105 protein-coding genes, 1 tRNA gene and 2 pseudogenes (2 of these 108 running past the window's edge) are annotated in these 112,207 nt (G+C 68.1%); 49 read left to right on the top strand and 59 right to left on the bottom strand.

Annotated elements, in window-relative coordinates:
• Positions 1-59, top strand: the end of a protein-coding gene (locus LJF27_RS01070; protein ID WP_003123555.1) for an OprD family porin. Its footprint begins 1,195 nt before the window's first position; only the last 59 of its 1,254 coding nucleotides appear in the window; the start codon falls outside the window, past its left edge; the stop codon is at positions 57-59.
• Positions 60-203: 144 nt separating this feature from the next.
• Here the strand turns inward: LJF27_RS01070 and LJF27_RS01065 are convergent, their stop codons facing one another.
• Positions 204-3,140, bottom strand: a complete 2,937-nt coding sequence (locus LJF27_RS01065; RefSeq protein ID WP_079869363.1) for a TonB-dependent receptor — start codon at positions 3,138-3,140, stop codon at positions 204-206.
• 197 nt (positions 3,141-3,337) lie between these two features.
• On the opposite strand from LJF27_RS01065, the gene LJF27_RS01060 reads away from it, so the two are divergent.
• Positions 3,338-3,874, top strand: a complete 537-nt coding sequence (locus LJF27_RS01060) for a sigma-70 family RNA polymerase sigma factor (RefSeq protein WP_003112302.1) — start codon at positions 3,338-3,340, stop codon at positions 3,872-3,874.
• The gene (locus tag LJF27_RS01055) at positions 3,867-4,889 is read left to right on the top strand and encodes a FecR family protein (RefSeq protein WP_003116121.1); all 1,023 of its coding nucleotides are present in this window, start codon (positions 3,867-3,869) and stop codon (positions 4,887-4,889) included. Before LJF27_RS01060 ends, LJF27_RS01055 begins: the two co-directional genes overlap by 8 nt.
• Before the next feature lie 16 nt (positions 4,890-4,905).
• Here the strand turns inward: LJF27_RS01055 and LJF27_RS01050 are convergent, their stop codons facing one another.
• From LJF27_RS01050 to desT, 5 genes are all read right to left on the bottom strand, one after another.
• Positions 4,906-5,478: a HupE/UreJ family protein gene (locus tag LJF27_RS01050; RefSeq protein ID WP_023103561.1), complete on the bottom strand. Its 573-nt coding sequence runs from the start codon at positions 5,476-5,478 to the stop codon at positions 4,906-4,908.
• A gap of 29 nt (positions 5,479-5,507) precedes the next feature.
• A complete protein-coding gene (gene ureG / locus LJF27_RS01045) occupies positions 5,508-6,122 on the bottom strand; it encodes an urease accessory protein UreG (RefSeq protein ID WP_003095530.1) in 615 nt (204 codons plus the stop codon).
• Between the two features lie 10 nt (positions 6,123-6,132).
• Positions 6,133-6,804: an urease accessory protein UreF gene (locus tag LJF27_RS01040; RefSeq protein WP_003095528.1), complete on the bottom strand. Its 672-nt coding sequence runs from the start codon at positions 6,802-6,804 to the stop codon at positions 6,133-6,135.
• Positions 6,801-7,304, bottom strand: a complete 504-nt coding sequence (gene ureE, locus LJF27_RS01035; protein WP_003095526.1) for an urease accessory protein UreE — start codon at positions 7,302-7,304, stop codon at positions 6,801-6,803. The genes LJF27_RS01040 and ureE overlap by 4 nt, the downstream gene beginning before the upstream one ends.
• A gap of 229 nt (positions 7,305-7,533) precedes the next feature.
• Positions 7,534-8,163 carry a TetR family transcriptional regulator DesT gene (desT, locus tag LJF27_RS01030; protein WP_003107570.1) on the bottom strand — a complete coding sequence of 210 codons (630 nt, stop codon included), beginning with the start codon at positions 8,161-8,163 and terminating at the stop codon, positions 7,534-7,536.
• Between the two features lie 158 nt (positions 8,164-8,321).
• Here desT and LJF27_RS01025 point away from each other — a divergent pair, with 158 nt between their 5' ends.
• The 3 genes from LJF27_RS01025 to LJF27_RS01015 all read left to right on the top strand — a co-directional run bounded on the left by LJF27_RS01025 (position 8,322) and on the right by LJF27_RS01015 (position 12,067).
• Positions 8,322-9,422, top strand: coding sequence for a ferredoxin reductase (locus LJF27_RS01025; protein WP_016852188.1), 1,101 nt, complete (start codon positions 8,322-8,324; stop codon positions 9,420-9,422).
• Complete coding sequence (gene desB, locus LJF27_RS01020) at positions 9,419-10,531, top strand: fatty acid desaturase DesB (RefSeq protein ID WP_016852187.1); 1,113 nt, start codon at positions 9,419-9,421, stop codon at positions 10,529-10,531. The genes LJF27_RS01025 and desB overlap by 4 nt, the downstream gene beginning before the upstream one ends.
• 219 nt (positions 10,532-10,750) lie before the next feature.
• A complete protein-coding gene (locus tag LJF27_RS01015) occupies positions 10,751-12,067 on the top strand; it encodes an MFS transporter (protein ID WP_003095519.1) in 1,317 nt (438 codons plus the stop codon).
• Here the strand turns inward: LJF27_RS01015 and LJF27_RS01010 are convergent.
• Both LJF27_RS01010 and LJF27_RS01005 read right to left on the bottom strand, forming a co-directional pair.
• Entirely contained in the window at positions 12,058-13,449 is a 1,392-nt protein-coding gene (locus LJF27_RS01010; protein WP_003095517.1) for a heavy metal sensor histidine kinase, read from the bottom strand. The two genes, LJF27_RS01015 and LJF27_RS01010, sit on opposite strands and share 10 nt — an antisense overlap.
• Positions 13,428-14,117 (bottom strand): heavy metal response regulator transcription factor, encoded by a 690-nt coding sequence (locus LJF27_RS01005; protein WP_003095515.1) that lies wholly within the window; start codon positions 14,115-14,117, stop codon positions 13,428-13,430. Before LJF27_RS01005 ends, LJF27_RS01010 begins: the two co-directional genes overlap by 22 nt.
• Before the next feature lie 137 nt (positions 14,118-14,254).
• Here LJF27_RS01005 and LJF27_RS01000 point away from each other — a divergent pair, with 137 nt between their 5' ends.
• Genes LJF27_RS01000 through LJF27_RS00990 form a run of 3 tightly spaced genes read left to right on the top strand, consistent with a single transcriptional unit; the run spans position 14,255 to position 16,310 of the window.
• Positions 14,255-14,878, top strand: coding sequence for a hypothetical protein (locus LJF27_RS01000; RefSeq protein ID WP_003116116.1), 624 nt, complete (start codon positions 14,255-14,257; stop codon positions 14,876-14,878).
• Between the two features lie 53 nt (positions 14,879-14,931).
• On the top strand, positions 14,932-15,546 hold the full coding sequence (locus LJF27_RS00995; protein WP_003161310.1) for a cytochrome b/b6 domain-containing protein: 615 nt from the start codon (positions 14,932-14,934) through the stop codon (positions 15,544-15,546).
• Entirely contained in the window at positions 15,543-16,310 is a 768-nt protein-coding gene (locus LJF27_RS00990) for a molybdopterin-binding protein (protein ID WP_003099511.1), read from the top strand. The genes LJF27_RS00995 and LJF27_RS00990 overlap by 4 nt, the downstream gene beginning before the upstream one ends.
• Positions 16,311-16,423: 113 nt before the next feature.
• Here the strand turns inward: LJF27_RS00990 and LJF27_RS00985 are convergent, their stop codons facing one another.
• A complete protein-coding gene (locus LJF27_RS00985) occupies positions 16,424-16,765 on the bottom strand; it encodes a hypothetical protein (protein ID WP_003123547.1) in 342 nt (113 codons plus the stop codon).
• Between the two features lie 275 nt (positions 16,766-17,040).
• The gene (locus LJF27_RS00980; protein WP_003095503.1) at positions 17,041-17,574 is read right to left on the bottom strand and encodes a ferritin-like domain-containing protein; all 534 of its coding nucleotides are present in this window, start codon (positions 17,572-17,574) and stop codon (positions 17,041-17,043) included.
• A 295-nt stretch (positions 17,575-17,869) separates the two neighbouring features.
• On the opposite strand from LJF27_RS00980, the gene LJF27_RS00975 reads away from it, so the two are divergent.
• Positions 17,870-19,939, top strand: a complete 2,070-nt coding sequence (locus LJF27_RS00975; RefSeq protein WP_003123546.1) for an AsmA family protein — start codon at positions 17,870-17,872, stop codon at positions 19,937-19,939.
• Between the two features lies 1 nt (position 19,940).
• Here the strand turns inward: LJF27_RS00975 and brlR are convergent, their stop codons facing one another.
• Positions 19,941-20,753, bottom strand: a complete 813-nt coding sequence (gene brlR / locus LJF27_RS00970; protein ID WP_003095496.1) for a c-di-GMP-binding multidrug transporter transcriptional regulator BrlR — start codon at positions 20,751-20,753, stop codon at positions 19,941-19,943.
• A 146-nt stretch (positions 20,754-20,899) separates the two neighbouring features.
• On the opposite strand from brlR, the gene LJF27_RS00965 reads away from it, so the two are divergent.
• Entirely contained in the window at positions 20,900-21,307 is a 408-nt protein-coding gene (locus tag LJF27_RS00965) for a Rho termination factor N-terminal domain-containing protein (protein ID WP_003095492.1), read from the top strand.
• Positions 21,308-21,350: 43 nt separating this feature from the next.
• Here LJF27_RS00965 and osmE read toward each other — a convergent pair whose 3' ends face one another.
• Both osmE and LJF27_RS00955 read right to left on the bottom strand, forming a co-directional pair.
• The gene (gene osmE, locus LJF27_RS00960; protein ID WP_003095488.1) at positions 21,351-21,695 is read right to left on the bottom strand and encodes an osmotically-inducible lipoprotein OsmE; all 345 of its coding nucleotides are present in this window, start codon (positions 21,693-21,695) and stop codon (positions 21,351-21,353) included.
• 88 nt (positions 21,696-21,783) lie between these two features.
• Positions 21,784-22,323 carry an MOSC domain-containing protein gene (locus LJF27_RS00955; protein ID WP_003095483.1) on the bottom strand — a complete coding sequence of 180 codons (540 nt, stop codon included), beginning with the start codon at positions 22,321-22,323 and terminating at the stop codon, positions 21,784-21,786.
• 154 nt (positions 22,324-22,477) lie between these two features.
• Between LJF27_RS00955 and LJF27_RS30510 the strand changes: the two are divergent.
• A pseudogene (locus tag LJF27_RS30510) lies at positions 22,478-22,630 on the top strand (PsiF family protein); the annotation flags it as partial.
• Entirely contained in the window at positions 22,625-22,894 is a 270-nt protein-coding gene (locus LJF27_RS30505; RefSeq protein ID WP_369810412.1) for a PsiF family protein, read from the top strand. The pseudogene LJF27_RS30510 and the gene LJF27_RS30505, both read left to right, overlap by 6 nt.
• 174 nt (positions 22,895-23,068) lie before the next feature.
• Here the strand turns inward: LJF27_RS30505 and LJF27_RS00945 are convergent, their stop codons facing one another.
• Positions 23,069-24,334 (bottom strand): Hsp70 family protein, encoded by a 1,266-nt coding sequence (locus LJF27_RS00945; RefSeq protein ID WP_023116789.1) that lies wholly within the window; start codon positions 24,332-24,334, stop codon positions 23,069-23,071.
• Positions 24,335-24,541: 207 nt separating this feature from the next.
• Between LJF27_RS00945 and LJF27_RS00940 the strand changes: the two genes are divergently transcribed.
• A complete protein-coding gene (locus LJF27_RS00940; protein WP_003121125.1) occupies positions 24,542-25,405 on the top strand; it encodes an isocitrate lyase/PEP mutase family protein in 864 nt (287 codons plus the stop codon).
• Between the two features lie 91 nt (positions 25,406-25,496).
• On the opposite strand, the gene LJF27_RS00935 is transcribed toward LJF27_RS00940, so the two are convergent.
• Positions 25,497-26,111 carry a hypothetical protein gene (locus tag LJF27_RS00935; RefSeq protein ID WP_010895687.1) on the bottom strand — a complete coding sequence of 205 codons (615 nt, stop codon included), beginning with the start codon at positions 26,109-26,111 and terminating at the stop codon, positions 25,497-25,499.
• 125 nt (positions 26,112-26,236) lie between these two features.
• Between LJF27_RS00935 and LJF27_RS00930 the strand changes: the two genes are divergently transcribed.
• Positions 26,237-26,503: a DksA/TraR family C4-type zinc finger protein gene (locus LJF27_RS00930; RefSeq protein WP_003099395.1), complete on the top strand. Its 267-nt coding sequence runs from the start codon at positions 26,237-26,239 to the stop codon at positions 26,501-26,503.
• Positions 26,504-26,512: 9 nt separating this feature from the next.
• Here LJF27_RS00930 and LJF27_RS00925 read toward each other — a convergent pair whose 3' ends face one another.
• From LJF27_RS00925 to gcbA, 27 genes and pseudogenes are all read right to left on the bottom strand, one after another.
• On the bottom strand, positions 26,513-27,880 hold the full coding sequence (locus LJF27_RS00925) for a hypothetical protein (protein ID WP_003457376.1): 1,368 nt from the start codon (positions 27,878-27,880) through the stop codon (positions 26,513-26,515).
• A gap of 118 nt (positions 27,881-27,998) precedes the next feature.
• Entirely contained in the window at positions 27,999-29,699 is a 1,701-nt protein-coding gene (gene ureC, locus LJF27_RS00920; protein WP_003099392.1) for an urease subunit alpha, read from the bottom strand.
• Between the two features lie 62 nt (positions 29,700-29,761).
• Entirely contained in the window at positions 29,762-30,067 is a 306-nt protein-coding gene (locus tag LJF27_RS00915; protein WP_003095450.1) for an urease subunit beta, read from the bottom strand.
• A 16-nt stretch (positions 30,068-30,083) separates the two neighbouring features.
• Positions 30,084-30,602 (bottom strand): L-methionine sulfoximine N-acetyltransferase, encoded by a 519-nt coding sequence (locus LJF27_RS00910; RefSeq protein WP_003099390.1) that lies wholly within the window; start codon positions 30,600-30,602, stop codon positions 30,084-30,086.
• An 8-nt stretch (positions 30,603-30,610) separates the two neighbouring features.
• Positions 30,611-30,913, bottom strand: a complete 303-nt coding sequence (locus LJF27_RS00905; protein ID WP_003099389.1) for an urease subunit gamma — start codon at positions 30,911-30,913, stop codon at positions 30,611-30,613.
• A gap of 1 nt (position 30,914) precedes the next feature.
• Positions 30,915-31,757, bottom strand: a complete 843-nt coding sequence (locus LJF27_RS00900) for an urease accessory protein UreD (protein WP_003116109.1) — start codon at positions 31,755-31,757, stop codon at positions 30,915-30,917.
• Positions 31,758-31,765: 8 nt separating this feature from the next.
• Complete coding sequence (locus LJF27_RS00895) at positions 31,766-32,218, bottom strand: GNAT family N-acetyltransferase (RefSeq protein ID WP_003095437.1); 453 nt, start codon at positions 32,216-32,218, stop codon at positions 31,766-31,768.
• 83 nt (positions 32,219-32,301) lie between these two features.
• Positions 32,302-33,000, bottom strand: a complete 699-nt coding sequence (urtE, locus tag LJF27_RS00890) for an urea ABC transporter ATP-binding subunit UrtE (protein WP_003112317.1) — start codon at positions 32,998-33,000, stop codon at positions 32,302-32,304.
• 136 nt (positions 33,001-33,136) lie between these two features.
• The gene (urtD, locus tag LJF27_RS00885) at positions 33,137-33,994 is read right to left on the bottom strand and encodes an urea ABC transporter ATP-binding protein UrtD (protein WP_003105136.1); all 858 of its coding nucleotides are present in this window, start codon (positions 33,992-33,994) and stop codon (positions 33,137-33,139) included.
• Entirely contained in the window at positions 33,991-35,070 is a 1,080-nt protein-coding gene (urtC, locus tag LJF27_RS00880; RefSeq protein ID WP_003112319.1) for an urea ABC transporter permease subunit UrtC, read from the bottom strand. Before urtC ends, urtD begins: the two co-directional genes overlap by 4 nt.
• On the bottom strand, positions 35,067-36,656 hold the full coding sequence (gene urtB / locus LJF27_RS00875) for an urea ABC transporter permease subunit UrtB (RefSeq protein ID WP_023116788.1): 1,590 nt from the start codon (positions 36,654-36,656) through the stop codon (positions 35,067-35,069). Before urtB ends, urtC begins: the two co-directional genes overlap by 4 nt.
• Positions 36,657-36,802: 146 nt before the next feature.
• On the bottom strand, positions 36,803-38,068 hold the full coding sequence (gene urtA / locus LJF27_RS00870; RefSeq protein WP_003105144.1) for an urea ABC transporter substrate-binding protein: 1,266 nt from the start codon (positions 38,066-38,068) through the stop codon (positions 36,803-36,805).
• Between the two features lie 424 nt (positions 38,069-38,492).
• Complete coding sequence (locus LJF27_RS00865; protein ID WP_003095417.1) at positions 38,493-39,086, bottom strand: MarC family protein; 594 nt, start codon at positions 39,084-39,086, stop codon at positions 38,493-38,495.
• A 243-nt stretch (positions 39,087-39,329) separates the two neighbouring features.
• The gene (retS, locus tag LJF27_RS00860; protein ID WP_003095412.1) at positions 39,330-42,158 is read right to left on the bottom strand and encodes a hybrid sensor histidine kinase/response regulator RetS; all 2,829 of its coding nucleotides are present in this window, start codon (positions 42,156-42,158) and stop codon (positions 39,330-39,332) included.
• 103 nt (positions 42,159-42,261) lie between these two features.
• Entirely contained in the window at positions 42,262-43,551 is a 1,290-nt protein-coding gene (purD, locus tag LJF27_RS00855; protein WP_003105150.1) for a phosphoribosylamine--glycine ligase, read from the bottom strand.
• Between the two features lie 103 nt (positions 43,552-43,654).
• Positions 43,655-45,262, bottom strand: coding sequence for a bifunctional phosphoribosylaminoimidazolecarboxamide formyltransferase/IMP cyclohydrolase (gene purH, locus LJF27_RS00850; protein WP_023116787.1), 1,608 nt, complete (start codon positions 45,260-45,262; stop codon positions 43,655-43,657).
• A gap of 79 nt (positions 45,263-45,341) precedes the next feature.
• Positions 45,342-45,665, bottom strand: coding sequence for a DNA-binding transcriptional regulator Fis (gene fis, locus LJF27_RS00845; RefSeq protein WP_003121116.1), 324 nt, complete (start codon positions 45,663-45,665; stop codon positions 45,342-45,344).
• Positions 45,662-46,660, bottom strand: a complete 999-nt coding sequence (gene dusB, locus LJF27_RS00840; RefSeq protein WP_003095402.1) for a tRNA dihydrouridine synthase DusB — start codon at positions 46,658-46,660, stop codon at positions 45,662-45,664. Before dusB ends, fis begins: the two co-directional genes overlap by 4 nt.
• A 203-nt stretch (positions 46,661-46,863) precedes the next feature.
• Positions 46,864-48,141, bottom strand: coding sequence for a DUF3426 domain-containing protein (locus LJF27_RS00835; protein WP_003161322.1), 1,278 nt, complete (start codon positions 48,139-48,141; stop codon positions 46,864-46,866).
• A 95-nt stretch (positions 48,142-48,236) separates the two neighbouring features.
• Entirely contained in the window at positions 48,237-49,121 is an 885-nt protein-coding gene (gene prmA / locus LJF27_RS00830) for a 50S ribosomal protein L11 methyltransferase (protein WP_003107506.1), read from the bottom strand.
• 80 nt (positions 49,122-49,201) lie between these two features.
• Positions 49,202-50,068 (bottom strand): EI24 domain-containing protein, encoded by an 867-nt coding sequence (locus LJF27_RS00825; RefSeq protein WP_003107504.1) that lies wholly within the window; start codon positions 50,066-50,068, stop codon positions 49,202-49,204.
• Positions 50,069-50,178: 110 nt separating this feature from the next.
• Positions 50,179-51,528, bottom strand: coding sequence for an acetyl-CoA carboxylase biotin carboxylase subunit (gene accC / locus LJF27_RS00820; protein ID WP_003095391.1), 1,350 nt, complete (start codon positions 51,526-51,528; stop codon positions 50,179-50,181).
• A 17-nt stretch (positions 51,529-51,545) separates the two neighbouring features.
• Positions 51,546-52,016 carry an acetyl-CoA carboxylase biotin carboxyl carrier protein gene (gene accB / locus LJF27_RS00815; RefSeq protein ID WP_003110495.1) on the bottom strand — a complete coding sequence of 157 codons (471 nt, stop codon included), beginning with the start codon at positions 52,014-52,016 and terminating at the stop codon, positions 51,546-51,548.
• Positions 52,017-52,039: 23 nt separating this feature from the next.
• Positions 52,040-52,483: a type II 3-dehydroquinate dehydratase gene (gene aroQ, locus LJF27_RS00810; RefSeq protein WP_003095385.1), complete on the bottom strand. Its 444-nt coding sequence runs from the start codon at positions 52,481-52,483 to the stop codon at positions 52,040-52,042.
• A 143-nt stretch (positions 52,484-52,626) separates the two neighbouring features.
• Positions 52,627-54,402: a protein-disulfide reductase DsbD gene (locus LJF27_RS00805; RefSeq protein ID WP_003106232.1), complete on the bottom strand. Its 1,776-nt coding sequence runs from the start codon at positions 54,400-54,402 to the stop codon at positions 52,627-52,629.
• 159 nt (positions 54,403-54,561) lie between these two features.
• Positions 54,562-55,077, bottom strand: a pseudogene (ctpL, locus tag LJF27_RS30500) (methyl-accepting chemotaxis protein CtpL); the annotation flags it as partial.
• Positions 55,078-56,612: 1,535 nt separating this feature from the next.
• Positions 56,613-58,241, bottom strand: coding sequence for a diguanylate cyclase GcbA (gene gcbA, locus LJF27_RS00795; protein ID WP_003106227.1), 1,629 nt, complete (start codon positions 58,239-58,241; stop codon positions 56,613-56,615).
• 352 nt (positions 58,242-58,593) lie between these two features.
• On the opposite strand from gcbA, the gene LJF27_RS00790 reads away from it, so the two are divergent.
• The 4 genes from LJF27_RS00790 (at position 58,594) to speA (ending at position 62,940) form a co-directional block, all read left to right on the top strand.
• Positions 58,594-59,664, top strand: coding sequence for a DUF2333 family protein (locus LJF27_RS00790; protein WP_009877155.1), 1,071 nt, complete (start codon positions 58,594-58,596; stop codon positions 59,662-59,664).
• Between the two features lie 3 nt (positions 59,665-59,667).
• Positions 59,668-60,204, top strand: a complete 537-nt coding sequence (locus tag LJF27_RS00785; protein WP_003095369.1) for an NUDIX hydrolase — start codon at positions 59,668-59,670, stop codon at positions 60,202-60,204.
• A gap of 203 nt (positions 60,205-60,407) precedes the next feature.
• The gene (locus LJF27_RS00780; RefSeq protein ID WP_003095367.1) at positions 60,408-60,779 is read left to right on the top strand and encodes a translation initiation factor Sui1; all 372 of its coding nucleotides are present in this window, start codon (positions 60,408-60,410) and stop codon (positions 60,777-60,779) included.
• A gap of 250 nt (positions 60,780-61,029) precedes the next feature.
• A complete protein-coding gene (gene speA, locus LJF27_RS00775; RefSeq protein ID WP_003095365.1) occupies positions 61,030-62,940 on the top strand; it encodes an arginine decarboxylase in 1,911 nt (636 codons plus the stop codon).
• 253 nt (positions 62,941-63,193) lie between these two features.
• Here speA and LJF27_RS00770 read toward each other — a convergent pair whose 3' ends face one another.
• Complete coding sequence (locus LJF27_RS00770) at positions 63,194-64,348, bottom strand: DUF1624 domain-containing protein (protein WP_003112330.1); 1,155 nt, start codon at positions 64,346-64,348, stop codon at positions 63,194-63,196.
• Between the two features lie 141 nt (positions 64,349-64,489).
• On the opposite strand from LJF27_RS00770, the gene cntO reads away from it, so the two are divergent.
• The 4 genes from cntO to cntI are packed head-to-tail and all read left to right on the top strand — an operon-like array spanning position 64,490 to position 69,571.
• Complete coding sequence (cntO, locus tag LJF27_RS00765) at positions 64,490-66,616, top strand: pseudopaline transport outer membrane protein CntO (protein ID WP_016253948.1); 2,127 nt, start codon at positions 64,490-64,492, stop codon at positions 66,614-66,616.
• Between the two features lie 29 nt (positions 66,617-66,645).
• Positions 66,646-67,437, top strand: a complete 792-nt coding sequence (gene cntL / locus LJF27_RS00760; protein ID WP_003104339.1) for a pseudopaline biosynthesis protein CntL — start codon at positions 66,646-66,648, stop codon at positions 67,435-67,437.
• Positions 67,434-68,735, top strand: coding sequence for a pseudopaline biosynthesis dehydrogenase CntM (gene cntM, locus LJF27_RS00755; RefSeq protein WP_003095356.1), 1,302 nt, complete (start codon positions 67,434-67,436; stop codon positions 68,733-68,735). The genes cntL and cntM overlap by 4 nt, the downstream gene beginning before the upstream one ends.
• Positions 68,717-69,571, top strand: coding sequence for a pseudopaline transport inner membrane protein CntI (cntI, locus tag LJF27_RS00750; RefSeq protein WP_003104336.1), 855 nt, complete (start codon positions 68,717-68,719; stop codon positions 69,569-69,571). The genes cntM and cntI overlap by 19 nt, the downstream gene beginning before the upstream one ends.
• Positions 69,572-69,615: 44 nt before the next feature.
• Here cntI and trhA read toward each other — a convergent pair whose 3' ends face one another.
• On the bottom strand, positions 69,616-70,233 hold the full coding sequence (trhA, locus tag LJF27_RS00745; RefSeq protein WP_003095352.1) for a PAQR family membrane homeostasis protein TrhA: 618 nt from the start codon (positions 70,231-70,233) through the stop codon (positions 69,616-69,618).
• 230 nt (positions 70,234-70,463) lie between these two features.
• Between trhA and LJF27_RS00740 the strand changes: the two genes are divergently transcribed.
• Entirely contained in the window at positions 70,464-71,261 is a 798-nt protein-coding gene (locus LJF27_RS00740) for an SDR family NAD(P)-dependent oxidoreductase (protein WP_003095350.1), read from the top strand.
• 4 nt (positions 71,262-71,265) lie between these two features.
• On the opposite strand, the gene LJF27_RS00735 is transcribed toward LJF27_RS00740, so the two are convergent.
• Positions 71,266-71,826, bottom strand: coding sequence for a TetR/AcrR family transcriptional regulator (locus tag LJF27_RS00735; RefSeq protein WP_003112334.1), 561 nt, complete (start codon positions 71,824-71,826; stop codon positions 71,266-71,268).
• 67 nt (positions 71,827-71,893) lie between these two features.
• Positions 71,894-72,433: a PaaI family thioesterase gene (locus LJF27_RS00730; RefSeq protein ID WP_003095346.1), complete on the bottom strand. Its 540-nt coding sequence runs from the start codon at positions 72,431-72,433 to the stop codon at positions 71,894-71,896.
• A 172-nt stretch (positions 72,434-72,605) separates the two neighbouring features.
• Here LJF27_RS00730 and lpdA point away from each other — a divergent pair, with 172 nt between their 5' ends.
• Positions 72,606-74,009 (top strand): dihydrolipoyl dehydrogenase, encoded by a 1,404-nt coding sequence (gene lpdA, locus LJF27_RS00725; RefSeq protein WP_003095344.1) that lies wholly within the window; start codon positions 72,606-72,608, stop codon positions 74,007-74,009.
• A 4-nt stretch (positions 74,010-74,013) separates the two neighbouring features.
• On the opposite strand, the gene LJF27_RS00720 is transcribed toward lpdA, so the two are convergent.
• Entirely contained in the window at positions 74,014-74,469 is a 456-nt protein-coding gene (locus tag LJF27_RS00720) for a DUF2214 family protein (protein ID WP_023116786.1), read from the bottom strand.
• 124 nt (positions 74,470-74,593) lie between these two features.
• Between LJF27_RS00720 and LJF27_RS00715 the strand changes: the two genes are divergently transcribed.
• From LJF27_RS00715 to LJF27_RS00685, 7 genes are all read left to right on the top strand, one after another.
• The gene (locus LJF27_RS00715; RefSeq protein ID WP_003095340.1) at positions 74,594-75,433 is read left to right on the top strand and encodes an arylamine N-acetyltransferase family protein; all 840 of its coding nucleotides are present in this window, start codon (positions 74,594-74,596) and stop codon (positions 75,431-75,433) included.
• A 329-nt stretch (positions 75,434-75,762) separates the two neighbouring features.
• Complete coding sequence (locus LJF27_RS00710) at positions 75,763-75,981, top strand: hypothetical protein (protein ID WP_003095337.1); 219 nt, start codon at positions 75,763-75,765, stop codon at positions 75,979-75,981.
• A 226-nt stretch (positions 75,982-76,207) separates the two neighbouring features.
• Entirely contained in the window at positions 76,208-78,919 is a 2,712-nt protein-coding gene (gene mgtA / locus LJF27_RS00705) for a magnesium-translocating P-type ATPase (protein WP_003095335.1), read from the top strand.
• Positions 78,920-79,016: 97 nt separating this feature from the next.
• Positions 79,017-79,793, top strand: a complete 777-nt coding sequence (locus LJF27_RS00700) for a hypothetical protein (RefSeq protein ID WP_003095332.1) — start codon at positions 79,017-79,019, stop codon at positions 79,791-79,793.
• A gap of 50 nt (positions 79,794-79,843) precedes the next feature.
• Entirely contained in the window at positions 79,844-80,053 is a 210-nt protein-coding gene (locus LJF27_RS00695; RefSeq protein WP_003104324.1) for a hypothetical protein, read from the top strand.
• Between the two features lie 42 nt (positions 80,054-80,095).
• Positions 80,096-81,763, top strand: coding sequence for a Na/Pi cotransporter family protein (locus LJF27_RS00690; RefSeq protein ID WP_003104322.1), 1,668 nt, complete (start codon positions 80,096-80,098; stop codon positions 81,761-81,763).
• Positions 81,751-82,119, top strand: a complete 369-nt coding sequence (locus tag LJF27_RS00685) for an SLOG family protein (RefSeq protein ID WP_016562402.1) — start codon at positions 81,751-81,753, stop codon at positions 82,117-82,119. The genes LJF27_RS00690 and LJF27_RS00685 overlap by 13 nt, the downstream gene beginning before the upstream one ends.
• On the opposite strand, the gene LJF27_RS00680 is transcribed toward LJF27_RS00685, so the two are convergent.
• Positions 82,095-83,456 carry an MATE family efflux transporter gene (locus tag LJF27_RS00680; RefSeq protein WP_003095327.1) on the bottom strand — a complete coding sequence of 454 codons (1,362 nt, stop codon included), beginning with the start codon at positions 83,454-83,456 and terminating at the stop codon, positions 82,095-82,097. The genes LJF27_RS00685 and LJF27_RS00680 overlap by 25 nt on opposite strands.
• A gap of 236 nt (positions 83,457-83,692) precedes the next feature.
• On the opposite strand from LJF27_RS00680, the gene LJF27_RS00675 reads away from it, so the two are divergent.
• The 3 genes from LJF27_RS00675 to LJF27_RS00665 are packed head-to-tail and all read left to right on the top strand — an operon-like array spanning position 83,693 to position 86,459.
• Positions 83,693-84,055: a GtrA family protein gene (locus LJF27_RS00675; protein ID WP_003095326.1), complete on the top strand. Its 363-nt coding sequence runs from the start codon at positions 83,693-83,695 to the stop codon at positions 84,053-84,055.
• Positions 84,052-85,026: a glycosyltransferase family 2 protein gene (locus LJF27_RS00670; protein WP_003107470.1), complete on the top strand. Its 975-nt coding sequence runs from the start codon at positions 84,052-84,054 to the stop codon at positions 85,024-85,026. The genes LJF27_RS00675 and LJF27_RS00670 overlap by 4 nt, the downstream gene beginning before the upstream one ends.
• On the top strand, positions 85,023-86,459 hold the full coding sequence (locus LJF27_RS00665; RefSeq protein WP_003123522.1) for an ArnT family glycosyltransferase: 1,437 nt from the start codon (positions 85,023-85,025) through the stop codon (positions 86,457-86,459). Before LJF27_RS00670 ends, LJF27_RS00665 begins: the two co-directional genes overlap by 4 nt.
• A gap of 2 nt (positions 86,460-86,461) precedes the next feature.
• Here LJF27_RS00665 and LJF27_RS00660 read toward each other — a convergent pair whose 3' ends face one another.
• The 4 genes from LJF27_RS00660 to LJF27_RS00645 all read right to left on the bottom strand — a co-directional run bounded on the left by LJF27_RS00660 (position 86,462) and on the right by LJF27_RS00645 (position 91,027).
• A complete protein-coding gene (locus tag LJF27_RS00660) occupies positions 86,462-86,956 on the bottom strand; it encodes a YkgJ family cysteine cluster protein (RefSeq protein ID WP_023116785.1) in 495 nt (164 codons plus the stop codon).
• On the bottom strand, positions 86,932-88,167 hold the full coding sequence (locus LJF27_RS00655) for a DUF1835 domain-containing protein (protein ID WP_003116093.1): 1,236 nt from the start codon (positions 88,165-88,167) through the stop codon (positions 86,932-86,934). Before LJF27_RS00655 ends, LJF27_RS00660 begins: the two co-directional genes overlap by 25 nt.
• A gap of 156 nt (positions 88,168-88,323) precedes the next feature.
• On the bottom strand, positions 88,324-88,773 hold the full coding sequence (locus LJF27_RS00650; protein ID WP_003095321.1) for a DMT family transporter: 450 nt from the start codon (positions 88,771-88,773) through the stop codon (positions 88,324-88,326).
• 208 nt (positions 88,774-88,981) lie between these two features.
• Entirely contained in the window at positions 88,982-91,027 is a 2,046-nt protein-coding gene (locus LJF27_RS00645; protein WP_003116092.1) for an NADPH-dependent 2,4-dienoyl-CoA reductase, read from the bottom strand.
• Between the two features lie 359 nt (positions 91,028-91,386).
• Here LJF27_RS00645 and lipC point away from each other — a divergent pair, with 359 nt between their 5' ends.
• The 7 genes from lipC (at position 91,387) to selB (ending at position 101,809) form a co-directional block, all read left to right on the top strand.
• Positions 91,387-92,316 carry a lipase LipC gene (gene lipC / locus LJF27_RS00640; RefSeq protein ID WP_003095318.1) on the top strand — a complete coding sequence of 310 codons (930 nt, stop codon included), beginning with the start codon at positions 91,387-91,389 and terminating at the stop codon, positions 92,314-92,316.
• Between the two features lie 307 nt (positions 92,317-92,623).
• Positions 92,624-95,704: a formate dehydrogenase-N subunit alpha gene (fdnG, locus tag LJF27_RS00635; protein WP_010895684.1), complete on the top strand. Its 3,081-nt coding sequence runs from the start codon at positions 92,624-92,626 to the stop codon at positions 95,702-95,704.
• A gap of 8 nt (positions 95,705-95,712) precedes the next feature.
• Positions 95,713-96,642 carry a formate dehydrogenase subunit beta gene (gene fdxH / locus LJF27_RS00630; RefSeq protein ID WP_003106793.1) on the top strand — a complete coding sequence of 310 codons (930 nt, stop codon included), beginning with the start codon at positions 95,713-95,715 and terminating at the stop codon, positions 96,640-96,642.
• Between the two features lie 71 nt (positions 96,643-96,713).
• A complete protein-coding gene (locus LJF27_RS00625) occupies positions 96,714-97,340 on the top strand; it encodes a formate dehydrogenase subunit gamma (RefSeq protein ID WP_003095316.1) in 627 nt (208 codons plus the stop codon).
• Positions 97,341-97,472: 132 nt separating this feature from the next.
• A complete protein-coding gene (gene fdhE, locus LJF27_RS00620) occupies positions 97,473-98,402 on the top strand; it encodes a formate dehydrogenase accessory protein FdhE (RefSeq protein ID WP_003116089.1) in 930 nt (309 codons plus the stop codon).
• A 78-nt stretch (positions 98,403-98,480) separates the two neighbouring features.
• Positions 98,481-99,887, top strand: coding sequence for an L-seryl-tRNA(Sec) selenium transferase (gene selA / locus LJF27_RS00615; RefSeq protein ID WP_003123517.1), 1,407 nt, complete (start codon positions 98,481-98,483; stop codon positions 99,885-99,887).
• Positions 99,884-101,809, top strand: coding sequence for a selenocysteine-specific translation elongation factor (selB, locus tag LJF27_RS00610; RefSeq protein ID WP_023116784.1), 1,926 nt, complete (start codon positions 99,884-99,886; stop codon positions 101,807-101,809). The genes selA and selB overlap by 4 nt, the downstream gene beginning before the upstream one ends.
• Before the next feature lie 3 nt (positions 101,810-101,812).
• On the opposite strand, the gene LJF27_RS00605 is transcribed toward selB, so the two are convergent.
• Positions 101,813-102,496, bottom strand: coding sequence for a helix-turn-helix transcriptional regulator (locus LJF27_RS00605; protein ID WP_073670591.1), 684 nt, complete (start codon positions 102,494-102,496; stop codon positions 101,813-101,815).
• A 281-nt stretch (positions 102,497-102,777) separates the two neighbouring features.
• Between LJF27_RS00605 and LJF27_RS00600 the strand changes: the two genes are divergently transcribed.
• From LJF27_RS00600 to LJF27_RS00585, 4 genes are all read left to right on the top strand, one after another.
• Positions 102,778-104,184 (top strand): aminotransferase, encoded by a 1,407-nt coding sequence (locus tag LJF27_RS00600; protein WP_003114627.1) that lies wholly within the window; start codon positions 102,778-102,780, stop codon positions 104,182-104,184.
• 48 nt (positions 104,185-104,232) lie between these two features.
• The gene (locus LJF27_RS00595; protein WP_010793732.1) at positions 104,233-105,630 is read left to right on the top strand and encodes an APC family permease; all 1,398 of its coding nucleotides are present in this window, start codon (positions 104,233-104,235) and stop codon (positions 105,628-105,630) included.
• 94 nt (positions 105,631-105,724) lie between these two features.
• Entirely contained in the window at positions 105,725-106,342 is a 618-nt protein-coding gene (locus LJF27_RS00590) for a class I SAM-dependent methyltransferase (RefSeq protein WP_003095305.1), read from the top strand.
• Positions 106,343-106,473: 131 nt separating this feature from the next.
• Positions 106,474-106,569: transfer RNA gene (locus LJF27_RS00585), tRNA-Sec, on the top strand.
• Positions 106,570-106,609: 40 nt separating this feature from the next.
• On the opposite strand, the gene LJF27_RS00580 is transcribed toward LJF27_RS00585, so the two are convergent.
• Positions 106,610-107,332: a carbon-nitrogen hydrolase family protein gene (locus LJF27_RS00580; RefSeq protein WP_023116783.1), complete on the bottom strand. Its 723-nt coding sequence runs from the start codon at positions 107,330-107,332 to the stop codon at positions 106,610-106,612.
• 262 nt (positions 107,333-107,594) lie between these two features.
• Here LJF27_RS00580 and LJF27_RS00575 point away from each other — a divergent pair, with 262 nt between their 5' ends.
• From LJF27_RS00575 to LJF27_RS00565, 3 genes are all read left to right on the top strand, one after another.
• Positions 107,595-107,963 (top strand): hypothetical protein, encoded by a 369-nt coding sequence (locus LJF27_RS00575; RefSeq protein ID WP_003114628.1) that lies wholly within the window; start codon positions 107,595-107,597, stop codon positions 107,961-107,963.
• Positions 107,964-108,258: 295 nt separating this feature from the next.
• Entirely contained in the window at positions 108,259-109,059 is an 801-nt protein-coding gene (locus tag LJF27_RS00570; RefSeq protein ID WP_003457217.1) for a class I SAM-dependent methyltransferase, read from the top strand.
• Positions 109,029-109,634, top strand: coding sequence for an AAA family ATPase (locus tag LJF27_RS00565; protein WP_196496113.1), 606 nt, complete (start codon positions 109,029-109,031; stop codon positions 109,632-109,634). The genes LJF27_RS00570 and LJF27_RS00565 overlap by 31 nt, the downstream gene beginning before the upstream one ends.
• 22 nt (positions 109,635-109,656) lie before the next feature.
• On the opposite strand, the gene LJF27_RS00560 is transcribed toward LJF27_RS00565, so the two are convergent.
• The 5 genes from LJF27_RS00560 to LJF27_RS00540 form a co-directional block, all read right to left on the bottom strand.
• On the bottom strand, positions 109,657-110,385 hold the full coding sequence (locus tag LJF27_RS00560; RefSeq protein ID WP_023116782.1) for a GrpB family protein: 729 nt from the start codon (positions 110,383-110,385) through the stop codon (positions 109,657-109,659).
• Between the two features lie 116 nt (positions 110,386-110,501).
• Positions 110,502-110,969, bottom strand: a complete 468-nt coding sequence (locus LJF27_RS00555) for a glycine cleavage system protein H (RefSeq protein WP_003102267.1) — start codon at positions 110,967-110,969, stop codon at positions 110,502-110,504.
• Entirely contained in the window at positions 110,966-111,343 is a 378-nt protein-coding gene (locus LJF27_RS00550; RefSeq protein ID WP_003095286.1) for a DsrE family protein, read from the bottom strand. The genes LJF27_RS00555 and LJF27_RS00550 overlap by 4 nt, the downstream gene beginning before the upstream one ends.
• The gene (locus LJF27_RS00545; RefSeq protein ID WP_003102264.1) at positions 111,333-111,815 is read right to left on the bottom strand and encodes a GNAT family N-acetyltransferase; all 483 of its coding nucleotides are present in this window, start codon (positions 111,813-111,815) and stop codon (positions 111,333-111,335) included. The genes LJF27_RS00550 and LJF27_RS00545 overlap by 11 nt, the downstream gene beginning before the upstream one ends.
• A 1-nt stretch (position 111,816) precedes the next feature.
• Positions 111,817-112,207: the 3' portion of a DUF4136 domain-containing protein gene (locus LJF27_RS00540; protein ID WP_003095282.1), read on the bottom strand. The gene runs 173 nt beyond the window's last position; 391 of the gene's 564 nt are visible here — the last part of the coding sequence; its start codon lies beyond the right edge, outside the window; it ends in the stop codon at positions 111,817-111,819.

Raw genomic sequence — 112,207 nt, 5'->3', positions numbered from 1 at the left:
GCTTCAACAGCGACTTCGACCAGACGCGGCTGGTGGTGAGTTATCCGTTGTCGTGGTGACGGACGCTGTCTCGCCGCTCCTCCGGACAGTTCCGGAGGGACGGGGAGCGGGAGGCCCGGTGCTTCGGCGGATAGCCGCTGGGCGGTTATTCGCCCTACCGGAGCGGCGCTCCGCCGACAACGCCTGGAGGGGGAGAGGGCGGCTCAGAACTTCGCCTGCATCCCCACCCGCAGGGTACGCCCGGGCGCGGGCATGAAACTCTGTGCCAGCGGGTCGAGGTAATAGCGGTCGGTGAGGTTCTGCAGCGAGGCATTCAGTTCGGTGTGCTCGAACAGCTTGTACTTGAGGAACAGGTCGAACAGCTGCACCGAGCGGTACTCGATCTGCGGTGTGGTGGCGCCGACCTGCCAGGGCTTGTCCGCCGTGGCGGTGGGGCCGGAGGTATAGGTCATGCGTCCGCCCAGGGTCAGGGCCTGGTCGAAGAAGCGCAGGCCGGCGGTCAGGTTGGTCGCCAGCCGCGGCGGGTTCTGCGTGTTGGTATAGGAGCCCATGAAGCTGCCCGGCGTGCAGTTCGGCGTGTTCTCGGTGCGCTGGTAGCGGTTGGCGCCGGCGCGCAGCCTGGCGGCGAAGGCGGCGTCGCAGGTCTCGGTCTTCAGGTAGTAGGTCGCCGACAGGTCGGCGAACACCCGCCCTGCGTCGTAGTGCGATTGCAGTTCGAGACCGCTGGTGCGGTAGCTGTCGGTGTTGCTGAAGGTCATCAGGCCCATCTGGCCCGGATCGTAATAGCGGGTGATGTAGTTCTTGATGGTGTTGTTGAAGTAGGCCAGCTTGATCGCCGCCGAGTCGCCGTCGGCCAACAGGCTGTCGCGCAGCGCGCTGGCACCGATCTCCCAGCTGCGCGAACGCTCGGGCTTGAGGTCCTTGCCCGGCTCGACCTGGAGGGTGCCCTGGCTGGTCTCGAACAGCGACGGCAGACGCAGGCCTTCGGTATAGGAGGCGTAGACGAAGGTATCCGGGGCCAGCTCGAAATTGATCCCGAATGCCGGCGAGAAACCGCCGCCGCGGCTGCTGCCCTTCTTGCTGTAGTTGTAGCCGGTGACCACGTTGGTGACCCGCGAGGGATGGACTGTCACGTTGGCCGGGCCGAACTCGTCGAAGGGAATGCCTTCGAACGGATTGTTGGTGTTGTTGGTGACGATGCCGTTGTTGAGGCGGGGATCGGTGGCGTCGGTGTACTGGCCGTTCTGGTCGGGGAACCACATCATCGAGCCGTAGTAGCCGGGCCTGCTCACCGTGATGAAGCGCATGTCGCGATCCTCGCGCCGCGGCGAGGCGGAGATGCCGTTGTCCTTGCTGTTGAAGTGGCTGTAGCGGCCGCCGCCCCATAGCGTCAGGCGCTCGACCGGCTTGAACTCGAGCTTGCCGTTGAGGCCGTATTCCTGGCGGGTGGCGTCCCTCAGGGTGCGGTTGGCGTTGATGTCGTGGAGGGTGGTGACCACGCTTTTCTGCGGCTGGATGTCTTCGACCTGGAACGAGCCGCCGAGGTCGAGCTTGAAATCGCCGAAGTCGGTTTCGAAGCGCGCCACGTTGTTCAGGTCGCCGCCGATGCGCCGGTTGTCCTGGCGCGTCCAGTTGCGATCGGAGCGATAGGCCTGGGAGCGCGGCGCCAGCACCGAGGTCAGCATGTCGCTCTTCGCCTCGGTCATCCACAGTCCGGTGCTGAGGTCCACCAGCGGATTGTTCTCGGGCAGGTAACGGTAGCGTGCGGTGTAGGTGTCGATCTTCACTTCGCTCAATGGGTACTGGTAGATGCCGGCGGTGCCGAAACGGAAGATGTCCGACGGCATGATCTCCCCGGTGCGCCCGTCGTAGCGACGATAGCCGAGGTCCAGGGTGTGCTCGTCGGCGATGCGCCAGGTCGCCTTGAGCAGGTAGGACTCGGTCTCCGACGACGAGTTGAGCACTTCCTCTCCCGCGTTGTAGACCTTGGCTACGCTGCTTTCCTCGCGACCGTAGCGGTTGTAGACGCGATAGCGGTCCTGGCCTTTCTTGCCGGAAAAGTAGTTGCCCTGGTTGCGCTGCGCATAGGCGGCGACCAGGTCCAGATGCTCGTTGCGGTAGGCGAAGGCGGCGCTGCCGGACTTGGCCTGGGAGCCGAACAGGCTGCCGCGGTCATCGTGCGGCACGCTGCTGAGATTCTCGGTCTTCGAACTGGCGCTGCGGTGCTGCGGGGCGACGCCGTTGTTCCAGACGTCGCCGGTGAAGCGCACGCCGAGGTCCTTGCCGTCGACCAGGATGTCCTTGACGCCGATGGTGCGCATTTCCACGCTGCCGCCGATCGCGCCCGAGCGGGTCGAGGGACCCTTGTCGACGGTCACGCTGCTGACCAGGTCGGGATCGATGTAGCTGCGCTGCTGGGTGCCGGCGTAGCCGCGGTAGACGTCCAGCGCCTGCTCCGCGCCGTCGACCCGCACCGCCACCCGGCTCTGCCCCTGGATGCCGCGGATGTTGACGTCCAGCGCGCCACCGTTGCGGCTGTCGCCGACCTGTACGCCCGGGATGCCCTGGAGCAGGTCACCCACGGAAACCCGGCCGAAGCGGTCGATGTCTTCGCTGGAGAGGTACACCGACGAGCGTGGCGCGGTATAGGTTTCCTTCTGCGGATCGGCCAGCTCGGCGGCCGAGACCACCACCGGCGACAGGTCGGCCGGGGCTTCTCCGGACATGCGCGGCTCGACCAGCAGGTAGGCGCCGGAGGTTCCCGCCGCGACCTGCAGGCCGGTGTTCGACAGGACTCGCTGCAAGCCTTCCAGTACGCTGTAGCGACCCTTGAGCGCCGGCGCCGTGCGGCCGCGGGTCAGCTCGGGGTCGAAGGACAGCAGCAGGTCCGACTGGCTGGCGAAGGCGCCCAGGGAGGCGCCCAGCGAACCCGCCGGGATGTCGTAGCTGCGCGGCGTGGCGTCGTCCAGGCGGGTAGCCGCGCTGTGCTGGCCGACGCTCTGCGCGTGGGCCAGGCCGCTGCCGAGCAGGCCGGCGCCGGCCGCCGACAGGCCGAGCAGGGCCCAGCGCAGGGCAAGGGTAAGCGGGGAGAGGCGCGACAAGGGGCGCGCCAGGCTGGGGATAGGGCGTTGTAGGGACATGACTTCTTCGCTCGCAGGGTTGGCGCCCGGCATTGCGGGCTCTCATTCCCTCTGTCGCACGAGATCGGAAAAGGGATATTTCGGGTTCGGCGGGCCGGACGGAAAGGGTCGCCGGCATTGTGGTCAACGCAAAATTAGTGATAATAGTTTTCATTTGCGATTGAATCCAGCTGACTATTCCGATGAATGCGCCTCCGATGAATGCGCCGAGTTCCTGCCTGTCCGCGGACCGCGACGGCGTCGCCACGCTCTACCGTGAAAACCATGCCTGGCTGCGCAACTGGCTGGCCTACCGACTCCGCTCCTGGGGACGCGGCGTGGCCGACGACCTGGCCCATGACACCTTCCTGCGCATTCTCGCCAGCCGCGACGGCGGCCAGCGTGAAGCGATCCGTCAGCCGCGCGCCTATCTCACCCGTATCGCCAACTGCGTGCTGGTCAGTTGGCGCCGTCGCCAATCGCTGGAACTTGCCTGGCTGGAGGCCCTGGCCACGCTGCCCGAGCCGTTGCAGCCGTCGCCGGAACAACAGAGCGTGATCGTCGAGACCCTGCACGAGATCGACGCGCTGCTCGATACCCTGCGCCCGCGGGTGAAACAGGCATTCCTGATGGCGACGCTGGACGGCATGAAGCAGAAGGACATCGCCCAGGCGCTGGGCGTCGCGCTGCCGACGGTGAAGAAGTTCATCCACCAGGCCTACGTGACCTGCCTGAGCCTGATGCCCGATGAATGACCGCGCTTCCCGCCGGGCGCCGCAGGCGGGCGATACGGAGCTTTCCGGGCCGCCGGCCGCCGAGGCGATCGCCCCGCAGGTGCTCAGGGAGACCGCCTCCTGGCTGCTGCTGATGCAGGAGGGGCCGCTGGCTCCGGCGCAGCAGGCCGAGCTGGAGTCCTGGCGCTCGCGCAGCCCCGAGCACCAGCGCGCCTGGCGGCGCGCCGAGCGTCTGCTGGCGAATATCGGTTCGCTGCCGCCGGCGCTGGCCCGGCGTGCGCTCGAGCGTCCGTCCGGCAGCGGCCGGCGCGCGGTCCTGCGCGGCCTCGCCCTGCTGCTCGGCGGCGCACCGCTGGTCTGGTGGGGATGTCGCGCGCAGGTCTGGCGCGACGGCTTCGGCGCCGACTACCTCACTGCCGTCGGCGAGCGGCGCGACCTAGTGCTGGAGGACGGCAGCCAGGTCGAGATGAACACCGACAGCGCGCTGGACGTGCGCTACGACGCCGGCCAGCGCCTGCTGCGCCTGTATCGCGGAGAGATCTACCTCCGCACCGCGGCGGATCGGCGCGAGCCGCCGCGGCCGTTCCTGGTGCGCACCGAACAGGGCCTGATGCGCGCGCTGGGTACCGCCTTCAGCGTCCGACGCGAGGGCGCAGAGACAGTGCTGGCGGTGTACGAAGGCGCGGTCCAGGTGCGTCCGGAGGGCGCCGCGAGCGCGGCGGATGGCCGGGTGATCGAGGCTGGCCAGCGGGTGCGCTTCGATCGCCAGCGGATCGGCCCCGTCGAGTCCGCCAGCGAGTCCGCGCTGGCCTGGCGCCAGGGCCTGCTGGTGGCCGACGACATGCCGCTGCGGCAGTGGGCGGGAGAACTGATGCGCTACGGCGGCGAGAGCATCGAGTGCGAGCCGTCGCTGGACCCGCTTCGTGTCTCCGGCACCTTTCCCGTCGACGACCTGCCGCTGGCCCTGGCGATGCTGGCGCAGACCCATGGCCTGCGCCTCGTGCACCAAGGCCGACGGGTGCTGATCAGGCGCTGAGGGGAGGCGCGGCGGCTCAGCCGGCCAGCAACCAGACCCCGGCGCCCGCCGAGGCCAGCCCGGCGAGACGTACCAGGGGCGCGGCCGCCTGCGGCAGGAAGCGCACCAGCGCGTAGCCGGCGGCGTGCAGCGCGGCGGTGGCGGCGACGAAACCGAGCGCGTACAGCCAGGGGCTGGAGAGGGCCGGCAGCTCCAGGCCGTGGGCGACCCCGTGGGCCAGGGCGAACAGCGCGGTGGCGGCCATCGCCAGCGCCAGCGGCGGGCGCACGGCGAGGGCCACGCAGAGGCCGAGGGCGAGCACCGAGGCGGCGATGCCGGTCTCCATGAACGGCAGTTGCAGGCCCTCGAAGCCGAGCAGCCCGCCGACCAGCATGGTGCCGACGAAGGTGCAGGGCAGGGCGAGGCGCGCGGCTCCCTGTTGCTGGGCGGCCCAGAGGCCGACGGCGAACATCGCCAGCAGGTGGTCGAGGCCGGTGAGCGGATGGGCGAGGCCGGCGACCAGGCCGTGTTCGCCGTGGCCGGGGTGGGCGAAGGCCAGCGCCGGCGCGGCGAGCAGGGCGAGGGCGGCGAGCAGCTTGGGCAGTTTCATTGGCGGTTCCTTGTCGTTGCGAGGTGGCGTCAGGCGGCGGTCAGCAGGCCCTGGCGCTCGATGAAGGCGATGATTTCGTCCAGCCCCTGGCCGGTCTTCTGGTTGCTGAACACGAACGGCTTGTCGCCGCGCATGCGCCGGGCGTCCCGGTCCATCACGTCGAGGGAGGCGCCGACCAGCGGCGCCAGGTCGATCTTGTTGATCACCAGCAGGTCCGACTTGCAGATGCCGGGGCCGCCCTTGCGCGGGATCTTGTCGCCGGCGGAAACGTCGATCACGTAGAGGGTCAGGTCGGACAGCTCGGGGCTGAAGGTGGCCGACAGGTTGTCGCCCCCGGATTCCACCAGGATAAGTTCGAGGCCGGGGAAGCGCCGGTTGAGCTGGTCCACCGCCTCCAGGTTGATCGAGGCGTCCTCGCGGATCGCCGTGTGCGGGCAGCCGCCGGTTTCCACGCCGATGATCCGCTCGGGGGCGAGGGCCTCGTTGCGCACCAGGAACTCTGCGTCTTCCTGGGTATAGATGTCGTTGGTGACCACCGCGAGGTTGTAGCGCTCGCGCAGTTCGCGGCACAGGGCCAGGGTCAGGGCGGTCTTGCCGGAGCCCACCGGACCGCCGATGCCGACACGCAGGGGTTGGGATGTCATGGGGTTTCTCCTAGGAACGGAACAGACGGCTGTACTGGGTTTCGTGGGTCATGCTGGCCAGCGCCAGACCGAACGCGGCGCTGCCCTCGACGGCGGGCCGCCGCAGCGCCTCGGCGCAGGCGCGGTCGAGTTCCGGCAGCAGGCTGGAAGCAAGTTTCTGCGCGGCCAGTTGGCCGAGCGGCAGGGTTTTCATCAGCACCGCCAACTGGTTTTCCAGCCAGCTCCAGAACCAGGCACTCAGCGCCTCCTCGGCGTCCAGGCGCCAGGCGCGCGCGGCCATCGCCCAGGCGGCGGCGAGATTGGGCGGGTCCTGGCGCGCCAGCCAGGCGCGGCCGGGAGCGTCGAGCTCGGGCAGGGCTTCCAGCAATTGGTGCAGGGAAAAGCCCATCTGCCGGCTCTCCTGGGCCAGCTCGCGGGTCTCGCGGCTGGCCCTATGGCGCTCGCTGGCCGCATCGCAGGCGGCCCAGTCGCCGATCAGCGCGGCGCGCAGCAGGCCGGCCAGCAGCGGCGCCTCGAAGCGCGCCAGGTTCAGTTGCAACTGGTCGACCAGCCAGGTCCGCGCGCTCTCGGCGTCGCGCACCCAGCCATTGTCGAGGGCCGCCTCCAGGCCCTGGGAATAGCTGTATCCGCCGATCGGCAACTGCGAGCTGGCCAGGCGCAGGCGCGCCCAGATGCTGTTCACCGGCGCACGCCGAACTGGTGCAGGCGCGGCGCGTAGTTGAACTCCGCCTCGCCATGGTGCGAGTGGTGGTGGCCTCCGCCGTAGGCACCGTGCTCCGGCTGGAACGGCGCCTCGATGGCCTCCACCGTTGCGCCGAGCTGTTCGAGCATGGCTTTCAGCACGTAGTCGTCGAGCAGGCGCAGCCAGCCGTCGCCGACCTGCAGGGCGACGTGACGGTTGCCCAGGTGGTAGGCGGCTCGGGTCAGTTCCAGCGGGCTGGCGCAGGTGACGTGGAGCAGACGTTCGGAGCGGGCGACGACCCGCACCAGGCGACCGTCGCGGGCCTCCAGGCAGTCGCCGTCGGCCAGCGGAGGCTGGCCGCGCTCGAGGAACAGGCCGACCTCCTCGCCGCTCGCCGCGAAGCAGCGCAGGCGGCTCTTGCTGCGCGCCTCGTAGGTCAGGTGGAGTTCTTCGTCCCAGCGGGGCGAGCGGGCGGGCAGGCGTTGGTGGATGACCAGCATGGGCAGTTTCCGCAATGCGACAGGAAAGGGATCACAACAAGCACCAGCAAGGGCCTTGCCAGGTCGATGCGGGACGCCTGTACCGGGAAAACGGGGCCATAGGGATGTAACAAAATATTGCAGCGCGCCAGGTTGGTGCGCAACGACTTTTTTGCCGCACCGGAAAGGTGCGCGCGCGTCTAGTCCGCGGACGAACGCCGAGCCGGAGGTCCGCTGGGGAGGTGCGGGGTCAGCCGGGCAGGCCGTGCCAGTGCTTGCCGCCGATCATGATGAAACGCAGCTGGTGGGTGATCTTCGCGGCCGGCATCAGGTGCGGCGGCAGATCGGCGGCGGGTGGGTCGATCAGCTCCGGAAGGGTGGCGAAGACAGTCTTCACCACCAGGTCGGCGAACACGTCGAGGGCCGCGCCGTCGAGGTGCGGCATCTTGTTCAGCAGCGCCAGGTCGGCGGCCAGATCGTCGGTGATGCGCTGGCGCAGGCTGGCGATGGCCTGGCGGATCGGCAACGAGCCGCCGTATTGCTCGCGGGCGAGGAAGAGGAACTGCGAGCGGTTGGCGCCGACCGCGTCGAGGAAGATGCGCACCGAGGCGTCGATCAGCCCGCCCAGTTCGAACTCGTTGCGGCGCACCGCGCGCAGGGTGGCGCGGAAGGTCTCGTCGACTTCGGCGACCAGCGCCAGGCCGAGCTGGTCCATGTCGCTGAAGTGCCGGTAGAAGCCGGCCGGGACGATGCCGGCGGCGCGCGTCACTTCGCGCAGGCTGAGGCTGCCGAAGCCGCGCCCGCTTTCCATCAGGTGGCGCGCGGCGCTCATCAGCGCGTGGCGGGTCTGCTGTTTCTGTTCGGCGCGGGGTGAGGACATACGGCTTCCTTTGGCGGACCGGCGACTGTAGCAAAAGCCCTGCGACCCGGTCGAACCGGGGACGGCAGCGGTCGAAGGATACATCAGTGAACGCTTGTTGACTCGATTGCGCGGAACGGGCAAAGTTTTGTGAACGATCGTTCACTGAAATATTTTCCATGGCCTTGCTTCCCCTCGCGCTCCTGACCCCTTTGCTCGCACCCCTGCGCCGTCTCGCCGCCCGTGGCTGGCTGCGTGAGGCCGATGTCGACGGCCTGCTGCGCCACGCCCATCCGCTGGCGTCGTTGAACCGCCACTATGCGCGGGTCGAGGCACGCTACTGGGTGGCCGACGATATGCTCGCCCTGGCCCTGCGTACCGCCCCCGGCTGGCCGCCGGCGCGGCCGGGCCAGCACATCCAGCTGCTGGCGAAGCGCGACGGGGTGCGGGTCGGGCGCAGCTACAGCCTGACCCGGGTGGTCGGCGAGCGCCTGGAAATCGCCGTCAAGCGTCACCCGGACGGGCTGCTCTCGCCCTGGTTGTGCGAACACCTGGCGGTCGGCCAGCGTGTCGAGTTGCAACCCGCGCAAGGCGATCTGCGCTGGCCGATGCAGGCCGAGGCGGTCTGCCTGCTGGCCGCCGGCAGCGGCCTGACGCCCTTGCTCGGCCTGCTCCGCGAGGCGCTGGAGAACGGCTATCGCGGTCCCGTGCTGTGGCTGCACTACGTCCGTCATCCCGGCCAGCGCGCCTGGCTCGGCGAGCTGGAGGCGCTGGCGGCGCGCCACCCGAACCTGGAGTTGCGCTGGAGCCTGACCCGCGGGGCGCGGGCCGATGGCTGCCTGGAGGGGCATTTCCAGCCGCGCCACCTGGACGGCTGGGCAGCCGACCTGGCACGCAGCCAGGCCCTGGCCTGCGGGCCGGCGGCTTTCGTCGAGGCGGTGGGCGAGCAACTGGGGGCACGCTTCGCCGGCTTGCAGACGGAATCCTTCAGCGTCCCGCGCTGGCGCAGCGGGGAGGCGCCGCGCGAAGTGCGCCTGCGCTTCGCCCGGTCGCAGCGGGAAGTCTCCGGCGACAGCGCCGCCAGCCTGCTGGAACAGGCCGAGGCCCACGGCCTGCGCCCGGCCCACGGTTGCCGCCAGGGCATCTGTGCCAGTTGCACCTGCGTCCTGCTCAGCGGCTGCGTGCGCGACCTGCGCAGCGGCGCGCTGTGCAGCGAGCCCGGCCAGCCTATCCGCCTCTGCGTCAGCGCCGCCCACGGCGACCTGGCGCTGGACCTGTGAACCGACCTGCGAGCCCTGCGATGCGCGACGACCGCGAACTGACCCCGGAACAACTGGCGGCCTTCGGCGCCGAACTCGACGCCCTGCGCCAGCGTACCCTGGCCGATCTCGGCGCGGACGACGCGCGCTACATCCGCCGGGTCCGCGCGGCGGTGCGCGTCTGCTGCTGGAGCGGCAGGGCGCTGCTGATGTTCGGCTGGCTGCCGCCGACCTGGCTGCTCGGCAGCCTGCTTCTCGGCCTGGGCAAGATCCTCGAGAACATGGAACTGGGCCACAACGTCATGCACGGCCAGTACGACTGGATGAACGATCCGGAATTCGCCGGCCGCGCCTACGAGTGGGACATCGCCGGGCCGTCCGACTTCTGGCGGCACACCCACAACCATATCCACCACACCTACACCAACGTGCTGGGCAAGGACGACGACGTCGGCTACGGGGTCGTGCGCCTGTTCCCGGAGCAGCGCTGGAAGCCGTTCTACCGCTGGCAACCGCTGTGGGTGACGCTGCAGGCGCTGCTGTTCCAGTACGCGGTGGCGATCCAGCATCTGCGCCTGGACAAGTACGCCAAGGGGCGCCTGGACAAGGCCGAACTCATGCCGCTGCTACGCCGCCTGCGTGCCAAGCTGGGTCGCCAGTGGACCAAGGACTACCTGCTGTTCCCGCTTCTCGGCCTGTTCGCCGGCGGCTTTGGCGCGGTGTTCGTCGGCAACCTGCTGGCCAACGTGCTGCGCAACCTGTGGACCTTCACGGTGATCTTCTGCGGCCACTTCACCGAGAAGGCGGTGGTCTTCCCGCCCTCGGTGCTGGAGGGAGAGACCCGTGGCCACTGGTACCTGCGCCAGTTGCGCGGCTCCAGCAACCTGGAGGGCGGGCCGCTGTTCCACATCCTGACCGGCAACCTCAGCCACCAGATCGAGCACCACCTCTACCCGGACCTGCCGGCGCGTCGCTACGCCGCGTTGTCCCGCGAGGTCCGCGAAATCGCCCGGCGCTACGGGCAGACCTACAACAGCGGACGCCTGGGACGGCAATTCCTCACTGTCTTGCGGCGCATCTGGGTATATCGGCTGCCGCCGCGCGAGCCCCTCCCGGCAGGGCGCGGCTGAGCCGACGGAACGCTCGCGGCGCCCGTGGCGGGGCCGCTCCGGAGCGGGGATAATGCCGCCCTGTGCACCGCGACGTGGCTTCCGGCCGCCGCGTGGCGTCGGAGTCTCGCCGAACGCAGGACGGCCTGCGCCCGCGATCGGCCAGCAGCGTCGATCCTTCCCGAATCTAACAATGCTCGGCGGATGCCGGCCGTGGGGCCCGTCCGTCCAGGAACCGTCATGTTCAGCCCGCTCGTCACCTTTCCCGCGCTCTACACCGCCACCCTGCTCATGCTGGCCGGCTCCGGCCTGTTCACCACCTACATCGGCCTGCGCCTGACCCAGGAAGGCGCAGGCGACCTGTGGGTCGGCGGGCTGATGGCGTCCTACTATTTCGGCCTGGTCTGCGGTGGAAAATTCGGACACAAGCTGATCGCCAGCTTCGGCCATATCCGCTCCTACGTGGCTTGCGCCGGGATTGCCACCGTGACCGTGCTGCTGCATGCCCTGGTCGATCAGCTGGAAGTCTGGCTGCTGCTGCGCTTCATCACCGGCGCGGTGATGATGAACCAGTACATGGTGATCGAGAGCTGGCTCAACGAGCAGGCCGAGAGCCACCAGCGCGGCAAGGTGTTCGCCGGCTACATGGTCGCCGTCGACCTTGGCCTGGTGCTCGGCCAGGGCCTGCTGGCGCTGAGCCCGACCCTCGACTACAAGCCGCTGCTGCTGGTCGCCATCTGCTTCGCCTCGTGCCTGATCCCGCTGGCCATGACCCGGCGCGTGCACCCGGCCAAGCTGGTCGCCGCGCCGCTGGAAGTGCGTTTCTTCTGGCAGCGCGTGCCGCAGGCGCTGGGCACCATCTTCATCGCCGGCCTGATGGTCGGCGCCTTCTACGGCCTGGCGCCGGTCTACGCCAACCGCAACGGCCTGGATGCCTCGCAATCGAGTTTCTTCGTCGGCATGTGCATCGTCGCCGGCTTCTGTGCGCAGTGGCCGCTGGGCTGGCTGTCCGACCGCCTCGACCGCAGTTGGCTGATCCGCGGCAATGCGGTGCTGCTGTGCCTGGCCTCGATCCCGATGTGGGGGCTGGTGACGCTGCCGTACTGGTTGCTGCTGGCCAACGGGTTCGTTACCGGCATGCTGCTGTTCACCCTTTATCCGCTGGCGGTGGCGCTGGCCAACGACCACGTCGAGCAGCCGCGCCGGGTCGCGTTGTCGGCGATGCTCCTGACCACCTACGGGGTCGGCGCCTGTATCGGTCCGCTGGTGGCCGGCGCGCTGATGCGCCACTTCGGTCCGGGACTGTTCTACATGCTGGTGTCCGGCTACGCGGTGCTGCTGGTGTTCTGGGTGCAGCCCAAGCGCGTCACCGGCGAACACCGGGTCGACGAGGCGCCGCTGCAACACGTGGCGATGCCGGACACGGTCAGCCCGATGGCCGCCACCCTCGACCCGCGCGTCGAGGAAGTGCCGGAGGAGCTGGTGGTGGAGGCGCCGGCGAATATCGGCCGCTCCGACGGCGAGCCGGACGCCGGCGAGAAACCCGCTCAGTCCTGAGCCGGGAACGCCAGGTCGAAGCGGATGCGTCCCGGAGCCGGTGCACTCGCTTCGGCGCGGCCGCCGTGCAGGCGCATGATCGCCTGGACGATGGCCAGGCCGAGACCGCTGGACTGGGCGTCGCTGCGCGCGGCGTCGCCACGGTAGAAACGGTCGAACAGGCGCGACAGCGGCTCGGCCGGCAGCCTGTCGCAGGCGTTCTCCACGCTCAGCAGGAATTCCCCCGAGCGGCGCAGGCCGCGCACTTCGATCAGGCTGTCGGCGCTGGCGTAGCGGATGGCGTTGGCCAGCAGGTTGCTCAGCGCCCGGCGGAACAGTTGCGGATCGGCGCGTAGCTGGCCGCTGACCTGGATGTCGAGGCTCAGCCCACGTTCCTCGGCCAGCCCTTCGAAATACTCCGCCTGGCGCCGCAGTTCTTCGCCCAGGTCCAGGCGGCTGCGCTCCACCGCTGCCCGCACGTCGTCGGCGCGAGCGAGGAACAGGATGCTCTCGACCATCCGCGCGATGCGCTCCAGCTCTTCCTGGTTGGAGGCGATCAGCGCCTGGTACTCCTCGTTGCTGCGCGGCTGGCGCAGGGCCACCTGGCCGTGGCCCATCAGCGAACCGATGGGCGTGCGGATCTCATGGGCGAGGTCGGCGGAGAACTGCTGCAGGCGCTGGTAGCCGTCGTCTAGGCGTTCGAGCATGGCGTTGAACGACTGTGCCACCTGCTGCAACTCGGCAGGCGCGGCGGCGACGTCGAGGCGGGTATCCAGGCTGGTCGGATGGATCTCCGCCGCCTTCGCCGCCAGCGTGCGCAGCGGGCGCAGGCCGTGGCGCAGGACCAGCCAGCCGAGCAGGGCGGTGCCGAGGAACGCCAGCAGCACGGCGGCGATGACCCGGTCGCGGTACTGGGCGAGCATCCGCGTCTCGCCCAGCAGCAGGTGCGCGGCGGTGATCTGCAACGGCTCGCGGCCGCCGACCAGGACCTCGGCGGCGAGCACGCGCATCGGGATGCCGTCGTGGGTCAGCGCGGCGTGCACGACGGACGGATTCAACGCCTGGCCGGCGGCGACCACCCGTAGCGACGGCAGGCGTTCGTGGCGCGGGTTGACCGCGACGATCGGCGCCTCGCCGGGCTGACCGAGGAGCAGGATGTCCTGCTCGTTGCCGAGCATGTTCTCGAACAGACGCGGGCGCGCCTTCAGCTCGGCCAGGGTGAGGTTGTCGCGCAGCAGGTTGCGGAAGTGCTCGACCCGGCCGGCGACCATCACGTCGCTGCGCCGCAGCATCGCCTCTTCCACCGAGCGGTACAGGTAGAAGCCGACCGCGCTGACCACCAGCGCCGCCACCGCGGCGAACAGCAGCGCCGCGTAGAGGGTCAGGGAGCGGCGGGCGGGCACGGGCGCTCCTCGCAGACGTAACCGATGCCGCGCACGGTATGGATCAGCTTGTTCGGGAAGGGATTGTCGACCTTGGCGCGCAGGCGCTTGATCGCCACGTCGACGACGTTGGTGTCGCTGTCGAAGTTCATGTCCCAGACCTCCGAGGCGATCAGGGTGCGCGACAGCACCTCGCCCTCGCGGCGCATCAGCAGGTGCAGGAGGGCGAACTCCTTGTTGGTCAGGGCGATCACCTGCCCCTGGCGGCTGACCTTGCGCCGCAGCACGTCCAGCTGCAGATCGGCCAGTTGCACCTGCTCTGCCTCGCGGACCACGCCGCGGCGCAGCAGGGTACGGATACGCAGCAGCAACTCGGTGAAGGAGAAGGGTTTCACCAGGTAGTCGTCGGCACCCAGTTCGAGGCCGCGGATACGGTCTTGCAACTGGTCGCGGGCGGTGAGGAAGAGCACCGGCACATCGTGCTTCTTGCGCAGCACTTCCATGATCTGCCAACCGTCCAGGCCGGGCAGCATCACGTCGAGGACCACCAGGTCGTAGCGGTTCTCCAGCGCCAGGTAGAGACCGTCGGCGCCGTGCTGCGACCAGTCGACCGCATAGCCCGACTCGCCGAGGCCCTTCTTCAGGTACTCGCCGGTCTTCGTATCGTCTTCGATCACCAGGATGCGCATGTCTCGTTCCCCCTCGTTCGCCGCCATTCTAGCCAGCGCGCGGCGCGGATTCGGTGACATTTTTGTCATGCGAAAGTCATCTCCGGGTACCGCCGGCGGGGCGACCATCGAGGCTCAACCCCACCGAGGATCGACCGATGCTTCGACTCAAGGCTTCCCCCGCGCTGTTCTTCGGCCTGCTCCTGGCCAGTGCCGCCAGCTTCGCCGCGCAACCGCCTGCGGGCATGCTGCAGCCGCTGCGCGGCACCATCCAGCAGGCCGCCGACGACCACCTGCAACTGAAGGCCCGCAACGGCCAGCAACTGACGGTCAGACTCACCGACAAGACCGCGATTCGCGCCGTGTCGCTGGCGAAGCCGGAGGACATCCAGCCCGACAGCTTCATCGGCACCGCCGCCGTGCCGCAGCCCGACGGCACCCTGAAGGCCCTCGAGGTGCATGTCTTCGCCCCCAGCCTGCGCGGCAGCGGCGAAGGCCACCGGCCCTGGGAGAACGCCGATGGCAGCGCCTCGACCATGACCAACGGTACGGTCGGCAACCTGGTGGTCAGCCAGGGCCGGCGCATGACCGTGAAATACGGCGATGGCGAGAAGACCGTGGTGGTGCCGGACGACGTGCCCATCGTCAGCCTGGAGCCGGGCGAGCGCAGCCTGCTCAAGCCTGGCGCCAAGGTCGTGCTGTTCCCGCAGAAGGGCGCCGACGGCAGCCTCACCGCCCTGGCCATCTCGGTCGGCAAGGACGGCGTGACCCCGCCGATGTGAGGTTTCGCCGGGACGGCGCGTCCGTCCCGGCCGGGTTTCCTGGGAGAAAAGCCATGAACCGTGCGTTGCACGCCTGGCCGGTGAGACTCTGCCACTGGCTCAATGCCTATGCCATGGCCTGCCTGATCGGCAGCGGCTGGGGCATCTACAACGCTTCGCCGCTGCTGGATTTCCGTTTTCCCGCCTGGGCGACCCTCGGCGGCTGGCTCGGCGGTTCCATCGCCTGGCATCTCGCCGCCATGTGGCTGCTGCTCGGCAACGGCCTGTGCTACCTCGCCCACGGACTGTCCAGCGGGCATTTTCGTCGCGACTTCCTGCCTTTGAGCGCGGCCGGCGTCTGGCGCGACCTGCGCCTCGCCCTCGGCCTGCGCCTGGTCCATGAGCCGGGCCGCTACAACGCGGTGCAGCGCCTGCTGTACTGGCTGGTCCTGGCGCTCGGTGCGCTGCTGGTGCTGTCCGGGCTGGCGATCTGGAAACCGGTGCAACTGCACGGGCTGACCGCGCTGTTCGGTGGCTTCCAGGGTGCGCGCTGGGTGCATTTCCTGGCCATGGCCGGGGTCGTCGGGTTCGTCGTCGTGCACCTGCTGCTGGTGCTGTTGGTGCCGCGCACCCTGCTGCCGATGATCATCGGACGCGAGTGGCGGCGCGGACGGAGGAGCGAAGGATGAAGGGGCCGGAGAAGAAGCGCGCGAAGATCGCGGTCGACCCGTCCAGCGAGCGGCAGATGGTCGATTTGCAACGCCGCCTGCTGTTGCGCGGCGGCCTGTCCCTGGGCGCCCTGGCGATGCTCTCGGGGTGCCGGCTACAGGATGGCGATTCGGTCGACAAGGTACTCTGGGCCATGTCGCGCTGGAACGACCGGGTCCAGGCCTGGCTGTTCAGCCGTACGCGGCTGGCGCCGACCTTCGATCCGTCGCAGGTGGCCTCGCCGTTCCCCTTCAACGCGTTCTACCCGGCCTACAACGTGCCGGAGATCGACCTGCCGGAATACCGCCTGCAGGTTTCCGGGCGGGTCCGCGACAAGCGCCCCTGGAGCCTGGAGCAACTGCGCCGGCTGCCGCAGGCCAGCCAGGTCACGCAACTGATCTGCATCGAGGGCTGGAGCGCGATCGGCCAGTGGAGCGGAGTGCCGCTGCGCACCTTCCTGGAGCTGGTCGGCGCCGACACCTCGGCGAAGTACGTTGGCTTCAAGTGCGCCGACCGCTACTACTCCAGCCTCGACATGCCCAGCGCGCTGCATCCGCAGACCCTGCTGGCGCTGGAGATGTCCGGGCAGGCGCTGCCGGAGGAGAACGGCTATCCGCTGCGCCTGCGGATTCCCACCAAGCTCGGCTTCAAGAACGCCAAGCACGTGGTGGAGATCTTCGTCAGCAACAGCAATCCCGGAGGTTACTGGGAGGACCAGGGCTACAACTGGTTCAGCGGAGTCTGAGGCGGGAGAGTGCGGCTTGCCTCGGGCCATGCGCCCAGCGCGACAGGGATGGGAAAATAGGAAAGCCCGGCATCGAGCCGGGCTTTTCTCGCGCCTTGCGGCGTAGCGAGCGGTCAGGCGGTGCGCAGGTCGAAACGGCTCATGCTGCGATGCAGGCGGTCCACGGTCTGTTCGCTGCCGTTGTCGGCCAGGCGGGCTTCGGCCTTGGTCATGTCCTTGTGCAGGCGGTCGACGGTCTGCTCGCTGCCGTCGTCGGCCAGGCGGGCTTCGGCTTTGGTCATGTCCTTGTGCAGGCGGTCGATGGTCTGCTCGCTGCCGTTGTCGGCGATGCGCAGTTCGACGCTGGACATATCCTTGTGCAGCCGGTCGATGGTGCGGCTGGAGCCGTCGGCGGCGAAGGCGGCGTTGGCGGTCAGGGTGGCGAGGGCGAGGCCGAGGATCAGGGAAGCTTTCATGACGGTGACTCCGAGTGGGTTGTCGATTGCGTTGGAGTCATTTTCAGTTCGGATAAGTCGATTTAAAAACGAAGTGCGATGATAGTGTCTATCGACATGGGTGATTATGTGTTTTCTTATTATTTATCAGTAAGTTAGTTGATTATTTTTGTGATTTCGAAGATTTCGTAAAGGATAGTTAGCTTTTCTCTATTTAATCGATAAATTGGATAAATAAGGCGAAAAGAAAAGCCGGCGCTGCGGGCGCCGGCTCTCGGACGGGTCTTACTCTGGAGTCAGGCGAGGTCGTCGAGGATGTCGGCCATGTCGTCTGCGTGTTCTTCTTCCTGGGCCAGGATTTCCTCGAAAATGCGTCGGGTGGTGGGGTCGTCGTTACCGAGGTAGGTGATGATCTCGCGATAGCTGTCGATGGCGATGCGCTCGGCGATCAGGTTCTCGGTGACCATGTCCTTCAGGGTCTTGCCTTCGACGTATTCGGCATGGGAGCGCTCCTCCAGGCCGCGCGGATTGAAGTCCGGCTCGCCGCCCAGTTGCATGATGCGCTCGGCCAACTGGTCGGCATGCTGCATTTCCTGGTTGGCGTGCTCGAGGAACTCGGCGGCGGCGATGCTCGCCTTAAGGCCGGTGGCCATGAAGTAGTGGCGCTTGTAGCGCAGGAAGCAGACCAACTCGGTGGCGAGCGCTTCGTTGAGCAGGCGCAGGACGGTCTGGCGATCGGCCGAATAGCCTTCGGTGACCGCGCCTTCCTGGATGTTCTTGCGGGCACGGTCGCGAAGGGTCTGGACGTCCGTCAGTTGAACGGTGGTCATCGGTTTTCTCCTTGAGGCTGATCCGGTGAAAAGGGCCGGCTCTGCGGCCGGCTTTTTCTGCTTACCTAAGGTGTGAGTCCCACGCGGTCGAAAAAGTTTTATCGACCCGCCGCCGAACTGGCCTTTTGCCTGAAATGCGTGGGACGGGGAGCAATGCCGGCGTTTCGCCGGTCCTAACGGAACGGGCCGGCGTATTTGCGCTGGCGAGTCCATGGGCCAGCCTGCACACTGACGGGCTGAGCGAGGCGCGCTGCCGCGCCTGCCCGACAACCGACGCGGCGAAAAGGAGTTGTGCATGACGCGCGGCCGAAAGATCCTGACCTGGAGCCTCGCCAGCCTGGTCCTGCTGCTGGCGGCGTTGGTGGTGTTCATCGCCACCTTCGACTGGAACCTGATCAAGCCCACCCTCAACGAAAAGGTCTCGGCGGCGCTGAACCGCCCGTTCGCCATCAACGGCAACCTCGCCGTGGCCTGGCGCCGCGAGGAGGGCGAGGAAGGCTGGCGCGCCTGGATCCCCTGGCCGCGCTTCAGCGCCGAGGACATCACCCTCGGCAACCCGGAGTGGACGGCGGGCAAGACCAAGGCGAGCGAGTTCGCCAGCCTGGAACGCATCGAATTCCGCCTCGCGCCGTTGCCGTTGCTCTGGCAGACCATCCGCATTCCACAGATCAAGCTGACCCAGCCGCGCGCCGAGCTCCTGCGCCTGGCCGACGGCCGCGCCAATTGGGATTTCGACCTGCCTGCCAGCGACAGCGACGAGCCGTCCGCCTGGCAACTGGACATCCGCGAGATCGGTTTCGACAAGGGTAGCGTCAGCCTCGACGACCAGCGTTTGAAGACCCGTCTGGAAGTGCTGGTCGACCCGCTCGGCAAGCCGGTGCCGTTCGGTCAGTTGGCCGGCAAGGCGCTGGCCACGGGCGATGCGGCGAACGCCCAGGACTATGTGTTCGGCTGGAAGGTCAAGGGCACCTACAAGGGCCAGGCTCTGGCCGGCTCGGGCAAGGTCGGCGGGATGCTGGCGTTGCAGGATGCGAGCAAGCCCTTCCCGCTACAGGCCGAGGTCAGTGCCGGCAGCACCCGTGCCGCGGTGGTCGGCACCCTGACCGACCCGCTCAACCTCGGCGCCCTCGACCTGCGCCTGAAGCTGGCCGGGACCAGCATGGCCAATCTCTATCCGCTGACCGGCATCACCCTGCCGGACACTCCGGCCTACTCCACCGACGGACACCTGCTGGCGCGGCTCAAGGAGGAGGGCGGCGCACTGTTCCGCTACGAGAACTTCAACGGCAAGGTCGGCGCCAGCGACCTGCACGGCAGCCTGACCTTCGTCGCTCGCCAGCCTAGGCCGAAGCTGTCCGGCAAGCTGACCTCCGAGCAACTGCGCTTCGCCGACCTCGGCCCGCTGATCGGCGCCGACAGCAATGCCGAAAAACAGAAGCGCGGGCAGACCAGCCGCCAGCCGGGCGACAAGGTGCTGCCGGTGGAGGAATTCCGTACCGAGCGCTGGCGCGACATGGACGCCGACGTGGAATTCACCGGCAAGCGTATCGTCCACAGCGACCAGTTGCCGATCAGCGACCTCTATACCCATCTGGTGCTCAACGACGGCCTGCTGCGCCTGGAGCCCCTGCGCTTCGGCGTGGCCGGCGGCAAGCTGGAGTCGGACATCCGCCTGGACGGCGGCAAGCAGCCGATGCAGAGCCGAGTGAAGATGAGCGCGCGGGGCTTCAAGCTGAAGCAGTTGTTCCCCGGCTTCGCGCCGATGCAGACCAGCTTCGGCGAGCTGAACGGCGACGCCAGTCTCAGCGGCAGTGGCAATTCGGTGGCGAAGATCCTCGGCGGCGCCGATGGCGAATTGAAGATGCTGATCAACGACGGCGCGATCAGCAAGGGCCTGACCGAAATCGCCGGCCTCAATGTCGGAAACTACCTGGTGACCAAGCTGTTCGGCGACGACGAGGTGAAGATCAACTGCGCGGCCGCCGACTTCGGCCTGCAGAAGGGCCTGATGACCAGCCGGCTGTTCGTCTTCGACACCGAGAACGCGCTGGTCAACGTCGACGGCACGGTGAACTTCGCCAACGAGAAGCTCGATCTCGATGTCACTCCGCACAGCAAGGGCTTGCGGATCTTCTCGCTGCGCTCGCCGCTGTACGTGCGCGGCACCTTCGCCAAGCCCGACGCCGGGGTCCATGCCGGGCCGCTGGTGGCGCGCGGCGCGGGAATGATAGCCCTCGGCGTGACGGTGGGCCCGGCGGCCAGCCTGCTGGCGCTGGTGGCGCCGAGCAAAAGCGACGACAACCAGTGCACCGCGCTGCTGCAGCGCATGCGCTTGCCAGCCAAGGTGCCGGCCGGCAAGCGCTGATTCAGTAGATGGGGATATACAGGTCGACTTGCGAGTTCGGATCCAGCGGTCCGCGGAAACGCTGGTCGTAGTATTCGAAGTCGACCCCCGCCTTGGGCTCCAGGCCGCGTTCGGCGAGCAGGTGGCTGTAGATCGCCTGGAAGCTCTCGGCGATCTGCGGCGCCGTGCCCTTGTGGGTGAACACCGCGTACTTCTGCGCCGGCACCTGGAAGCGCACCATGCCCTCCGGCACCGGCCAGCCCTCCTGCACCTCGAAGCCGGCGACGTAGTGGAATTCGCCGTTGGGCTGCTGCGCGCAGATGCCATAGGAGACCTCGGGATCGTGCTTGCCGGCGATCTCGTGCTCGCGCGGGATGAAGCGTTCCCAGAGCTGGCCGATGGTGTCGCCGGGGGCGCTGCCGAAGTATTCCATGCCCACCACGCTGAAGGCGGGACGTTCGACGATTCGTGCATGCATGTTGCGGATCCTCCAGTGGGCGAGCGTCGCCAGGGTTCGGTCGAGTTCCGCCAGCAGGCGCTGGCGGGCGCTGATCTCTTCGCGCAGGGTGTGCTGGTGTCGTTGCAGGAAATGCCGCAGGCGTTGCGGGTCGTCCAGCGCGCCATCGCGTTTCAGGCGGTCGATGGCTTCCAGCGGAACGTCCAGCCGGCGCAGCGCGAGTATGCGCGAGAGCTGCTCGATCTGTTCCGGCTGGTAGTAGCGGTAGCCGTTGTCGCTACCGGTGCGCGCGGGGACGAACAGGCCGATGGCATCGTAGTGGCGAAGCGTCTTGGTGGAGATCTCGAAGATTCGCGCCAGTTGGCCGATGGTGAGCATTTCCGGTTCCTGCTGCGGGATACCGGCAGACTACGGATTGCCCCTGGGGCAAGGTCAAGGGGTTTGTGCCGGTGCGCACTTTCTCTGAACGTCCGCCGTCGCCTCCCGGTCCCAACAGTGAACCCATCGCAAAGGGAGATATCCCCATGCCCCGTGGCGACAAGAGCAAGTACAGCGACAAGCAGCAGCGCAAGGCCGAGCACATCGAGGAGAGCTACAAGGCCAAGGGTGTGAGCGAGTCGGAAGCCGAGGCGCGCGCCTGGGCGACGGTGAACAAGCAGTCCGGCGGCGGCGAGCGCAAGGGCGGTTCCGGCCGCGCCAAGAGCGAGACGGCCAAGCGCGCCGACCGCAAGGACTCGGCCCATCGCGCCGCCCAGGCCCGCTCAGGGAGACCGGCCAACCGCGGCTCGGCGAGCCGTGGCAAACGTCAAGGCAGCACCTCGGTGAGCGAGATGACCCGCGAGGAATTGATGCAGCTGGCGCGCAAGCGCGACATCCGCGGTCGTTCGACGATGCGCAAGGCCGAACTGATCGAGGCCCTGTCCCGGGCCTGAACGCAGACGCCCCGCCTCCGTAAGGAAGCGGGGCGTCGAGCCGTCAGGGGCGGGCGTCGCGCTCGTGGCGGTCCAGCTCGGAGCAGCTCAGGAAGCCCGAGCCGTCGACCTTGCCGCTGCCGTCGAAACTGACGTAGAACGGCTGCTGCTGGCCGTCCTTGTTGAGGATGTAGCTGTTGCAGCTCCCCGGTTTCATCAGGCGCTTCTGGGTGCCGGAAGGCGTGCCGCCGATGCGCAGGACTTCCTGCTGGCTCATGCCTTTCTCGACATCCTTGACCAGCGGTTCGTTGCGGAAGGTGATGTAGTTGACCGGGTTCTGCACCTTGGTCGACGCGCAGCCGGCCAGGGTTGCCATCACGAACAGTGCCGCCAGTGACTGCTTGTACATGCTGTGACTCCTTGTGGTTGAGCGGTGCTTGCCAACATTGGAACGCAGGCCCTCGCGCAGAGTTCGCCCGGAATCGCGGCGGATTGCCTCAGACCTTCTCCAGGGCCCGGTGCGGCAAGGGGGGCAGCTGGATATCGATGGCGTCGCCGGGGCGAACCTCGCCGTCTTCCAGGACGATCGCCATCACCCCGGCCTTGCGAATCAGGTTGCCCTGTTCGTCGCGGCCGAGCACGGCGGCGGTCAGTCCGGGCTGGTAGTTGTCCAGCTGCGAGCAGGGATTGCGCAGGCCGGTCAGCTCGACCAGGGCGCTTTCCCCCAGGCGCAGGCGGGTGCCGGTGGGCAGGCCGAGCAGGTCGACGCCACGGGTGGTGATGTTCTCGCCCATGGTCCCCGGGCCGATGGCGAAGCCGCTGGCGCGTAGCTCGTCGTGCAGTTCCTCGTGGATCAGGTGGACCTGGCGCAGGTTCGGCTGGGTCGGGTCCTGCCGCACCCGCGAGCGGTGCTTCACGGTGACGCCGTGGTGGGCGTCGCCCTCGACGCCGAGGCCTTTCAGGAGGCGGATGGCGGGACGCACCTGCTTGCTGAACGCGTGGGTGGCGCAGAGGCTCACCGCGATGACCTGTTGCATGGAACTCCTCCTCGTGCGAGGCGTCAGTCTAGCCGCGAAACATGACGCTTGTCGCAAGCGCACAGGACGCGTTCCCAGCCCCTGCAAAGCCCGCCGCAGTCGCTAGACTTCAGCGCACCTGCATGCGAACGTGCAGCCCTTCAAGGAGAGTTCGATGAATATCCTGCGTATCCCGATGTTCGTATTGGCCATGGCCGTCTCGGCCCATGGTTTCGCTGCCACCGCGCAGCAGGAGAAGATGACCGCCTGCAACGCCGAGGCCACCACCAAGGCGCTCAAGGGCGACGAACGCAAGGCGTTCATGAGCGGCTGCCTGAAGGCCGGCGCGCCTGCCGGCGGCAAGGCCACCGCCCAGCAGGAGAAGATGAAGAGCTGCAACGCCGACGCCAGCGCCAAGTCGCTCAAGGGCGACGAACGCAAGGCGTTCATGAGCAGTTGCCTGAAGGCCGGCGGCAGCGCCAAGGCGGCGACCCAGCAGGAGAAGATGAAGACCTGCAACGCCGACGCCAGCGCCAAGGCGCTCAAGGGCGACGAACGCAAGGCGTTCATGAGCACCTGCCTGAAGAAGTGAGCCCCACCCTTGTCGGGCTCGGTGTGGCGGCGGATAACGCCTGTGGCGCTATCCGCCCTGCGGACGGGTGTGGCGTGGTCTTGGCGTAGGGCGAATAACCGCTCGCGGTTATCCGCCATGGCGGGCCCGGTGTGACCTTATCCCCCTATAGGGCAGGGGCGCGGCCAGGGCGGCTCAGCCGTAGCGCTTCTTCGCCTCGATGGCCAGGCCGCTGCCGATGCTGCCGAACAGGTTGCCCTCGACATGACGGGCGTTGGGCAGCATCGCCGAGACGCTCCGGCGCAGCGCCGGAATGCCGCTCGAACCGCCGGTGAAGAACACCGTGTCGACCCGGTCCGGGTCGACCCCGGCCGAGGCCAGCAGTTGCGCGACGCTGTTGCGCACGCGCTCCAGCAGTCCGTCGACGGCGTTCTCGAACAGCCCACGGGTCAGCTCCACGCCGAGCCCGGCCTCGATGCGCTCCAGCGAGAGGTGCAGGCGCTCGGTTTCGGTCAGGCGGATCTTGCTGTCTTCCACCTGCATCGCCAGCCAGTGCCCGGCGCGTTCCTCGATGAGCCTGAAGAGGCGGTCGATGCCGGTGCTGTCGACGATGTCGTAGCGCATGTTCTTCAGCGCCAATTGCGACTTCTGCGCGTACACCGCGTTGATGGTGTGCCAGGTGGCCAGGTTCAGGTGGTAGCTGGTGGGCATGAAGGCATCGCTCTTCATCCGGCTGCCGTAGCCGAACAGCGGCATCACGCCTTCCAGGCTGAGCTGCTTGTCGAAGTCGGTACCGCCGATGTGCACGCCGCCGGTGGCCAGGATGTCGTCCTGGCGCTCGGCCAGGTTGCGCCGCTCCGGCGCCAGGCGCACCAGGGAGAAGTCCGAGGTGCCGCCGCCGATGTCGATGATCAGGACCAGTTCCTCGCGCTGGATGCAGCGCTCGTAGTCGAAGGCCGCGGCGATCGGTTCGTACTGGAAGGAAACCTCCTTGAAGCCGAGCTTGTTGGCCACCTGCACCAGGGTGTCCTGGGCCTCGCGGTCAGCCTCCGGGTCGTCGTCGACGAAGAACACCGGGCGACCCAGCACCACCGCGTCGAAGGCTTGCCCGGCGGCGGCCTCGCCGCGCGCCTTGAGCTGGCCGATGAACAGGCCGAGCAGGTCCTTGAACGGCAGGGCGCTGCCGAGCACGGTGGTCTCGCTCTTCAGCAGCTTGGAGCCCAGCAGGCTCTTCAGCGAGCGCATCAGCCGGCCCTCGTAGCCCTCCAGGTACTCGCCGAGCGCCTGGCGGCCGTAGACCGGGCGGCGCTCCTCGACGTTGAAGAACACCACCGAGGGCAGGGTGATCTTGCCGTCCTCCAGCTCGATCAGCGGTTCGACCTCCGGCCGCCACCAGCCGACGGTGGAGTTGGAGGTGCCAAAATCGATGCCCAGGGCGCGGGCGGCGGTGCTCGGGTTCATGGCGCGAAACGGTCCGGGAAAAAAACGGCCGCGCAGTGTATGCGAGAGCGTCGTAGATTTCACCGCCGGCGATCGGCAGGACGCGTCCTGGGACGTCCGTGCGGGCCGCCCCGACCTTTGTATACGGATTTGCCAAGGGGCCTGCGCATGGTGCTATGTTGGCGCTGCTTTCCCACTCCGTCTTGCCGTGTTGTCCTGGATTTCGCCATGCATAGAGCCTCACACCATGAGTTGCGTGCGATGTTTCGCGCGCTGTTGGACTCCTCCCGTTGCTACCACACCGCTTCCGTGTTCGATCCCATGTCGGCGCGTATCGCCGCCGACCTCGGCTTCGAGTGCGGCATCCTCGGCGGTTCGGTGGCTTCCCTGCAGGTCCTGGCGGCGCCGGACTTCGCCCTGATCACCCTCAGCGAATTCGTCGAGCAGGCCACCCGCATCGGCCGGGTGGCGCGCCTGCCGGTGATCGCCGACGCCGACCACGGCTACGGCAACGCGCTGAACGTGATGCGTACGGTGGTCGAACTGGAGCGCGCCGGAATCGCCGCGCTGACCATCGAGGACACCCTGCTGCCGGCGCAGTTCGGGCGCAAGTCCACCGACCTGATCTGCGTCGAGGAAGGCGTCGGCAAGATCCGCGCGGCCCTGGAGGCGAGGGTCGACCCGGCGTTGACCATCATTGCCCGGACCAACGCCGAACTGATCGACGTCGATGCGGTGATCCAGCGCACCCTGGCCTACCAGGAAGCCGGCGCCGATGGTATCTGCCTGGTCGGCGTGCGCGACTTCGCCCACCTCGAGGCGATCGCCGAGCACCTGCACATCCCGCTGATGCTGGTCACCTACGGTAATCCGCAACTGCGCGACGACGCCCGCCTGGCGCGGCTCGGCGTGCGTGTCGTGGTCAACGGCCACGCCGCCTATTTCGCCGCGATCAAGGCGACCTACGACTGCCTGCGCGAGGAGCGCGGTGCGGTGGCCTCGGACCTGACCGCCTCGGAGCTGTCGAAGAAGTACACCTTCCCCGAGGAATACCAGGCCTGGGCCCGCGACTACATGGAAGTCAAAGAGTAGGCGACCTCAGGCCAGGCCCATGTTGCGCTGCCGCGCCTGCAGGTCGGCGGCGCCCGCCAATGCGCAGAAGGTCGCAGGGCGACAGTCTGGTTCAGGATCGCCCGGAGCGCTCGCGTCGCTTGCGTTCGCGGTAGGCGGCCTGGTTGGCCAGGCGCCGCTGCGCCGAACCGGGGCGGTTGGCCGACTGGGCGCGGTACAGGCGCTGGGCGTAGACCAGTTCCATGTAGCGTTGCATCGCCCGGCTGTTGAACAGCAGCCAGGCACAGGCGCCGCCGCCGAGGGCCACCAGGCCCGACGTCTCGCCGCTGGCCAGGCGCAGCAGGAGCCCGGTGCCGACCAGCAGCAGGCTGGCGTCGCGGGCCAGGCGCGGGCCGAGGCTGGCGCCACGGGAGAGCAGGGCGATCAGCCACAGCCAGGCCGCCAGCAGCGGCAGGGCGGAGAGCCAGCCCAGCGGCCGCAAAGGAGCCTCCGGCAATGCCAGGCGCAGCGCGGCAAGACCCAGCGGCGCGGCACCGAGCAGCAGCGCCAGGCTGCCGAGCAGCGGTGCGTAGAGACCGGGATGACGGCGCGGATACAGGCCGTGCAGTTGCCGGACGCTATAGCGGTCCTCCGGCGCCGGCAGAGCGAACGGATCGCCGGCGAGCGCGGCGTCGAGCTGGCGGCCCTGGTCGATCAGGTGGGCGAGGCGGCGGAACGGTCCCATCATGCGGTGTACCTTCAGGCTTGGCTGGCGATTGTGCCACGCCAGGCCGATGGTCGCGCCGCCCTTGCAAAGCCGCGGGCGAACGCCCATATCTGGAGGTTCCAGGGTTTCAGCCAGAGGAGTCAGTCATGGCCAGCGGGTGGGCGAACGACGGTGCGGTGCAGGAACAGATCGACAGCACGATCGAGGATGCCATCGCTCGTGCGCGCAGCCAGTTGCCTCGTGGCGAGAGCCTGACCCATTGCGAAGAGTGCGACGCGACTATCCCCGAGGCGCGGCGCCGGGCGATTCCCGGCGTGCGCCTGTGCGTCAACTGCCAGGCCGAGCACGACAGGGAACAGGCGAAGTTCAGCGGCTACAACCGCCGCGGCAGCAAGGACAGCCAGTTGCGCTGAAGGCCTGCCTCAGTTTTCCCGATAGCGTTCCTTCACCCATTGCTCCACCGGCGACAGGGTGCGCATTCCCACGCCCAGCGGATCGTCCATGTCATGCTGGCTGGAGGCGGTCCAGCGCGGGTCGATGAAGGACCAGGCCAGGCCCGCCGGGCCCTGGTCGCGGTAGGTGCCGAAAACGTCGTTGAGGCCCAGCGGCTCCGCGTTGCGCAGCCATTGCCCGTTGAAGCTGTCGCCGTTGATGGTGCGGTCCGAGATCCAGCGACCGTCGTCGTAATGGAAAGCCATCACTCGCCAGCGATGCTCGCACCAGTGGCAGGCGTCGTCGTCGACGTAGAAGGCTTCGACGAAGATTTTCTTCCCGCCGATGTCGAGGAAGGTCGAGTAATCGTCGGTATGGCGCGGGGCCAGGCTCAGTCGGCTGCCGTCGCCGAGGTCGATGAAGCGATCGGGGGCGTAGGGCGAGCGCGGCGAAAGGCTCATCAGGACCCTGGCGTAGTCGTCCCGCTGCGGCGGGTCGGCGACCAGTGCCTGGCGCTCCGCGGCGGTCAGCGCGAAGCGCTCGCTGCCTCGGCCGACCACGTCTTCCAGCTGACGCTGGTCGCGCGGCAAGGTGCCGTCGAGGCCGGCGTACAGGTTGACCGCCTGGATGAACTGGGCGACGTCGATGTCGAGCATTTCCGGATAGCCGGAATGGGCGGTCAGCGCGCCGTCCTTCAGGTCGTAGATCACCGACCAGCGCGTCCCTCCCGAACCGCCGGCGTAGGACAGGTAGCCCAGGCGCAGTTCGTCGCGGCCGTCGCCGTCGTAGTCGGCGACTTCCAGTTGGCTGAGGCTGAACAGCTGGGGGAAGGCATAATCGGTTTCGAACTGCTCGCGCGGTTTCCGCTTCGCGTCCGGATCGAAGGGGACCAACTGGATCTTCCGGTATTCCCGGAGGCTCAGCTCGACCATGTTCTTCTGGATATCCAGGAACGGGGAGAGGTTGAGCAGCGAGGAGAGGAGGCCGGGTTCGGCGATGTAGAACACCTTCACCAGCGGCAGGTTGGTCCGTCCCTGGTTCCGCTCCAGGCGCTCGATGACCTGGTCGTCCATGGCGAAGGCCTTGCCGACGAAGCGCCGATTGCCGTAGGCGACCAGGAATTTCTCGCCGAAGCCGAGCAGGTCGGCGCCCTTGATCTCCACCTCGTAGTCCGCCGGAAAGCGCGCGAGGATGGCTTGGCGCAGCATCACGTCCTTCTTGCTGATGGGAATCTCGCCGTACTGGTAGAGCTGGTAGGTCCAGTAGAGGAAGTAGCTCACCACGACGATGGCCGTTGCCTGGAAGGCCTTGGCCAGATACGGGGTGGAAGCGTTGCGGGACGATTGGCGGGAGGACATGGACGGACTGCCGGCGGCTACGGGTAGGCGCCATTGTCGCCGCTAGCGCCGACAAGCCAAGCTGTCCGAACGGAGCGGTCGACGTCCCGGCGTGGCGCCGGGACCCGTCGCGTGGGAATCAGAACAGGAAATAGCGCTGCGCCATCGGCAGCACGTCCGCCGGTTCGCACCAGAGCAACTGGCCGTCGGCGCGTACCTGGTAGTTCTGTGCGTCGACCTCGATGGTCGGCAGGTAGCCGTTGTGGATCAGGTCGGTCTTCTGCACACCGCGACAGCCGCTGACCACGCCGATGGCCTTGCGCAGGCCGAGCTGCTGCGGTACGCCGGCGGCGAAGGCGGCCTGGCTGACGAAGGTCAGGCTGGTCGCGTGACGGCTGCCGGCGTAGCTGGCGAACATCGGTCGGTAGTGCACCGGCTGCGGCGTGGGGATCGAGCCGTTGATGTCGCCCATCAGGCTGGCGGCGATGGCCCCGCCCTTGAGGATCAGGCTCGGCTTGACGCCGAAGAAGGCCGGGCGCCAGAGCACCAGGTCGGCCCACTTGCCGGCTTCGACGGAGCCCACTTCATGGCTGATGCCGTGGGTGATCGCCGGGTTGATGGTGTACTTGGCGATGTAGCGCCTGGCGCGGAAGTTGTCGTTGCGCGCACCGTCGCCGTCGAGGCGGCCGCGCTGGCGCTTCATCTTGTCGGCGGTCTGCCAGGTGCGCGTGATCACTTCGCCGACCCGGCCCATGGCCTGGCTGTCGGAGCTGATCATGCTGAACGCGCCGAGGTCGTGGAGGATGTCCTCGGCGGCGATGGTCTCGCGGCGGATGCGCGACTCGGCGAAGGCCACGTCCTCGGCGATGGCCGGGTCGAGGTGGTGGCAGACCATCAGCATGTCCAGGTGCTCGTCGATGGTATTGCGGGTGAACGGCCGTGTCGGGTTGGTCGAGCTGGGCAGCACGTTGGCGAAGCCGCAGGCCTTGATGATGTCCGGTGCGTGGCCGCCGCCGGCGCCCTCGGTGTGGTAGGTGTGGATGGTGCGGCCCTTGAAGGCGCCGAGGGTGGTCTCGACGAAGCCGGATTCGTTGAGGGTGTCGGTGTGGATCGCCACCTGGATGTCGTGGCGCTCGGCGACCTCCAGGCAGTTGTCGATCGCCGCCGGGGTGCTGCCCCAGTCCTCGTGCAGCTTCAGGCCGATGGCGCCGGCGAGCACCTGCTCCTCCAGCGGCAGCGGCAGGCTGGCGTTGCCCTTGCCGGTGAAGCCGATGTTCATCGGGAAGGCGTCGGCGGCCTGGAGCATCCGCGCCATGTGCCAGGGACCGGAGGTGCAGGTGGTGGCGTTGGTCCCGGCGGCGGGGCCGGTGCCGCCGCCGATCATGGTGGTGACCCCGCTCATCAGCGCCTCTTCGATCTGCTGCGGGCAGATGAAGTGGATGTGCGTGTCGATGCCGCCGGCGGTGAGGATCATGCCCTCGCCGGCGATCACCTCGGTGCCGGCGCCGATGGCGATGTTCACCCCGGGCTGGATGTCCGGGTTGCCGGCCTTGCCGATGGCCTGGATGCGCCCGTCCTTGAGACCGACGTCGGCCTTGACCACGCCCCAGTGGTCGAGGATCAGCGCATTGGTGATCACCGTGTCGACCACCTGCGCCGCGCCCAGCTGGCTCTGGCCCATGCCGTCGCGGATGACCTTGCCGCCGCCGAACTTCACTTCCTCGCCATAGACGGTGAAGTCCCGTTCCACCTCGATCCACAGGTCGGTGTCGGCCAGGCGCACGCGGTCGCCGACGGTGGGGCCGAACATGTCGGCGTAGGCTTGTCTGCTGATTTTCATCGAACGCTCCTTTGGCGATCGTCGGTGTTCGCTGTCTTTGGTCGAACCTGGCCAGTGGGGCCCTAGAGGTCCCCCATCACCCGCCCGGCAAAGCCGTATACCCGCCGTCCGCCGCCGATTTCCACCAGCTCCACCTCGCGGCTCTGCCCCGGTTCGAAGCGCACCGCGGTGCCGGCGGCGATGTTCAGGCGCATGCCACGGGTGGCCGGACGGTCGAAGGCGAGGGCGTCGTTGACCTCGAAGAAGTGGTAGTGCGAGCCGACCTGGATCGGCCGGTCACCGGTGTTCGCCACGCTCAGGGCGAGGGTGCGGCGGCCGGCGTTGAGTTCGATATCGCCGGGCTGGATGTCGTATTCACCGGGGATCATGAGGGCTCCTTGGGGCTCAGGGCGCGCTGCGCGTCGGGTCGAGGTTCAGTTGCATGAAGGTCAGGTCGAGCCAGCGGCCGAACTTCTGGCCCACCTGCGGCATCTGCCCGCTGATCTCGAAGCCGAGGCGCCGGTGCAGGCCGATCGAGGCGGCATTGCCGCTTTCGATGGCGGCCACCATGACGTGCAGGCCCTGGGCCCGCGCACGTTCGATCAGCGCCTGCAGCAGTTGCACGCCGAGGCCTTTGCCGCGCTGGTCGTCGCGCACGTAGACGGAGTGCTCGACGGTGCCGCGGAAGCCCTCGAAGGGTCGCCAGTCGCCGTAGGAGGCGTAGCCGAGCACTTCGCCGGCGGCGTCGCTTGCCACCAGGATCGGGTAGCCCTGGCGGGCGCGGGTGTCGAACCAGGCCTGGCGGTTGGCCAGGTCCACCGGGGTTTCGTTCCAGATCGCCGTGGTATTGCCCACGGCGTCGTTGTAGATGGCGAGGATGCCGGGCAGGTCGGCGACGCCGGCGTCGCGGATCGAAGCGCTCATGGCCGGCCTCAGGCGATGGGCTGGTGGACGGTCACCAGCTTGGTGCCGTCGGGGAAGGTGGCCTCCACCTGGATGTCCGGGATCATCTCCGGCACGCCCTCCATCACCTGCTCGCGGTTCAGCAGGGTGGTGCCGTAGTGCATCAGCTCGGCGACGCTGCGGCCGTCGCGCGCGCCCTCCAGCAGGGCGGCGGAGATCAGCGCCACCGCCTCCGGGTAGTTCAGCTTGAGACCGCGTGCCAGCCGGCGCTCGGCGAGCAGGCCGGCGGTGAAGATCAGCAGCTTGTCTTTCTCGCGGGGGGACAAGTCCATCTCAGGTACTCCAGATGCGTGGGGGAACGGCCTCGCGGCCGAGCAGCGCCGGCCGCAGCAGGCGCCAGAGTTCGATCAGCCAGGCTCGCGCGTGCAGCGCCTCGTCGGCCAGGCAGCGCGCCACCAGCAGGCCGCCGGGCAACTGGCTGAGGTTGCCGCGGCCGGCGCAGGGGAGCGCGCGGCAGCGTTGCAGCAGGTCGGTGTCGATCTCGCCGCTGGCGACCAGGGTCGCCAGCACCGGATGCCCGGCGAGGCCGATCGGCGAGTCGAGCAGGCGGTCGCCGCCGTCGATGCGCTGGCGCTCGTGCCAGAGCAGGCGGTCGTCGCGACGGATGTCCAGGGCCGCGACGAAGTGGCCGCTGGCGAAGCGCTCGCCGCTGGCCGGGCGGCCGAGCGCGACCATGTCCCAGTAGAACAGGCGGGCGTCGCCGCGCAGCTGGATACGGGTTTCCAGTTCGGCCTGGGCGCCGGCGAAGACGATGCTTTCCTGCGGCAGCCATTCCAGGGTGGCGCCGGGCTCCAGGTGGATCTCCAGGGTCTGTCGCGACGGGCAGGCGGCGCGGTACCACTTGGCCGCGCCGGGGCTGGTGAGCTGGGCCCAGGCGCGTTCGCCGAGGCGCACGTCGAAGGCCAGGCTGTCGCCGCCGGCGATGCCGCCGGGCGGATGCACGAGGATGTGCTGGCAGACTTCCGGGCCTTCGGCGTAGAGGTGCTTCTGCACCCGCAGCGGTCCGGCGTGGCGCCGCGTCACCGGGCGGGTGGCGTCGCCGGCGCGGGCGTAGGCCAGCTCCAGTTGGGCGTGCCAGGCGGGGTGGAAGCTCAGGTCGGGGAGGGCGGCGGTCATCGGTCGGGTCAGGCCAGGGCCTTGCGCATGAACACGCGGCGGAATCCCTCTTCCTGGCGGCGTTCGTATTCGAGGTAGCCGACCCTGGCGTAGAGCGCGATGTTTTCCGTCATCCGCTCATTGGTGTAGAGGTACAGCGAGCGGTAGCCGAGGCTCGTCGCGTCGCGCTCGGCACGCTCCAGCAGTTGTCGTCCGATGCCCTGGCCCTTGCATTCGGGAAGCACGGCGAGGTTGTCGACGAGGAAGCCGTCGGCGGTTTCCCGGGTCACCAGCAGGCCGACCGGCTGGCCGTCGTGCTCGGCGATGAGGACCCGGTCGCTGGCGATCACCTCGTGGTAGTCCTGGGTCATCGGCCAGGGCTTGCGGCCGATCACCGCGATCCACGGGGCATAGGCGGCGGCGACGCAGAGCGCGGCGAAGCCCGCGTCGGCCTGGACGGCCGGGCGCAGAGTGACGGTCATTTCGACCTCCTGCGGAAAGACGAGGGCATAGAGATTGCCAGCGCAGGCCCCGGTTGCGCCAGCGGCAGTGTGTCCCAGTCCGTTCAAATCGCCACCAGCCCGCGCACGCCCTCGCTCTCCATGTCGCGGCCGCGGCCCTGCTGGACGATCTCGCCGCGCGCCATCACCAGGTATTGGTCGGCCAGTTCGGCGGCGAAGTCGTAGAACTGCTCGACCAGCAGGATCGCCATGTCGCCGCGCGCCGCCAGGCTGCGGACGACCGCGCCGATCTCCTTGATCACCGAAGGCTGGATGCCTTCCGTGGGTTCGTCGAGGATCAGCAGTCGCGGCTGGCTGGCCAGGGCGCGGCCGATCGCCAGTTGCTGCTGCTGGCCGCCGGAGAGGTCGCCGCCGCGGCGCTGTTTCATTTCGCGCAGGACCGGGAACAGCTCGTAGATGAAGTCCGGCACCGCCCGGGCGTCCCTGGCGCTGAAACGGGACAGTCCCATCAGCAGGTTCTCTTCCACCGTCAGCCGGGGGAAGATTTCCCGTCCCTGCGGCACGTAGGCGATCCCGGCGCGGACCCGCTGGTGCGGCCTGAGTCCGGTGAGCGAACGGCCTTCCCAGGCGACCTGGCCCTCGCGGGCCGGGACCAGGCCCATCAGGCAGCGCAGCAGGGTGGTCTTGCCCACCCCGTTGCGACCGAGCAGGCAGGTCACCTCGCCCACCTTCGCCTCGAAGCTCAGGCCACGGAGGATATGGCTACCGCCGTAGTACTGGTGGAGCTTGTCGACTTGCAGCATGGTTCTCTTCCATTTGTCCCGTGATGGTTCTTCACTGCGATTCCCAACCTGGCTCGGCGGATAACCGCGAGCGGTCATTCGCCCTACGCGACGGGCGCCACTTGGCAGGCGCTACCCGCCGAGCGGATGGCTGGCGTCAGCGACCGAGGTAGACCTCGATCACCTGTTCGTCGGCCTGTACCTCCGCCAGCGAGCCTTCGGCCAGCACGTGGCCCTGGTGCAGCACGGTGACATGGTCGGCGATGCTGCCGACGAAACCCATGTCGTGCTCCACCACCATCAGCGAGTGCTTGCGCGCCAGGGACTTGAACAGCTCGGCGGTGAATTCGGTCTCGGCATCGGTCATGCCCGCCACCGGCTCGTCGAGCAGCAGCAACTGCGGTTCCTGCACCAGCAGCATGCCGATCTCGAGGAACTGCTTCTGGCCGTGGGACAGCAAACCCGCCGGACGCTGCCGCGACTCCAGCAGGCGGATGGTGGCGAGCACCTCCTCGATGCGTTCCCTCTGCGTGCCGTCGAGCCGCGCGCGCAGGCTGGCCCACACCGACTTGTCGGCCCTCTGCGCCAGTTCGAGGTTCTCGAACACGCTCAGGGCCTCGAACACCGTAGGCTTCTGGAACTTGCGACCGATCCCGGCCTGGGCGATCTGCACCTCGCTCATGCGGGTCAGGTCGAGGGTGTCGCCGAAATACGCGGTACCGCTCTGCGGGCGGGTCTTGCCGGTGATCACGTCCATCAGGGTGGTCTTGCCGGCGCCGTTGGGGCCGATGATGCAGCGCAATTCGCCGACGCCGATGTACAGGGTCAGGTCGCGCAGGGCCTTGAAGCCGTCGAAGCTGACGTTGATGTCTTCCAGGCTGAGGATGGTGCCGTGGCGCGCGTCCAGCCGGCCGCTGGTGGCGGCGCCCAGGCCGATGGCGTCGCGGCCGCTGCCGGCGGTATCGAGGCCGGGGTGGAAGGCCGGTTCGAGCATCAGGTGCGGGGTGGTCCTCATTGCTCCTTCTCCTTGCGCAGCAGGCCGAGCAGGCCGCGCGGCAGGTACAGGGTGACGACGATGAACAGCGCGCCGAGGAAGAACAGCCAGTATTCCGGGAAGGCCACGGTGAACCAGCTCTTCGCGCCGTTCACCACGCCGGCGCCGAGCAGCGGGCCGAGCAGGGTGCCGCGTCCGCCGAGGGCGACCCAGACGGCGGCCTCGATGGAGTTGGTCGGCGACATCTCGCTGGGGTTGATGATCCCCACCTGCGGCACGAACAGCGCGCCGGCGAGGCCGCAGAGCACCGCGCTCAGGGTCCAGACGAAGAGCTTGTAGCCGCGCGGGTCGTAGCCGCAGAACATCAGGCGGTTCTCGGCGTCGCGCAGCGCGGTGAGGACCCGGCCGAACTTGCTTCGCGCCAGGCGCCAGCCGAGCAGCAGGCTGGCCGCGAGCAGCGCGACGGTGGCGAGGAACAGGGCGGCGCGGGTGCCCGGCGCGGTGATCGGGAAGCCGAGGATGCTGCGGAAGTCGGTGAAGCCGTTGTTGCCTCCGAAACCGGTCTCGTTGCGGAAGAACAGCAGCATGCCGGCGAAGGTCAGGGCCTGGGTCATGATCGAGAAGTACACGCCGCGGATCCGCGAGCGGAAGGCGAAGTAGCCGAAGGCGAAGGCCAGCGCGCCGGGCACCAGCACCACCAGGCACAGCGCCCAGAGGAAGTGCTGGGTGCCGGCCCAGTACCAGGGCAGTTCGTTCCAGGAAAGGAAGGTCATGAACGCCGGCAGGCTGTCGCCGGAGGCCTGGCGCATCAGGTACATGCCCATGGCGTAGCCGCCGAGGGCGAAGAACAGCCCGTGGCCGAGGGACAGCAGGCCGGCGTAGCCCCAGACCAGGTCGAGGGCGAGGGCGACGATGGCGTAGCAGAGGATCTTGCCGGTCAGGGTCAGGCTGTAGGCCGAGAGGTGCAGCGCGCTGTCCGCCGGCAGCAGGTGCAGCAGCGGCATGACCAGCAGCGTGGCGAAGGCTGCGCCGAGCGCGATAGCGGTGACGCGGCCGCCGGCCCGGCGGGCGAGGGTGACGGTGAGTGGCTGGTTCAATCGATGACCCTCCCTTTCAGGGCGAACAGTCCCTGCGGGCGTTTCTGGATGAACAGGACGATCAGCGCGAGGATCAGGATCTTGCCCAGCACCGCGCCGATCTGCGGTTCGAGGATCTTGTTCGCCACGCCGAGGCCGAAGGCGGCGAGGACGCTGCCGGCGAGCTGGCCGACGCCGCCGAGCACCACCACCAGGAAGGAGTCGATGATGTAGCCCTGGCCGAGGTCCGGGCCGACGTTGCCGACCTGCGACAGGGCTACCCCGCCGAGCCCGGCGATGCCCGAGCCGAGACCGAAGGCGAGCATGTCCACGCGCCCTGTGGGCACCCCGCAGCAGGCCGCCATGTTGCGGTTCTGGGTCACCGCGCGGACGTTCAGGCCGAGCCGCGTGCGGTTCAGCAGCAGCCAGGTGAGGAGCAGCACGAACAGGGCGAAGCCGATGATGACGATGCGGTTCCACGGCAGCACCAGGTTCGGCAGCACCTGGATGCCGCCGGACAGCCAGGCCGGGTTGGCTACCTCGACGTTCTGCGCGCCGAACAGCATCCGCACCAGTTGGATCAGCACCAGGCTGATGCCCCAGGTGGCGAGCAGGGTTTCCAGCGGCCGGCCGTAGAGATGGCGGATCACCGTGCGCTCCAGGGCCATGCCGATGGCGGCGCTGACGCAGAACGCCACCGGTAGCGCCAGCAACGGGTAGAGCGCCAGCCATTCCGGCGCCAGGCGCTGGAACAGCAGTTGCACCACGTAGGTGGAGTAGGCGCCGAGCATGAGCATTTCGCCGTGGGCCATGTTGATCACCCCGAGCAGGCCGTAGGTGATCGCCAGGCCGAGCGCCGCGAGCAGCAGGATCGAGCCCAGCGACAGGCCACTGAAGGCCTGGCCGAGCAGGTCGCCGACCAGCAGCCGGCGCTTGACCTGGGCCAGGCTGGTGGCGGCGGCGATGCGCACGCCTTCCTCCGGTTCCACCGCCGGGTCGAGCAGGTTCTCCAGGCGGGTTCGCGCCAGCGGATCGCCGGACTCGCCGAGCAGGCGCACGGCGGAAAGGCGTAGCGCCGGGTCGGGATCGCCGAGTTGCAGGTTGGCCAGGGCCAGGCCGAGGGCTTCCTTCACGCCAGCGTCGCTCTCGATCCGCAGGCGCGCTTCGAGCAGCGGCCGTTGCGCGGCCTTGGCGGTTTTCTGCAACTGCTGCGCGGCGGCCTGCCGCAGCGGCACTTCGTTGGCCACCAACTGGTGGCTGGCCAGGGCGGTGTTGAGCAGGCCGCGCAGGCGATTGTTCAGGCGCAGCGGCTTCGGCTCGCCGTCCGGCAGGGCGTCGCCTTCGGCGGCCTGGAAACGCTGGTCGGCGCCGAGGATGAATGGCTGCTGGCGGCTGTCCAGCGCAATGCGGTTGTGGCGCAGCGCTTCGAGAAAGGCCAGGCGATCGGCGTCGGGCGTCGCCGCCCAGTGTTCGAGCAGGTGGGCGCGACCGCCGTTGTCGGCAGCGGCGAAGTCCTGCGCCGGTCCGGCGTAGGCCGTCACCGCGAGAAGGGCGGCCAGGACCAGGGCACAGGCCTGGAGCGGGCGGGTGAGGAGGGCAAGGGGCATGCTGGGGTTCCTGGGCGACGTGCGGTATGGCCGGTCCCCCGCCCTCTCCCTGAAGGACGAGGGGGCCGTTAGGCGCGCGACCGGGGCGTTCCCGTTCCGTTCATGGGAACGCCTGGTCAGGGGGGCAGGGTTCTTCACGGCAGAACTCAGTTGCTCTTCAGCGCATGCTCCGGCTTCTTCTCGTTGCCCGGGATGAACGGGCTCCAGGGTTGCGCGCGAAGCGGCTCGGGGGTCTTCCAGACCACTTCGAACTGGCCGTCGTCCTGGATCTCGCCGATCATCACCGGCTTGTGCAGGTGGTGGTTGCTCTTGTCCATGACCAGCGTGTAGCCGGATGGCGCCTTGAAGCTTTGCCCGGCCATCGCCTCGCGAACCTTGTCGACCTCGGTGCTGCCGGCCTTTTCCACGGCCTGCGCCCACATGTGGATGCCGACGTAGGTGGCTTCCATGGGGTCGTTGGTCACCGCGGTGCCGTAGTTCGGCAGGTTCTTTGCCTTGGCGTAGGCTTTCCAGTCGGCGACGAACTTCTCGTTGACCGGATTGCTCACCGACTCGAAGTAGTTCCATGCCGCGAGGTTGCCGACCAGCGGCTTGGTGTCGATGCCGCGCAGTTCTTCCTCGCCTACGGAGAAGGCCACCACCGGCACCTCGGTGGCTTCCAGGCCCTGGTTGGCCAGTTCCTTGTAGAAGGGCACGTTGGAGTCGCCATTGACGGTGGAGACCACCGCGGTCTTGCCGCCTGCGGCGAACTTCTTGATGTCGGCGACGATGGTCTGGTAGTCGCTGTGGCCGAACGGCGTGTAGACCTCCTGGATGTCCTTGTCGTCCACGCCCTTGCTGTGCAGGAAGGCGCGCAGGATCTTGTTGGTGGTGCGCGGGTAGACATAGTCGGTGCCGAGCAGGAAGAAGCGCCTGGCGCCGCCGCCGTCCTCGCTCATCAGGTACTCCACCGCCGGGATCGCCTGCTGGTTCGGCGCCGCGCCGGTATAGAAGACGTTCGGCGAGAGTTCCTCGCCCTCGTACTGGACCGGGTAGAACAGCAATCCGTTGAGTTCCTCGAACACCGGCAACACCGATTTGCGCGACACCGAGGTCCAGCAACCGAAGACCACCGCGACCTTGTCCTGGGTCAGCAACTGGCGGGCCTTTTCCGCGAACAGCGGCCAGTTCGACGCGGGATCGACCACCACCGCCTCCAGCTTCCTGCCGTTGACCCCGCCCTTGGCGTTGATCTCGTCGATGGTCATCAGGGCCATGTCCTTCAGCGAGGTCTCGGAGATCGCCATGGTCCCGGACAGCGAGTGGAGGATGCCGACCTTGATGGTTTCGGCGGCCTGGATGGACCAGGACAGGCCCATGGAAGCGATGGACGCGGACAGCGTGAAGGCCTTGAGCAGACTGCGACGTTTCATTGGTGTTGTTCTCCATTCACCAGCGGTCGGGGCGGCAGTTTTCAGGAGGCGTCGTGCTTGTCGTCGGGCATCCGTCCGGTGGACGGCGGGGTGCGCACTGCGGCCTGGATCTCTTCGTCGAGGCTCCAGAGCAAAGGCTGTGCCTCTTCTTGGCGCTGGCCGGTATCGGTCGGCGAAAAGGCGCCGCGAGTCGCCGGGGAAGCATGCCGAGCAGGTCTGGCTATGCCGGGGAAGGCTGCGTTTTCAACGGGTTTTCGCCGGATATCGACGGAGAAGGCGCCGTGGGCACCGGAAGGGGATGCGTCGCGCTGACCTCCCTCCTTGCCGCCGGCGGCGCGTCCATGGGAACGCCGTCGCTCCGTCCTGGCACCACCGCGGTGCGTCAGGGCGCGGCATCCAGGGCGTTCGCCTCAGGCTGGTGCGCTCAGCCTGGGAACAGCGAACCCTTCAGGCCGGTGACGATGATCTGCGCCGCCAGTGCGCAGACGAACAGGCCCATCAGGCGACTGACGATCTGTAGCCCCTGGTCGCCAAGCAGGCGTTCGATGCGGTCGGAAAGATAGAGCGTGGTGCCGAGGGTCAGGCAGGCGAGGAAGATCGCCACCAGGGAGATCAGCTTGGCCTCCCAGCCCTGGCCGACGCCCATCACCAGCAGCGCGCCGATGGTGCCGGGGCCGACGGTGAGAGGAATGGTCAGCGGGACGATGGTCACGTCCTGCTGCACGTTGTCGCTTTGCACCGCCGCGCGACCCTGGGCCATGCCCAGCGCGGAGATGAACAGCACGCTGCCGGCGCCGATGCGGAAGGCGTCGGCGGTGATACCGAAGAGGATGAAGATGTAGCGGCCGAACAGGTACAGCGCGACGCTGGCGATCAGCGCCGCCAGGGCCACCCGCCAGGCCATGCGCTTGCGGTCGCGCGGGCCGAAGCCGCGGCTGAGGCTGATGAAGCAGGACAGCACGAAGAAGGGGCTATAGAGCACCAGCATCTTCAGGTAGACGCTGAACAGCAAATGCATGGAGGCGCTTCCGGTCCGGGTGTGGGCATGAGCATAGCGTGCGACGGGCCGGTGCGATGTCCGGCGGGTTGGCAATATGCCGGTTCGCGTGGCATGTGACAACGAGGCCGGATGTCGGCGGATAACGCCGTTGGCGTCATGCGCCCTACGTGAGGCGGGACCACCGGGGCGTAGGGCGAATAACCGCGTGCGGTTATCCGCCGTGGCGGAGGCCGGGTGCAGCGCCGGAGCACGTCGCTGCCCTCAGGAGGGCAGGGCGTCGCCCTGGCGGCGGCGATCGCGTTCGCCGACCCAGTAGGCGATCAGCTCGCGCAATTGCGACAGCTCCACCGGCTTGGCCATGTGCCCGTCCATGCCGACCAGCCGCGCGCGTTCCTTGTGTTCGCTGAGGATGTGCGCGGTGAGCGCCACCACCGGGGTATGCGGGCGCTGTTCGTGGGCTTCCCAGGCGCGGAGCTGCTCGGTGGCGGAGAAGCCGTCCAGAACCGGCATCTCGCAGTCCATCAGCACCAGGTCGTACTGGGTCGCCTTCATCGCGCTGAGCGCCTCCTGGCCGTTGCTGGCGGTGTCCGGCTGGAGGTTGAGCTTGTTCAACATGCCGCGGATGACCTTGGTGGAGATGCTGTTGTCCTCGGCGACGAGGATCCGGAAGTCGCTCGGCAGGCTCGGCGCCTGCGCTTCCTTGGCCGGTTGCAGGTAGTTGGTGACGCCACTGACGCCGCGCTGGGCGAGTTCGTCGGCGAGGGTCGCCTTCAGCGTGTAGCCGGCCACCGGCTTGGCCAGGATGCGCTTGATCCCGGCGTTGCGGGCGATGATCTTGCTCGGCGCGTTGCTGATCCCGGTGAGCATGATCAGCAGGATGTCGTGGTTGAGGTTGGGGTCTTCCTTGATCTTCGCCGCCAGTTGCATGCCGGTCATGCCGGGCATGTCCTGGTCGAGCAGGACCACGTCGAAGTACTCGCGCAGGTGCGCCTTGGTGCGCAACTGGGCCAGCGCCTCCTTGCCGGACGACACCGCGCTGACGTTCAGGCCCCAGCCGCTGCACTGCTGCACCAGCACCTTGCGGCAGGTTTCGTTGTCGTCCACCACCAGCAGCCGGGCGCCCTGCAGCGGGCCGTCGAGGTCGGCGGTGGGGTTCTCCAGCTGCTGCGGGTCGAGCGGCAGGGTCAGCGACAGGGTGGTGCCCTGGCTGCTGCCGGACTGGATGCCGAACTCCCCGCCCATCAGCCGCACCAGTTGGCGGGCGATGATCAGGCCGAGGTGGCTGCCGAGCTTGCTGGCGGAAAGGAAGTCGCCGCTGTGCAGCTCGGCGGTGAGCAGCGCCTCGCGCTCCTTGGCGTCGAACGGGTGGCCGCTGTCCTGCACGGCGATGCGCAGGCGTGGCGTCTCGCCCTGGTCGTCGAGGGCCACCACCAGCAGGATCTCGCCTTCCTCGGTCTGCTTGAACGCGTTGTCCAGCAGGCTCAGGACCACCTGGCGCAGGCGCGTCGGATCGCCGCCGATGACCCGCGGCACCTGCGGCTGGGTGAAGCTGATCAGCTCGATGCGCTGCTGCTCGGCCTTGACCCGGAAGATATCCAGGCAGTCCTCGATCAACGCGTTGAGGTCGAACTGCACTTCGTCCAGCTCGATCTGCCCGGACTCCAGCTTGGAGATGTCGAGTATCTCGTTGATCAGCGTGAGCAGCTCGTTGCCGGCGCTGTGGATGGTCTGCACGTAGTCGCGCTGCTTCGCCGACAACGGGGTGCCGAGGAGCAGTTCGGTCATGCCCAGCACGCCGTTCATGGGCGTGCGGATCTCGTGGCTGATCTTGGCCAGGAACTCGGCCTTGGTCTGCAATTCCGCGGTGTGCGCCGCCTCGCTGGTGCGCTGTTGCAGGTTGAGCTGCTGGATCAGCCGCTGGCGTTCGGTGAGCGAGACGCTCAGGACCAGCCCGGCGAGGGTGGCGAAGCTGAACACGCCGAGCACCAGCCAGCCCGGATCGAGTTGCTTGGTGCCGAACAGTACCGGCAGGAACACCATGAAGCCGGCGTTGAACACGATCATCCCGGCAACGATCAGGCGCGCCGGCTGGTAGCCGCGATACCAGTGCCAGGCCGCGATCAGCGGGACGCTGAGCGAACTGAGGATCACCAGCAGGTAGATCAGCCAACTGAACCAGAGTTGCTGGGTGAAGGCGATGATCGCGCCGACCGCCAGGATCAACAGCGCCTCGCCTTGCAGGAGGCGGTTCAGGCGGCTTTCCGCAGTGCCGCGGAAGAAGCTGCAGGCGAACCACAGCAGGCTCACCGCGGCGCCGAGGGCGCCGAGGTCGGCGGTCAGCGACTGGTTGAACTTGAGTCCCGGCAGCCAGAACGCCACCAGCCCCAGGTTCGCCGCGGCGCAGACCGCCAGCGCCGCGTGCACCGCCGCCAGCCACAGGCTGCTGGCGCTGCGCGAGTAGGCGAAGCGGATCAGGTTGTACATCAGCAGCAGGAGCATGCCGCCGAGCAGCATGCCGAAGGCGTAGGCGGGCTTCTCCAGGCCGACCAGGCCGGCTTCGTCGATCTGGTCGAACCAGGCCATCAGCGGATGGTTGGAGGTCATCCGCACGTACAGGGTCATCGGCTTGCCGTCGACCGGCAGCGAGAACAGGTAGGAGCGCGAGGGCAGCGGGCGCTCCTGGAACGGTCGCGACTCGCCGGTGTGCTGGTCCCGCACCAGTTGGCCGTCCTGCACCAGGTAGTAGTCCAGGTACTGCACCCGCGGGGCGAAGATCCACAGCCAGCTCGGCACCTTCTGCGCGGGAAGCTGGACCTGCAGCCAGACCGCCTGGGGGCTGGCGGGGAAGATGAAGGAGCGCTTGGCCAGCGGGCGGAACTGCTCCTTGCGCTGGAGGACGTCGGCGATCCGCAGTTGCGCGCTCTCGTCGCGCAGCAGGCGCCAGTTCTGGTTGACGCTGGGGGTGGTGGCGGTGGTTTGCAGGGGAACGCTGGAAACGCCGGCGTCGTCCGCGACCGCCGGCGACATCGGACCGAGCAGAAGCAGCAGGAAGCTGACGAGTAGTCCTATGGCGATCCGAAGCCGTACCACGGCGAAGTCCCTTCGAAGGTGAATGGCCGGATTATAGCCAAGTGGCCGTGGCAACGGCATAGGCCGCGGAAGCGCCGTGCGGCGCCCGCGGCTTCGGGCCCGGTCAGGACTCGCCGCGCTCGCGGGCGATGGCACGGTAGCCGATGTCCTTGCGGTAGAAGCAGCCGTTCCAGCGGATCTTCTCGGCCAGGCGATAGGCCTGTTGCTGGGCGGCGGACACGCTCTCGCCGATGGCGGTGGCACAGAGCACGCGGCCGCCGGAGGTGACCACCTGGCCATCCTTCAGCGCGGTGCCGGCGTGGAACACCTTGCCGTCCAGCGCGGCGGCCTCGGCCAGGCCTTCGATGACCTCGCCCTTGGCGTAGTCGCCCGGATAGCCGCCGGCGGCCAGTACCACGCCCACGGTCGGACGCGGGTCCCAGGTCGCCTCGACCTTGTCCAGCGCCTTGGCCAGGGCGGCCTCGACCAGCAGGACCAGGGAGGACTCCAGGCGGACCATGATCGGCTGGGTTTCCGGATCGCCGAAGCGGCAGTTGAATTCGATGACCTTGGGCGCGCCGCTCTTGTCGATCATCAGGCCGGCATAGAGGAAGCCGGTATAGACGTTGCCTTCCTCGGCCATGCCGCGCACGGTCGGGTAGATCACTTCGTCCAGCACCCGCTGGTGGACCTCGGCGGTGACCACCGGGGCCGGCGAGTAGGCGCCCATGCCGCCGGTGTTCGGCCCGCTGTCGCCATCGCCGACGCGCTTGTGGTCCTGGCTGGTGGCCATCGGCAGCACGTTCTGGCCGTCGACCATGACGATGAAGCTGGCCTCCTCGCCATCAAGGAACTCCTCGATCACCACGCGCGAGCCGGCGTCGCCGAAGGCATTGCCGGCGAGCATGTCGCGCACGGCGGCTTCGGCTTCGTCCAGGTTCATGGCGACGATCACGCCCTTGCCCGCGGCCAGGCCATCGGCCTTGATGACGATGGGCGCGCCCTGCTCGTGCAGGTAGGCCAGGGCCGGCTCGACCTCGGTGAAGTTGCGATAGGCGGCGGTGGGGATCCGGTGGCGGGCGAGGAAGTCCTTGGTGAAGGCCTTCGAGCCTTCCAGCTGGGCGGCGCCGGCGGTCGGGCCGAAGATATCCAGGCCGCGCTCGCGGAACAGGTCGACCACGCCTGCCACCAGCGGCGCCTCGGGACCGACGATGGTCAACTGGACGTTCTTCGCGGCGAAGTCGGCCAGTTGCTCCAGGGCCAGCACGTCGATGGCGACGTTCTCGCACTTGGCTTCGGTGGCGGTGCCGGCGTTGCCCGGGGCGACGAAGACCTTCGCCACGCGCGGGTCCTGGGCGACTTTCCAGGCCAGGGCATGTTCACGACCGCCGCTGCCGATGATGAGTACGTTCATGGGGTTCTCCTGGCGCAACGGCGGGTAACGCGCCGCGTTATCCGCCCTGCGTGAAATTCGTGGGTAGGGCGGCTGGCCGCATCGCGCTCAGCCGCCGTGATACTCAATGGCGGAAATGGCGCATGCCAGTGAACACCATCGCGATATCCGCCTCGTCGGCCGCCGCGATCACTTCGTTGTCGCGCATCGAGCCGCCCGGCTGGATCACCGCGGTGATGCCGGCCTTGGCCGCGTTGTCGATGCCGTCGCGGAACGGGAAGAAGGCGTCCGAGGCCATCACCGCGCCTTTCACTTCCAGGCCGGCGTGCTCGGCCTTGATCGCGGCGATCCGTGCGGAGTTGACCCGGCTCATCTGGCCGGCGCCGACGCCGACGGTCTGGCGGTTCCTGGCGTAGACGATGGCGTTGGACTTGACGAACTTGGCCACCTTCCAGGCGAAGATCAGGTCGTGGATCTCCTGCTCGGTGGGCGCGCGGCGAGTGACGATCTTCAGGTCCTCGGCCTTGATCATGCCGATGTCGCGGCTCTGTACCAGCAGGCCGCCGTTGACCCGCTTGAAGTCCCAGCCCGGGGCGCGCTCGGCTGGCCATTCGCCGCATTCGAGCAGGCGTACGTTGGCCTTGGCGGCGACCACCTCGCGGGCGGCGGCGGAAATCTTCGGCGCGATGATCACCTCGACGAACTGGCGCTCGACGATGGCCTTGGCGGTTTCGCCGTCCAGCTCGCGGTTGAAGGCGATGATGCCGCCGAACGCCGATTCGCTATCGGTGGCGTAGGCCAGGTCGTAGGCCTTGCGGATGCCGCCTTCGTCTTCCGGCACCACGGCGACGCCGCAGGGGTTGGCATGCTTGACGATCACGCAGGCCGGCTTGAGGAAGCTCTTCACGCATTCCAGGGCGGCGTCGGTGTCGGCGACGTTGTTGAACGACAGTTCCTTGCCCTGCAACTGGATGGCGGTGGAGACGCTGGCCTCGCCCTTCTTCGCCTCGACGTAGAACGCCGCGCTCTGGTGCGGGTTCTCGCCGTAGCGCATTTCCTGGGCCTTGACGAACTGACTGTTGAAGGTGCGCGGGAAGGCGCCGCGGTCGGCGGTGCCTAGGGTATCGCGGGTCTGGTCGATGGTACCCAGGTAGTTGGCGATCATGCCGTCGTAGGCGGAGGTGTGCTCGAACGCCTTGAGGGCCAGGTCGAAACGCTGGGCGTAGGTCAGGCCGCCGGCCTTGAGGGATTCGATCACGGCGGCGTAGTCGCCGGCATTGACCACGATGGCGACATCCTTGTGGTTCTTCGCCGCCGAACGGACCATGGTCGGCCCGCCGATATCGATGTTCTCGATGGCGGTAGGCAGGTCGCAGTCGGGCCTGGCCACCGTGGCCTCGAAGGGATACAGGTTGACCGCCACCAGGTCGATCGGCTTGATGCCGTGCTGCTCCATGACCGCGTCGTCCAGGTCGCGGCGACCGAGGATACCGCCATGCACCTTCGGGTGCAGGGTCTTCACCCGACCGTCCATCATTTCCGGGAAGCCGGTGTAGTCGGCCACTTCCACGGCAGAGATGCCGTTGTCCCGGAGCAGCTTGTAGGTGCCGCCGGTGGAAAGGATTTCCACGCCGAGGGCGACCAGCTCACGGGCGAAGTCGACGACGCCGGTCTTGTCGGAAACGCTGATCAGCGCGCGGCGGATGGGCAGGCGGGTGGTTTGGTCGGTCATTGCAAGGGTCCTGAGGGCTGGCTTCCGGCCGCGGGTGCCGGCCGGGACGCGCGCCCTTGGCCGGAGCCCGCCGCCGCTCTTAAAGAAGATCGTATTGCTTGAGTTTCTTGCGCAGGGTCCCGCGGTTCAGGCCGAGTAGCTCGGAGGCCTTGGTCTGGTTCCCCTTGACGTGGTTCATGACGGTTTCCAGCAGCGGCGCTTCGACTTCGCAGAGCACCATGTTGTAAACGTCCGTGACCGGCTGCCCTTCGAGGTGGGCGAAGTAGTTGTGCAATGCCTTCTCCACGCTGTCGCGCAGGGTCTGCCCTTCTTGCGTCGGCGTGGTGAGGTGCTGTTTCAGGTTGGCGTTGTCGCTCACGGGCGTTGTTCCACTCACTAAAGTCTCGGTCGTCATCGTTGTCATGCGGCCACCCCTGTTCCGTTGTTCTGGCGCTCGGCGAAGAACTGCCTGACGCTGGCGCACTGCGCATCCGTGTCCTGCAAACGATTGAACTGGGCGCGGAATTCCCTTGCGCCCGGCAGAGTCGCGAGATACCACCCCACATGCTTGCGGGCGATCCGCACACCCATTTCTTCCCCATAAAAAAGGTGCAGCTCCGCGAGGTGTTCGAGCAGGATGCTCTGCACTTCGGGAAGCGGCGCCGCCGGCAGGTGCTCGCCGGTCCGCAGGTAATGGTCGATCTCGCGGAAAATCCACGGTCTTCCCTGGGCGGCCCGACCGATCAGCAGGGCATCCACCCCGGTCTGCTCGATGACTTTCCTGGCCTTTTCCGGCGAATCGATGTCGCCATTGGCGAACACCGGTATCGACACGGCCTGCTTGATCGCCGCGATGGTCTCGTACTCCGCCTCCCCGGTGTACAGGTCGGCGCGGGTCCGGCCATGCACCGCAAGAGCCTGGATCCCCGCCTGTTCGGCGAGCTTCGCGACGGTGACGCCGTTACGGTTGTCCCGGTCCCAGCCGGTCCGGATCTTCAGGGTGACCGGTACGTCGACCGCCCTGACCACGGCATCGAGGATCTCGGCGACCAGCGCCTCGTCCCGCAGCAGGGCGGACCCCGCTGCCTTGTTGCATACCTTCTTCGCCGGGCAGCCCATGTTGATGTCGATGATCTGCGCACCGAGTTCCACATTGCGCTGCGCGGCCTCGGCCAGCATGGCCGGATCGCCGCCGGCGATCTGCACCGAGCGCGGCTCGTCCTCGCCATCGTGGATCAGGCGCAGGCGCGACTTGCGGCTGTTCCACAGGCGGACGTCGCTGGTCACCATCTCCGATACCACCATCCCGGCGCCAAGGCGACGGCAAAGCTGACGGAACGGACGATCGGTCACCCCGGCCATCGGCGCGAGGATCAGTCTGTTGGGCAGTGTATATGGGCCGATGCGTACCACCGACATGGGGCTTCCCTGTCTTGCGGTGCTGCGAAAAAAGGGAGGGCATGATACCCGCTCTGGATGACCGGATAAAGGCTGTTTTGGATAAATTCTGAACAGCCGATTCCTTAGTTCTTACAGTTGGAAGACGAGCGGCACTTGCGCCTGGCGCTCCGCGCGAGCGGGTGGGCGTAGCGGCCCGGCGGCGACCGGCGAGGTCTTTCCGGTCACTCCGGGGAATGGAAGCTCAGGCTGTAGTTCACCGCCTTCGGACCCGGGTCGAGGATGTCCAGCGACACGTGGATCGGTACCTGCGGTGGCATTTCCGTTCGTCCGGCCAGCTCGCCGCCGAGGTACTCGCCGGGCTTGAAGCGGCGATTGGCGATGAGGTGGCCGTTGAGGTCGGCGAAGCGCAGTTCCAGCAGCGGGAACGGCTGCGAGAAGCTGGCGCGGTTGTAGATGATCGCGTCGACCACCAGCGCGCCGCTGAATTCGGGATGGCTGCGGACCACCAGGTTGCTGCTCCTGATCTGCTCCACGTCGACCTTGGAGGGAAGGGTGCAGCCGATTTCCGGGCAGAGCTGGGCGAACCAGGGGCGATAGGCGTCCTGGCGCGCCAGTTCGTCGAAATGGTAGGCGATGTACTGAGCGGCGAGACCGCCCAGCGCCAGCAGGATCAGCAGCAGCCAGCCGAGACGCCGCGGCCATTGGCGCCGGGGCTTCTCCCAGGCCAGTTGCAGCGGCTCGTCGCGCAACTGGTCGAGACTCTCGACCGGCGCCTCGTCCGGTTTGCGGGCGCTGCCCAGGGGCGCGACGGACTGTTCCTCGGCGCTTTCCTCGTCGTCTTCATCCAGGGCGCTCAGGCCGTGGCGGCGCTTGCCGAGGCTGGGCTCGTCGTCATCGTCGTCATCGAGGCTGAGGCGAAGTTCCGGCGGATCCTCGGCGCGGCGCAGCGGCACGAAGGATACCCGCTCTTCCGCCAGCGGTTCGCCGAGGCTCGGTTCCTGGCGCGGATTGCCGCGCGCCGGCTGGGCCGGTTCGGCATCGGCGATCAGCGCCTCGGCCCAGCGTTCGTCATGTGGATCGCGTTCGTCGTCGCGGCGCGCCAGCAGGCTTTCCGCCGGTCGCGGGGCCTTCTCGATGCTGGAGAATTCCTGGTTCAGCTCGAATTCGTCGAGCTTGGCCAGTTCCTCGTCGAGGTTGAGGCTGTCCAGGTCGAGGTCGTCATGGATCCACAGGGTTTCGTCGCGCGGGCGCGCTGCCGGGGGCGCGGCCGAGGTGGCGGCCGCGACGCTGGGCGCGGGTGGCGGAGCGGCGGCCGGCTTCGCTTCGGCTGCCGAAGGAGCGTTCGCGCGCGGCGCGCCACCGACCTGGTGTTGCAGGGCGTTGAAGACTTTCAGGCAGGTGCCGCAGCGGACCGCGCCATTGGCGGCGCCCAGTTGCGCGTCGTTGACGCGGAAACTGGTGCTGCAATGGGGACATTGGGTGATGACGCTTTCGCTCATGCGGCGATCCGTAGGGAAAATCCGGCGGCTAGTCTACCCCAAGCTTCTTGCACGAAGGCAGTGGGGCGGGATCAGTGGTGGCTGGCAGCGCGCCATCAATCGGCGCGGCGGCGGCCGCTGATGCGGATCCAGCCTTCGCGCTCGGCGGTCGGGTCGAGATCGAAGTGTGCGGAGTAGGCCGCGCGGACCTCCGCGGCCTGCTCGGCGAGGATGCCGGACAACGCCAGCAGGCCGCCGGGACGTACCAGGCCGGTCAGTTGCGGGGCGAGGGAAACCAGCGGGCCGGCGAGGATATTGGCGACCAGCACGTCGGCCTGTCGCTGCGGCAGGTCCGCCGGCAGGTAGACAGGGAACCGCGCGGGCTCGATACCGTTGCGCGAGGCATTGTCGCGCGAGGCTTCCAGGGCCTGTGGATCGATGTCGGTGCCGACCGCCCGTTCGGCGCCGAGCAGCAGCGCGGCGATGGCGAGGATTCCCGAGCCGCAGCCGAAGTCGAGCACCTGCCGGCCGGCCAGTTCCTGGCCGTCGAGCCATTCCAGGCACAGCGCGGTGGTCGGGTGGGTGCCGGTGCCGAAGGCCAGGCCCGGATCGAGCAGCAGGTTGACCGCGTCCGGCTCGGGGGCGGCGTGCCAGCTCGGCACGATCCACAGGCGGCGGCCGAAACGCATCGGCTGGAAGTTGTCCATCCAGCTGCGTTCCCAATCCTGGTCGGCGATTTCCTCGACATGGTGCTCGGGCAGGTCGCCGCCGGTAAGCAAGGCGAGGTGGGCGAGCAGGGCGGTCTCATCGGTGTCCGCTTCGAACAGCGCCAGCAGGTGGGTGCGCGACCACAGCGGGGTGGTGCCGAGGTCCGGCTCGAAGATCGGCTGGTCTTCGGCGTCCATGAAGGTCACGGAGACGGCGCCGACTTCGAGCAGGGCGTCTTCGTAGGTTTCGGCCTGTTCCGGGGTGATGGCCAGGCGAACTTGTAACCAGGGCATGGGGCGACCTCTGTTGCGGCTGTAAACGAAACGGGCCGCCCAGGGGCGACCCGTTTTCCACCGCGCAAGCTTACTTGAGGCTAGCCGGCGCTGCCACTCTCTGCCGTGGCCTCGCCGCGCAGTTGCGCCAGGCCGCGATTGGCCAGGTGGCAGGTACCGCCGCCGAGCACCGCCGGCAGCAGCAGGTTGAGCAGCGGCACCAGCGCCAGGAGCAGTATCAGCAGGCCGAACAGCAACAGGCTGCCGCGGCGAGCACGAAGCACGGCGAGCTGCTCGCCGGCATCGGCCAGCCCGGCCAGCGTGGCGGGCAGCAGGAAGCGGATGTTCAGGTAGGCCAGCGCCAGCAGCAGGAGTACACCGTTGTAGAGCGGAACCAGCAGGCCGACCAGGATCGATCCGGAAACGCCCAGCCAGGGTGCCAGGCGGAAGCCGGCGGCACGCCACAGCGAGATCCTTTCGCCGGAGGCAGGTGCCAGTCGCGGGTAGCGTTGGCGGACCTGTTCCTTCAGTTGTCCGAGCAGGCCGATGCGCAGGCCCAGGCGGATGCCGAAGACGATGCTGGCGGCGTACAGGGCGACGAAGAACAGCGCGGCATAGCCGACGAAATAGAACGCCAGTTGCGCCAGTCCCGCCAGGCCGTTGAAGGCCGCCAGCGGATCGAAGTACGGGCCACCGCTGCCGGCCTCGATCAGCGAGCCGTTGGGGATCAGGGCGAAGTTGGCCACGCTGAATGCCGTGTACAGCGCGGCCCAGCCGCAGAGGCGGATGATCGGTTCGAAGAAATGCACGAACAGCCAGGTGCACAGCACGCTGACGAGAATGCACAGGCTCGCGGAGCGGAAGAGTGCGGCGGGTTGCAGGCTTTCCCTGAAACCCAGGGCGAAGCAGGTCGCGGCCTCGGTCGCGGCGGCCAGCGATTGGCGGTACCAGCGGCGGATGCGTTCCATGCAGGAGTCCGGTGGTGGAGGGGCGACGAGGATAGCACCGTTGGGGCGGCCGGCAGGCGGAAACGACAAGGGCCGCCCGGAGGCAGCCCTTGTGCGCAGCGACTGACGGATCAGTGCTTGTCCATACCCAGTTTCTTCTCCAGGTAATGGATGTTCACCCCGCCCTTGCAGAAGGCGGCGTCGCGCACCAGGTCCTTGTGCAGTTCGGTATTGGTCTTGATACCGTCGACGATCAACTCGTCCAGGGCATTGCGCATCCGCGCCAGCGCCTCGTCGCGGTCGGCACCGTAGGTGATGACCTTGCCGACCAGCGAGTCGTAGTTCGGCGGCACGCTGTAGCCGCTGTAGAGGTGCGAGTCGACGCGCACGCCGTTGCCGCCGGGGGCGTGGAAGTGCTTGACCTTGCCCGGGCTGGGCATGAAGGTCTTCGGGTCTTCGGCGTTGATCCGGCATTCCAGCGCATGGCCGCGGATGACCACGTCCTCCTGGCGGATCGAGAGCTTCTCGCCGGAGGCGATGCGCAGCATCTCCTTGACGATGTCGACACCGGTGACCATCTCAGATACCGGGTGCTCCACCTGCACGCGAGTGTTCATCTCGATGAAGTAGAAGCGGCCGTTCTCGTAGAGGAACTCGAAGGTGCCGGCGCCGCGGTAGCCGATCTCGATGCAGGCCTGGACGCAGCGGGCGAAGACTTCCTGGCGAGCCTTCTCGTCGATGCCGGGGGCCGGCGCCTCTTCGATCACCTTCTGGTGGCGGCGCTGCAGGGAGCAGTCGCGGTCGCCGAGGTGGATGGCGTTGCCCTGGCCGTCGGAAAGCACCTGGACTTCCACGTGGCGCGGGTTGGTCAGGAACTTCTCCAGGTAGACCATCGGGTTGCCGAACGCCGCGCCGGCCTCGGTGCGGGTCAGCTTGGCCGACTTGATCAGCTCGGATTCGTCGTAGACCACGCGCATGCCGCGCCCGCCGCCGCCGCCGGCGGCCTTGATGATCACCGGGTAGCCGACCTCGCGGGCGATCGCCAGGGCGGTTTCTTCATCTTCCGGCAGCGGGCCGTCGGAGCCCGGCACGGTGGGGACGCCGGCGCGCTTCATGGCGTCCTTGGCCGAGACCTTGTCGCCCATCAGGCGGATCACCTCGGCGGTCGGGCCGACGAAGGTGAAGCCGGAGCGTTCGATCTGCTCGGCGAAGTCGGCGTTCTCGGCGAGGAAGCCGTAGCCGGGGTGGATCGCGGTGGCGCCGGTGACCTCGGCCGCGGCGATGATCGCCGGGATCTGCAGGTACGACTGGGTGGCCGGGGCCGGACCGATGCACACCGATTCGTCGGCGAGCGATAGGTGCATCAACTCGCGGTCGGCGGTGGAGTGTACCGCCACCGTCTTGATCCCCAGCTCCTTGCATGCGCGAAGGATGCGCAAGGCGATTTCGCCGCGGTTGGCGATCAGCACTTTTTCCAACATCGCAGGTTCCCCGCGGCTTAGACGATGGTGAACAGCGGCTGGTCGAACTCAACCGGCTGGCCGTTCTCCACCAGGATCGACTCGATGGTGCCGCTAACTTCGGCTTCGATGTGGTTCATCATCTTCATGGCTTCGACGATGCACAGGATGTCGCCTTTCTTCACGCTCTGGCCGACTTCGACGAAGTTGGCCGAGGTCGGCGAGGCGGCGCGGTAGAAGGTGCCGACCATCGGCGAGCGAACCACGTTGCCGTTCAGCTTCGGCGCGGCCGGGGCGCTTTCCGCGGCAGCGGCGGCCGGAGCGGCGGCTGCCGGCGCCGGCGCGGCGACCGGAGCGGCGAAGGCCGGAGCCTGTGCGTACACCGGCTGGGCGGCGGTCTTGCTGTGGCGGCTGATGCGTACCGACTCTTCGCCTTCGCGGATTTCCAGCTCGTCGATACCGGACTCTTCCAGCAGCTCGATCAGTTTCTTGACTTTACGAATGTCCATTAGCGCTAGCACTCCCAGTGAGGTCAGGGGCGTTGAAGTTGTTCAAGGGCGGATTCCAGGGCCAGGCGGTAGCCTGTGGCGCCGAGACCGCAGATCACCCCTACCGCCACGTCGGAGAAGTAGGAGTGATGCCGGAAAGGTTCACGTTTGTGCACGTTCGACAGGTGCACTTCGATGAATGGGATGCTCACCGCAAGCAGCGCGTCACGTAACGCGACGCTGGTATGGGTGAATGCCGCCGGATTGATGATGATGAAGTCCACGCCTTCGTCGCGCGCGGCATGGATCCGGTCGATCAGTTCGTATTCGGCGTTGCTTTGCAGATGCAGCAGGTGGTGGCCGGCTTCGCGGGCGCGGCGCTCGAGGTCCTGGTTGATCTGCCCGAGGGTGGTCGAACCGTAGGTGCCGGGCTCGCGGGTGCCCAGCAGGTTCAGATTCGGCCCGTGCAATACGAGGAGGGTCGCCATTGTCTTGTTGATTGTCCTGTACAGGCTGCAAACGGCAAGCGGGCACTATGCCGGAATTTCCGTATGACTGTCCAGTCACTGTTAGATTGCAGTAGATCGCCGCATGTTGACCGGCAATTGCGGCAGAAGTATGTCAGCGCATGTCACTGCCGGGTAGCGGCCCGGCGCAGTCGTTCGGCGAGCCCGGCGGCGTCGATCTCTCCGATGACGCGCAAGTCGCTCCATTCGTCACCGCCCGGGGCGAAGAACAGGATCGCCGGCGGACCGAACAGGTTGTAGCGGTCCAGCAGGCCGCGCTGGGCCGGGTTGCTTTCGGTGATGTCGAAGCGCAGCAGGCGGTAGGCCGGCAGTCGTGCCTGCACCGTGGGATCGGTGAGAACCTGGCGCTCGATGACCTTGCAACTGATGCACCAGTCCGCATACCAGTCCAGCAGCACCGGCTTGCCGGCCTGACGTGCCTCGGCCAGGGCGGCGTCCAACTGCGCCGGGGTGGTCAGGTTCTGCCATTCGCCGGGCGTGCTCGGCGGCCCGGCATGGATCGACGGCACCGAGCGGCCCAGCGGATGGATCGGGTCCGACTCGCCCTGCAGGGCGCCGATCCAGGCGGCCACCGCGTAGGTCAGGAACATCAGGCCAAGCAGTTGCAGCAGGCGGCGTGCGGCGCTCTTCGGGGTGAATTCGAGGGCGCCCAGGGCCAGGCCGGCGCCGCCGGCGAGCATGCCCCAGAGCATCAGCGCCACCGGGCCGGACACCACCCGCTCCAGCAGCCACACGGCGACCGCCAGCAACAGCACGCCGAAGGCGTTGCGCACGCCATTCATCCAGGCTCCGCTCTTGGGCAGCAGGGCGCCGCCGCCGGCGCCGAACACCACCAGCGGCGTACCCATGCCCAGGCCGAGGGCGAACAGTTGCAGGCCGCCCCCCCAGGCATCGCCGCTGGCGCTGATATAGAGCAGCGAGGCGGCCAGCGGGGCGGAGACGCAGGGCGAGACCAGCAGGCTGGAAAGCACGCCGAGGGTGGCCGCGCCGAGGATCGAGCCGCCGCGCGCATCGCCGGCCAGACGGTCGAGCGGTTCGCGGATGAAGCCGGGCAGGCGCAGCTCGAAGAAGCCGAACATGGCCACGGCGAACAGCGCGAAGAACGCCGCGAATGGCACCAGTACCCAGGGCGACTGCAATTGCGCCTGGAGATTGAGGCTGGCGCCGAACATGCCCATCAGCGCGCCGAGCAGGGCGAAGCAGAGCGCCATCGGCAGCACGTAGGCGAGCGACAGGACGAAGCCGCGACCACCGCCCGGCCGGCCGCGCAGGACCACTCCGGAGAGGATCGGCAGCATCGGCAGCACGCAGGGGGTGAAGGTCAGGGTCAGGCCGGCGAGGAAGAAGAACAGCAGGCTGCGCTTGCCCTTGTGCTCGAGCGGGCCCTTGCCGGCCGCGTCGCTCGCGGCTGGCGTCGCGGCACCGCCGTCGATGTCGAAGCGCCTGGTTTCCGGGGGGTAGCAGAGGCCCTTGTCGGCGCAGCCCTGGTACGTCACCACGAGGGTATAGGGCTGCCGGGCCGGATTGTTCAGGGGAATCTTCAGGTCGACGATGTTGTAGTAGACCTCGGTATCGCCGAAGTACTCGTCGTGGTGCTGCTTGCCCGCCGGCAGCTGCACCTGGCCGAGGCTGACCTGGGCTGGCTCGACCTTGAACTGGAAGCGGTGGCGGTAGAGGTAGTAGCCCTCGGCGTTGACGAAGCGCAGCAGCACGTGCTGCGCGTCGCTGCGCTCGACGCTGGGCTTGAACGCCTGGTCGACCTTGAGGAAGCCGCCGCCATCGAGGCCGCCGCCGAGGGAGGCGCCGGGACGGCTGTCGAACAGGCCCGCGCCGGCGGGCAGGGCGACCAGCAGGAGGATCAGGGTCAGCAGGCGGCGCATGGATATCTCGTCGGATCAAAAGCCGGAATGATAGCGGAAAGCCGGGCCCGATCGAGCCCCGTGCGGCTGATCAGGTCCTGCCCCGGTTCCGCTGAGCGGTATCCGACCGGTCCGAAGCCAGACGGTTCCTCTGGCGCCTTGCGGCACGTCGCCGCAGGGTCACAGGCGGAAGGCCTGCACCGTGGTGCGCAGGTCGCCGCCCAGTTGCCGCAGTTGCTCGCCCTGTTCGCGGCTATGGCCGATCAGCCGCAGGTTTTCCCCGCCCAGGGCGTGGATGCGTTCGCTGTGCGAGCGAATCTCGCCGACCGCCTGGCTCTGCTGGGTCGAGCCTTCGGCGATGCGTTCGGCCATCACGCCGATGGTATGGATCGCGGCGACCACTTCGTCCAGCGCGCCTTCCGCCGCGCCGGCCTGTTCGGCGGTGCGTTCGGCATGCTCGACCTGGCTGCGCATGGCCTCCACCGATTGCCGCGCGGCCTGTTGCAGGCGGCCGATGAGCTGCTGGATCTCCTCGGTGGCGCCGGCGGTGCGCTGGGCCAGCGAGCGGACTTCCTCGGCGACCACGGCGAAGCCGCGGCCCTGGTCGCCGGCGCGGGCGGCCTCGATGGCGGCATTGAGGGCGAGCAGGTTGGTCTGTTCGGCGATCGAGCGGATCACCGTCAGCACGCTGCCGATGGTCGCCGACTCCTCGGCCAGGCGCTCGATCGACTGGGCGTTGCCTTGCACCTCGTCGACCAGCTCGCGCAGGCCGCCCAGGCTCTCGCCGATCACCCGCTGGCCATGCTCCACTGCCTGGCCTGCGCTGCGACTGGCGTCGGCGGTCTGGCTGGCGTCTCCGGCGACCTGCTGGATCGCCGCTTCCATGTCGCCGAGGGCGTCGCGGATCTGCCCGGTATCGCCGGCCTGGCGCTCGACCCCGGCGTGCAGGCCGCTGCTGACCTCGGCCAGGGTCTGGCTGCTGCCGGCGACCTGTTCGGCGCGGCGGTGGATCGCGCCGACCAGCTCGGCGAGGAAGCTGCGCAGGCGGTTCAGCGAATCTTCCAGGTTGCGCAGGTCCTCGGTGCGGGTACGCAGGGATATGGGGCGCGAGAAGTCGCCGTCGGCCCAGGCCGAGAGCGCCGGCACCAGTTGCCCGAGGACCCGCGCCAGGCGTCTTTGCAGGCTGTCGATGGCGAGGGCGATGAGCAGGATCAGGGCGATCATCCCTCCCTGGATCAGGCGTACCTGGCCTTGCAGGCGCTGGCGTTCGCCGCGCACCTGCGGTTCCAGGGTGGCCAGGGCCTGGCGCACCGCGTCCAGTCTGGCGCCGGTGTCGGCGGACAGTTGCTGGCGACGCTCGATCAGGTCGCGGGTGCGGCGCAACTCGTCCGGATAGCGTTGCAGCAGGCTGGCGAGTTCGCGCCGCAGCGCCACGCCGCGGTCTTCGGCATTGCCGGCGCCAGCCTCGACGTCGCCGGCCAGCCCCATCATGGCGGCGAAGTCGTCGCTGGCCGAGCGTTGCTCGTCGAGCACGCCGAGCAGCGGCAAGGCCTCGATCCGCCCGGCCTGCTCGCGCAGGTTGGCCAATTCGCGCTCGACGTCGCCGGCCAGGGCCGGGTTGGCGCTTTCCACCAGCTTGGCGCGGGCCAGGCTGAGGCGGGTCAGGTGCAGGCTGGCGAGCAGCAGCGGGGTGCGGTAGGCGCCGGCCTGGGGCTGCCCCGCCGCGGCGTCCAGGTAGGCGGACCATTGTTCCAGGTTGCCGGTGAGGTCGCGCTCGGCCTGTAGCAGCAGGCCCTGCGGGTCGCCGGCGAGCTTGCCGGCGGCGAGCAGGTCGCCGGCGCTGAATTCGCGCAACTCCGCGAGGCTTGGCGCGAGGGTCCGGGCGAGGTCCGGCGGTAGCTCCGGCAAGGCCTCGGCGAGGCTTTCCAGGGCTTGCAGCGCGGCCTGCTGGCGCACGGCGTCGCCGCTGCCGAGGTACTGGCGGATGTTGCGCGCGACCTGTTCGTCGAAGCGCTGCGACAGCTCCAGGTACTGGTCGAGCAACTGGAAGGGCCGCTCCATGGCGCGTTGCGACCACCACAGGGTGATTCCCAGGGCGAGGCAGACGGTGAGCAGGAGCAGGGTGTTGAGGTTGGTGAGTTGCTTGAGGCGCATGGCGAGTCTCGTCCGACTACGGAACGGCGAGATCGCAGGTTATTTCCGTTCGGTTACCGGCTGATGACAAAAGGCCATTATCGAGCGTCGGGACGATATACTTCGATCCGGTTGCGCCCGCCGTGCTTGGCCCGGTACAGCGCTTCGTCGGCCTGCTTGGCCATGCTCTTGATATCGAGGTCCGGGGTCAGCTCGGCGATGCCGCAACTGAAGGTGCAGCGCAGGTCGGTCGGTTGCGCCGGGTAGTGGATCTCGGCGAAGCGCTGGCGAATCTCGTCGAGCACCAGGCGCGCGGCGTCCAGGTCGGTGTCCGGAAGGACCACGGCGAACTCTTCGCCGCCATAGCGGCCGATGTGGTCGGTCTTGCGCAGGCGTTGCTTGAGGAACAGCGCCAGGCCCTTGATCACCCGGTCGCCCATGGGGTGGCCGAAACGGTCGTTGACCTGCTTGAAGTGGTCGATGTCGAGCATCGCGAAGCTCAGCGGACGGCCATCGCGACGTGCGCGCAGACGGGCGTCCTCGAGCAGTTGCAGGGTATGGGTGTGGTTGTACAGGCCGGTCAGGCTGTCGCGCACCATCCGCGCCTTCAGGCTGCGCGCGCGGCTGGCGCGGGTGCGCACGGTGGCGATCAGGTGGCGCGGGCGGATCGGCTTGGTGAGGAAGTCGTCGCCGCCTTCGCTCATGGCGTCCAGCTGCTTGTCCAGGTCGTCCTCGGCGGACAGGTAGATGATCGGCACGCTGACGTGGCGCTCGTGCTGGCGGATCACCTTGGCCAATTCGGTGCCCAGGCATTCGGGCATGTACATGTCGAGGATGATCAGGTCGGGCTGGAAGTCGCTCAGCTCGGCCATCACCGACAGTGGCTCGGTGAGTGCGCGGGTGATGATCCCGGCGCTGTTGAGGACCATCTCGGTGTGCAGCGCCTGGGCCCGGGAGTCGTCGACGATCAGTACCCGGTAGGGCTCGTAGAAGCTCAGGCGGCTGAGGGTCTCGATCTTTTCCAGCACGCTGGAGGCGTCCAGGGTGCCGGTGAAGAATTCCTGGCCGCCGGCACGGGCCGCGGCCAGGCGGGTCGGTGTGTCGGTCTCGCTGTCGCTGAAGAACAGCACCGGCAGCTTGTGTTCGAGGCCGGCCTGGGCCTCGCTGGCCAGTCGCAGGCCCATGTCGGGGCCGGCGAAGTCGACTTCCATGACGATCGCCGCCGGGTAGCGTTCGCGCATGCTGGCGCGGAAGGCGTCGGCGGTCTCGCAGCTCAGCGCCTGCAGACCGAAGAACTCCAGTTGCTGGGCCAGGCGCTCGGCGCGTTCGCGGTCCTTCAGTGCCAGGTAGACCGGTTTGCGCAACGGCGGCAGGACGGTGTGCTCGAGCTGGTCGCCATGCCGCAGGCCGGTGCGCGACAGGCGCTGCATCAACTGGTTGAGTTCGCTGATCGACTCGCTGGAAAGCCGGCCGCGGTTGGCCTCGACGACGTCCAGGGTACGGTCGATGGCACCGGCCAACTGGGCATGCTCGGCTTGCTCGAAGCGTTCGGCGTAGCGCTGCAGGCGCAGGGTGGCGTCGGCCAGTTCTTCCATGCCGTCGCTGTTCCACTCCGCGCGGGTCAGGCGTTGCCAGACCTCCAGAACCTGGCGCGCCTGGTTGATCACTCGCTGGGCGAAGTGGTGCTTCAGGCGGTCCAGGGTCGGGTCATCGTGCTCGGTCATCATGACGCGCTTCTTTCGTGGTCTTCGCGGCAGAGCGTCGCTGCGAATGATGGCTCTATGCTATCACCTATCGCCATGAAAGCCAGCGGCCGTTGGGCGGCTGACGAGAGGAGCCTTTTCTTTTCCAAATGTCATCCCCACCTGTTGGTGGGTGCCTTTGTGCGACGGACTACGGCATGCTTATGCCTGTTTCGGAAAATTCTCACTGAGCATTCCGGCACAAAACCGGCTTCCACTACGCTGAAAGCCGACGATGCCGAGGTTTTCGGCGTCCTGGAAGGGTTGGCGCTTGGCACGGAACGCGTTCGCCATGGTCCAATCCCCCATCTATCGAGCTGTTTTAAGGACCCTTGCCATGCTGGACTGGAAGAAGCGTCGTGGGACCATGCGCGATCGCGTGGACAATTCCGTGGATGATGTGCGTACCTACTTCGGCGGCCCCTGGCTGGTGCGCGTGGTGGGAGGCCTGCTGGGCATCTACCTGCTGGTGGCGATGCTGGTCGGCTGGTACTGGAGCCAGGAACCCGACCTGTTCCCCGTGCAGCAGGGCGCCCAGGCCGCCGCCGAGCGCGCCGGGCGGCAGATGGTCACCGGCTACACCACGGTGGAAACCCTCAAGGAAGTGGTCGATACCCTGCTGACCAAGCCGGGCGGCTACATCTCCAACGACATCTTCCCGCCGGGCATCTGGATGGACAACATGCCCAGCTGGGAGTATGGCGTGCTGGTCCAGGTGCGCGACATCAGCCGGGCGCTGCGCAAGGATTTCGCCCGTTCGCAGTCGCAGTCCACCGAGGACGCCGACCTGGCTCGCGCCGAGCCGCGTTTCAACTTCGACAACAAGAGCTGGGCGCTGCCGGCGTCCGAGTCGGAGTACCAGGAAGGCATCAAGTCGCTGGACCGCTACCTGGCTCGCCTGTCCGACCCGAACCAGCCCAACGCGCAGTTCTATGCCCGTGCCGACAACCTGAACAACTGGCTGGGCGACGTCGCCACCCGCCTGGGCTCGCTGTCCCAGCGCCTGTCGGCGAGCGTCGGCCGGGTCAAGCTGAACACCAACATCAAGAACCCCGAAGAGGTACAGCCGGGCGAGGCGCCCAAGGTCGAGGAAGTGGTCCAGGAAACCCCCTGGCTGCAGATCGACAACGTCTTCTACGAGGCCCGGGGCCAGGCCTGGGCGCTGTCGCACCTGCTGCGCGCCATCGAGGTCGACTTCGCCGACGTGCTGGCGAAGAAGAACGCCACGGTCAGCGTGCGGCAGATCATCCGCGAACTGGAGGCCGCGCAGGAGCCGTTGTGGAGCCCGATGGTGCTGAACGGCAGCGGCTACGGCATCCTGGCCAACCACTCGCTGGTGATGGCCAACTACATTTCCCGCGCCAACGCCGCGGTGATCGACCTGCGCCAGCTGCTTTCCCAGGGCTGACCCATGGCCGCGCCGATCAGCGCCGAAGAGGTGGCCCACCGGGCCGCCTCCGACGCCGAACTCATCGCCTGGGTCGACGAGCAGGACCGCCCGCTCGGTAGCCTGCCGCGCGCGGAGCTGCGCGAGCGCGGGCTGATCGGTCGCGGCACCTTCATCCTGCTGTTCAACTCCGCCGGCGAGCTGTGCGTGCAGCGCCGGACCCTGAGCAAGGCGGTCTATCCCGGGTACTGGGACCTCGCCGCCGGCGGCATGGTCCAGGCCGGCGAGCCCTACGCCGACTCCGCCGCCCGCGAACTGGAGGAAGAGCTGGGAATCCGCGACGCGGTCCTGCGCGAACATGGTCGCTTCTTCTTCGACGAACCGGGCAACCGGCTCTGGTGCGCGGTGTTTTCCGCCGTCTCCGATGCGCCCTTGCGCCTGCAGGCGGAGGAAATCTCCGAGGCCCGCTTCATCCGTCCCGAACTGGCGCTGGAGGAGGCTCGCAGCCTGCCGTACTGCCCCGATTCCCTGCAGGCGTTGCGCCTGTACCTGGACGCCTGAGCCGCGGATGTCGCCATTTCACCGATCAATGGCGCATTTTCGCTCTTAGCATTTGCTCGCAATGCTGCTAAATTGCGCGACCTTTTCGGGCGGTCCCCATGCCGCCCCTGCGCAGCCCCTGCCTGAGTGGGGCGTCGCGGTCGGCTCCCGCCGGCCATCGTTGTTGACCTGGCCCGTCGAGGCCATTCTGGGGGAAACGCCCGGTGGTCAAAAAAGCTTCGTCCCTGTCCGCCCTCGGCGGGCTGGTGTATTCCACGGATGGCGGCCGGCATTGCCCGGACTGCCAGCAACCCAAAGACGCCTGCATCTGCGGGCAGGCCGTAGCGCCTGCCGGCGACGGGATCGCGCGCGTGCGCCGCGAGACCAAGGGCCGCGGCGGCAAGACGGTGACCACCATCAGTGGCCTGCCGCTCGCCGGCGATGCGCTCAAGGAGCTGGCCAGCGCGCTGAAGCGGCGCTGCGGCACCGGCGGCAGTCTCAAGGACGGCGTGGTGGAGATCCAGGGCGAGCATGTCGAACTGCTGATCGACGAACTCCTCAAGCGCGGTTTCAAGGCGAAGAAGTCCGGCGGCTGACCGCGTTCTCCCCTGCAGAGAGCGGGCAGGTCCGGCACCGCGAAGGCCGCACCAGCCCTTTCCCTAGATGGGAGACTGCGGATACCCGCATGAGCGGATTTCCTCGGCTTTCCTAAACTACCGCCCAGTGTGGCGGTCAACACGGCAACGTCACATCCTCCGGCTAGCCTCCACCACAGGCGTGCCGGCCCAGGGCCATCCGGAGATCCCGGCGCCCGCCCGACCCCGAACATTGAGGAGATCACCGCGCATGGCCGCTCGACGGACTCGCAAAGACGATGGCAGCAACTGGACCGTGGCCGACAGCCGCGGCGTATACGGCATCCGCCACTGGGGTGCGGGTTATTTCGCCATCAACGATGGCGGCAATGTCGAAGTGCGTCCGCAGGGTGCCGACTCGACGCCCATCGATCTCTACGAGCTGGTCGGCCAGCTGCGCGAGGCGGGCCTGAGCCTGCCGCTGCTGGTGCGCTTCCCGGATATTTTGCAGGACCGCGTGCGCAAGCTCACCGGCGCCTTCGACGCGAACATCGAGCGCCTCGAATACCAGAGCCGCTATACCGCGCTGTATCCGATCAAGGTCAACCAGCAGGAAGCGGTGGTGGAGAACATCATCGCCACCGAGAACGTCTCCATCGGCCTGGAGGCAGGCTCCAAGCCGGAACTCATGGCGGTGCTGGCGCTGGCCCCGAAGGGCGGCACCATCGTCTGCAACGGCTACAAGGACCGCGAGTTCATCAAGCTGGCGCTGATGGGGCAGAAGCTCGGGCACAACGTGTTCATCGTGATCGAGAAGGAATCCGAGGTGCAGCTGGTGATCGAGGAGGCCGCCAACGTCGGCGTGCAGCCCCAGGTCGGCCTGCGCGTGCGGCTGTCCTCGCTGGCTTCGTCGAAGTGGGCAGACACCGGTGGCGAGAAGGCCAAGTTCGGCCTTTCCGCCGCCCAGCTGCTGTCGGTGGTCGAGCGCTTCCGCCAGGCCGGTCTCGACCAGGGCGTGCGCCTGCTGCATTTCCACATGGGCTCGCAGATCGCCAACCTGGCCGACTACCAGCACGGCTTCAAGGAAGCCATCCGCTACTACGGCGAGCTGCGCGCGCTCGGCCTGCCGGTGGATCACATCGACGTTGGCGGCGGCCTCGGCGTCGACTACGACGGCACCCATTCGCGCAACGCCAGCTCGATCAACTACGACATCGATGACTATGCCGGCGTGGTGGTCGGCATGCTCAAGGAGTTCTGCGACGCCCAGGGCCTGCCGCATCCGCACATCTTCTCGGAGAGCGGCCGGGCGCTGACCGCGCACCATGCGGTGCTGATCACCCAGGTCACCGACGTCGAGCGGCACAACGACGACGTGCCGAAGATCGTCGATCTCGACGAGCAGCCGGAGATCGTCCGCTGGCTGGCCGAACTGCTCGGCCCGACCGATGCCGAGATGGTCACCGAGACCTACTGGCGCGCCACCCACTACATCGGCGACGCCGCCGCGCAGTATGCCGACGGCAAGATCAGCCTGGCGCAGAAAGCCCTCGCCGAGCAGTGCTACTTCGCTATCTGCCGGCGCCTGCACAACCAGCTCAAGGCCCGCCAGCGCTCCCACCGGCAGGTCCTCGACGAACTCAACGACAAGCTCGCCGACAAGTACATCTGCAACTTCTCGGTGTTCCAGAGCCTGCCGGATACCTGGGCCATCGGCCAGGTGCTGCCGATCCTGCCGCTGCACCGCCTGGGCGAGGAGCCGGATCGGCGCGCGGTACTGCAGGACCTGACCTGCGACTCCGACGGCAAGATCACCCAGTACGTCGACGAGCAGAGCATCGAGACCAGCCTGCCGGTGCACGAGGTGAAGGAGGGCGAGGACTACCTGATCGGGGTATTCCTGGTCGGCGCCTACCAGGAGATCCTCGGCGACATGCACAACCTGTTCGGCGACACCGACTCGGTGAACGTCTACCAGCGCGCAGACGGCGGCATCTATCACGCCGGCATCGAGACCCACGACACCATCGAGGACATGCTGCGCTACGTGCACCTGTCGCCGGAGGAACTGATGACCCTCTACCGCGACAAGGTCGCCGGGGCCAAGCTCACCGCCCGCGAGCGCAACCAGTACCTGGATGCGCTGCGCCTGGGGCTGACCCGCTCGGCGTACCTGTCCTGACTGGCTAGCCCGTCGGCGACGGGAAGCGAACCAGGCAATGGCCGGCTGGCGCGAGGCGCCCGCCGGCCATTTCGTTTCAGATCCTGCTCGTTATGTGGGAATTCCGCACAACCCCTTCATTTCCGCTTCCCTGCCGGCGGTGGACGTCGGCGTGGTTGCCTGCTGTGTCCGGCGGATAACGCTTCGCAGCATTCGTCCTACCCGTGGGGGGGAAGGGCCGGACGTTTCCAGCGGCTCCTGGATGCTCCGCGCCTCAGAAGTACTTCAACCAGGCGATATCCCGCCGCCGCGCCTTGAAACCGGCGAACCAGTGCACCGCCGGGTACAGCGCCACGGCCAGCAGGATGCTGCACAGCCATAGCGCCGGCACCGAGGAGAAACCGAAGTAGTCGCCCCGGTTGGCGCCCCAGATCGCCAGCGCCAGCAGGTACAGCAGCTTCAGTAGGTAGAGATGCAGCAGGTAGAAGAACATCGGCGCTCCGCCGAACGCCACCAGGGCCTTGCCGCGACCGCTCCAGTCCAGGCGTTCGAACCAGGCCAGGAGCAGCAGGCCGATTCCCAGGGTGAGGGCGAGGAACAGCAGCGACGGCGGATACTTGGTGACGTTGAAGAAGCCCATCAGGGTGATCGCCGGCGTCTCGCCGAAGGCCCAGGGTTTCTCGCCATAGCCGTTGAGCAGGCGCAGCAGGATGAAGCCGAGCAGCAGCCCGCCACCGCCCGCCAGCAGGTAGCGTCGGCGCGTGGTCGCCGGCGTGGCGCCGCTGAACCAGTTGCCTGCGGCATAGCCCAGGGCGATCACACCGATCCACGGCAGCAGGGGGTAGGAGGTGCGCAGGCGCAGGGCGTCGCCCGCTTCGATCCAGCCGCGGTCGTGGAGCACCGCCCACGGCAGGTGCCAGGCCGAGCCGGGAGCGAAATGCAGCGGATCGAGCAGGTTGTGGCCGGCCACCAGCAGCACGCCGAGCGCCGCGAGCAGAGGGCGCGGCAACCAGAGCAGGGCGGCCAGGGCGAGCATGCTCAGGCCGATCGCCCAGATCACCTGGAGGTAGATCACCGTCGGCGGCAACTGGAAGGTCCAGGCGAAGTTCACCAGGGTCAGTTCCAGCGCCACCAGGAACAACCCGCGCTTGAACAGGAACGCCGAGACCGCCCGGCGTCCCTGGTGCTTCTCGCCGTAGAGGAATGCCGACAGGCCGGTGAGGAAGACGAACACCGGCGCGCACAGGTGCGCCAGGGTGCGGCTGAGGAACAGCGCCGGCTCGGTGCTGGCGACGTCCATCGGGTCGCCGACCTGGCGGTGCAGGAAAAAGGTCTCGCGGACATGGTCGAGCAGCATGAACAGCATCACCAGGCCGCGCAGGGCGTCGATGCTGTGCAGGCGGGAGGAATTGGAGATGGAGTTGGGCATGGCTGGGCTGGTCGTCGGAAAAGAGGGATGAGTATCACAGCCTGGCGGCGAGAAGCGAGATAGAGCCGGGCATTGTATTGCGAGGCCGGAATCGAACTGGTAGCGTTATAGTATATCATTTCTTTTCTGGTGCGATTTCCCATGAGAGTCAGTGTGTCGCTTGTCCTCGGTGTCGGCCTCGGTTGCAGCAGTCCGGCGCTCTGGGCGGAAACGGAAAGTCCCGCGGAGCTGGAGGTCCTCACTGTCACCGCCGAAGCGGAGCGCGCGGAGGGCCCGGTGCAGGGCTACCGGGCCAATCGGTCGGCCAGCGCGACGCGCACCGACACCCGTATCGAGGACATCCCGCAAGCCATCAGCGTGGTGCCGCGCCAGGTGCTCGACGACCTTGACAGCGCTCGTATCGAACGGGCGCTGGACTTCGCCGGCGGGGTCTCGCGGCAGAACAACTTCGGCGGCCTGACGATGTTCGAGTACAACGTCCGTGGCTTCACCACTTCGGAGTTCTACCGCGACGGCTTCAGCGCCAACCGCGGCTATATGAACGCCCCGGACAGCGCCACCATCGAGCGCGTGGAAATCCTCAAGGGACCGGCCTCCAGCCTGTACGGGCGCGGCGATCCCGGCGGCACGGTGAACCTGGTGACCAAGAAGCCCCAGGCCGAGCGCTTCGCCCGCCTGCATGCCAGCGCCGGCAGTTGGGACCGCTACCGCTCGACCCTGGACCTGAACACGCCGCTGGACGAAGAGGGCGACCTGCTCTACCGGATGAACCTGGCGGTGGAGGACAGCAAGGGCTTCCGCGACTACGCCGACGGCCAGCGCCTGCTGGTGGCGCCATCGTTCAGCTGGCAACTGGACCCGGACACCTCGTTGCTGGTGGAAGCCGAGGTGGTGCGCAACCGCCAGGTCTTCGACCGCGGCACCGTGGCGCCGCACAACCACCTGGGCAGCCTGCCGCGCTCGCGGTTCTTCGGCGAACCGGACGACGGCAAGATCGACAACAACAACGAAACCCTCCAGGCCACCCTGCGCCATCACTTCAACGAGCAGTGGAGCCTGCGCCTGGCCAGCCACTACAAGCATGGCCACCTGGACGGCTACGCCTCGGAGAACTCCAGCCTCGCCGCCGACGGCTACAGCCTGCGCCGGGAGTACCGCTACCGCGACTTCGAGTGGCACGACAGCATCACCCAGCTCGACCTGCTCGGCGACCTCCATACCGGCTCGATCCGCCACCAGTTGCTGATGGGCCTCGAGTACGAGCGCTACCACAACGACGAACTGATCCTGCGTAGCATCCCGTCGCGCAACCCCTATGCCATCGACATCCGCCGGCCGGTCTACGGCCAGCCGAAACCACCCTTCGGACGCGACGACCGCAACCACGAGGAAGTCGACGCGATGGCCCTCAACCTGCAGGACCAGATCGAGTTCAGCGAGAAATGGCGCGGCCTGCTCGGCGTGCGCTTCGACCGCTACCGCCAGGACATGAACGCCACGCGCCTGAACAATGGCCGCTTCCGCGACACCAGCTCGCAGCAGACCCAGCGTGCCGCCACCCCGCGCATCGGCGTGCTGTACCAGGCGACCCCGGAGGTCGGCCTGTTCGCCAACGCCTCGAAATCCTTCAAGCCCAATGGTGGTACCGACATGGCCGGCAAGGCCTTCGACCCGGAGGAGGGGCGCGGCTACGAGGCGGGGGTGAAGCTCGACCTGCTCGATGGCCGGCTGGGCATGACCCTCGCCGCGTTCCACCTGAAAAAGAAGAACGTGCTCACCGCCGACCCGAGCAATCCCGGTTACCAGCAGACCGCCGGCGAGGCGCGCAGCCAGGGCTTCGACCTGCAGTTCAGCGGCCAGCTCACCGAGCAGTTGCGGCTGATCGGCGCCTACGCCTATATCGACGCCGAAGTGACCAAGGATGAGAACATCGCTCGCGGCAGCCGCCTGCTCAACGTGCCGAAGCACAGCGGCAGCCTGATGGGCGTCTACGAGTTCCGCGAAGGCTGGCTGCACGGCGCCGATGCCGGCGCGGCGGTCAACTATGTCGGCGAGCGCGCCGGCGACAGCAGCGACAGCGGCTTCGAACTGCCGGCCTACACCACCGTCGACCTGCTCGCGCGCTATCCGCTGGCGAGCAATGCCACCCTCGGGGTGAACGTCAACAACCTCTTCGATCGTCGCTACTACGAGCGTTCCTATAACAACGTCTGGGTCGCCCCCGGCGAGCCGCGCAACCTGACCATGAGCCTGACCCTGAACTACTGAGCCCTCTACCGCCGCCAGGAAGCCATGCCATGCAAGGACGCACACCGCTGCTGGAAACCCTCCGCGAACTGGAATGCGAGATTCGCCTGCTCACCGTCTATGCCCGCGAGTGTTGCGGCTGCTACGAGATCCTCAGGCGCAAGCTCGACCGTCTGAGCGGACTGATCGGGGAGGATTGCAGCCGGGCGCAGTGGCAGGCCGATTCGGACGATCCTGCGTTGCAGGCGCTCGGCCTGCGCCTGCGCGACGCGGCGGTGCAGGCCCTCTGCGAACTGGAGAAGCACCTTTGCCAGGGCGTGCTGCATGAACCCGGCGAGATGGGCCGCTACCTGGGTAGCCTGCTGGAATCCATCCGCGGCGAACTCGACAGCGCCGGGATAGATGCCGATGCACGGGTCCTGTTCGTCGGCTCCGGTGCCCTGCCGACCTCGGCCCTGGTGCTGGCGCGGGAGGTCGGCGCACATTTGTGCTGCCTGGACATCGACGAGGAGGCCCTGGGCTGTGCCCGCGAGATCGCCCGCTGCCAGGGGCTGGAGGCGCGCATGCAGTTTTCCTCGCTGCCGCCGGCGGAACTGGCGTTTTCCCGCGATGCCACGCATTTCCTGATCGCTTCGCTGGTGCAGCAGAAAAGCGCGGTGCTGGCGCAGATCCGCCAGGTCATGCGCGCCGACGCCAAGGTCCTGCTGCGTCACGGCAGCGGCATCAAGGGACTGTTCAACTACCCGGTGGAACCGGCCGAACTGGAGGGCTGGCGGGTTTGCGCGGAGCGGGTCAGCCAGCCGCTGTACGACACCCTGATCCTGGAGAAGGCCGGTCGATGAATGCCGCTGATGAGAGCCTGGGCAACGTCCTGCTGGTCGGTCTGGGCGCGGTGGCGATCCAGGTCGCGCTGGACCTGCGCCGCCACGGTGCCGGTCGCCTCGGCGCGCTGAACCATCCCGGCCGGCGCAGCCAGCGGATCGCCGAGGCCCTGGCGCGCGGCGCCTGCCTGCAGCTGGAAGGGCAGGGGCAGCATCGCTGGCTGTCCGGCAACGCCGCGCTGGACGTCTTCCACCAGGACCCCGCTGAGCTTCGCGACGATTGGCAGACCCTGGTGCTCTGCGTGCCGGCCGACAGTTACCTGGACGTGGTCCGCGGGTTGCCCTGGGAGCGACTCGGCGGGGTGCGCACGCTGCTGCTGGTGTCCGCCTTCATCGGCGCCAACCTGCTGGTGCGCAGCGCCCTGCCGGCGGGGTGCCAGGCGACCGTGCTGAGCCTGTCCAGCTACTACGCGGCGACCAAGGTGATCGACGAGACACAACCGCTGCGGGCCCTGACCAAGGCGGTCAAGCGCAGGGTCTACCTGGGTTCCAGCCGGCCGGACTGCCCGGCGCGGGAGACCTGGCGGCGAGTCCTGGCCGGCAGCGGGGTGGAGGTGGTACCCCTGGCGACGCCGGAAGCGGCGGAGGGCCGCAACGTCACCACCTACGTGCACAGTCCGTTCTTTCTCGGCGAGTTCGCCCTCGCCCGGATACTTTCCGAGCAGGGGCCGCCCGGTTTCATGTACAAGCTCTACCCGGAGGGACCTATCACCCCCGGGGCCATCGGCGCCATGCGTCGGCTGTGGTGCGAGCTGAGCGAACTGTTGCGGCGGATGGGCGCCGAGCCGTTGAACCTGCTGCGGTTCCTCAACGACGACAACTACCCGGTGCACGAGACGATGCTGCCGCGCGCGGCCATCGACGGCTTCGCCGAGGCCGGCGCCGAGCGCCAGGAATACCTGCTGTTCGTGCGCTACGCGGCGTTGCTGGTCGATCCGTTCTCTCCGGCCGACGAGCAGGGTCGCCACTTCGACTTTTCCGCCGTGCCGTTCCGCCGCGTCAGTCGCGACGAAGACGGACTCTGGCGGCTCCCGCGGGTGCCGCTGGAGGACTACCGCAAGCTGGCGCTGATCGTCGCGCTGGCCGCCCACTTCGACCTGGCCATGCCGCAGGCGCGCAGCCTGTTGGCGAGCTACGAGAACGCCGTGTCCCGATTCATCGATTGCCAAGGAGCGAGCCAGTGCCATCCAAGCCTGTATCCGATCGACAGCCGTCCGGCGGCGGACGCCATCTATCGCCAATGGTGCTCGACCTGCTGAAGAGCGGGGTGCTGCTGGCGGTGCTGGCGTCCTTCACCTTCAGCGTGATGAACGCCCTGGTCAAGGAAGCCAGCGCCACCCTGCCGGCTGCCGAGATCGTGTTCTTCCGCAGCGCCATCGGTACCCTGCTGATCTATCTGCTGATGCGCCAGGCCGGTGTCGCCCTGTCGCGCCAGGGCGTGCCGATGCTGCTGGTGCGCGGGGTGATGGGGGCGCTGTACCTGGTCTGCTATTTCTACGCCATCGCCCACATCCCGCTGGCGGACGCGAGCATCCTGGCGCACATGTCGCCGTTCTTCGTCATCCTCTTCTCCGCGCTGTTCCTCGGCGAGCGGATTCCCCGGGCGGTCTATTGGCTGTTGCTGGTGGTGGTGCTCGGCGCGCTGATGATCGTCAAGCCGTTCAGCTATTCCAGCTACTCGGTATACGCCGTGGTCGGCCTGCTCAGTGCGGTGTTCGCCGCCGGTGCCTCGGTGGCGATCCGCCAACTGAGCGCGCGGCACCATACCTACGAGATCGTCTTCTACTTCCTGGCGGTGGCCACCCTGGTGGCCATCCCGCTGATGTGGAACGACTTCGTGGTGCCGGCGACGCTGCGCGAGTGGGGGCTGCTGCTGGCCATCGGGGTCGTATCGCTACTCGGCCAGGTGTTCCTAACCCGCGCCTTCAGTCACGAGAGCGCGACCATCGTTGCGGTGACCCGCTATATCGGCATCGTCTTCAACGCCGGCTGGGGCTGGCTGTTCTGGAGCGAGGTGCCGGACGCGCTGACCATCGCCGGCGGCGTGCTGATCGTGGTGGCGTGCATCGCGCTGTCGCGGACGAAGAAGGGCTGAGCCTCCGGCGCGACCAGCTCCCGCTGCTTCGCGCCGGACCGCGCCTAGAGTACGTAGCGCCAGATCGCCACGAAGTGGAGGAGGCTGCCGGCGATCACGAACAGGTGCCAGATGCCATGCCAGTGGCGGAAGCGGTGGTCATAGGCATAGAAGACGATCCCTACGGTATAGAGCACGCCGCCGGCCGCCAGCCAGGTGAAGCCGGCGCTGCCGAGGGCGGCGAGCAGCGGTTTCACCGCGATCAGCACGATCCAGCCCATCACCGCGTAGATCACCACCGACAGCACTCGCGCCTCGGAGCGTGGCTTGATCTCCTGGAGCATGCCGAGCACGGCCAGGCCCCAGACGATGCCGAACAGCGTCCAGCCCCAGGGACCGCGCAGCGTGACCAGGCAGAAAGGCGTGTAGCTGCCGGCGATCAGCAGGTAGATGGACAGGTGGTCGAGCTTGCGCATCACCACCTTCGCTCGCCCGCGCACGCTGTGGTAGGCGGTCGAGATGCTGTAGAGCAGCGTCAGGGTGACGCCGTAGACGCCGACCCCGACGATCTTCCACGGACTGCCGTTGAGGCTCGCCTGGACCGTCAGCCAGACGGCGCCGGTGCAGGCGGCGACCGCACCGATCAGGTGGGTCCAGGCATTGAGTCTTTCACCGTGATACATGACGCATGATCCTCCCGCGATGGACAACGCCATGGTAGGGCATGTCGGGGTGGTGTGGGTCCTGACCTTTTATTGGCGTTTTCCGTGACGGTTGCATGAAGGTTTTCCTCATCCCTCCCTGCTCGTTGGAACGGATAAAGGCTTGACGGTTTTAATTATGGTCATAATATTAAGTGTGTAATATAAACAGCCGCTGTCAGCGGTCAGGCTTTTTTCCAGCGAGAACCCACATGAACGAACAGATTGGCAATGGCGTCGCCCTGGTCACCGGCGCCTCTTCCGGAATCGGCGCGACCTACGCCGAGCACTTGGCCCGCCGTGGCCACGACCTGTTGCTGGTGGCGCGCGACCGGCAACGCCTGGAAGCCCTGGCGGATCGACTTCGCCAAGCCCACGGGGTCAGGGTGGAGATCCTGCGCGCCGACCTGTCCGAGCGCGACGATAGGTTGCGGGTCGAGCGACGGTTGCGCGACGACGCCTCGATCGCGTTGCTGGTGAACAACGCCGGCGTGGCGATGAACGGTCCGCTGGCCGATGCCGACATGGACCGGGCGGAGCGGATGATCGCCCTCAACGTGGTGGCCCTGACCCGCCTGGCTGCCGGCGCGGCGGAGGGGTTCCGCCGGCGTGGCGGCGGCGCCATCGTCAACCTTGGTTCGGTGGTGGCGCTGGCGCCGGAGTTGTTCAATGCCGTCTATAGCGCGACCAAGGCCTACGTGCTGAGCCTGAGCCAGTCGCTGCAGCACGAGCTGGCCGGCAGCGGCGTTTACGTCCAGGCGGTGCTGCCCGGCGTCACCCGTACCGAGATCTGGGAGCGCAGCGGCACCGGAATCGCCGGGATTCCCGCGGAGATGGTGATGGAGGTCGAGGACTTGGTGGAGGCGGCGCTGGTCGGTTTCGATCGGCGTGAAGCGGTGACCATCCCGTCGTTGCCGGATGCGGCCGATTGGCAGGCGCTGATGACGGCGCGGGCCAGGCTCGCGCCCAATCTGTCGCGGCAGCGGCCGGCCGAGCGCTACCTCGGCTGAGGCCCTAGCGCTCCATCTGCTCCAGCAGCTTCTTGCGCGTCGCTTCCAGTATCCGTTGCGACAGCGCCTCATCCTGCACGCTGCGCGACAGTTGCAGCGCGCCGACCAGCGAAGCGAGCAGCAGCACGGCGCGCTCGCCTGCGTCCTCGCCCTCCAGGGCCGCTTCGATCATCGCCAGGCGCTTGCGCACGATGCTGTCGGTGGTCGGGCTCGGCGTGCCGCGCTGGCCGAGTTCCGCCGACAGGGTCGGCAACGGGCAGCCGGCGCCGGGGTTATCGCGGTGACGCGGCGACAGGTACTGCTCTATCAGCAGCGCCAGCGGTCGTTCCGCCTCCGCCAGGGGCGCGGTGATTTCGTCGAGTTGCGCCGCGGCATGCCGCAACGCGGTTTCCACCAGGTCGTCCTTGGACTTGAAGTGCGCGTAGAAGCCGCCATGGGTCAGGCCCAGGGCCTTCATCAGCGGTTGCAGCCCGGTGGCGCCGACGCCGTCCTGGCGGAACAGCCGGGCAGCCTCCTCGACGATACGCCGGCGGGTCTTCTGCTTGTGGTCTTCGGGATAACGCATGGCTTCGATACCTTGGAATGCAGGTCGTCATCTTAACGCCTGGCGGCCTTCCCTGGCGAAGCCGCGTTCATCCGGCCATGTGCAGGACCAGGCAGGTGGTCGAGCCGACGGCGTAGAGACGGTCGTCGACATCGTACAACCGGCCCTCGGCGACCGCCGTCGAGCGGCCGAGGTGCACCACCCGGCCTTCGGCGCGCACCGGGCCGACCTTGTCGGTCAGCGCGCGCAGGTAGCTGATCCGCAGGTCGGTGGTGGTATAGCCCTGGCCGGCCTGGAGCCGGGTATGGATCGCGCAGCCCATGCAGGAGTCCAGCAGCGACGCGGCGTAGCCGCCGTGCACGCTACCCAGCGGATTGTAGTGGCGGCGGTCCGGGGTGCCCTGGAACAGGAAGCGCCCTTCGGACCACTCGATGGGAACGAAGTCGACCAGTTCGCCGTAGGGCGGACAGGGCAGTTGGCCGCTGCCGATGCGGTCGAAGAACTCCTGCGGGGAGAGCGCGGCGACTTGCGCCAGCTCCAGGGTTCCGCTGGCGCCGAGGCGGGCGCGGGCGGCCCGCTCGGTGGCGATCCAGGCGTTCAGGCGATCTTCGCGGCCGGGCTGTTCCATGGTAGTGCTCCTGTCGTGGTGGGAAAGGGTTGCAGGAAAATTACGGTCATCATATAAGCTTTGCATGACGAGCGAAATACAATCGCTTTCGGTCCCTCTACGCGGCGTTTCCTCTATTTGCGCCGGCGTCGCCTACGCTGAGGGGGCCGTGGCGGGACAACCGAGGAGCAGGATGATGGAAAGCTATGACGTGATCGTGATCGGCGCCGGTCCGGGGGGCTACAACGCTGCCATTCGCGCCGGCCAGCTGGGCCTGAAGGTGGCCTGCGTGGAGGGTCGCGAAACCCTCGGCGGGACTTGCCTGAACGTCGGCTGCATGCCGTCCAAGGCCCTGTTGCACGCCTCGGAGCTATACGCCGCGGCGAGCGGCGGCGAGTTCGCCCGGCTCGGCATCCGGGTCAGCCCGGAACTGGACCTGGCGCAGATGATGAAGCAGAAGGACGAGAGCGTCGCCGCCCTGACCCGTGGCGTCGAATTCCTCTTCCGCAAGCACAAGGTGCAGTGGATCAAGGGCTGGGCGCGCTTGCAAGGCGAGGGCCGGGTCGGCGTGGCCCTTGCCGACGGCGGCCACGCGCAACTGGAGGCGCGCGACATCGTTATCGCCACCGGTTCGGAACCGGCGCCGCTGCCCGGCGTGCCTGTGGACAACCAGCGCATCCTCGACTCCACCGGCGCCCTGGAGTTGGTCGAAGTGCCTCGCCACCTGGTGGTGATCGGCGCCGGCGTGATCGGCCTGGAGCTTGGTTCGGTCTGGCGCCGGCTGGGCGCACAGGTCACGGTGCTGGAGTACCTCGAGCGGATCTGCCCGGGGCTGGATGGGGAAACCGCAAGGACCCTGCAGCGCGCCCTGACCCGCCAGGGCATGCGGTTTCGCCTCGGCACCCGCGTGGTCGCCGCGCGCAGTGGCGAGCAGGGCGTCGAACTCGACCTGCAACCGGCCGCCGGCGGCGCTACGGAATCGCTGCAGGCGGACTACGTGCTGGTGGCCATCGGCCGGCGCCCCTATACCGAAGGACTGGGGCTGGAGACGGTCGGCCTGGCCAGCGATCGTCGCGGCATGCTGGAGAACCAGGGACAGCGCAGCGCGGCGCCGGGCGTCTGGGTGATCGGCGACGTGACCTCGGGACCGATGCTGGCGCACAAGGCCGAGGAAGAGGCGATCGTCTGCATCGAGCGGATCGCCGGGCATGCGGCGGAGATGAACGCCGAGGTGATTCCGTCGGTCATCTACACCCAGCCGGAAGTGGCCAGCGTCGGCCTCGGCGAGGAGCAGCTGCAGGCGGCGAGGCGCGAGTACAAGGTCGGACGCTTCCCGTTCAGCGCCAACAGCCGGGCGAAGATCAACCACGAGAGCGAAGGCTTCATCAAGATCCTCTCCGATGCCCGCAGCGACCAGGTGCTCGGCGTGCACATGATCGGGCCGGGCGTCAGCGAGATGATCGGCGAAGCCTGCGTGGCCATGGAGTTCAGCGCCTCGGCGGAGGACCTCGCGCTGACCTGCCATCCGCATCCGACCCGCTCCGAGGCGCTGCGCCAGGCGGCGATGGACGTGCATGGCCGGGCCATGCAGAACTGAGGGCTCAGCCGCGCATGCCGAAGCCGCGCGCCATCAGCGTAGCCAGCAACGGAATGACCAGCAGCAGGAGCAGTTGCAGGCGCACCGCCAGGACCACCCGCCGGCCCCGGGCCGGCGTCACCGCCGGCACTTCGCCGGCCGTGAGGGCGCCGCGCCAGCCAAGGAAGGTAACGGTCGGCAACAGCGAGACCAGGGCAGCGAGGACGAATAGCCCGACCTTGGCGTGGAACAGGCCATTGTGCAGGTAATAGTCGAGGCCCTTGCCGTACCACAGCACCCGCGCCAGCCCGCTGGCCAGTACCGCCAGGGCGCAGAGGCCGTAGCCGCGGTCGATCGCCGCCAGGCTGCGGGCGCGCTCCAGGTCCAGCGGCAGGCGCAGCAGGCGGTGCTGCAACACCAGCAGGGCGAACAGCAGGAAGATCGACAGGTAGTGCAGGTAGGCGACGATTGCCTGGGCCATGGCGGCGCTCCTCGGGGTGGGATGGGCACAGTCAAGCAGACCCCGGGCCAATGTGCCTGACGGCGCTTCCGGTATTCCCCGAGAATGCGTCTAGAATCGAGCTGGCCATTTTCCGGAGCCCGCCATGACCCCGCTGACGCCCGAGCAGACCCATGCCTACCTGCACCATATCGGCATCGACGATCCCGGTCCGCCGAGTCTGGCGAGTCTCGACCGACTGATCGACGCGCATCTGCGCCGGGTCGCCTTCGAGAACCTCGACGTGCTGCTCGACCGTCCCATCGAGATCGACGCCGACAAGGTTTTCGCCAAGGTCGTCGAGGGCAGCCGCGGCGGTTATTGCTTCGAACTCAACTCGCTGTTCGCCCGCCTGCTGCTGGCCCTCGGCTACGAACTGGAACTGCTGGTGGCACGGGTACGCTGGGGGCTCCCGGAGGACGCGCCGCTGACCCAGCAATCGCATCTGATGCTGCGTCTGTACCTGGCGGAGGGCGAGTTCCTGGTGGATGTCGGCTTCGGCTCGGCCAATCCGCCGCGAGCACTGCCTTTGCCGGGCGACGAGGCGGACGCCGGACAGGTGCATTGCGTGCGCCTGGTCGACCCGCACGCCGGTCTCTACGAAAGCGCCGTGCGCGGTCGCAGCGGCTGGCTGCCGCTGTACCGCTTCGACCTGCGCCCGCAGTTGTGGATCGATTACATCCCGCGCAACTGGTACACCTCGACCCACCCGCACAGCGTGTTCCGCCAGGGCCTGAAGGCCGCCATAACCGAGGGCGACCTGCGCCTGACCCTGGCCGACGGGCTGTTCGGCCAGCGCGCCGGCAACGGCGAGACGCTGCAGCGCCAACTGCGCGACGTCGAGGAACTGCTGGACATCCTGCAGACCCGTTTTCGCCTGCGCCTCGACCCGGCCTCCGAAGTGCCGGCGCTGGCGCGACGGCTGGCGGGACTGATATCCGCCTGAGCGCTTTTGGCCGGTGTCTTTTCGCCGGACTCCTGCGGGAATTTTCCGATGTTCCATAGAAGCCTGAACGAAACGGCTTTTTCGGTTGACCTCGTCTGGCAAGAGGTCTATAAAACCCCCGCCCGCAGAGCCGGGCACTTTCTTTCCCCCTACGAAGAGAGCCATGGACAGTATTCCCAGTAGTCGTCGCCCGGCCCAGCAGATGCCGGCTGGTGCGATGACCCAAACCAACGCACGACGGAACCCGCAACGGGTCGGTCGGTTGAGCGGCATCCTGGGCTGACCCACTGCTTCTCACCCGTGTCCGGCACGCCGGGTACAGGTGAGTCATGAACTTCGAGAATTCGGTATCCCCCGGCGTATCCGCCTTCGTGGCGAAGATGCGCGTGCGCGCCGCGCAGTCCCCCGGCGCGATCCTTCCCGGCCACGGCCATCCTGCGAGCCTCGCCTGGCGTGTCGACCCGGCCGGCGGTCGCCTGGAGTATCGCCGCCTGGAGACGCAGGTCGAAGAGAACCCTGAGAGCGGTCGCCGCCCGATGCGCGGCTGACCCTTTCTCCTGCCCAACCCTTCGCACAAGGAGCCTGCCATGGACGAACCACCAAGTCGGCCTGCTGCGTGCCGCCTGAGCGGCCGCGCGCAGTGGGCCTCACCCGGACAAGCCGAACATTCTTCCCACCGATCGCGAACATCGCGACCCGGCACGCCTTTGCCTGTCACCTGACCGGCAACCGACTCGTGTCGCCGTCGCGCAGCTCGCGACAGGAGACCGAGTCATGAGCGTAGCGACCCAACGCAATACCCAGCTCGATACCGAGCGCCGCAACGACCGACTGTCCATGCGCGCCGCCCGCGAAGCGCAGAACAGCCTGGAAACCACCCTCACCAACGTCCGCGGTCGCCAGGATGGCCTCGACCAGGCCGAGGCCGCCGCCCGGCTGCACGCCGACGGCCCCAACGAAGTGGCCCACGACCGTCCGCCACACGTCCTGGTGCAATTGCTGCAGGCGTTCAACAACCCCTTCATCTACGTGCTGATGACGCTCTCTGCGATCAGCTTCTTCACCGACTTCTGGCTGCCCCTGCAGGACGGTGAGGAAACCGATCTCACCGGCGTCATCATCGTCCTCTGCATGGTCCTGGTCAGCGGCCTGATGCGCTTCTGGCAGGAATACCGTTCGGGCAAGGCCGCCGAGGCGCTCAAGGCCATGGTGCGGAACACCGCCACCGTGCTGCGCCGCGACGAGCGCGGGATGCGCGGCGAGCTGCGGGAAATCCCCATGGGCGAACTGGTGGTCGGCGACATCGTGCGCCTGTCCGCCGGCGACATGATCCCCGCCGACATCCGCCTGATCGAATCGCGCGACCTGTTCATCAGCCAGGCCGTACTCACCGGCGAGGCGCTGCCGGTGGAGAAATACGACACCCTCGGCGCGGTCCGCGAGAAGTCCGCCAAGCGGATCGCCGCCGACCAGCAGGACCTGCTCGAACTGCCGAACATCTGCTTCATGGGCACCAACGTGGTCAGCGGCACGGCCACCGCGGTGGTGGTTGCCACCGGTGCGCGCACCTATTTCGGTTCGCTGGCCCGTTCCATCGTCGGTTCGCGGGCGCAGACCGCCTTCGACCGTGGGGTGAACAGCGTCAGTTGGCTGCTGATCCGCTTCATGCTGGTGATGGTGCCGATCGTGTTGCTGATCAACGGCTTCACCAAGGGCGACTGGACCGAGGCGTTCATGTTCGCTCTCGCCGTGGCGGTCGGCCTGACCCCGGAAATGCTGCCGATGATCGTCAGCGCCAACCTGGCCAAGGGCGCGGTGGCGATGTCGCGGCGCAAGGTGGTGGTCAAGCGCCTCAACGCGATCCAGAACTTCGGCGCCATGGACGTGCTCTGCACTGACAAGACCGGTACCCTGACCCAGGACCGGATCATCCTCGAGCATCACGTCGACGTTGCCGGCCGGCGCTGCGACCGGGTCCTGCAAATGGCCTGGCTGAACAGCTTCCACCAGTCCGGGATGAAGAACCTGATGGACCGCGCGGTGGTCGCCTTCGTCGAACAGAACCCGCGCATCACGCCGTCGGATGCCTGGCGCAAGGTCGACGAACTGCCCTTCGATTTCGTCCGTCGGCGTCTCTCGGTGATCCTCGAGGGCAAGGACGGCGAACACCTGCTGGTGTGCAAGGGCGCGGTCGAGGAAATGCTCGAGATCGCCACCCGCGTGCACCAGGACGGTGTCGACCTGCCGCTCGACGAGGAACGCCGCCGGGCCCTGCTGGCGCTGGCCGAGCAGTACAACCGCGACGGCTTCCGCGTGCTCCTGCTCGGCACCCGCAGCCTCTCGCGCACGGAGTCCCAGGCCCAGTACGGCGCCAGCGACGAGCGCGACCTGGTGATCGCCGGCCTGCTGACCTTCCTCGATCCGCCGAAGGAAACCGCTGGCCCGGCCATCGCCGCGTTGCGCGAGAACGGCGTGGCGGTGAAGGTGCTCACCGGCGACAACCCGGTGGTCAGCGCGAAGATCTGCCGCGAGGTCGGCCTGGACGTCGGCGAGCCGCTGCTCGGTCGCGACATCGACCTGATGGACGATGCCACCCTGCAACGCCTGGCCGAGGAGCGCACGGTGTTCGCCAAGCTGACGCCGCTGCAGAAGTCGCGGGTGCTCAAGGCCCTGCAGGGCAACGGACACACCGTTGGCTTCCTCGGCGACGGCATCAACGACGCCCCCGCGCTGCGAGATGCCGATGTCGGCATCTCGGTGGACAGCGGCACCGACATCGCCAAGGAATCGGCCGACATCATCCTCCTGGAAAAAAGCCTGATGGTCCTGGAGGAGGGCGTTATCAAGGGCCGCGAGACCTTCGGCAACATCATGAAGTACCTGAACATGACTGCCAGCTCCAACTTCGGCAACGTGTTCTCGGTACTGGTGGCCAGCGCCTTCATCCCCTTCCTGCCGATGCTGGCGATCCACCTGCTGCTGCAGAACCTGATGTACGACATCTCCCAGCTGTCGCTGCCGTGGGACAAGATGGACAAGGAGTTCCTCGCCAAGCCGCGCAAGTGGGACTCGAAGAACATCGGCCGCTTCATGGTCTGGATCGGCCCGACCTCGTCGATCTTCGACATCACCACCTACGCGCTGATGTGGTTCGTGTTCGCCGCCAACAGCCCGGAAATGCAGTCGCTGTTCCAGTCCGGCTGGTTCATCGAGGGCCTGCTCTCGCAGACCCTGGTGGTGCACATGCTGCGTACCCAGAAGATTCCCTTCATCCAGAGCACCGCGGCGCTGCCGGTGATGCTGATGACCGGGCTGGTGATGGCGCTGGGCATCTACGTGCCGTTCTCGCCGCTGGGGGCGATGGTCGGCCTGCAGCCGCTGCCGTGGGAGTACTTCCCCTGGCTGGTGGGCACGCTGCTCTGCTACTGCGTCACCGCGCAGACCATGAAGACCCTCTACATCCGCCGCTTCGGCCAGTGGTTCTGAGCGATCGGCCGGGCTTCGTCCCGGCCTTTCCCGGCGCGTCGGCAAGCCTCGCCGCGCCGCGCAACGCACACCGGACCCACGCATGGAGAGACGCATCATGACCCTGCACGACCGGCGCCCGCGGGCGCCCCTTTTCCAACCGCTGCCGGCCGCGCTGCGACGCGCCCTGTCCTGGCGCCTGGGCTTCGTCGCCGCCGCGCTAGCCTGCGTCCTGCTGCTGGCGCTGCTGTCCGAGGCTCGCGCCGCGGGCGGCGCCTACCGGGTCGACGACGGCGAGATCGACCCCGTCGGCGAATGCAACCTGGACGCCTGGCACCAGCGCGAACGCCACCACGGCAACCGCTACCAGTCGGTGCTGTCGCCAGCCTGCACCTTCTCCGCCCTACCATCGGTGCAGCTCGGCGCGGCGCTGGTGCGCGAGGGCGACGCAGGCGATCGGCACAGCCGCCTCAGCCCCGAGCTGAAGACACCGCTGCTGGCCCGCGACGACCTCGGCCTGGCGTTGGCCTTCGCGCTCTCGGCGGATCTCTACCTGGACCGCCGGCACGCCTTCGAAGGCGCCGGCTTCAACCTGCCGCTGAGCTACCAGCCGTTCGAGGCCCTGCGCCTGAACGCCGGGGTCGGCCTGGGGCATGCCTACGCCGAGGGCGAGCGCCGGCATCGCTGGAACTGGGGCGTGGGCATGGAATACCGGGTCGGCCAGCCGTTGACCCTGATCGCCGAACGCTTCGGCGAGTCGGCCGGCGACAGCGGCTGGCAGGCCGGACCGCGGCTGCACCTGGGCGAACGGCTGGACCTCGATCTGCTGGTCGGCGGCCACCTGCGCGGCGAGCGCGAGCGATGGCTGGTCTCGGGAGCGACCTTGCGTTTCTGAGCCCAAGGGCGTGCCGCGCTGCGGCGCGCTCCTCCACCGAGGAAGCAGCCATGAACGTCGTACGCAAATGCCTGGGCGCGTCTCGCCGCGCGCTCTGTGGCCTGGCAGCACGGCTGCTGGCGAAGGCCGCGCACCTGCTGATGGTGGTCAGCGTGCGCGCATACGCCAGCGGCCGCCTGAGCCAGGTCGAAGTGAAATACCTGCTGGACTGCTCGAGCGCGCTCAACCGTGCATCGCTCAGGCTGGCCATGGGTCAATGAGCCCGTTCCCTTCACGATCCATTCCGAACCGGGAGTTCCGCCATGCTGGGAACCATCCTCCTGATCAACCTGGCCGGTGCCGTGGCCCTCCTGTTGTGGGGCACGCACATGGTCTCCAGCGGCGTGCTGCGCGGTTTCGGCACTGTGCTGCGCAACTGGCTCGGCCGCCACCTGGGCAACCGCTGGCTGGCCCTGCTCGCCGGGCTCGGCATCACCGGCCTGCTGCAGAGCAGCACCGCCACCAGCCTGATGGCAGCGTCCTTCACTGCCAGTGGCACCCTGGGCCTGGCGCCGGCGCTGGCAGTGATGCTCGGCGCCAACGTCGGCACCACCCTGGTGGTGCAACTGCTCAGCTTCGACACCTCGTTGCTGGCGCCGCTGGCCCTGCTGTCCGGCCTGCTGCTGTTCCGCCTGGGCGACGGTCCACGCCTGGAGAGCCTTGGCCAGTGCCTGATCGGACTCGGCCTGATGCTTCTGGCGCTGGCGTTGCTCGGCCATTCCCTGCAGCAGATCGAGGCCTCGCCAGCCTTTGTCGCGGTGATCCACGGCCTCGAAGGCGATCCGCTGATCGCCCTGCTGCTCGCCGCGCTGCTGACCTGGGCCTGCCATTCCAGTGTCGCGGTGGTACTGCTGGTGGCGTCCCTGGCCCAGGCAGGACTGGTCTCGCTGCCCATCGCCCTGGCCCTGGTGCTCGGTGCCAACCTCGGCGGCGCCTTGCCGGCGCTAGGGGTGGCCGGTAGCCGGGTGGCGCGGCGCCTGCCGTTGGGCAACCTGCTGGTGCGCCTGCTCGGTTGCCTGCTGGTGCTGCCCTGGCTGACGGCGCTGGCGCAACCGGCCAACGCACTCGGCGGTGCGGCGGCGGTCTGGTTCCACAGTGCTTTCAACCTGGCCCTGGCACTGCTGGCGATCGGCTTCACCGGACCCCTTGCGGCGCTGCTCGCGCGCCTGTTGCCGGAAGAGGCACAGTCCGACGAGCCGGGCATGCCGCGCTACCTCGACGAAGCCGGGCTGGAGGTGGCCAACATCGGCCTGGCCAACGCTACTCGCGAAGTCCTGCGGCTGGCCGACATGGCCAGTCTGATGCTGCGCGCCACCAGCGGCCTGTTGCAGCGACCGGAGGCGAAGGTGGCGGCGGAAATCCGTCGCCAGGACCAGGCCCTCGACCAGTTGAGTGCGGCGATCCGCGCCTACCTGGCAGACCTCGGCCAGGACGGCCTCGGCGACAGCGACGCCGATCGTGCCCAGGAAATCCTCCTGTTCGCCATCAACATCGAGCACATCGGCGATCTCGTCGCCAACAGCCTGCTGCCCCTGGCGATGCGCTGGGCCGGGCGCAGTCGCGCCGGCAGCGAGTTCGAGCTGGGCCGCATGCTGCCGTTGCAGGCGGCGATCGAGGAGAGCCTGCACCTGGCGATCAGCGCGTTCCTTCGCGAAGACCTGGACGCCGCGCTGCGCCTGGTGGCGCGCAAGAAGTTGCTGCAGCGACTGGAGGCCGATGCCAGTCGCGAGCGCTTCCGTCGCCTGCGCGACGATCGCGGTGCCTGGGTGGAGTCCGGTGACGTGTTCCAGCGCATTCTCCGCGACTACCGACGCATCCACCATCATGTCACCGCCCTGGCCTATCCGCTGCTCGAACGCAGCGGCATCGATCCGATGGCGAAGCGGCCGGACGAGCCAGGGCAAGGGGAGGGATCGGCATGCGCCTCCTGATCTGCGCCGGACGCCATTTCAAGGACGCCGAACGCCTGCGCCTGGCGCTCGACCAGTGCCACGGCCTGCAACCGGTGGCGCTGCTCGGCCACCTGCTGCATGCCGGCAGCGGCCTGCCGGACGAGGCCGAGCGCTGGTGCCGCGAGCGTGGCGCGGATTCGCGCGCCTACGATTATCCGGAGCGCAGTGGCAGCGACAACGCCTTGCGCGAGTATGGCGAGGCCGTCTTCGGCGAGGCCGCGCCGGACCTGGTGCTGGTGTTTCCCGGTGGGCGCCTGGCCAGCGAACTGGTACAGGTCGCGCACGCCGCCGACGTCCCGCTGATGCTCGCCTATCGTCCGCTGTCGGCGCCCTGAGCGGCGAACCAGCCATCGCGGCGGGTCAGGCGCCAGCCGTAGGCGGCCAGGACCAGCCCGCGCAGCAGCATGAAGGCGAGGAACGCCAGCCATAGCCCGTGGTTGCCCAGCCCCTGCAACAGCCAGCCGAGGGGCAGGCTGGCGGCCACCGCGACGAGCATCGCGTTACGCATCTCGCGGGCGCGGGTGGCGCCGATGAACAGGCCGTCGAGCAGATAGCTCCACATCCCCAGCAGCGGCAGGCAGGCCAGGTACGGCAGATAGGCGTAGGCGACTTCGCGGACGCCGGCGATGTCGCTCTGCAGGTCGATGAACAGGTGGCCGAACAAGGCGAACAGCGCGGCGAACGCCAGGCTTGCCAGCAGCGACCAACCACCGGCTACCACCAGCGCGCGGCGCAGGGCGGCTCGGTCGCGGGCGCCGATGGCGTGGCCGCAGAGCGCCTCCACCGCGTGGGCGAGACCGTCGAGGGCGTAGGACGTCAGGAGCAGGCCGTTGAGCAGCAGGGCGTTGGCGGCTACCGTGGCGTCGCCGAGGCGGGTGCCCTGTACGGTGAGCAGGAAAAACACCAGTTGCAGGGCCAGGCTGCGGATGAAGATATCCCGGTTGACCATCAGCAGCGGCAGCCAGGACAGCCAGTGGCGCAGGCGTTGCCACTGCGCCCGCCCGGGGCGCCGGGCCAGGTCGCGGCGGGTCAGGGCCAGGCCGAGCAGGGCGCCGCTCCATTCCGCCAGCACCGAGGCGCGGGCCGCGCCTTGCACGCCCCAGTCGAGGCCGTGGACGAACCAGAGCACCAGGGCGATGTTGCTCAGGTTGGTGGTCAACAGGATCGCCAATGGCGCCCGTGCGTTCTGCGTGCCGAGGAACCAGCCGACCAGTGCGTAGCTGGCCAGGGCCGCCGGCAGGCCGAGCAGGCGGGTATGGAAGAAGGCGCGGGCCTCGCCGGTCAGTTCCGCCGACGGTTGCATCAGTTGCAGGGCCCAGCCGCTCAGGGGCAGGGCCAGCGCGCCGAGCAGCAGGGCCAGGAGCAGCGCCATGCCCAGGCCCTGGGCGAGGATCAGGCGCAGCGCGCCGCCATCGTCGCGGCCGGCGGCCTGGGCGGCGAAGCCGGTGGTGCCCATGCGCAGGAAGCCGAGCACGCCGACCATCAGGGTGTACAGGCTGCCGCCCACGGCTACCGCGCCGAGCTGGTAGGCGTGCGGCAGGTGGCCGACCACCGTGCTGTCCACCAGGTGCACCAGGGGAACGGAAACGTTCGACAGAATCATCGGCCCGGCCAGCGCCCAGACCCTGTGGTGGGTCGGGGCGTGGCGCCAGGCATCGCGCAACAGGCTCATGGGGTCCTCCGGATCGGCCGGGCAGTATAGCGACGGCGGCGAGGCCTGCGGAAAACCCGTTTTTCATATCCGGTAACAGACCTCTGCCTGCCGTGTATTCCTTGTCCGACGCGGCTTCCAGGCCTGCCGCGGGGAACCCTGCGAAAACCTGTCAGGAAGCTTGCGCAGCGCTAACCGCGGGGCTTTGCGCACCTTCCTAGAATGCCGGCGTCGGTTGTTTCCAGAGGAAGCCATGCATGCTCCTGGGGCGTTTCGTCTCGGTCGGCGCCGGTGCCACCGCCGTTCATTACCTGGTGCTGACCCTCCTGGTCGAGGGCTTCGCCGTCGGCGCCGCCGTGGCCGCCGCGACGGGAGCAGGCTGCGGGGCTCTGGCTGCCTACCTGGGGCATCGCCGGAAGACTTTCCGCCACCGTGGCCCGGTGTTCCGTTCGCTGCCGCGCTTCTTCGCCGTCAGCCTGCTTTGCGTACTCGGCAACGCCGTCCTGGTGTTGCTGCTCGGCGACCTCGCCGGACTCGACTACCGCCTGGCCCAGCTCGCCGCGACCGGCGCACTGCTGTTGGCGACCTATCACCTTCATCGACTCTGGACCTTCTCATGATGATCGAACCTTCCCTGGCGTCGAAGCTCGAGGCCCCCTGCCTGCTCAGCGTGGTAGTGCCGGTGTTCAACGAGGAGGCGGTGCTGCCGGCCTTCCACCAGCGCCTGGGCGCCGTGCTCGGCGACCTTGGCGACGATTGCGAGGTGCTCTATGTCGACGACGGCAGCACCGACCGCAGCGCGACGATCCTCGCCCAGCTACAGGCCGCCGACCGCCGGGTGGGCGTGGCCCGCTTCACCCGCAACTTCGGCAAGGAACAGGCGATGAGCGCCGGGCTCAAGCTGTCGCGCGGCGCCGCGGTGATCGTCATCGATGCCGACCTGCAGGATCCCCCGGAACTGATCCCGCAGATGCTCGACGCCTGGATCGGCGGCGCCGAAATGGTCAACATGCGCCGCCGCAGCCGGGCCGGCGAAAGCTGGCTGAAGCGCGCCTCGGCGAGCGCCTTTTACCGTTTGATCAACCGCCTCAGCGAGGTGCCGATCCCGCGCGACGTCGGCGACTTCCGCCTGCTCGACCGGCGGGTGGTCGATGCCCTTTGCGAGCTGCCGGAAGGCAATCGCTTCATGAAGGGACTGTTCGCCTGGGTCGGTTTCCGCCAGGTCGATATCGCCTATAGCCGCGCCGCCCGCGTCGCCGGCCACAGCAAGTGGCGCTACTGGCGGCTGTGGAACTTCGCCCTGGAAGGCATCACCGGGTTTTCCACCGCGCCGCTGAAGGTCGCCGGCTACCTCGGCCTGCTCAGCCTGTTGGCGGCCCTGGCGACCCTGCTCGCCGGGATCTTCGGCCAGCAGGAGATCCACGAACACTGGCCGGTGATCGCCGCGCTGTTCCTGATCGGCGGCCTGCAACTGCTGGCCATCGGCGTGTGTAGCGAATACCTCGGGCGGATGACCATGGAAGCGCGGCGCCGCCCGCTCTACCTGATCGACCGCTACCTGCCGGCGCAGGTCGGCGGGGCCAATCCGTGAGGGCGCTGCGCGGCTGGCCGCTGGCCTGGCTCCTGCTCGCCCTGGCCTTCGCCATCCGCCTGCTGAGCCTGGGCAGCTATCCGCTGATGGACACCACCGAGGCCCGCTATGGCGAGGTGGCGCGGAAGATGGCCGAACTGGGCGACTGGATCACGCCCTGGTACGACGTCGGCGTGCCGTTCTGGGGCAAGCCGCCGCTGGCCTTCTGGCTCAGCGCCGGCGGCCAGCTTCTGCTCGGCGCCAACGAGTTCGCCAGCCGCCTGCCGCACTGGTTGCTGGGCGTGCTGGTGCTGTGGCTGGTATGGGACTGGCAGGCTCGCGAAGATCGTCGGCAGGCGCGGATCGCCTGCGTCCTGCTGGGCAGTTCGGCGCTGTTCTTCGTCGCCTCCGGGGCGGTAATGACCGACATGGCCCTGGCCCTGGCGCTGGTCCTGGCCATGCGCGGCTTCTGGCTGGGCCTGCATGGCGCGGAGGGAATCCGGCGCCGCGAGGGCTGGCTGATGTTCCTCGGCCTCGGCCTCGGGCTGCTGGCGAAGGGGCCGCTGACGCTGATCCTCGCCGGACTGCCGATCGGCCTGTGGGCCTTGCTGGAGTGGCGCTGGCGCGCGCTCTGGCGGGGCCTGCCATGGATCCGCGGAAGCCTGCTGATGCTCCTGGTGGCCGCGCCCTGGTACCTGCTGGCGGAGTTGAAGACGCCGGGCTTCCTCGAGTACTTCCTGCTCGGCGAGCATTGGCAGCGCTTCGTCACCGCCGGCTGGGACGGCGACCGCTACGGCAATGCCCACGCCTATCCCTACGGCAGCGTCTGGCTGTTCCTGCTGGCCGCCGCGTTTCCCTGGAGCCTCTGGCTGCCGCTGCTGCTCTGGCTGGGCTGGCGCCAGCGCGGGGAGGTGGTCGATGGCGTCGCCTCGCGCAGGCGCTACTGGCTGTTCTGGGGACTGGCGCCGTGCCTGTTCTTCACCTTCGCCGGCAACGTCCTCTGGACCTACGTGCTGCCCGGCCTGCCGGCCCTGGCGTTGCTCGCCGCCGACCTGCTGCGCGCGCCGGTGGCGCGCAGCGCCTGGCTGCGGCGTGGCGGGTTGGCTTGCCTGGCACTGACCCCATTGCTGTTCGCGCTGTTCCTCGGCTCCCTGTTGCTGGGCTCGCGCGCCGAGCAGAAGTCCACCGCCGCGCTGCTGGCCAGCGACGCCGGCTGGCGCGAGCGGCCGCTGGTGTTCTGGCCGAAGCGGCCGTACTCGGCAGTGTTCTACAGCGGCGGGCGGGCGCAACGGGCGGAGGACAGCGAGCTGGCCGGCTGGTTGCGTCGCGACGCCCTGCTGGCGATCCGCTCGCGTTCGTTCGGCGCCTTGCCCGACGAGGTGCGCCAGCGCTTGCGCTGCCGGCCGCCGGTGGGACAGTACCAGTTATGCCAGGGCGTGGCGCCGCCTGGCTGAGACTACCTCGGCCGGTAGGCGCAGTAGCCGGGACGCGGGCCGATGCGCGGGTGGTTGCGGCAGGTGTCCGGGCGGCGGGCATAGATGGTGCACAGGCGGGTCTTGCGGTCGAGGTACAGGCAGTCGCTGTTGGCCATGCGGGTGAGGGTGAAGATCTCGCGCTTGTGGTTGAAGTGCTCGATCACGCCATCCTTTTCCAGTCGCTTGGCGATTCGCTTGGCCGGCTCCTCGCGCTCGAACTCGTCGACCAGTCGCATGCGGATCAGGTCGTCGATGCGCACTTCCACCGGCAGCGTGCAGCAGGTCGCGTTGCACTCGCCGCACAGGCCTTCGCGGTATTTCACCCAGGTATCCAGGCGGTCGGGGTCGGCGGCGGCGAGCGGGATTTTCTTCATCGGCGGGCGGGTGCGGGGAAAACGGGCGCGCAATGATAGTGGCTGCGCGCCCGTTGCGCTCGTCCGGGCGATGAGCGTCAGTGCCGAGGGTCCTCCCGCCATACCGGCCGGTCCTGCTCGTCCAGCGCCCAGTGCGCGGTGCCGGCGCGCAGGCATACGCCGCCGACCCAGCGTTCGGGGGCGCCGAGGTCGAGGCGGTAGCGCCGCCCGGCCAGGACCTCGCGGCCCGCAGCGGTCAGGGCCAGCGGCTGGCGTTCCCAGGGCAGTTCCGGTGCCGGCGTGCGCAGCAGCGCGCCGGGCTCTTCCAGCAGCGCGCGGAGCAGGACGCGGAACATCAGGTCGCCGAGATAGGGCAGCGGCTCGCGCCGTGCGGTCAGCTCGGCGAAGACCTGGCCGGCGCTCGGCCGCTCGCTGTCGCGGACGATCTCCAGGGTCAGCCGTTCGCTCAGCGACAGGCCGTCGCGCAGGGCCGGCAGTTCATGCAGTTGCCGACGCAGCGCCGGCCCCAGCAACGGTAGCGCCGGGGTCGGCGCGGCGGCCAGTTGCGCCCAGCGCAGTGGCGCCGGATCGCGGTAGGCGTCCCAGGCCGCGCGGGCCAGCGCCAGGGCTTCGGCGTCCAGCGGGCGACGCCGGGTCCATAGCCAGGCGAGCAGCTCAGGCGCCAGTTGGCCGATGCCGACGAAGCGCTCGACGCCTGGCACGCGGTCGATCTCGATCAGTTCCAGGTGCTCCGGCGGCGTCTGCATTCCTGCCAGCACCCGGACCAGGAACAACTGGTCGTAGGCATCCGCCTCGCACCAGAGCGCCACCCGCGAGTATTCGCCGAGCCGCTCGAGCCCGGCGTATTCCTGGCGCTGGCGGGCCTGGGCGTCGGCCGGGTCGAGGTCGAAGGCGCGGCTCAGGTAGTCGCTGCGCAGGGCGAGGAACTCGGGCAACGGCAGGTTCGGCACCGGTCCCATGGTCAGCGGGTCGGCGAACATCCGGAAGCCGCCGCGAAAGCCGGCGAGCTTCAGGCCGTGGGCGATGTCGTTGCCGCAGCGCAGGTGCAGGGTCGCGGCCTCATCGCCGCCGACCAGATCGGGGTGGCGGCTGGCGAAGGCGATGGCGTCGACATGCGCCTTGAGTCGCGGCCAACTGGCGAAGCCCAGTTCGCGCGCCACCTGCCACTGGGCGTCGGCCAGGCGCGGCGCCTGCCCCGGAAGCCCTGTACGGCTGGCCGGGTCGCGGCGCCACTGGCGCAACAGCTCCTTGGCGCGCTTGCGTTGCTGTTCGAGATTGATCCGGCCGTCGCCGAGAATGCGGGAAAAGGACATACGATCTCCTCTGCAGCCTTGTCCGCCATCAGGCCTGGAGTCGCATGCGCGATGCGTGGGGTGGATCGCCTGGGCGCTGCCCTTTCCGCGGACGGGAGGCGTGGAGAACGCCGAGGCCGACTATAGGCCGGCCGACGCGTCCGCGGCAAGACGCACTCAGCCCTTGCGGATCATCCAGATGCCGGCGCCGATCAGTGCCAACCCGCCCAGCTTCAGCGCGCTGATCGGTGCCTCGCGGAAGCCGGCCCAACCGAAGTGGTCGAGGCTCATGGCCATGCCCAGCTGGCCGGCAAGCACCAGCACCATGAACATCAGCGCGCCGATGCGCGGTGCGGCGAAGGCGGCGATGAAGATGAAGAACATGCCGAGGAAACCGCCGCACCAGTGCCACCAGCTCAGCCCGCGCAATGCCGCCAGGCCGGGAAACTCGCGCTGCGAGAGGGTCAGGGCGAGCAACCCGAGGGTGCCGACGAAGAACGAGATCAGTGCCGCGGCGAGGACGCTGGACACCTGCTTGGCCAACTGGCCGTTGATCCCCGCCTGCAGCGGCAGGCAGGCGCCGGCGAGCAGGGGCAGGACGAACAGCCACCAGGGTGGAGTGGGCATGCAAGACTCCTGGAACGATGACGGCGAGCGCGCCCCGCGCATGGCGAGGGACGGGCCGGAGTGGTACGGGGAGTCGCACAGTATGCACCAGGCGGGGGCGGAGGAGGAAAACGCGAGACCCCATCGCACGCCCTCGGATTCCGCCCGGCGGGTAACCGCGAGCGGTTGTTCGCCCTACGGCAGCCATACCGCCAGCGGCGTTATCCCCCTACAAGCGCGCCGCCAGCATGGCCCCCTCGCGAATCGCCCGCTTGGCATCCAGTTCCCCTGCCACCCGCGCCCCACCGATCAGGTGGAAGCGCAGGCTTTCCGCCGCCTGGCTGATCTGCAACTCGCGCAGCGGCTCCTGGCCGGCGCAGATCACCACGTTGTCCACCTCCAGCCAGCGTTCCTCGCCGTCGACGCGGATCAACAGGCCGCGTTCGTCGATCTTCAGGTACTCCACCCCGCCGAGCATGCGTACGGCGTTGTGCCTGAGGTGTGCGCGGTGTACCCAGCCGCTGGTCTTGCCGAGCTGCGCGCCGGGAGCGCCGGGCTTGCGCTGGAGCAGCCAGACCTGGCGCGCCGGCCGCGTCGGAGCGGGTTCGCGGAGGCCGCCGGGCTGGCTGTTGTCGAGGTCCACGCCCCATTCCGCGAGCCATTCGCCGAGCGCCCGCGGCTGGCCGTCGCTGGGCGCGGCGACGAGGAAGGCGGCGACGTCGAAGCCGATGCCGCCGGCGCCGACGATGGCGACCCGCGCGCCCACCGGCGCGCCGCGCAGCACGTCCACGTAGCTGAGTACGGTCGGTCCGCCGATGCCGTCGATCCTTGGCCGGCGTGGCTGGATGCCGGTGGCCACCACCACGTCGTCGAACTGACCGTCCAGCTCGCCCTGGCGCACCCGGTGGCCGAGGCGCAGGTCGACGCCGAGGCGTTCCAGACGCACGCGGAAGTAGCGCAGGGTTTCGCGGAACTCCTCCTTGCCGGGAATCCGCTTGGCCAGGTTGAACTGCCCGCCGATTTCCCCGCTCGCCTCGAACAGGCTGACCCGATGCCCGCGCTCGGCGGCCACGCAGGCGGCGGAGAGCCCGGCGGGGCCGGCGCCGATCACCGCGATGCGCTTCTGCGTGCGCGCCTTGCGGTAGCGCAACTCGGTCTCGAAGGCCGCCCGCGGGTTGACCAGGCAGGTGGCGCGGCGGTTGGCGAAGGCATGATCGAGGCAGGCCTGGTTGCAGGCGATGCAGGTGTTGATCTCCTCGGCCCGGCCGGCGCCGGCCTTGGCCACGAACTGCGGGTCGGCCAGCAGCGGCCGGGCCATCGACACCAGGTCGGCCTTGTCGGTGGCGAGCAGGGATTCGGCGACCTCGGGGGTGTTGATCCGGTTACTGGCGATCACCGGCACCTTCAGCTCGTGGCGCAGCCGTGCGCTGACCTCGGCGAAGGCCGCGCGCGGCACCGAGGTGACGATGGTCGGCACGCGCGACTCGTGCCAGCCGATGCCGGTGTTGAGCAGGGTGATTCCGGCTTCCTCCAGGGCCAGGGCGATGCGCCGCACCTCGTCCCAGGTATTGCCGCCCTCGACCAGGTCGAGCAGCGACAGGCGATAGCAGAGGATGAAGCGTTGGCCGACGATCCGCCGGATGCCGCGGACGATCTCCAGCGCCAGGCGCATGCGGTTTTCCAGCGGGCCGCCCCACTGGTCGTCGCGGCGATTGGTGCGCGGGCAGAGGAACTGGTTGAGCAGGTAGCCTTCGCTGCCCATCACCTCCACGCCGTCGTAGGCGGCGGCCTTGGCCAGCCGCGCGCAACGGACGAAGGCGCGGATGGTCTTGCGGATGCCGCGCTCGGAGAGCTCGCGCGGGGTGAACCAACTGATCGGCGACTTCAACGGCGAGGCGGACACCGCCATCGGGTGGTAGCCATAGCGCCCGGCGTGGAGGATCTGCAGCAGGATCTTGCCGCCCTCGGCATGCACCGCCTGGGTCAGGCGACGATGGGCGGGCACCTCCAGGGCGCTGGTGAGGCTGCTGCCGAAGGGCAGCAGCCAACCTTCGCGGCAGGGCGCGAAACCGCCGGTGACGATCAGCCCGACGCCGCCCCGGGCACGCTCGCGGTAGTAGGCAGCGAGCTTGCCGAAGTCCCACAGACGATCCTCCAGCCCGGTGTGCATCGAACCCATCACCACGCGGTTGCGCAGACGGGTGAAGCCCAGGTCCAGCGGGGCCAGCAGGTGCGGATAGGGAGCGGCGGCGAGCGGCGGGTAGGGGTTGCGCATGGCGCGGTTCCGGTAGCCAGGGACGCTTCACCATAGGAAGTTGCGCCGCCGCCGAATGCGGCCCGCTTGCCGGAACCGCCAGGCATTTCGGTCAAGCCGGCGGACTGGCTGATCGGATAGGTGCTCGCTGCGCTGCACCGCTGTGGCCCCGGGTGACAGGCATCGAAAGCTCTCCGACAGCACTTGCGGCGCGGCGGGCGGAATGGGAACGGCGGCGCTGTTACCCGGGGTAATGGCTTGCGCCGGAAGCCCAACTTAAGCACGGCTCGACGCCTTTGGCGGCGCTGTCAGGCTGGGGTTCCGGCCCGCTCAGCACGTGCCTTGCCAACTGCCTGTCCAATCCGAACGGAGTCTCGACGATGAACAAGAACAAGACGTTCCTCGCGGCGGCGCTGGTAGCGCTGGCCGCCAGCCTTCCCGTGCACGCTGCGACCGACTACACCCGCACGCGCTATCCCATCGTGCTGTCCCACGGTCTGTTCGGCTTCAAGAGCGTCGGCCCGGTGGACTACTGGCACGCTATCGTGCCGGCCCTGGAGAAGGACGGCGCGAAGGTCTTCGCCACCTCGCAGTCGCCGGTGAACAGCAACGAGGTGCGCGGCGAACAGCTACTGGCGCAGGTGGAGGAAGTCCTGGCCCTGACCGGCGCGGAGAAAGTCAACCTGATCGGCCACAGCCAGGGCGGCATGACCGTGCGCTACGTCGCCGGGGTGGCGCCGCAACTGGTGGCCTCGGTCACCACCATGGGCACGCCGCACAAGGGCACGCCGGTAGCCGACGCGGTGACCGGCTTCAGCGAGTTCCTCGGGCCGATCGGCACCGAGGTGATCGCCTCGGCGGTGGAGGCGCTGTTCTCGGTGGTCGACATCGTCGACGGCGGCGAGTGGGTCAAGGGCGACGCGCTGGCTGCCCTGAACAGTCTCAACACTCCCGGCACCGCGCGGTTCAACCAGCGCTTCCCGCAGGCGATCCCGGCCAGCGCCTGTGGCCAGGGCGCGGAGACGGTAGCCGGGGTGCGCTACTACTCGATGAGCGGCACCGGCTCCCTGACCAATGCGCTCGACCCGAGCTCCGCCGGCCTGGCGGTGACCGGGCTGCTGTTCGGCGAGGCCAACGACGGTCTGGTCGGCCAATGCTCCAGCCACCTGGGCAGCGTGGTGAAGGACAACTACCGGATGGACCATCTGGACGAAGTCAACCAGTTGCTCGGCCTGGTCAGCCTGTTCGAGAGCGACCCGACCCAGGTCTATCGGCAGCATGCCAATCGCCTCAGGAACGTCGGACTCTGATCCGCTCGCCGGGTCGCCGCAGCCCTAGGCGACCCGGCATTAGTCTTTGGTCTAATGGCACCTGGATATCACCTCCTGTTCGCGCGCCTCGCGGCGTTCGGACCTGTCCCGATTCCGCGCACCTTGCTGGACAAGGTTTGCGCCGCCGTGTAATGACTCCGGTCAAGGCAGAAAAACCCAGCGTTCGTGTAGGGTTCGCTGCCCCGTAGCCATGCCCGGCTGGCGTACCTCGCCAGGCTGGCTATCTTTTAACCAGAGACATCCGGCCATGTCCCGGGTGTCCTTTGCCTGATGCAGGAGATGCACGATGGATATGAACCGTCGGCAATTCTTCAAGGTCTGCGGTATAGGCCTTGGAGGATCGAGCCTTGCGGCGCTCGGGATGGCCCCCACGGAGGCCTTCGCCGACCAGGTCCGCCACTTCAAGCTGGCGCACACGGTCGAGACCCGCAACACCTGTACCTACTGTTCGGTCGGTTGCGGCCTGATCATGTACAGCCAGGGCGACGGCGCCAAGAACGTCGCGCAGAACATCATCCATATCGAGGGCGACGCCGACCATCCGGTCAACCGCGGCACCCTCTGCCCGAAAGGCGCCGGCCTGCTGGACTACATCCACAGCCCGAACCGCCTGAAGTATCCGGAAGTGCGCGAGGCCGGCTCCAGCGAGTGGAAGCGCATCGAGTGGGACGAAGCCCTCGAGCGCATCGCCAAGCTGATGAAGGAAGACCGCGACGCCAACTTCGTCGAGAAGAACGAGCAGGGCCAGACCGTCAACCGCTGGTTGACCACCGGCTTCCTCGCCGCGTCCGCCTCGTCCAACGAGGCCGGCTACATCACCCACAAGGTGATGCGCTCCCTCGGCATCCTGGGATTCGACAACCAGGCGCGTGTCTGACACGGCCCGACGGTGGCAAGTCTTGCCCCGACGTTTGGCCGTGGAGCCATGACCAACCACTGGACCGACATCAAGAATGCCGATCTGGTGCTGATCATGGGCGGCAACGCCGCCGAAGCCCACCCGTGCGGATTCAAATGGGTCACCGAAGCCAAGGCGCACAACAAGGCGCGGCTGCTGGTGGTCGATCCGCGTTTCACCCGTTCCGCCTCGGTCGCCGACTACTACGCGCCGATCCGGACCGGCACCGACATCGCCTTCCTCGGCGGCCTGATCAACTACCTGCTGGAAAACGACAAGATCCAGCACGAATACGTGCGCAACTACACCGATGTCTCGTTCATCGTGAAGGAAGGCTTCAGCTTCGAGGACGGCCTGTTCAACGGCTACGATGCCGAGAAGCGGACCTACCCGGACAAGTCCTCCTGGGGCTACGAGATCGGTGAGGACGGCTATGCCAAGGTCGACCCGACCCTGACCCACCCGCGCTGCGTGTTCAACCTGCTCAAGCAGCACTACAGCCGCTACACCCCGGACGTGGTGAGCAACATCTGCGGTACGCCGAAGGACATGATGCTCAAGGTCTGGGCGGAAATCGCCGAGACCTCCAAGCCGGGCAAGGTCATGACCATCATGTACGCCCTGGGCTGGACCCAGCACTCGGTAGGCGCGCAGATGATCCGCACCGGCGCGATGGTCCAGCTGCTGCTGGGCAACATCGGCATGCCCGGCGGCGGCATGAACGCCCTGCGCGGCCACTCCAACATCCAGGGCCTGACCGACCTCGGCCTGCTGTCCAACTCGCTGCCGGGCTACCTGACCCTGGCGATGGACGCCGAGCAGGACTACGACGCCTACATCGCCAAGCGCACGGCCAAGCCGCTGCGCCCGGGACAGCTGTCCTACTGGCAGAACTACGGCAAGTTCCACGTCAGCCTGATGAAGGCCTGGTTCGGCAAGTCGGCGACCAAGGAAAACAACTGGTGCTACGACTGGCTGCCCAAGCTCGACATGCCGGGCGCCGGCTACGACGTGCTGCGCTACTTCGACATGATGTACCAGGGCAAGGTCAACGGTTACTTCTGCCAGGGCTTCAACCCCATCGCCTCGTTCCCCAACAAGGCCAAGGTCGGCGCCGCGCTGGCGCGCCTGAAGTGGATGGTGGTGATGGACCCGCTGGTGACCGAGACCTCGGAGTTCTGGCGCAACGTCGGCGAGTACAACGACGTCGACACCGCCAGCATCAAGACCACGGTGTTCCGCCTGCCCACCTCCTGCTTCGCCGAGGAAGACGGCTCGATCGTCAACAGCGGCCGCTGGTTGCAGTGGCACTGGAAGGGCGCCGAGCCGCCGGGCCAGGCGCGTCCGGACATCGCCATCATGGCCGGGCTGTTCCACCGCCTGCGCGAGATGTACCGCAAGGACGGCGGGGCCTTCCCCGACCCGATCCTCGGCCTCGACTGGTCCTACCTCAAGCCCGACGAACCGGGCCCGGACGAACTGGCCCGGGAGTTCAACGGCAAGGCCCTGAGCGACCTGGTCGACCCGGCCAACGGCATGATCCTGGCCAAGGCCGGCGAGCAGTTGCCGGGCTTTGCCCTGCTGCGCGACGACGGCAGCACGGCGAGCGGCTGCTGGATCTTCGCCGGCTCCTGGACCCAGCAGGGCAACCAGATGGGCCGCCGCGACAACAGCGACCCCTACGGCATGGGCCAGACCCTCGGCTGGGCCTGGGCCTGGCCGGCGAACCGGCGGATTCTCTACAACCGCGCCTCGGCCGACGTCAGCGGCAAGCCGTGGGACCCGGAGAAGAAGCGCCTGGTGTGGTGGAACGGCAAGTCCTGGGGCGGCACCGACGTGCCCGACTACAAGGCCGACGTACCGCCGGAAGCCGGGATGAACCCGTTCATCATGAACCCCGAAGGGGTGGCTCGCCTGTTCGCCGTCGACAAGATGGCCGAAGGCCCGTTCCCCGAGCACTACGAGCCGTTCGAGACGCCGATCGGGGTGAACCCCTTGCACCGCGACAACCGCAAGGCGATCAGCAACCCGGCGGCACGGGTGTTCAAGAACGACATGGAACTGTTCGGCACGGCCGACGAGTTCCCCTACGCGGCGACCACCTACCGGCTCACCGAGCACTTCCACTACTGGACCAAGCACTGCCGGCTGAATGCGATCACCCAGCCCGAGCAGTTCGTCGAGATCGGCGAGGCGCTGGCCAAGGAGCTGGGCATCAATGCCGGCGACAAGGTCAAGGTCTCCTCCAACCGCGGCTACATCAAGGCGGTGGCGGTGGTGACCAAGCGCATCCGCCCGCTGCAGGTGGACGGCAAGACCGTGCACCACGTCGGCATCCCGATCCACTGGGGCTTCGCCGGCATGGCGCGCAACGGCTTCCTGGCCAACACCCTGACCCCCTTCGTGGGCGACGGGAATACCCAGACGCCGGAGTTCAAGTCGTTCCTGGTCAACGTGGAAAAGGCGTGAGGTGAAACATGAGTAGTCAGGACATCCACGCCCGCTCCGCGACCACCACGCCGATGCCCTCGGTGCGGAACCAGGAGGAAGTGGCGAAACTGATCGACGTGTCCAAGTGCATCGGTTGCAAGGCCTGCCAGGTCGCCTGCTCGGAATGGAACGAGCTGCGCGACGAGGTCGGCCACAACCACGGCACCTACGACAACCCCATGGACCTGACGGCCGACTCGTGGACGGTGATGCGTTTCACCGAGCACGAGAACGAGGCCGGCAACCTCGAGTGGCTGATCCGCAAGGATGGCTGCATGCACTGCGCCGAGCCGGGCTGCCTGAAGGCCTGCCCGAGCCCGGGGGCGATCGTGAAGTACGCCAACGGCATCGTCGACTTCAACCAGGACAAGTGCATCGGTTGCGGCTACTGCATCACCGGTTGCCCGTTCGACATCCCACGGATCTCGCAGAAGGACCACAAGGCCTACAAGTGCAGCCTGTGTTCCGACCGCGTCTCGGTGGGCATGGAGCCGGCCTGCGTGAAGACCTGCCCGACCGGCGCCATCGTCTTCGGCAGCAAGGAGGACATGAAGGAACACGCCGCCGAACGCATCGTCGACCTGAAGAGCCGCGGTTACGAGAACGCCGGCCTGTACGACCCCGAAGGGGTGGGCGGCACCCACGTGATGTACGTGCTGCACCACGCCGACAAGCCGTCGCTCTATGCCGGCCTGGCCGACCAGCCGAGCGTCAGCCCGCTGGTCAGCCTGTGGAAGGGCGTGACCAAGCCGCTGGCGCTGCTGGCCATGGGCGCCACGGTGCTCGCCGGGTTCTTCCACTATGTGCGCGTCGGTCCCAACCGCGCGGACGACGAGGAAGACCACGGGCAAGCCGAGGCACCGGTGCACCAGGTCGATCCGTCGGTACACACCTTTGACCCGCACGAGCGTCGTTGAGCCTGCGCGCGGGCGTTGCCGCCGGTCCTCCGCGACCCGGCGGCAGCGGCGGCGCTCTCGAGGAGTCGGAAATGAAAAATGAAATCCAGCGCTACAACGCCAACGAGCGCAGCAACCACTGGGCCGTGGCGATCCTGTTCTTCATGGCCGGGTTGTCCGGGCTGGCGCTGTTCCACCCGGCGCTGTTCTGGCTGACCAACCTGTTCGGCGGCGGTCCCTGGACGCGTATCCTGCACCCCTTCCTGGGGCTGGCGATGTTCGTCTTCTTCCTCGGCCTGGTGGTGCGCTTCGCCCACCACAACCGGGTGCAGAAGAGCGATATCCAGTGGCTCAAGCAGTGGCGCGACGTGGTCAGCAACCGCGAGGAGAACCTCCCGGAAGTCGGCCGCTACAACGCCGGGCAGAAGCTGTTGTTCTGGGTGCTGCTGCTGAGCATGCTGACCCTGCTGGTCACCGGCATCGTGATCTGGCGCCAGTACTTCAGCGCCTGGTTCGGCATCGAGGCGATCCGCCTGTCGGCGCTCCTGCACGCCTTCGCCGCCTTCGTCCTGATCGCCAGCATCATCGTGCATATCTACGCCGGCATCTGGGTCAAGGGCTCGATGGGCGCGATGCTCTACGGCAAGGTCAGCCGCGCCTGGGCGCGCAAGCACCATAACGGCTGGCTGAAGGAAGTCGGCAAGGGCGAGGAGCACTGACGCGTATAGTGTCGCCATCGCCCGACCGGAGGCCCCAGCGATGGGGCCTTTGCATTCATTCCGCGCCCCACCGGGCGCCCGATCGTTGCGGCGCGGCCCACCGGCCCGCCGGCGCAGACCCGAGGAGTTCCCGTGTCACGCACCATTCTTCAGCCGGGGCAGATCGAAGCCGCCGCCAACATTCCCCCGCACCTGCACCAGCCGTCGCGCGACCTGTTCGCCCGCCGCGGCGAGCGTCTGCTGCAACTGGCCGAGGGGCACCCGATGGGCGACTACCTGCGGCTGGTCGCCGGTCTCTGCCGGCTCCAGCAGGCGCTGCTGGACAACCCGCCGGCCCTGGCCCCGCTCGACCCCGAGCGCCTGCGCAAGAGCCGCGAGCACGGCATGCCGCCGCTGGCCTACGACCTGCTGGTGCGCGAAGGCGCCTGGCTGCCCTGGCTGGATGCCCTGCTCGCGGGCTACCCGGCACCGGCCAACGCCGCCGTCGGCGCGGCACTCGAACAATTGCGCGAAGCCGACGAAGGCCAGCGCAAGGCCTGGGCCATCGCCTTGCTCAGCGGTCAGTTCGACCTCCTGCCGGCGGCCCTGGTGCCGTTCCTCGGCGCCGCCCTGCAGGTAGCCTGGAGCCATTGGCTGCTGGGACTGGAGGAGGGCGCGGTGGTCGAGACCGAGAGCCGGACCCTGTGCCCCGCCTGCGGCTCGCCGCCGATGGCCGGGATGATCCGCCAGGGCGGCAAGGAAACCGGTCTGCGCTACCTGAGCTGCTCGCTGTGCGCCTGCGAATGGCACTACGTGCGGATCAAGTGCAGCCACTGCGAGGAAAGCAAGCACCTGGCCTACCTGTCCCTGGAGCATGACGGGCAGCCGGCGGAAAAAGCCGTGCTGCGCGCCGAGACCTGCCCCAGTTGCCAGGGCTACCTGAAGCAGTTCTACCTGGAGTTCGACCGCCACGCCGATGCCCTTGCCGACGACCTGGCCAGCCTGGCGCTGGACATGCGCCTGGCCGAGGACGGCTACCTGCGACGTTCGCCGAACCTGTTGCTGGCCCCCGGCGGCGAATAGCCGAAGACGCTGCGGGCATGCGCCGACGCGTCTATGATGGGCGTGTCGGTGACCCTACCCTGTGGATAAGGTTTCTCCATGAGTTCCGTTCGCTTGCCTTCGGTCGACCGCCTGCTGCGCAGCGCGGCGGCCGCTCCCCTGCACCAGCGCTACGGCCGCGAGGCGTTGCTGGCGACCCTCCGCGACCTGCTCGACGAACTGCGCGAGCCGGCCCGACGCGGTGCCCTCGCCGAGATCGAACTGAGCGAGGCGGTGCTCGCCGGGCGCGCCGGCGAACGCCTCGCCGCGCAGCATGCCAGCCGCGTGCGGCGGGTGTTCAACCTGACCGGCACGGTGTTGCATACCAACCTCGGCCGCGCCCTGCTGCCGGACGAGGCCATCGAGGCGATCACCCTGGCCGCGCGCTACCCGCTGAACCTGGAGTTCGACCTGGCCAGCGGCAAGCGCGGCGACCGCGACGACCTGATCGCCGGGCTGATCCGCGAACTCACCGGCGCCGAGGCAGTCACCGTGGTCAACAACAACGCGGCGGCGGTGCTGCTGGCGCTGAACAGCCTGGGGGCGCGCAAGGAAGGGATCATCTCGCGCGGCGAGCTGATCGAGATCGGCGGTGCCTTCCGCATTCCCGACATCATGGCCCGCGCCGGCGTGCGCTTGCACGAGGTGGGCACCACCAACCGCACCCACGCCAGGGACTACGAAGCCGCCATCGGCCCGCGCAGCGGCCTGCTGATGCGCGTGCATACCAGCAACTACAGCGTCCAGGGCTTCACCGCCAGCGTGCCCACCGCGCAACTGGCGGCCATCGCCCATGGCCATGGCCTGCCGCTGCTGGAAGACCTCGGCAGCGGCACCCTGGTGGACCTGACCCGCTGGGGCTTGCCCAAGGAACCGACGGTGCAGGAAGCCCTGGCCGACGGCGCCGACATCGTTACCTTCAGCGGCGACAAATTGCTCGGCGGGCCCCAGGCCGGGCTGATCCTCGGCAACCGAGAACTGATCGGGCGGATCAAGAAGAACCCGCTCAAGCGCGCCCTGCGCGTCGACAAGCTGACCCTCGCCGCCCTCGAGGCGGTGCTCGGCCTGTACCGCGATCCGGACCGCCTCGCCGAACGCCTGACCACCCTGCGCCTGCTCAGCCGCCCGGCGGCGGAGATCCGCGCCCAGGCCGAGCGTCTGGCGCCGGCGCTGGGCGAGGCGCTCGGCGAGGGCTGGGAGGTCGCTGTGGTCGACGCCCTGGGCATGATCGGCAGCGGCGCGCAGCCGGTGGCGCGGCTGGCCAGCGCCGCGCTGTGCCTGCGTCCGCGGCAGCCCAGGCGCCTGCGCGGACGCGCCCTGCGCAACCTCGAGGAAGCCCTGCGCGGGCTGCCGCTGCCGGTGATCGGTCGGCTCGACGACGACGCCCTCTGGCTCGATCTGCGCCAGCTCGACGACGAGCCGGCGTTCCTCGCCCAGTTGCCGCGACTGCGGAGCGAGCTGTCGTGATCGTCGGCACCGCCGGGCACATCGACCACGGCAAGACCTCGCTGCTGCGCGCCCTCACCGGCATCGAGGGCGACCGCCGCCCGGCCGAGCGCCAACGCGGGATCACCATCGACCTGGGCTATCTCTACGCCGACCTTGGCGACGGCAGCCCCACCGGCTTCATCGACGTGCCCGGCCACGAGCGCTTCGTCCACAACATGCTGGCCGGCGCCAGCGGCATCGATTGCGTGCTGCTGGTGGTGGCCGCCGACGACGGCTTGATGCCGCAGACCCGCGAGCACCTGGCGATCGTCGAACTGCTCGGTATCCGCCGGGCGCTGGTGGCGCTGACCAAGATCGACCGGGTCGAGCCGCAGCGGGTGCAGCAGGTGCGGACCCAGGTCGAACACCTGCTGGCCTCCGGTCCGCTGGCGCGCTCACCGATCTTCCCGCTCTCCAGCAGCACCGGGGAGGGCGTCGAGGCGTTGCGCGAAGCACTCGGCGGGCTCGCCGGCGAAGTCCGCGAGCGTAGCCGCGAGGGATACTTCCGCCTGGCGGTGGACCGGGCCTTCAGCGTCGCCGGCAGCGGCATCGTGGTCACCGGCACGGCCTTCTCCGGACAGGTCGCGGTGGGCGACGAACTGCTCCTCGGCAACGCCGGACGGCCGGTGCGGGTGCGCGGCCTGCACGCGCAGAACCGGCCCGCGCAACAGGCCTGGGCCGGCCAGCGCGTGGCCTTGAACATCGCCGGCGAGCGCCTCGCGCTGGAACAGATCCAGCGCGGCGACTGGCTGCTGCAGGCCGCGCTGCACGCGCCGACCACGCGGGTCGACATCGACTTCCGCCTGTTGCCCGACGAACTCCGCGACTTCACCCACTGGACCCCGGTGCACCTGCACCTGGGCACCCAGGACGTCACCGGGCGCCTGGCCCTGCTCGAAGGCGAACAACTGGAGCCTGGCCACCGCGCCTTCGCCCAACTGGTGCTGAACGCGCCGATCCAGGCCCTGCATGGCGACCGCCTGGTGCTGCGCGACCAGTCGGCGCAGCGCACCCTTGGCGGCGGGCGGGTGCTCGACGGCGCCGCGCCGGCGCGCAACCGACGAACGCCGGCACGTCTGGCACAGCTTCAGGCGCTGCGCCAGGAAAGCCTGGAGGAGGCGCTGCCGACCTTGCTCGGCGCGGCCGAGAACGGCCTCGACCCGCAACGCCTGGTGCAATCCTTCAACCGCCCGCGCGAGCACTGGCGGCTGCCGGAAGAGGTGGTCGAGGTGCAGACCCGCCTCGGCACCCGGTTGTTCGCCGGGGAGCGCTGGTTCGCCCTGGTCGAGCAACTGCTCGCCGGCCTGCGGCGCTTCCACGAAGAGCTACCGGACGAACTCGGTCCCGACCGCGACCGCCTGCGTCGCTACGCCTTGCCGCAGCTGGAGCGGCCGGTGTTCATCGCCCTGCTCGACGCCGCCCTGGCCGGCGGCGATGTGCACAGCAGCGGGCCCTGGCTGCACCTGCCCGGCCACGAAGTGCGCCTGAGCGATAGCGAGGAGCAACTGCGCGCGCGCCTCTGGCCGCTGCTCGAAGCCGGCCGCTACGACCCGCCCTGGGTCCGCGACCTGGCCCGCGAGCTGCGCCAGGATGAAGCCGTCATGCGCAACCTGCTGCGCAAGCTGGCACGCCTGGGCCAGTTGCAGCAGGTGGTGCGCGACCTGTTCTACCCGGAAGCCACCCTGCGTCAATTGGCCGAGATCGCCGTGCAGGTGCGCGACCCCGCCGGGCTGATCCGCCCGGCGGAATTCCGCGACCGCCTGGGTATCGGTCGCAAGCGCAGCATCCAGATCCTCGAGCACTTCGACCGCATCGGCCTGACCCGCCGCATCGGCAACGACCGTCGCCTGCGCGAGGGCTCGGCGCTGGCCGAACAGTTGCTCGGCGGCGTCTCGCCCTGAGTCTCAGGGGCCGACGCGCTGCCCCTGGCTCAGGCACTCGATGAACAGCGCGAACAGTTCCGACTGCGAGCCGACTTCCAGCTTGGTGTAGAGATTCTTCCGGTGCATGCGCACGGTCTCCGGGGAGATGTCCATCAGCCGCGCGCTGGATTTCGCCGAGTGGCCGCTGAGCAGCAGGTGGCAAGCCTCGCGTTCGCGGTCGGTGAGCACGCCGCGACCGAAGCCGCGCAGCACTTCCTGAAGGCGCGGGGCGAGGTCGGCCTGCGGGTTCGGCGAGAGGTCGGCGCGCCCGGCGCAGAACTGCCGGGCCAGCTCCAGCACCGGCGGCGCCAGGCCGGCGAGGACGGCGACCTGGGCGTCGCTGTAGCGGCTCGCCGAAAGGCCGTTGTAGAGACAGATCGAGAGCTTCTCGGTAGGGCCGAGGTCGAGGATGTAGTAGACGTCCTCCACCGCTCCGGCGCCGAGGTAGTAGGTCTGGTAGTAGGCGCTCTGGAAGAAGTCGTCGGGGGCGATCTCGCCGAGGGTGTAGAAGCCTTCCGGAAGGCCTTCCTCCACCGCCAGGCAGAAAGGGTCGAGCAGGTAGCCGCGGGAGAAGTAGCGGCGGATGATCGCCTCGCGGAAGCGCTCGGCGATGCCGCGCTCGTAGAGCAGGGTGGGCGCGTGGCCCTTGCGTTCCAGGCTGATCATGCTCGACTCGATCGGCACCAGTTGGTGGATGGCGTCGACCAGCGCGGCGAGGAAGTCGGGTTGGCGCAGGCGCCGGATCGCCAGCGCCAGGTGTTCGTGCCAGCGGTCGAGCGCGTTCGGGGCGATGGCCTGCATGGACGGTACGGCTCGTTCTTGTCGTTGTCGCCGCAGGATAGCAAGCCGCGTCGGCCGCACCCAGCGCTTACCCCAAAATGGGGTATGGCCCGCCGCGCGGTGCTCTTGCACCCTCGGAGCATCCATCCGAGAAGAGCGACAGCCCGATGAACGCAAGACTGCACGCCACGTCCCCCCTCGGCGACGCCGACCTGGTCCGTGCCGACCAGGCCCACTACATGCACGGCTACCACGTGTTCGACGACCACCGCGTCAACGGCTCGCTGAACATCGCCGCCGGCGACGGCGCCTATATCTACGACACCGCCGGCAACCGCTACCTCGACGCGGTGGGCGGCATGTGGTGCACCAACATCGGCCTGGGGCGCGAGGAAATGGCTCGCACCGTGGCCGAGCAGACCCGCCTGCTGGCCTATTCCAATCCCTTCTGCGACATGGCCAACCCGCGCGCCATCGAACTCTGCCGCAAGCTCGCCGAGCTGGCCCCCGGCGACCTCGACCACGTGTTCCTCACCACCGGCGGTTCCACCGCCGTGGACACCGCGATCCGCCTCATGCACTACTACCAGAACTGCCGCGGCAAGCGCGCCAAGAAGCACGTCATCACGCGGATCAACGCCTACCACGGCTCGACCTTCCTCGGCATGTCGCTGGGCGGCAAGAGCGCCGACCGGCCGGCCGAGTTCGACTTCCTCGACGAGCGCATCCACCACCTCGCCTGTCCCTATTACTACCGCGCTCCGGAAGGGCTGGGCGAAGCCGAGTTCCTCGATGGCCTGGTGGACGAGTTCGAACGCAAGATCCTCGAACTGGGCGCCGACCGGGTGGGGGCGTTCATCTCCGAGCCGGTGTTCGGCTCCGGCGGCGTGATCGTCCCGCCAGCGGGCTACCACAGGCGGATGTGGGAGCTGTGCCAGCGCTACGACGTGCTGTACATCTCCGACGAAGTGGTGACCTCCTTCGGCCGCCTCGGCCACTTCTTCGCCAGCCAGGCGGTGTTCGGCGTACAGCCGGACATCATCCTCACCGCCAAGGGCCTCACCTCCGGCTACCAGCCGCTGGGCGCGTGCATCTTCTCCCGGCGCATCTGGGAGGTGATCGCCGAGCCGGACAAGGGCCGCTGCTTCAGCCATGGTTTCACCTACTCCGGCCACCCGGTGGCCTGCGCGGCGGCGCTGAAGAACATCGAGATCATCGAGCGCGAGGGCTTGCTCGCCCACGCCGACGAGGTCGGCCGCTACTTCGAGGAGCGCCTGCAAAGCCTCCGCGACCTGCCCATCGTCGGCGACGTGCGCGGGATGCGCTTCATGGCCTGTGTCGAGTTCGTCGCCGACAAGGCGAGCAAGGCGCTGTTTCCGGAAAGCCTGAACATCGGCGAGTGGGTCCACCTGCGGGCGCAGAAGCGCGGCCTGCTGGTTCGTCCGATCGTCCACCTGAACGTGATGTCGCCGCCGCTGATCCTCACCCGCGAACAGGTCGATACCGTGGTCCGGGTGCTGCGCGAGAGCATCGAGGAAACCGTGGAGGATCTTGTCCGCGCCGGTCACCGGTAAGCGCCGGGGCGCCGCCGGCGCCCCACCCGAACATTCAGGAGAACCCCAATGGACGACAACAAGAACAAGGTCCTGCGGTTGCGCGATGTAGTGCTCTACACGGTCTCGGCGATGCTCTTCATGGACCAGATCGCCCTGGCTTCCTCCCTCGGTCCGTCGAGCCTGTTCTGGTGGCTCTACGTGCTGGTCCTGCTGTTCCTGCCGATGGCCATGATGACCTCCGAGCTGGGCACCGCCTTCCCCGCCAACGGCGGCGTCTACCACTGGGTGCGCAGCGCCTTCGGCTTCCGCTGGGGGGCCCGGGTGTCATGGATGTACTGGGTCAACAACGCACTGTGGATGCCTTCGGTCTACACCCTGTTCGGCAGCATGCTCGGCGCCTTCTATTTCCCCGAGCTGAGCCTCTGGGGCAAGATCGCCATCGGCATAGCCCTGGCGCTGCTCACCGCGGCGTTCAACGTGGTCGCGCTGCGCCTGGGCAAGTGGCTGCCGAACCTCGGCGCGCTGCTCAAGCTGATCGCGGTGCTCGCCCTGGGCGTCGGCGGCCTGCACTTCGGCTGGAACCATGGCTTCGCCAACGACTTCAGCCTGGACTCCATCGTCCCGTCCTCGCCGGGCCAGATGGCCGCGCTGGGAGTGATGGTCTATGGCATCATGGGGACCGAGCTGGCCTGTTGCAGCGCCGCGGAGATGCGCAACGCGCGCCGCGACATCCCGCGCGCGGTGCTGATCTCCGGGCTGATCGTCGGCGCCTTCAACATCTTCGGCACCCTCGGCGTGCTGGCCGCGGTACCGGCCGAGGAAACCGACGTCACCCGGATCTTCGCCCATACCCTCTACAACATCTACGGCCACGACGGCGCCGGCGGGATGCTCGCCGACCTGGTCGGCGCCTTCGTCCTGTTCACCCTCTTCACCAACATGGTCACCTGGAGCATGGGCACCAACCGTGCCGCGGTGGAAGCGGCCAAGGCCGGCGAGCTGCCGGCGCTGTTCGGCGTGGTCCATTCGCGCCACGGCACGCCGATCGGCTCGGCGGTGCTGGCCTCGGCGGTGAGCATCGTCCTGCTGCTGCTCTACGGCCTGGTGGCGCACACTGCCGAGGAACTGTTCTGGACCCTGCTGTCGATCTTCGCCATGGTTTTCATGATGCCCTATGTGCTGATGTGCCTGGCCTTCGTCCGCCTGCGCCGCGCCGACCCGCGTCCACGGCCCTACCGGATGCCGCTGGGCGACCGCCTGGCCAGTCTCTGGGCGCTGTTCGTCGCGCTGCATGTGCTGGCCGGCATCTGCCTGTTCGTCGTCACCCCCGGCGCGCCGATGGACTGGGCCTACGCCGGCAAGATCGTCGGCGGCGTGGCGCTGGCCCTGGCCGTGGGCGAACTGCTGATCCGCCAGGCGGCGCGAAGGCGCGGCGTGATGTCACTGCGCGGTGCCTACGGTTGAGGAGCGGCCCTGTCGCAACACCGCCTATGGCGTTAATGTGCCGTTAACGCCCTTGGTGGGTAATGGGTCGCAGCGCAACACGGAGAAGGTCGTCATGTCCGAACGAGAGCACTGGCAACGGGTATACGAGAGCAAGCCGTCCGACGCGGTGAGCTGGTTCCAGGCCGAGGCCACGCTGTCCCTCGACCTGATCCGACGCATCGGCGCGCCCCGCGAGGCGGCGATCATCGATGTCGGCGGCGGCGCCTCGACCCTGGTCGACGGCCTGCTCGCCGAAGGCTTCGGCGACCTGACGGTGCTCGACCTTTCCGACGCCGCCCTGCGCGTCGCCCGCAACCGCCTCGGCGCGCGCGGCGAAGAGGTGCGCTGGATCGCCGGCGACATTACCGGCGTCGACCTGCCGGAAGCCACCTACGATGTCTGGCACGACCGCGCCGTGTTCCACTTCCTTACCACTGCCGAAGCCCGCCGCGCCTACGTGCGCCAGGTGATGAAGGCGGTCCGCCACGGCGGCCACGTGATCGTCGCCACCTTCGCCGCCGACGGCCCGACCGAATGCAGCGGCCTGCCAGTCATGCGCTACGACGCCGACGAACTGCACGCCGAGTTCGGCTCCGCCTTCCAGCTCACCGAGCACCGCGACGAACACCACGTCACTCCCGCCGGCCGGGTCCAGCACTTCGTCTACTGCCATTGCCTGAAACGCCTGTGAAGTGCTCCGAGGCTGGGCTACGCTCTGCTCGCCCGGCCATGCGAACGACTTTCCATGACATCCGGCATTTCTTCTTCGGACCCCGGCCTGATAAGCTCCCGTCTCGAGGAAAACCTCTTGCAAATCAAAGAGGAAGGCAATCACGCCCGGTGGCGTGGCCGGACTTCAAATCCGGTGGGGGACGGCAGCCGTTCCTGGGTGGGTTCGACTCCCACTGCCTTCCGCCAATTCTCCGCTCGCTTTCGGCGGCCATCGTGTCTCACAGGATCAAGCGTCTATCTCGGTCCGTTCCAGCAGAAGCAGCCTCTCACCCGTCCCCGTCGTCTCCCTGACCAGCGCTCCCCGCTCATTCCAAAACGCACTCCTGCCCGCCGCCTTCCAGCCACCCGTCGGCCCGCCATGGTTGGCCAGCAGCACGCCCATTCCGTGCTCGCGGGCATAACCGGCCAGTAGGGCCGAGTCGGCCGGGTAGCCGTTTTCTCCGATCAGCGCGCTGGCGATGTAGAGGCGAGCGCCGGCACGGGCGGCGTGGGCCGGGTGGCTGGGTTGGCTGAAGTCGGCGCAGACCGCCAACGCCATCGGCAGGCCGTCGATCTCCAGCAGGGGGCCGCCGTCGCCGGCTGAGAAGTGGCGTTCCTCGCCCGCGTGCAGGTGCTGCTTGGCATAGACGCCGAGGCTGCCGTCGGCGCCGAGGATCAGGGCGGCGATCAGCGGCTTGGCATGCTTCGGCGAGCGCAGCGGCAGGCCGACCACCGTGGTCATCCGTGCCTGCTCGGCGAGCTGGCGCAGCGGTTGCAGCAGGGGCGTGTCCGCCGGCTGGGCGAGGGCGGCGGCAGCGCTGGGTTCGTAGCCGGTGAGCGACAGTTCGGGAAACACCAGCAGGCGCACGCCCCGTGCCTGGGCGATACGCATCAGGCGCAGGTGGTCGTCGAGGTTGCGTGGCAGGTCGGCGGGGTGGGCGCAGCTCTGGGCGGCGGCGATCAGCGTCATGGGGCTGTCTCGGGTATGGATGGCACAAATTCGCCAGTAGAGCCGAAGGCAGCATTTCCGGGAAGAGGCGATTAGCGGCTGCGCTACGTTTGGCTGGGGAGGGCGCTTTCGTCGCCGCGAAGCCGTAAGATAACGCGCTTCATGGCGCGCCCGACGGACGGGTGCGCACGCTTGCCTCGGGAGAACAGGGATGGCCGAGATCAATCCGCTTTCAACGGACCTGCAACAGCAACTGGCGGAGCTGCAGGCACAGGGGCTCGCCTTGCTTGGCGTCGCCGCGGACGAGACGCCGGCGCAGATCGTCGCCGCCGTCACCGACTACGTGCGCGATGCGAGGGAGCAGGGGCGCAGCCTCGACGACGAGGCGGTCTTCGCCCTCGGCGCGCTGATCGGCGCGCAGTACGTGCGTGGCCTCGGCTGGCACTGGGGCGACGTGACCTGGGACGGCGACCCGGACAGCGCCGCCGTCGGCGTGCTCAGCCCCGACGAATCGCTGTTCAACAACCCCATCGGCTGGGTAGGCCAGATCGCCGAAAGCGGCGGCGGGGTGCCGTTCATGCTCAGCTACAACATGATCCTGGCCAACCAGGTGCCGCTGTTCGAGCGGGGCAGCGCCACCGGTCTCTATTGAGCATGCAGGCGGATCGCCGCGACGCGCCGGCGCATCCCGCCAGGCGGGGCCGACAACCTGAACGGCCGGCGTCAGGCGCCGCGACCCGCCGAGCAGCGCCAACCGGCGAACGAGGTGCGGGTGACCGTGGTGGAACAGACGCTGCCTCTGAGAAACCGCGCCTGCGGCGCTTTCCAGGAAGGCAGCCTGGAACGACGCGACTGCCGAGCCCATATCGGGCTGCAATTCCGCGATTGAGTGGGCTGCGGGTTCGCGACTCGGCTGGCCTTCCTGGGAACACTTCTGAGGTTTTCGCATGACGGATCTTGAACACGCGGTGGAAAGCAACCGACGCGCCTGGGACGCGTCCGCCGACAGTCACCTGCGTGGCAGTGGCTGGCAGGAATTGTCGCTGGCGGTACAGGAAACCGGCTTCAGTTGCCTGGACGAGACCCTGGCTGGCGTGCTGCGCAATCTGGACCTGGCCGGCAAGGCGGCGGTCCAGGTCGGCTGCAACAACGGCCGGGAAGTGCTTTCGCTGTACGCCTTCGGCGTCGCGCGGGCGGTGGGGATCGACCAGTCCGCCGCCTTCCTCGCCCAGGCGCGGCAACTGGCCGAGCGCTCGCCGCATCAGCCGCGTTTCGTCGAAGCCAATGCCTACGAGCTGCCGGTCGAGCTGAACGGTCAGTTCGACCTGCTGCTGATCACCATCGGTGTGCTCAACTGGATGCCCGACATCGCGCGCTTCTTCGCCTCGGTGAGCGGCCTGCTGAAGCCGGGCGGGCAATTGGCGATCTATGAGACCCACCCGTTCCTGGAGATGCTCGAACCCGAGTCGGAGCGACCGTTCGAACTGCGCAACGACTACTTCACCGACACGCCCCACGTATCCCGGGAGGCCATCGTCTACGAAGGCAGCGGCAGCGATACCGGCATCGCCAGCTACTGGTACGTCCACCCGCTCGGCGACATCCTCGGCGGGTTGCTCGGCGCCGGCCTGCGCCTGAGTCACTTCAAGGAGTACCCGCACTCGAACCGCGAGGAACTCTACGACCTCTACGAGGACGGACCGCTGGCGATCCCGATGTGCTACACGCTGGTCGCGGTCAAGGCATGACCTGCGTCGAGGCCGGGCGAGGCGCGCCGCTGCGTGTGGTGGTGGTCGGCACCAGCGGGGCCGGGAAGTCGACCTTCTCCGCCGCGCTGGCCGCCAGGCTGGGTTGTACGCATGTCGAACTCGACCGACTCTACTGGGGCCCCGGCTGGCAAGCCGTGCCCCACGAACGCTTCGAGCACGCCGTGGAGCGGGCGACGACGGCGCCGCGCTGGGTCGCCGACGGCAACTACAGCGCCGTCCGCGAGTTGCTCTGGGGCCGCGCCACCCACGTGGTATGGCTGAATTTCGGGCGCTGGACGGTGTTCTCCCGGGTCCTTCGCCGCACCCTGGCCCGGGGCCTGCTGCGCACCCGCCTGTCCCACGGCAACCGTGAATCGCTGCGGATGGCGTTCTGCTCCAGGGATTCGATCCTGCTCTGGTCATGGACCACCTTCGCAGGCAACCGCCGCAAATACACCGGCCTGCGCGAGGATCCGCGGTTCGCGCATTTGCGCTGGGTGGAGGTTGGCGAGCCGGGGAGGGTGGGGGAGGTGATCGAGAGGTTGGTGGAAGCCGTGCTCGCACAGTCGCAGTAGTGAGCGAAGCACGCTATCCGCCTCAGTCCTGGGGCTTGCTTACCCGGCTGCGCAGCGACTCGAAATAGGCTGTATCGGCGGGGCCGCCTGGCGTCGATTCCGCGCCGGCGACCAGCGTTTCACGCAGTTCCCTGGCGTGCATTTCGCGTTCTCCCCTTACCAGGCCACTCTGTATCATTGGGTGCCGCGTCGCCGCCAGCGCCCGGCCGAGAATCCTTGCGACGACCTCGTCCTTGCCACGGGTATAGGCCTCGCGGTCGGTGGGGTAGCGGCGGGCCAGGGCGTGCTTGGTTTCGGCGTAGAGGCGGGCGTCGTCGGGGTGGTTGCGCAGCCAGTCGCGGAACAGCAGGTAGCGGTCGGCCTGGGCCAGGGGCATGACATGGACATGGTGGGTGCGGCCATGGCCGAAGGGCGGCATGCCTTTGACGAAGAACATCCGCTGGGTGTTCGGGTTCTCGCGCCAGAACTGGTAGCCGAGGCCCTCCAGCGGGGCTACCAGCCGCTGCGGATCGTGGCCGGGCGGCGGCAGCAGGAGGATGTCGATGATCGGCTTGGCGTCGAGCCCGGGCACCGCGGTGCTGCCGACATGCTCGATGCCCAGCCCGGGCAGCGCCAGCGCCGTGCGGATGGCCTCGGCTTCGGCGGCCAAGTGTTGTGGCCAGGCGGGGTCGGCAGGCAGCACCTCGATGCGGTCGTCGTCGGCGTTGCTCCAGCGTTGGCCGTCGAAGCGGGGCGGTTGGGGTGAGGACATGGCGGACTCCGGGGATATGCGGGAGATTGGCGGCGATGGAGAGCTGGGGTAGGGCGAATAACGCCAGCGGCGTTATCCGCCTTCCGCGAGCGGGGTGCGGGTAAAACCCGGGAGTCTCAGAAGTCCAGTGCCTGCACCCCTGGATGCTGCGGATCGAACCCATCCAGGCGCATGCGCTCGGCGAATGCCTCCCGCGCCGCGTCTCCCTGGAGAAACGCGCTCCGCGCCGAGGCCCAGTCGTCCGGTTGCAGCCGTACCATCCAGCCCTCGCCGTAGCAATCCCGGTTGATCAGCGCCGGGCGCTTGACCACCGCCGGGTTGCTCGCCAGCAGGGTCCCGGCCAACGGGCTGCGGGCCGAGGAGGCAGCCTTGGCGAACTCGACCACGCCGAAGCTGCGGTCGCGTTCGATGTGCCAGCCGTCGCGCTTGGGGGTGAAGGCGAAGATTTCGCCATACAGCGCGCAGCCGTAGGCGCTCAGGCCCAGGGTCAGGCTGCCGTCGACTTCCTCGCGCAACCACAGGTTGTAGTCCGGGGCGTAGAACAGCCCGTCGGGGAACTCCAGGCCGTGCAGGTTCGCGCTCATAGGGTCAGCACCCGCTCGGATTCGAGGATCAGCCGTGCCAGTTCGCCGCCGCTGGAGATTTCGTCGAGTTCCTCGATCAGTTCGCTTTCGTCGATGTTCACCCCGGGTTGGCGGCACATCAGCAGGCGCGCGCCGGCCTCGCGGGCCTGGCGGATGAAGTGGCGCAGCGGCTCGCCGCCGTCCAGCGCGCGCAACTGGTCGGCGACGGCGCGGCGGGCCAACTGCACGCCTTCGCCGCTGAGGAACAGGGTCACCTCGGCGTCCATGCAGGCCAGCAGGGTGGCGGTGTGGAAGGGCGCGGCGCAGCGGGCCGGGGTGCTCGGGCCGCTGGAGACGATGATGAGGACGCGCTGGGCGTGGGTGTCAGGGTTCAAGGGGCTTGTCCATCTGGATCAGCGCCACGCGCCGGCCGTCCGGATCGTGGCGTTCGGCGATGGCGCGCGGCTGGTAGCCGAGCTGGGTATAGAGCAGCAGCCCGGCGGCGTTGGCGTTGAAGCAGGAAATCTTCATCAGGCGCGCTTTGTACTGTTCGCAGGCGAGGTTTTCCATGACCCCGATCAGGTAGCGGGCCACGCCCAGGCCGCGCGCGGCGGGCGCCACCATCATGTTGCCGAGGGCGCAGAAGTCGCCGTGCTGCCACTGGTAGAAGTTGGCGAAGCCGAGCACCTGTCCGTCGTGCACGGCCACGGTGCTGCCGCGGCGTTCGGCGATGGCGGCGGCCAGCTGGGCGACGCTGAACGGCCAGATCGCCTTGGGGTAGCAATAGAAGAGTTCGTCGCGGTCCTGGGGGAAGCCGGCGACCGTCTCCAGGTCACCGGTCTCCGCCGGGCGGTGGCTGAGCTGCATGTCAGCGCGGCGGGTATTGCGACATGACTTTCTGCACCGTCTCGCGGATCGCCTGCTCGCGCTCGGCCGGGCTCGGCGGGCTGGTGCGCATGATCTGCTCGCCGCTGCCGCGCCAGACCAGCTTGCCGTCCTTGCCGTCGAACAGGTCGACCTGGAGGGTGGCAACCTTGTAATTCACGGTGCGCGTCTCGGCCATCGCCGGGCCGCCCCAGTATCCTCCCCAGTAGCCGCCCCAGTAACCGCCGCCGTAGTTGGTGGTGATCTGGTCCTGGCGATCGTCGACGATCAGGTAGGCGCGCACTGTGACGTCGCCCCTGGCGTTGCCCTGGGCCGGACGCAGGCCGCGCTGGTCGAGCTGCTGGGCGACGGCTTCGCGGATGCGTTGCTCGGTG

It is taken from the genome of Pseudomonas sp. 203-8, from assembly GCF_020708595.1.
In the GTDB taxonomy this organism is placed as follows: Bacteria; Pseudomonadota; Gammaproteobacteria; order Pseudomonadales; family Pseudomonadaceae; genus Pseudomonas; species Pseudomonas aeruginosa.
This window is presented reverse-complemented; position numbering and strand designations above follow the sequence as displayed.

Coding starts and splice junctions, on each gene's coding strand:
- LJF27_RS01065 (WP_079869363.1), bottom strand. CDS start 3,140: ATGTCCCTACAACGCCCTATCCCCAGCCTGGCGCGCCCCTTGTCGCGC.
- LJF27_RS01060 (WP_003112302.1), top strand. CDS start 3,338: ATGAATGCGCCGAGTTCCTGCCTGTCCGCGGACCGCGACGGCGTCGCC.
- LJF27_RS01055 (WP_003116121.1), top strand. CDS start 3,867: ATGAATGACCGCGCTTCCCGCCGGGCGCCGCAGGCGGGCGATACGGAG.
- LJF27_RS01050 (WP_023103561.1), bottom strand. CDS start 5,478: ATGAAACTGCCCAAGCTGCTCGCCGCCCTCGCCCTGCTCGCCGCGCCG.
- ureG (WP_003095530.1), bottom strand. CDS start 6,122: ATGACATCCCAACCCCTGCGTGTCGGCATCGGCGGTCCGGTGGGCTCC.
- ureE (WP_003095526.1), bottom strand. CDS start 7,304: ATGCTGGTCATCCACCAACGCCTGCCCGCCCGCTCGCCCCGCTGGGAC.
- desT (WP_003107570.1), bottom strand. CDS start 8,163: ATGTCCTCACCCCGCGCCGAACAGAAACAGCAGACCCGCCACGCGCTG.
- LJF27_RS01025 (WP_016852188.1), top strand. CDS start 8,322: ATGGCCTTGCTTCCCCTCGCGCTCCTGACCCCTTTGCTCGCACCCCTG.
- LJF27_RS01015 (WP_003095519.1), top strand. CDS start 10,751: ATGTTCAGCCCGCTCGTCACCTTTCCCGCGCTCTACACCGCCACCCTG.
- LJF27_RS01005 (WP_003095515.1), bottom strand. CDS start 14,117: ATGCGCATCCTGGTGATCGAAGACGATACGAAGACCGGCGAGTACCTG.
- LJF27_RS01000 (WP_003116116.1), top strand. CDS start 14,255: ATGCTTCGACTCAAGGCTTCCCCCGCGCTGTTCTTCGGCCTGCTCCTG.
- LJF27_RS00995 (WP_003161310.1), top strand. CDS start 14,932: ATGAACCGTGCGTTGCACGCCTGGCCGGTGAGACTCTGCCACTGGCTC.
- LJF27_RS00990 (WP_003099511.1), top strand. CDS start 15,543: ATGAAGGGGCCGGAGAAGAAGCGCGCGAAGATCGCGGTCGACCCGTCC.
- LJF27_RS00985 (WP_003123547.1), bottom strand. CDS start 16,765: ATGAAAGCTTCCCTGATCCTCGGCCTCGCCCTCGCCACCCTGACCGCC.
- LJF27_RS00980 (WP_003095503.1), bottom strand. CDS start 17,574: ATGACCACCGTTCAACTGACGGACGTCCAGACCCTTCGCGACCGTGCC.
- LJF27_RS00975 (WP_003123546.1), top strand. CDS start 17,870: ATGACGCGCGGCCGAAAGATCCTGACCTGGAGCCTCGCCAGCCTGGTC.
- brlR (WP_003095496.1), bottom strand. CDS start 20,753: ATGCTCACCATCGGCCAACTGGCGCGAATCTTCGAGATCTCCACCAAG.
- LJF27_RS00965 (WP_003095492.1), top strand. CDS start 20,900: ATGCCCCGTGGCGACAAGAGCAAGTACAGCGACAAGCAGCAGCGCAAG.
- osmE (WP_003095488.1), bottom strand. CDS start 21,695: ATGTACAAGCAGTCACTGGCGGCACTGTTCGTGATGGCAACCCTGGCC.
- LJF27_RS00955 (WP_003095483.1), bottom strand. CDS start 22,323: ATGCAACAGGTCATCGCGGTGAGCCTCTGCGCCACCCACGCGTTCAGC.
- LJF27_RS30505 (WP_369810412.1), top strand. CDS start 22,625: ATGAGCGGCTGCCTGAAGGCCGGCGCGCCTGCCGGCGGCAAGGCCACC.
- LJF27_RS00945 (WP_023116789.1), bottom strand. CDS start 24,334: ATGAACCCGAGCACCGCCGCCCGCGCCCTGGGCATCGATTTTGGCACC.
- LJF27_RS00940 (WP_003121125.1), top strand. CDS start 24,542: ATGCATAGAGCCTCACACCATGAGTTGCGTGCGATGTTTCGCGCGCTG.
- LJF27_RS00935 (WP_010895687.1), bottom strand. CDS start 26,111: ATGATGGGACCGTTCCGCCGCCTCGCCCACCTGATCGACCAGGGCCGC.
- LJF27_RS00930 (WP_003099395.1), top strand. CDS start 26,237: ATGGCCAGCGGGTGGGCGAACGACGGTGCGGTGCAGGAACAGATCGAC.
- LJF27_RS00925 (WP_003457376.1), bottom strand. CDS start 27,880: ATGTCCTCCCGCCAATCGTCCCGCAACGCTTCCACCCCGTATCTGGCC.
- ureC (WP_003099392.1), bottom strand. CDS start 29,699: ATGAAAATCAGCAGACAAGCCTACGCCGACATGTTCGGCCCCACCGTC.
- LJF27_RS00915 (WP_003095450.1), bottom strand. CDS start 30,067: ATGATCCCCGGTGAATACGACATCCAGCCCGGCGATATCGAACTCAAC.
- LJF27_RS00910 (WP_003099390.1), bottom strand. CDS start 30,602: ATGAGCGCTTCGATCCGCGACGCCGGCGTCGCCGACCTGCCCGGCATC.
- LJF27_RS00905 (WP_003099389.1), bottom strand. CDS start 30,913: ATGGACTTGTCCCCCCGCGAGAAAGACAAGCTGCTGATCTTCACCGCC.
- LJF27_RS00900 (WP_003116109.1), bottom strand. CDS start 31,757: ATGACCGCCGCCCTCCCCGACCTGAGCTTCCACCCCGCCTGGCACGCC.
- LJF27_RS00895 (WP_003095437.1), bottom strand. CDS start 32,218: ATGACCGTCACTCTGCGCCCGGCCGTCCAGGCCGACGCGGGCTTCGCC.
- urtE (WP_003112317.1), bottom strand. CDS start 33,000: ATGCTGCAAGTCGACAAGCTCCACCAGTACTACGGCGGTAGCCATATC.
- urtD (WP_003105136.1), bottom strand. CDS start 33,994: ATGAGGACCACCCCGCACCTGATGCTCGAACCGGCCTTCCACCCCGGC.
- urtB (WP_023116788.1), bottom strand. CDS start 36,656: ATGCCCCTTGCCCTCCTCACCCGCCCGCTCCAGGCCTGTGCCCTGGTC.
- urtA (WP_003105144.1), bottom strand. CDS start 38,068: ATGAAACGTCGCAGTCTGCTCAAGGCCTTCACGCTGTCCGCGTCCATC.
- LJF27_RS00865 (WP_003095417.1), bottom strand. CDS start 39,086: ATGCATTTGCTGTTCAGCGTCTACCTGAAGATGCTGGTGCTCTATAGC.
- purD (WP_003105150.1), bottom strand. CDS start 43,551: ATGAACGTACTCATCATCGGCAGCGGCGGTCGTGAACATGCCCTGGCC.
- purH (WP_023116787.1), bottom strand. CDS start 45,262: ATGACCGACCAAACCACCCGCCTGCCCATCCGCCGCGCGCTGATCAGC.
- fis (WP_003121116.1), bottom strand. CDS start 45,665: ATGACAACGATGACGACCGAGACTTTAGTGAGTGGAACAACGCCCGTG.
- dusB (WP_003095402.1), bottom strand. CDS start 46,660: ATGTCGGTGGTACGCATCGGCCCATATACACTGCCCAACAGACTGATC.
- LJF27_RS00835 (WP_003161322.1), bottom strand. CDS start 48,141: ATGAGCGAAAGCGTCATCACCCAATGTCCCCATTGCAGCACCAGTTTC.
- prmA (WP_003107506.1), bottom strand. CDS start 49,121: ATGCCCTGGTTACAAGTTCGCCTGGCCATCACCCCGGAACAGGCCGAA.
- LJF27_RS00825 (WP_003107504.1), bottom strand. CDS start 50,068: ATGGAACGCATCCGCCGCTGGTACCGCCAATCGCTGGCCGCCGCGACC.
- accC (WP_003095391.1), bottom strand. CDS start 51,528: ATGTTGGAAAAAGTGCTGATCGCCAACCGCGGCGAAATCGCCTTGCGC.
- accB (WP_003110495.1), bottom strand. CDS start 52,016: ATGGACATTCGTAAAGTCAAGAAACTGATCGAGCTGCTGGAAGAGTCC.
- aroQ (WP_003095385.1), bottom strand. CDS start 52,483: ATGGCGACCCTCCTCGTATTGCACGGGCCGAATCTGAACCTGCTGGGC.
- LJF27_RS00805 (WP_003106232.1), bottom strand. CDS start 54,402: ATGCGCCGCCTGCTGACCCTGATCCTCCTGCTGGTCGCCCTGCCCGCC.
- gcbA (WP_003106227.1), bottom strand. CDS start 58,241: ATGATGACCGAGCACGATGACCCGACCCTGGACCGCCTGAAGCACCAC.
- LJF27_RS00790 (WP_009877155.1), top strand. CDS start 58,594: ATGCTGGACTGGAAGAAGCGTCGTGGGACCATGCGCGATCGCGTGGAC.
- LJF27_RS00785 (WP_003095369.1), top strand. CDS start 59,668: ATGGCCGCGCCGATCAGCGCCGAAGAGGTGGCCCACCGGGCCGCCTCC.
- speA (WP_003095365.1), top strand. CDS start 61,030: ATGGCCGCTCGACGGACTCGCAAAGACGATGGCAGCAACTGGACCGTG.
- LJF27_RS00770 (WP_003112330.1), bottom strand. CDS start 64,348: ATGCCCAACTCCATCTCCAATTCCTCCCGCCTGCACAGCATCGACGCC.
- cntO (WP_016253948.1), top strand. CDS start 64,490: ATGAGAGTCAGTGTGTCGCTTGTCCTCGGTGTCGGCCTCGGTTGCAGC.
- cntL (WP_003104339.1), top strand. CDS start 66,646: ATGCAAGGACGCACACCGCTGCTGGAAACCCTCCGCGAACTGGAATGC.
- cntM (WP_003095356.1), top strand. CDS start 67,434: ATGAATGCCGCTGATGAGAGCCTGGGCAACGTCCTGCTGGTCGGTCTG.
- cntI (WP_003104336.1), top strand. CDS start 68,717: ATGGTGCTCGACCTGCTGAAGAGCGGGGTGCTGCTGGCGGTGCTGGCG.
- trhA (WP_003095352.1), bottom strand. CDS start 70,233: ATGTATCACGGTGAAAGACTCAATGCCTGGACCCACCTGATCGGTGCG.
- LJF27_RS00740 (WP_003095350.1), top strand. CDS start 70,464: ATGAACGAACAGATTGGCAATGGCGTCGCCCTGGTCACCGGCGCCTCT.
- LJF27_RS00735 (WP_003112334.1), bottom strand. CDS start 71,826: ATGCGTTATCCCGAAGACCACAAGCAGAAGACCCGCCGGCGTATCGTC.
- LJF27_RS00730 (WP_003095346.1), bottom strand. CDS start 72,433: ATGGAACAGCCCGGCCGCGAAGATCGCCTGAACGCCTGGATCGCCACC.
- lpdA (WP_003095344.1), top strand. CDS start 72,606: ATGATGGAAAGCTATGACGTGATCGTGATCGGCGCCGGTCCGGGGGGC.
- LJF27_RS00720 (WP_023116786.1), bottom strand. CDS start 74,469: ATGGCCCAGGCAATCGTCGCCTACCTGCACTACCTGTCGATCTTCCTG.
- LJF27_RS00715 (WP_003095340.1), top strand. CDS start 74,594: ATGACCCCGCTGACGCCCGAGCAGACCCATGCCTACCTGCACCATATC.
- LJF27_RS00710 (WP_003095337.1), top strand. CDS start 75,763: ATGAACTTCGAGAATTCGGTATCCCCCGGCGTATCCGCCTTCGTGGCG.
- mgtA (WP_003095335.1), top strand. CDS start 76,208: ATGAGCGTAGCGACCCAACGCAATACCCAGCTCGATACCGAGCGCCGC.
- LJF27_RS00700 (WP_003095332.1), top strand. CDS start 79,017: ATGACCCTGCACGACCGGCGCCCGCGGGCGCCCCTTTTCCAACCGCTG.
- LJF27_RS00695 (WP_003104324.1), top strand. CDS start 79,844: ATGAACGTCGTACGCAAATGCCTGGGCGCGTCTCGCCGCGCGCTCTGT.
- LJF27_RS00690 (WP_003104322.1), top strand. CDS start 80,096: ATGCTGGGAACCATCCTCCTGATCAACCTGGCCGGTGCCGTGGCCCTC.
- LJF27_RS00685 (WP_016562402.1), top strand. CDS start 81,751: ATGCGCCTCCTGATCTGCGCCGGACGCCATTTCAAGGACGCCGAACGC.
- LJF27_RS00680 (WP_003095327.1), bottom strand. CDS start 83,456: ATGAGCCTGTTGCGCGATGCCTGGCGCCACGCCCCGACCCACCACAGG.
- LJF27_RS00675 (WP_003095326.1), top strand. CDS start 83,693: ATGCTCCTGGGGCGTTTCGTCTCGGTCGGCGCCGGTGCCACCGCCGTT.
- LJF27_RS00670 (WP_003107470.1), top strand. CDS start 84,052: ATGATGATCGAACCTTCCCTGGCGTCGAAGCTCGAGGCCCCCTGCCTG.
- LJF27_RS00660 (WP_023116785.1), bottom strand. CDS start 86,956: ATGGCGGGAGGACCCTCGGCACTGACGCTCATCGCCCGGACGAGCGCA.
- LJF27_RS00655 (WP_003116093.1), bottom strand. CDS start 88,167: ATGTCCTTTTCCCGCATTCTCGGCGACGGCCGGATCAATCTCGAACAG.
- LJF27_RS00650 (WP_003095321.1), bottom strand. CDS start 88,773: ATGCCCACTCCACCCTGGTGGCTGTTCGTCCTGCCCCTGCTCGCCGGC.
- LJF27_RS00645 (WP_003116092.1), bottom strand. CDS start 91,027: ATGCGCAACCCCTACCCGCCGCTCGCCGCCGCTCCCTATCCGCACCTG.
- lipC (WP_003095318.1), top strand. CDS start 91,387: ATGAACAAGAACAAGACGTTCCTCGCGGCGGCGCTGGTAGCGCTGGCC.
- fdxH (WP_003106793.1), top strand. CDS start 95,713: ATGAGTAGTCAGGACATCCACGCCCGCTCCGCGACCACCACGCCGATG.
- LJF27_RS00625 (WP_003095316.1), top strand. CDS start 96,714: ATGAAAAATGAAATCCAGCGCTACAACGCCAACGAGCGCAGCAACCAC.
- selA (WP_003123517.1), top strand. CDS start 98,481: ATGAGTTCCGTTCGCTTGCCTTCGGTCGACCGCCTGCTGCGCAGCGCG.
- LJF27_RS00605 (WP_073670591.1), bottom strand. CDS start 102,496: ATGATCAGCCTGGAACGCAAGGGCCACGCGCCCACCCTGCTCTACGAG.
- LJF27_RS00600 (WP_003114627.1), top strand. CDS start 102,778: ATGAACGCAAGACTGCACGCCACGTCCCCCCTCGGCGACGCCGACCTG.
- LJF27_RS00595 (WP_010793732.1), top strand. CDS start 104,233: ATGGACGACAACAAGAACAAGGTCCTGCGGTTGCGCGATGTAGTGCTC.
- LJF27_RS00590 (WP_003095305.1), top strand. CDS start 105,725: ATGTCCGAACGAGAGCACTGGCAACGGGTATACGAGAGCAAGCCGTCC.
- LJF27_RS00580 (WP_023116783.1), bottom strand. CDS start 107,332: ATGACGCTGATCGCCGCCGCCCAGAGCTGCGCCCACCCCGCCGACCTG.
- LJF27_RS00570 (WP_003457217.1), top strand. CDS start 108,259: ATGACGGATCTTGAACACGCGGTGGAAAGCAACCGACGCGCCTGGGAC.
- LJF27_RS00560 (WP_023116782.1), bottom strand. CDS start 110,385: ATGTCCTCACCCCAACCGCCCCGCTTCGACGGCCAACGCTGGAGCAAC.
- LJF27_RS00555 (WP_003102267.1), bottom strand. CDS start 110,969: ATGAGCGCGAACCTGCACGGCCTGGAGTTCCCCGACGGGCTGTTCTAC.
- LJF27_RS00545 (WP_003102264.1), bottom strand. CDS start 111,815: ATGCAGCTCAGCCACCGCCCGGCGGAGACCGGTGACCTGGAGACGGTC.